Raw genomic sequence first — 113,983 nt, 5'->3', positions numbered from 1 at the left:
CCTGCTCGATGGCGTCACCGGCAGCGGCAAGACCGAGGTCTACCTGGCCCTGATCGAGCAGGTGCTGGCGCAAGGCAAACAGGCGCTGCTGCTGGTGCCGGAGATCGGCCTGGCGCCGCAGACCGTGCGCCGCCTGCGCGAACGGCTGGGGGTGGCGGTGGAAGTGCTGCATTCCAATCTCGCCGAAGGCGATCGCGCGCGCGCCTGGCTGCGTGCACGCGCCGGCACCGCACGGGTGATCCTGGGCACGCGCTCGGCGATCTTCACGCCGCTGCCGCAGGCCGGCCTGATCATCGTCGACGAGGAGCACGACGGCTCCTACAAGCAGCAGGACGGCTTCCGCTACCACGCCCGCGACCTGGCCGTGGTGCGCGCCCGCGCGCTGGGCGTGCCGGTACTGTTGGGTTCGGGCACGCCGTCGCTGGAATCGCTGGCCAATGCCGAGGCCAGCCGTTATCGCCAGCTGCACTTGCGCGCGCGCCCGGGCGCGGTGCGCGCGCCCCAAGTGCAGATCATCGACATCCGCGCCCAGCGCCTGCAGCACGGCCTGTCGCCGGCACTGCTGAGCGCGGTGGCCGAGACCATCGGCCGCGGCGAGCAGGCGCTGGTGTTCCGCAACCGCCGCGGCTATGCGCCGGTGCTGCTGTGCCATGCCTGCGGCTGGCATGCGGAATGCCCGAGCTGCCAGCGCCCGCTGACCTTGCACGCGGGGCGGCGCCAGCTGATCTGCCATCACTGCGACCGCCGCCAGCACGTACCCACGGCGTGCCCTGCCTGTGGCGCCGCGGAACTGACCGCCCAGGGCCACGGCACCGAACGGCTGGAAGAAGCGCTGCTGGCACGTTTCCCCGACGTGCCGGTGCTGCGCGTGGACCGCGAGACCACCCGTCGCAAGGATGCCTTCGACGAGATCCTGGCCAGCCTGGCGGACGAGCGACCGGCGATCCTGGTCGGCACCCAGATGCTGGCCAAGGGCCACGACCTGCCCAACCTCACCCTGGTCGCCATCGTCGGCGTGGACGAAGGCCTGCACAGCGTGGACTTCCGCGCCGAGGAACGGCTGGCGCAACTGGTGGTGCAGGTCGCCGGCCGCGCCGGGCGGGCGCGCAAGCCCGGGCACGTGCTGCTGCAGACCCACCAGCCCGACCATCCGCTGCTGCGCAACCTGCTCGCCCACGGCTACGCGGCCACGGCGCGCGAGCTGCTGGCCGAGCGCCGGCTGACCGGGCTGCCGCCCTTCAGCCACCAGGTGCTGCTGCGCGCCGAGGCGACCGCACGCGAGGCGGTCGATGCCTTCCTTGCCGCCGCCCATGCCGCGCTGCCGGCCGACGCGGCGCTGCAGATCGCCGGCCCGATGCCGGCGCCGATGGCGCTGCGCGCCGGTCGCCAGCGCGGCCAGTTGCTGATCGAATCGACCAGCCGCACGGCCCTGCGCAACGTGTTGCGGCCATGGCAACAGGCGCTGGGCGCACTGCCGCTCGCGCGCAAGGTGCGCTGGTCGCTGGACGTCGATCCGGTCGACCTGTACTGACGACGGTCAGCTCGCGTCCGGTTCCGGCGAGCGCGGCGGGATCAGCCAGCGCACCGCCAGCACGCCCACCTCGTACAGCAGGCACATCGGCACGCCCAGCATCAGCATCGAGGTGATGTCCGGCGGCGTGATCACCGCGGCCACGCCGAACGCGCCCACGATCGCGTAGCGGCGGCCGCTGCGCAGCTTGTCCAGATCGACCACGCCGACCGCCGCCAGCACCACCACCGCCACCGGCACCTCGAAACACAGGCCGAAGGCGAAGAACATCAGCATCACGAAATCCAGGTACTGGCTGATGTCGGTCATCATCTCCACGCCGCTGGGCGTGACCGCCACCAGGAAGCGGAACGCCGCCGGCAGCACCAGGAAATAGGCAAACGCGCAGCCCAGGTAGAACAGCGCCATCGCCGCCACCAGCAGCGGCCGCGCCAGACGTTTCTCGTGCTTGTACAGGCCCGGGCTGACGAAGGCCCACAGCTGGTACAGGATCACCGGCATGCTGATGAACAGCGCCAGGTAGAAGGCCAGCTTCAGCGGGGTGATGAACGGGCTGGTGACGCCGGTGGCGATCAGGTGCGCGCCTTCGGGCAGGCGCGCCACCAGCGGCGCGGCCAGTTGCGAATAGAGCCGGTTGGCGAACGGCACCAGCGCCAGCAGCACCAGCACCAGCGCGGCCAGCGACTTGAGCAGGCGCGTGCGCAGTTCGAGCAGGTGGGAGAACAGCCCCTGCTGCAGGTCGTCCTCCGGCCCGGATTCGGGGATGTCAGCGGTCGTCATGAGCCACCTGGCGGGTCGGTGCCTCGGGTCGGTCGGGAGTCGGCTCGCCCAGTGGCAGCTCGGCCTGCGGGCCAGGTTCGGCGGGTTCCGCCGCGGCAGCAGTGGCCGGTTCGTTCAGCGATTCGCCGGCCGCGGTGACTTCACCGACGATCTGCGCCAGCGGCTCGCGCATCTGGCCCACGCCGTCCTTGACCTGTTGCTGCGCAGCCTCGGCCTGCGCCGCCGCTTCGCGCGCGGCGCGGCGGATTTCCTCGACCTGCAATTCGCGCTCCACCTCGGCGCGCACGTCGTCCCAGCCGCGACGCACGCGACGCATCAACGCGCCGGCGGTGCGCGCCGCACCGGGCAACTTCTCCGGGCCGAGTACGACCAGGGCGATCAGCGCGAGCAGAACCAGTTTGCCGAGGCTGAACTCGATCATCGTCGCGCACCAGCCACCGCCGGCCTAGCGGGATTCGCTGGAGTCGCGCTGACTCTGCGTCGAGGCAGGATCGGCCGGCTTGGGATCGGCGCGCAACTGCTCGGCCTCCTTGCGGCGGGCGTCCTCCTCGCCCTTCTTCGCCTCGTCGTCGCCGCTGAGGCCTTTCTTGAAGCCGCGGATGGCCTCGCCCAGGTCGGGCCCGAGGTTGCGGATCTTCTTGGTGCCGAACAACAGCAGCACGATCACCAGGAAAATGAGCCAATGCCAGACGCTATCCAAACCCATGATCAACCTCGAGGCCGATTCCAGCCGAGCAAAGCTGGCGCCAATCGCGCCGTCAGTTATTGCGAAGTGTACTCCTCGAGCTGGTCGCGGAATTTCACGACCGGCGCGGGGACGTTGCTGACGCCGCCTTCGAAGATGCGACGCGGCGTGATGCCGGCGCCATACACGGCGGCATTCGCATCATAGTCGATGCGCAGCGCCGCGCCATCCAGTGCGACACCGGCGAACAGGCCGCGGCTGCGCGAGTAGGAGTAGATCTCCGCCTTCAGTTGCGCATCGGTCGAGGCGTGGGCGGTGCGTCCGACCGGGCCGGCGGCGGCGGCGGCATCGGCGCCCAGGGTGAACTTGCCGCCCACGATCGAATCGACGCCCTTCTGGGTGCGGAACACCAGCACCACGTCGGTGGACGACACGCCGGCCTGGAAGCCCACGCTGCCGCCGGTCATGGTGATGAAGCTGGGGTTGGACCAGGTGCCGTCGGGACTCTTCACCGAAACCAGGCCCTCGCCACGGCGGCCGCCGAACACGAAGCCGACCTTGAGCATGCCCGGGATCACCGCGATCGCCCTGGCGTCGCGCAGCAGATCGCGCGGGATCGCCTTGTCGGGCGCCTGCATGATCTCGTTGAGCACCGTCACCGCATTGGTCGCGCGCACCAGTGGCGGGTCCTCGGCGTGCGCCGCCGCGAACGGCAGCAGCAGGGCAACGCCGATCAGCAACACGCGGGGCAGCATGGTCTTGGACATGGGAGCTCCATAGGCTTGAGATGATTCGTCGGGCGCCGGCTTCCGGCGTGCTTGTGGCAGACTGCGGTTTGGCCAGCACGACCGCGCCGCTCCACGACTGTCACGATGCCCTTGCCTGATCACTATACCGGCGTTGCCGGCCATTCCCACGAGGGCGCGCCGGCCGCCGTTCAGGCTGGCGTGCTGCTGGTCAATCTGGGCACGCCGACCTCGCCGACCGCCGCCGCCGTACGCCCCTACCTGGCCGAATTCCTCGGCGACCGCCGGGTGATCGATTACCCCCGCTGGCAGTGGTGGCCGATCCTGTACGGAGTGATCCTGCGCGTGCGCCCGAAACGTTCCGCGCACGCCTATGCGCGGATCTGGGACGAGCGCGGCTCGCCGTTGCGCTACCTGAGCGAGGCGCTGGCCGCGGCGCTGCAGGCCGAGCTCGATCGCCGGCAGCCCGGCACGCTGCGGGTGGCACTGGCGATGCGCTATGGCGAGCCGTCGGTGGCGCACACCATCGAACAGCTCCAGCGCGAGGGCGTGCGCCGGCTGCTGGTGCTGCCGCTGTACCCGCAATACTCGGCGACCTCCACCGGTTCCGTCATCGACGCCGTCGCCGACGCGCTCAAGACACTGCGCTGGCCGCCGGAGCTGCGCCTGGTCAACGACTACCACGACGATCCGGCCCATATCGAGGCGCTGGCGCAGGGTATCGAACACTGGTGGATGGCCAACGGCCGCGGCGAGAAACTGCTGCTGTCGTTCCACGGCATTCCCGAGCGCTACGTGCGGCTGGGCGATCCGTACGCGGAACAATGCCGGCGCACAGCGCAACGGCTGCGCGAACGGTTGCAGCTGGGCGAAGCGGACATGGTCATCAGCTTCCAGTCGCGGGTGGGGCGCGAACGCTGGCTGCAGCCGTACACCGACGCCACCGTGCGCCGGCTCGCCGCCGACGGCGTGCGCAAGCTCGACGTGGCTTGCCCCGGCTTCGCGGTGGATTGCCTGGAGACGCTGGAGGAGATCGCCATGCAGAACCGCGACTTCTTCACCGCCGCCGGCGGCGAGACGCTGCGCTACATCCCCGCACTGAACGACGGCGCCGAACAGGTAGCCAGCCTCGCCGCACTGATACGTCGGCACCTCGGCGGCTGGCCGGAAGGCGGCGCATGACCGAACCGGTCGAGCGGCGCATCGCGCTGCCCGCGTTGACGCTGGCGGCGCAAGTCTGGGGCGATGCCGCGTTGCCGCCGCTGCTGGCCCTGCACGGCTGGCTCGACAACGGCGGCAGCTTCGCGCGCCTGGCACCGCGGCTGGCCGCACGCTGGCAGGTGATCGCGCTGGACTTGCCCGGCCACGGCCATTCCGGCCATCTCGCCGCCGGCGCCGGCTACCACTACGTCGACCATGTGCAGGCGGTGCTGGCCGCCGTCGACGCATTGCCGTTGGACCGCTACGTGTTGCTCGGCCACTCGCTCGGCGCCGGCATCGCCAGCCTGGTCGCCGCGGCGCGGCCCGAGCGGATCGAACGGTTGCTGCTGATCGAAGGCCTCGGCCCGCTCGGCGATGACGGCGCGCACACGCTGCAGCGCTTCCGCGACGCGCTGGCGCCACGCGAGAGCAATGGCAAGCCGCTGCGCGTGTTCCGCGACGTCGCCCAAGCGATCAGCGCACGCAGCCTCGCCAGTGGCCTGCCCACCGAACAGGCGCGACCCATCGTCGAACGCGGCCTGCTCGAAACCGACGGCGGCTGGCGCTGGCGCAGCGACCCGCGGCTGACCCGTCCCAGCGCCGTGCGCCTGGCGGAAGCGCAGGTGCACGCGCTGCTGCGCGGCATCACCGCGCCCACCGCGCTGCTGCTGGCGCAGCCGGCGACGCCGTACCTGCCCGACGCGATGATGCAGGCCCGCGCCGCCTGCGTGGCGGACATCGCCGTCACCCACATGGACGGCGGCCACCACCTCCACCTCGAACACCCTCAGGCGGTCGCCGACTGGATCGACGCGGCCGCGTAGCGCGGGCACTGCCCGCCGGCTCTTCTATCGGTCGCCGCGAAGTTCCGACAGGAGCGGCGGGCAGTGCCCGCCCTACGCTTGCGCGCGGCATCAGGGCTGCTTGAGGCCCAGCACGTCCAGCCCCTGCTCGAAGCGGATGTCGACCGGGATGTGCGCCTGGTCGAGGCGCTTGAGATCGCCGGCCAGCACCGGGCCCACCGTGCCCATCTGCTCGGTGAGCTGCTTGGCCGCGGCGTAGTCGCCGTCGCCCTGGATGGTCAGCAGCTTCTCCGACAGCGCGTTCATCGCCGCGGTCATCTTGTCGAAGTCGACGCGGTAGCGGCCGGTTTTTTCATCGCGGCTGAACGCGCCCTGCTGCTTGAAGAAGTTGAAGCGCACCATGTTCGCCTTGGCGTGCGCGTCGGACGCGCCGAAGCGCACCGAGCGCAGGATGCCGGCGAGGAAGGTGACGTAGTTGTCCATCAGCTTCGACTTGTCCAGCTCGCCCTTGTCGGCCAGCTTGCTGACCATGTACAGGCCGAGGATGTCGGCCTTGCCTTCCTCGAAGCTGGAGGCCTGGTCCTTCAGCGCCTTGCGCACGGTGACCTTGCTGTCGAGCCCGCTCTTGTCCAGAACGTTCTTGATGCCGAGGCCGTGCGCCACTTCGTGGAACATAGTGTTCTGGAAGAACGCGTCGAAGGTGAGGTTCTTCTGCTGGTCGTCGGCGATCAGCTCATGGCCGATCGGCAGCATGATCTTGTCGAACTTCGCCTGCATCACGTTTTCCAGCTGCAGGCGGCGCGTGCCCTTCTTCAGCTGCACCTGCTCGTCGTTGGGCAGGTTGATCGCGATGGTCTTGGCGCCCACATTGGCGTCGCCGCCGTAGTAGACCGCGAAGTAGGCATTGAGGTCGGCATAGGAGCCGGGCTTCTCGGCCTTGTACTTGTCGGCCACCGGCAGGCCGCGCTGCAGTTCGGGCAGGTATTTGGCGAAGCGCGCCAGTTTCGCGCTCCAGGCCTGGTCCTTGATCAGCACGTAGGATTCGTAGCTGGCCTTGTAGCCGAACAGCTGGTCCTCGTAGGTCTCGATCGGGCCGATCACGATGTCGACCGGATTGTTCTTCATGTCCATCCAGGCGAAGTCGCTGGGCTGGTAGTCGTCGCTCAGCAGCGCGTCGGCGCGCATCGTGAGGTACTTCTTGAACCCGGCGTCCTGTGCCAGCTTCGCCGCCTGGCGCAGCAGGCCGGCGGTGTTCTCCAGTTCGGCCTTGTACGCCTCGTGGTAGGGCACGGTGATCAACTGGCCCTGCGCGTCGCGGCGCAGCAAGGTGTACAGCCCGGTCTTGTCCTTGAGTGGGGACTGCTCGAACTGCTCCCTCGTCATGTCGGCCGGGTAGAACTGCGCGCCGGCCGGGCGCGGGCCGATGCCGTCGACGAAGGGCTTGTCGTTGTCCAGGCGATCCCACGGGCCGTAGTTGATCTCGGCGAATTCGCGCACCGACGGGTCGCTGATCTGCACCATCAGCGCGCCCTTGTCGCCCCAGCCCTGCTTCCAGTACAGCGCGTTCATGCTGTCGGCCGCCTCCACCAGCAGGGCGATCATCTGCTTCTGTTTCGCATCGAACGCCGACAGGTCCGCCGTGAGTTTCACCGTGGCGTAGTCGGACAGATGCTGCTGCACCTGTGCCGTCGTCTCGACGGCGGCGGGCGCGGCCACGGAGGTCGTCGGCGCGGGCGCCAGCTCTTCCTTCGACACCGGCTGCGCGGCGTCGGGATGGGAGGAGCAGGCGGACAGCGCGAGCAGCAGGCAGGCGGGAAGCAGGCGTCGCAGCATGATCGTGTCCTGGCGAGAGAATGTTGCATGGTATCGCTCCGGCGGCACGGGGATACCTGACCGGTTGCACATGCGGCCGCCGCAGGCGTGGGTTATCGTCACCTTCCCCCCGCTTTGCCACGCCCATGGACCAGCCGTCGATGCCTGTCGCTCCGCGCCATCGCGCCGCGCTGGCCTTCATCTACGTCACCGTGCTGCTGGACATGCTGGCGTTCGGCATCATCATCCCGGTGCTGCCGCACCTGATCGAGCAGCTGGCCGGCGGCGGCATCGCGAAGGCGGCGTGGTGGGTGGGCATCTTCAGCACGGTGTTCGCCATCGTGCAGTTCGTGTTCTCGCCGGTGCAGGGCGCGCTGTCGGACCGCTACGGCCGGCGGCCGGTGATCCTGATCTCCAACCTGGGCCTGGCGGTGGATTTCGTGGTGCTGGCACTGGCGCCCACGTTGTGGCTGCTGTTCGCCGCGCGCGTGCTGCTCGGCATGACCGCGGCCAGCTTCAGCACCGCCAACGCGTACATCGCGGACATCGTGCCGAAGGAGAAGCGCGCCGCCGCGTTCGGCATCCTCGGCAGCGCGTTCGGGCTGGGCTTCATCATCGGCCCGGGCGTGGGTGGCTTCCTCGGCGGCATCGCGCTGCGGCTGCCGTTCTGGGTGGCCGCCGGCCTGGCGCTGTGCAACTTCCTGTACGGCTGCTTCATCCTGCCCGAGTCGCTGCCGGCCGAGCGCCGCACCGCACGCATCGAGCTGCACAGCGCGCATCCATTCGGTTCGCTGAAGCTGCTGCGCCGCCAGCGGCAGGTCTTCCACCTGGCCATCGTGCTGTTCCTGGTCTACCTCGCCCACTACGTGCTGCAGACGGTGTTCGTGCTGTACGCGGATTATCGCTACGGCTGGGGTCCACAGGCGGTCGGCTACGTGCTGATGCTGGTCGGCGCCTGCGACGGCTTCGTGCAGGCGGTGCTCACCGGCAGGCTCGCGCCGCGCTTCGGCGAACGCCGCGTGCTGCTGGCGGGCATGCTTTTCGGCGTGGGCGCGTTCCTGGTGATGGGCGTGGCCGACGTGGGCTGGGCGTTCCTGCTCGGCGTGCCGCTGCTGGCACTGTGGGGCCTGGCGATGCCGCCGATCCAGTCGATCATGACCCAGCAGGTCGATCCTTCCGAGCAGGGTCGGCTGCAGGGCGCGATCAGCAGCCTGGGCAGTTTCGCCGGCATCTTCGGGCCGTATCTGTTCGCCCAGGTGTTCGCGCTGTCGATCGCGCCGGGGTCGCCGTTGCACCTGCCCGGCGCCGCCTTCGTGCTGTCGGCGGCCCTGATGCTGGCGGGCCTGGTGATCGCCGCACGGGCCACCCGACGCCTGCCGCAACCCGCCGCCAACGCCACGGCCGAACCGCTACCCGGCGACGCGCCGGCACGGTCCGCCATCCATCCCGCAACACCCACCCATCCGCCGCAGGCGGTTCACCCGCAGGAAGAAAACCCATGACACTTTCCATGTACCAGGCCTCCGTCCCCGTCTTTGTCCGCGCGCTGGGCAACCTCACCCATGTGCTGCAGAAGGGCGAGCAACACGCGATCTCGAAGAACGTCAGCGGCGAAGTGCTGCTGCAGGTCCGGCTGATCCCGGACATGCTGCCGCTGATCAAGCAGATCCAGATCGCCTGCGACATGGCCACGCGTGGCACGGCTCGCCTCGCCGGCGTCGAACCGCAGTCCTTCGAGGACAACGAGACCACCCTGCCCCAGGCCTATGACCGCATCGCGCGCGCGATCGATTACGTCAAGAGCTTCACCGCCGAACAGATCGACGGCAGCGAGACCCGTACCATCGTGATGAAGACCCGCAACGGCGACGTCACGCTTGAGGGTCAGGCGTACCTGTTCGGCTTCACCATCCCCAACCTGTTCTTCCACTGCACCACCGCCTACAACATCCTGCGCGAAGCGGGCACCGACATCGGCAAGAAGGATTTCATCGGCGAAGCCTGAGCGGGCCAACTCCGTCCCGCGGTAGCGAGTCCGGGTGAGGGCCGGACTCGCCACCGGAAGCAGCTGCCCCAGCCGCTCCACCCGTTGAAACCACAGCGATCAGCCGCGGCTGGCGGCGCATGTCCCAAACTGTGACGCAGACCACCTTTGCCTGCCCGCTGCTGGCGCGCCCCCTGCTTGCCGTCACTCGTCCCCACAGCTCTTCCCCTTCGAGTGACTTTCCATGAACAGGATTTTTGAATGCATCATCGCCGGCGGCCCGCAACACGGCCAACTGTGCCGCGCGCCCTGGGATGACCAGCGTGCCACGCCTCCGGCCATCATCGCCGCCGACGGCGAGGTTTGCGTCGCCGCGGCACGCAAGCACGCCGGCCCGGCGCAAACGCGCTTCATCCTGCTGCACCCGCGGGCAACCGGTGAGCAATTCCTGACCCTGCTGGCGGCCTGAGTGACCCGCAGCGTCAGTTTCCGCTCGCCGGCTGCCTTGTCGGCCGCGCGCAAGGCGCCGACAATGGCCGGCCCATCGAAGGCGCCGGGAATCGCGCGCGCCATCGGCGCACCGGAACCCACGCATGCTGCGACTCACCGACCTCAAGCTGCCGCTCGACCACGGCGAGGCCGCGCTTGCTGCCGCCATCACCAGGCGGCTTGAGCTCGAACCCGGCGAGCTGATCGCTTACACCATCGCCCGCCGCGGCTACGACGCACGCAAGCGCGGCGCGATCATGCTGATCTACGCGCTGGACATCGACACCCCGCGCGAAGCCGAATTGCTGCAACGCTTTGCCGGCGATCCCCACGTGCAGCCGACGCCGGACACCAGCTACCACTTCGTGGCCAAGGCGCCGCCGCGGGTCGAACACCGCCCGCTGGTGATCGGCTTCGGCCCCTGCGGCCTGTTCGCCGGCCTGATCCTGGCGCAGATGGGTTTCCGCCCGATCATCCTCGATCGCGGCAAGGAAGTGCGCGAGCGCACCAAAGACACCTGGGACCTGTGGCGCAAGCGCGAGCTGCACCCGGAATCCAACGTGCAGTTCGGCGAAGGCGGCGCCGGCACTTTTTCCGACGGCAAGCTGCACAGCCAGATCCGCGACCCGCAGCACCACGGCCGCAAGGTGCTCACCGAATTCGTCAAGGCCGGCGCGCCGGAGGAAATCCTCTACGTCAGCAAGCCGCACATCGGCACCTTCCGGCTGGTCTCGATGGTGGAGAACATGCGCGCGACGATCGAGTCGCTGGGCGGCGAGATCCGTTTCAGCCAGCGCGTGGACGACCTGCTGCTGGAACCGGGTGCGGATGGCCAGCAGCAGATCCGTGGCGTCACCCTGGCCAGCGGCGAACAGTTGCGCTCCGATCATGTGGTGCTCGCACTCGGCCACAGCGCCCGCGATACGTTCGAGATGCTGCATGCGCGCGGCGTGTACGTGGAGGCCAAGCCGTTTTCGATCGGCTTCCGCATCGAGCACCCGCAGTCGGTGATCGACCGCGCCCGCTTCGGGCCGCAGGCCGGCCATCCCATCCTCGGTGCGGCCGACTACAAGCTGGTGCATCACGGCAAGGGAAATCAGGGCGGGCGCGGCCGCTCGGTGTACAGCTTCTGCATGTGTCCCGGCGGCACCGTGGTCGCCGCCACCAGCGAACCCGGCCGCGTGGTCACCAACGGCATGAGCCAGTACTCGCGCAACGAGCGCAACGCGAACGCGGCGGTGGTGGTCGGCATCGAGCCTTCCGACTTCACGCCGTACGGCGAAGGCCCGCTCGCCGGCATCGCGCTGCAGCGGGCGCTGGAAAGCCACGCCTACACGCTGGGCGGCGAGAACTACAACGCGCCCGCGCAGCTGGTCGGCGACTTCCTCGCCGGTCGCGCCTCACGCGAATGGGGCGAGGTGCAGCCCTCGTACAAACCCGGCGTCACCCTGGGCAGCCTCGACAGCGCCCTGCCCGACTACGCCATCGCCGCGATCCGCGAGGCGCTGCCCGCCTTCGAACGGCAGATCCGCGGCTACGCGATGGCCGATGCCATCCTCACCGGCGTCGAAACCCGCACCTCGTCGCCGGTACGCATCACGCGCGACGAGAGCCTGCAGAGCCTCAATGTCCGCGGCTTGTATCCCGCCGGCGAAGGGGCCGGCTACGCCGGCGGCATCCTGTCCGCGGCGGTGGATGGCATCAAGGTAGCCGAGGCGCTGGCACTGGACATGGCGATGGGCCGGGTTCGCGCAGACGATTGATTGTGGCGTGCCCCGGCCGCATCTGGGTCGGATCCGCAGCGCTGCTGCTCCCCAAGATTTGCGAGGTGTCCCATGTCCACGCCAGCGACTCCCGTTCCGCTGCGCATCGACTTCGTCTCCGATGTGTCCTGCCCATGGTGCGCGATCGGGCTGGCCTCGCTGCGGCAGGCGCTGACGCAGCTCGATGGCGAGGTCTCCGCGGAAATCCACTTCCAGCCGTTCGAGCTGAACCCGCAGATGGCGGCTGAGGGCGAGGATTCCACCGAACACCTGATGCGCAAGTACGGCAGTTCGGCCGAACAGATCGACGCCAATCGCGAGGCGATCCGTGCGCGCGGCGCGGCATTCGGATTCACCTTCAACATGGATCGGCGCAGCCGCGTCTACAACACCTTCGATGCGCACCGGCTGCTGCACTGGGCCGAGCTGGAAGGGCGGCAGCTCGCGCTGAAGCAGATCCTGCTGCGCGCGTATTTCACCGACGGCGAGGACGTGAGCTCACACGACACGCTGGTGCGCCTGGCCGTCGAAGCGGGGCTGGATGGTGCGCGGGCACGGCAGCTGCTCGAAGGCAGCGAGTTCGCCGACGAGGTGCGCGCGCAGGAGCAGTTCTTCATGTCGCGCGGCATCCACTCGGTGCCGGCCACCATCGTCAACGGCCAGCACCTGATCTCCGGCGGGCAGCCGCCGGAGGCGTTCGAGCAGGCGTTGCGGCAGATCGTCGCCGCGCGATAGGGCGCGCGATTCAGGGCTCCAACGGCGCAGGCCGACCGATCCAGTAGCCCTGCCCCATGGCGCAGCCCATCGCGTGCAGCGCGGCGTACTGGATCTCCGTCTCGATGCCTTCGGCGACCACGTCGATGTCCAGCGCGCGGGCCAGCGCGAGCACCGCCGCGACCACGGTGGTACTGCTGGTGTTGGCGCCCTTGTCCAGCTCGTTCACGAACGCGCGGTCGATTTTCAGGATGCGCAGCGGCAGCGAGTGCAGGTAGCTCAGCGACGAATAGCCGGTACCGAAATCGTCCAGTGCCGCGCCGACGCCGGCGGCGCGCAGGCGCTCCAGCGTGGCGCGCACGCGCTCCGGATCGTCGAGCAGGGCACCCTCGGTGACTTCCACCACCACCCGCGTGGGCGGCAGGCCGGTGCGTTCGAGCAACTCGATCAGGCGTGCGTCGAAATTGTCGTGACGCAGGTGCAGCGCCGACACATTGAGCGTCATGAAGGTGTCGGTGCGCTCCTGCCGGCGCAGCCGCTGGCAGCTGATCTCGAACATGTGCCAGTCGATCGCCTCGATCAGGCCGCTGTCCTCGGCGATCTTGAGGAAATCGCCCGGCAGCAGCAGGCCGCGTTGCGGATGGTTCCAGCGGATCAGTGCCTCGTAGCCGACCACCGCGCCATCCTCCAGGCGGCAAATGACCTGGAAATGCGGCTCGAACTGGCCGTGCTTCAGTGCCTGGCGCAGCTCGCCTTCCAGCGTCAGCACGTCGACCACGCTGCGTGCCAGCGTCTCGTCGAACAACTGGTAGCGCTTGCGGCCGAGTTCCTTGGCGCGATACAGCGCGATGTCGGCATCGCGCAGCACCTCGTCGGCGGTCAGGTAACGGCCGTCGCCGATGGCGATGCCGACGCTGACGGCCACCTGCAACTCCTTGCCGCCGGCGGGCATCGGTTCGGCCAGCGCATCCATCACCCGTTGCGCCACGACGTTGGCGTCGGCCGGCTGCTCCACCGATTCCAGCAGGATGGCGAACTCGTCGCCCGACAGCCGCGCCACCAGGTCCGGGTGGCGCACGCAGTCGGACAGCCGCGTGGCGACCTCCCTCAGCACCTCGTCGCCGGCCAGGTGGCCGAGGCTGTCGTTGATGATCTTGAAGCGGTCCACGTCCATGTACAGCAGCGCGCAGCGCGGGCGCGTGCCGGACGCCGGCGTCGACAGCACGCGGTCTATGCGGTCGCGCAGATAGCTGCGGTTGGGCAGGCCGGTCAGCGGATCGTGCATCACCTGGTGCTTGAGCTGGTCCTGCACGCGTTCGCGCTCGATGATCTCCTTGCGCAGCGCCAGCGTGCGCTCCTCCACCCGGTGTTCCAGCTGCTCGTAGGCGCGATGCAACGCCTCGGCGGCACGGCGGCGGGTGAGGCTGTTGGCGACCTGGGTGGCCACGAAGCTCAGCAACTCCTGGTCGGACGGGCCGTAGGACACGTCGGCGTCGTAGCTCTGCACCGTCACCAGCCCGATGACCTCGTCGCCGACGATCAGGGGCACGCCGAGCCAGCACGACGACGGCGAACCGGAACGCCCGGGCACGATCTCGCCGCTGCGCTCCAGCGCCTCGATGTCGGCGTTGTCGGCGCGCAACGCGGTGCCCAGGCGCAGCACGTACTCGCTCAGCCCGCGACCCAGCGGGCGGCTGGGCGGGGGGCGTCGCTTGGCGTCCACCGCATACGGAAACAGCAATTGCTGGCGGTCGTCGGAGAGCAGCGCGATGTAGAAGTTCTCCGCGTTGAGCAACTCGCCCACCACGCCGTGCACGCGGCGGTAGAACTCGCCGTGGTCGATGCGCGCGGTGGCCAGTTCGGCGATGCGGAACAACGCCGTCTGCAGATGCTCGGCGCGCTGACGCTCGACGATCTCCTGCTGCAGTCCGCGATTGGCTTCGGCGAGCTGCGCGGTGCGCAGCTGCACCCGCTGTTCGAGATCCTCCTTGCCCTGCTTGCGTTCCAGCGCGATCAGGATGTGGCTGGCGACGAACTCCAGCAGGGCCAGGTCGCCCGGGGTGTAGCCGATCTCGGGCTGGTAGCTCTGCACCACCAGCGCACCGCCGGGGCGGCCGTCACGCATCATCGGCACGCCCAGCCAGTCTCGGCTGTCGGTGCCGATCACCGTCACCGGGCCTTGCGCCTGCATGCGCAACTCCTCGGCATCGCCCATGCGCGCCTTGCCGTCGCGCAACACGTACCAGGTCAGCGTGTGCTCGATCGCGCTGGTCGGCATGTCGCGCCCGCCGCCGGGCGCCACGGGGTCCTCCACGTCGACGTAATACAGGAAGCGGACCGTGTCGCGCACGGCGTCGTGCAGCACGATGAAGAAGTTCTCCGCGTACATCAGCCCGCTGACGATGGCGTGGATGCCGCGCAGCACGGTGGGCATGTCGCGTTCGGAACCGGCCAGGTCGGAGATCGCGAACAAGGCGCGCTGCAGGTTCTCCGAGCGCTCCAGTTGCTCGTGCGAGTGCTGCAGGTCGAGCCATTCCAGCGCACGTTGCAGATGCAGGCGGGCCAGTCGCAGCGGTGCCGCCAACTCGTCGAGAAAGCGGGAATTCGCCCAGGCGGGCTGCAGGCGCAACATCAGCACGGCGGGCTGCGGCTGCTCGCACAGGCGCAGCGCCACGCGCTGCCCGTCCGCATGCCACTGCGCCCCGGCGGCACCGGCAGCCTGCTCGATCCACGGCCAATCGGCATCGTCCACCGGCATCGGCGGCATGCTGCAGACGCCGGCCCGATCGTGCAGCCGCCAAACCACGCTGGCAGCTTCGCATCCGGGCCGGTCCCGCGCCAGCGCGGCGATCGCCGCGGCCACTTCGGCTGGCGAGCGGGCGCCGACCAGATGGGTCAGCCAATTCAATTGCAGCGAGTCGTCGATGGACATCGACTCCATCGTGCCCCCTTCAGCTGTCGCCGGGATGTCGCCGGATCAGGTCGAGCCGCGGCCCGGCCCAGCATACACGCCTGCCACTGTGCGACATTCCGCGTGGCATCGGCAAGCCGCGGCCGCGTTGACATGTCCGATAGACTGGGCAGCCGGCCAGCAGGCAGCGCACACACGCGGCGCCCCGGCCCCGCACCGTGTCACGGACCCCTCACCCCGCATGCTCGCCGACTCCACCAAGGACGCCATTCGTTCCGCCTACGCCCGCGTCAAGGAGGGCCTGCCGGGCTTCCGCGCGCGCGCCTCGCAGGGGCGCATGATCGCCGAGGTCGCCAAGGCGCTGTCCAACGAGGGCGGCGTGGCGGTGATCGAGGCGCCGACCGGCACCGGCAAGTCCATGGCCTACCTGGTGGCCGGCCATGAAGTGGCGCGCTTCCAGAAGAAGAAGCTGCTGATCGCCACCGCCACCGTGGCGCTGCAGGAACAGCTCGTGCAGCGCGACATTCCGCTGTACCTGAAACTCAACGACATCGAAGCAAAGGTGGCGCTGGCCAAGGGCCGTGGCCGCTACCTGTGTCCGCGCAATCTGCTGATGGCAGCCAACAGCATCCACGACGCGCAGCTGGGCCTGGCTGGTTTCGAGGCCGACCTGCTGCTGTGGAGCAAGCCGCCGCAACCGCGCGACAAGCAGTCGCTGGCGAAGCTGCGCGACGGGTTCGACCGCGGCGAATGGAACGGCGACATGGACAGCGCACCGGAGCCGGTCAGCGACCTGCTGCGCCCGATGATCACCACCAGCGCCGGCGGCTGCACCGGGCGCAAGTGCGGGCAGTTCATGAACTGCCCGTTCTTCGCCGCGCGCCGCGCGGTGGACGACGCCGACATCATCGTGGCCAACCAGGACCTGGTGCTGGCCGACCTGACCATGCCGGGCGAGGACGACAGCTGGGGCGGCGTGATCCTGCCGCGCCCGGACGAGACGCTGTACATCTTCGACGAAGGCCATCACGTGCCCGGCAAGGCGATCGACCGCGGCGCCGCCGAGGTCTTCATGACCGCTGCCGTGCGCCAATTGAGCCGGCTCGGCCGACAGGTGCATGCGGCCTATTCGCTGACCGACAAGGAACGCCTGGGCAAGCTCGCGCTCGACCAGGGCGACGAGAAACTGCAGGAGCTGAGCAACACGCTGGAGGAACTGGAGAAGGAAATCCGCCTGGCGTGGCTGCCCGATCCGGCCGAGACCGAACCGATGTACCGCGGCTCGCTGGGCCAGCTGCCGGAGCCGTGGGTGGAGCATGCGCGCGTGCTCGACCTGCTCACCGGCGAGGTGCAGCGCTGGCTCACCGCGGTGCGCCGCGCGGTGGTGGAGATGACCGATGGCGGGCCGACCCAGGAGGCCTTGTCGCGCGAACTCGGCATCGCGCTGGAACGCATCGGCCGCCAGGCCGCCTGCTGGCGCGCGTGGTCCAGCGACGATCCGGACAACGCCCCGCCGCTGGCGCGCTGGGTCACCCTGGGCGCCGACCAGCAACTGGTTTGCCATGCCTCGGCCGTCTCCGCCGCCGGCCTGTTGCGCAACGTGCTGTGGAACAATGCCAGCGGCGTGGTGATGACCTCGGCCACGCTCAGTGCGGGCGGCAATTTCCGCGGCTTCGCCGATGCCGTGGGCCTGCCCGACGATGCGGTGACGCTGAGCCTGCCTTCGCCGTTCGACCTCGCCGCGCAGGCGCGCCTGGAGGTGCCGGCGATGCACACCCTGCCCGACGCACGCGAGGCGCACGCCGAGGAAATCAGCGCCTGGCTGGCCGACCACCTCGACTGGGACGCCGGCAACCTGGTGCTGTTCACCTCGCGCGCGAAGCTCGACCGCGTGCTGCAGAAGCTGCCGATCGCGCAGGTGCGCAAGGTGCGCGCGCAAGGCTCGCTGGGCAAGTCGCAACTGGTCGCCGAGCACTGCGCCGACATCGAGGCCGGCAAGGGCAGCACCCTGTTCGGGCTGGCCTCGTTCGGCGAAGGCCTCGACCTGCCTGGCAAGTTCTGCGAGACGGTGGTGATCACCCAGCTGCCGTTCGCGGTGCCTACCGACCCGGTCGGCGCCACCTATGCCGAGTGGCTGGAATCGCGCGGCCGCAACCCGTTCATCGAAGTCAGCGTGCCCGAGGCCACCCGCCTGCTCACCCAGTACTGCGGCCGCCTGATCCGCAGCGAGACCGACCACGGCCGCATCGTGCTGCTGGATCGCCGCGTGGTCACCAAGCGCTACGGCAGCGGCATGCTGCGCGCGTTGCCGCCGTTCGAGCGCGTCATCGAGAGAACCGCATGATCGTTCGCCTGTCCGACTGCCCGCTGCAGCCGTGGAAGAACGGCCTGGGTCGCACCCGCGAAATGGCCGTCCAGCCGTCCACTGCCGGCATGGACGATTTCCTGTGGCGCGTGAGCATCGCCGAGGTCGACAGCGCCGCGCCGTTCTCCGCGTTTCCCGGCATCGACCGGCAGATCGTGTTGCTCGACGGTGCCGGTTTCAGCATGACGCTGGACGACGGCCGCGCGCACGCGCTGACCACGCCGTTCGTACCGTTCGCGTTTCCCGGCGAGGCGAAGGTGGAGGTGGCGCTGGCCGACGGCCCCACCCGCGACTTCAACCTGATGCTGCGCCGCGGTCGCGTGCGCGGCGGCATCGCGGTGTGGCAAGACGCCGGAACGCACGCGACAGCCGCCACCACCGTGCTGGTGTATTGCGCCCGCGGCGCGATCGACTGCGTCGACGGCACGCTGCAAGCGGGCGATGCCTGGCGACCTTCGTCGGGCGCGGCATCGATGACCCTGCACCCAAACGCGGTGGCGCTGGTCGTGCACGTCGAACCCGTCGCCTGACGGATGTCACTGGGCCGCGACGCCGCGCTGGCCTATCCTCGACCTTCGTCGCCGCCATCGGAGTCACTCCGCCATGCTCGTGTTGATTCTCGGTCTCGTGCTGTTCCTCGGTATCCACTCGCTGCGCATCGTCGCCGACGACTGGCGCTCGCGGCAGGTCGTGCGGCTGGGCCTGAAGCGCTGGAAGGCGCTGTACGCCGTGGTGGCGATCGCCGGCTTCGTGCTGCTTTGCTGGGGTTTCGGGCTGGCGCGCCAGCAGCCGGTGCTGTTGTATGTGCCGCCGCTGTGGCTGCGCCACCTCAACGCACTGTTCACTTTGGTGGCCTTCATGTTGTTCATCGCGGCGCGGGTGCCGCGCAACCATTTCAAGGCGAAGCTGCATCACCCGCAGGTGCTGGCGGTGAAGGTGTGGGCATTCGGCCACCTGCTGGCCACCGGCATGCTGCATGACGTGGTGCTGTTCGGCGCGTTCCTGCTGTGGGCGGTCGTGCTGTTCGCCGCCTCGCGCCGGCGCGATCGCCGCGAGGGCACCGTCTACGCCGCCGGCACCGTGCAGGGCGACGTGCTCGTCGTGGTGATCGGCGGCGCGCTCTGGCTGGCCTTCGTCCTGTGGCTGCACCTGTGGCTGATCGGCGTGAGCCCGATGGCCTGAACCGCGGCGGGGGTGCCGGGAGTCATCTGCGCGCACGCCGCGCGCTGCGTTACAGTGGCAGGCGTCCCCACTCCTGCGGAGGATCAACGCATGGTCGGTTTCCTGCTCTGGCTGTTGCTGCTGGTGTTCTGCTGGCCGATCGCCCTGCTCGCCTTGGTACTGTACCCGATCGTGTGGCTGCTGTTGCTGCCGCTGCGGCTGATCGGCATCACCGTGGGCGCGGTGTTCGCCTTCCTCGGCGCGTTGCTGATGCTGCCGGCACGCGTGCTGCGCGGGCGCCCGGCCTGACCGACGATTTTCCGGCGTGGACAAACCCCACTCGCCCGCGTGCGAGCGCAACCGGAACGCGATCCTCGGCGTATTGAGCCGCCATTTCGCCGACCGGCGACGGGTGCTGGAAATCGGCAGCGGCACCGGTCAGCACGCGGTGCACTTCGCGGCGGCGTTGCCGGCCCTGACCTGGCAATCCTCCGACCGCGCGGAGCAACTGCCCGGTATCCGCGCATGGCTGGACGAGGCGGCACTGCCGAACACGCCGCCGCCACTGGAGCTGGACGTCAACGGCGACTGGCCCAGCGGGCCGTTCGACGCGGTGTTCAGCGCCAACACGCTGCACATCATGAGCTGGCCGGAAGTACAGCGGCTGTTCGCCCGGCTGCCCGCGGTCACCAGCGCCGACGCTGTGCTGGCAATTTACGGCCCCTTCAACCGGCACGGACGCTACACCAGCGACAGCAACGCCGCTTTCGACGCATGGCTGCGCTCACGCCAGGCGGAGATGGGCGTCCGGGATGCCGGGGCGGTGGACGCGCTGGCCGAAGCCGCCGGCTTCAGCCTGCTCGCCGACGTGGCCATGCCCGCGCACAACCACTGTCGCGTGTGGCAGCGGCTTCGCGGCTGAATGCCTGCAACGCGAGGCCGAAGCAGGTACAAAGGCCGCATGAAGTCGATCGACACGCTGACCCCCTGCCCCTGCGGCAACCCTGCCGGCTACACCGCCTGTTGCGGCCCGCTGCATGACGGTGCCCCAGCGGCCACCGCCGAACAGCTGATGCGCTCGCGCTACAGCGCCTACGTGCTCAAGCGCGAGGATTACCTGCTGGCCAGCTGGCACGCGGACACCCGCCCCGCCTCGCTGCGACTGGCCGCACAGCAGCCCGCGCCGACCTGGCTGGGGCTGGAAGTGCGGCGCCAGCAGGCGATCGATGCCGACCACGCCACGGTGGAATTCGTCGCCCGCTATCGCCTCGGCGGCGGTCGCGCGCAGCGTCAGCACGAGACCAGCCATTTCGTGCGCGAAGACGGCCGCTGGTATTACCACGACGGCGAATTGAAGAGCTGAGCCTCAGAAGCCCGGCATGCCGGCGGCATGCAGTCGCGCGGCCTGTTCGCGAACCTCGGCGCAATCGAAGAACGCCACCAGCTGGTTCGCGCGGCCGGCGCCGATGCCCTCCCGCGCCTGCCAATCGTCTGCTCCGCGCGCCTCCAGCGTCGACCAGTCGGCCATCCCGCTCGCCTGCCGGGCCGGCACGCCCAGCGCCTGCAGCCAGCGCGCGAACGGACGCTCGCGCGCACTGCCAAACACCTGCGCCAACGTCGCCGCGCGATTCGCACCGAGACCGGGCACGGCGGCCAGCTGCTGCGGCGTGAGGTTCATCCAGTCCAGCAGATGACGCACCAGGCCGGCGTCGACCAGCGCCTGCCAGGTGCCCTCGCCCAATCCTTCCAGCTGCAATCCGTGGTGGCCACCGAGCCACACCAGCCGTGCGAGGAACTGTCGCTCGCAACCCGGCGTGGCCTGCCAGCAGGTCAGCGGCCCGTGCGCACGCGGGTCCGGCGGCGTCACCGGTGCCCGCTGCTGCGTGCGCCAGGCCACCGACTGCAGGCGCGGGATGGTCAGCCCGGCGAGCACCACCTCGACCTGGTCGCCGGGGCGAATGTCGAGTTCGCGCCAGCGCTCGAGCGAACCCACGCTGACGCGCTGCACGCGATGGTCGTCCAGTTGCACCGGTTCCAGTTGCAGCACCGGCGTGATGCGGCCGCTGCGACCGACGGTGAATTCCACCGCGCGTACCTCGGCCAGCGCGGAAGCGGCCGGATACTTCCACGCCACCGCCCACTCCGGCGGCGCGGCGCGCCAGCTCGCGGCGGCGGGGCGCCGGCCCTGGCGCACGACGGTGCCATCGGCCGCGAACGGCATCGCGTGGCGATACCACTGCTCACGCCAGCGCTCGACCTCGGCCAGCGAGGCCACCGGCTGCGTGTAGCGCACGCTGTCGGCCAGGCCCATCGCCTGCAGGCCGGCCAGCCGCGCCGGCATGTCGGGCGGGCCGCTGGGCCAATCCCACACGAACAGCCCGATGTGCGCGGCCGCATCGCCGAGCTCGTCACGCGCCATCGCCGCGGCCACCGCCGAGCGCGCATTGAGGCCGCCTGCCGTGGCCTGCATGTGGCCGGGCAGGCGCCAGACCAGCTCGCCCTGCAGCACCACGCGGGCCGGCGCGTGCGGCAGCCGCTTGGGAATCGCGGCGATGCGCTGCGCCTGCGCGGTCCAGTCCGAACCGTGCAAGCCGTCGCCGCGGCTGCTGGCCTGGCGCAGGCGGCCATCGACGTAGAGCAGGGTGACCGCGACGCCGTCCGCCTTCGGTTGCACCCACAGATCCTGATCACCGCGCGCGTGCATCCACTGCGCCAGCGCCGCGGCATCGGGCAGCTTGGCCAGGCCGGTCTGCGCCACCGGCGAAGTGACCCGCCCGCCGGCATCGCCCAGATGGCGCGGCGTGGCCGGCGCCTGCGCGGGAAAGCAGCGCCGCCATTGCTCGAACCGCTGCAAGGCCTGGTCGTACACCGCGTCGTCCACCGGCGAGGCGCCCTCGACGCGATAGGCGTGGTTCCAGCCGTCGAGGCGATCGTGCAGCGCCAGCAACTCCTGTCGCGCCCGCGCGGGCGGCCAGTCCGGGCAACTTGCGCGTACCCCGTGGGCGAGCGGCGTGATCGCCGCCAGCAGAAGCCATCCCTTGCGCATGCCCATCCCCCTGGCTCGAACCGGGGACCAGCCTGCCCGCCGTCCGGCCACCCGCCCAGCCGGCCGCGCCGCCGGGCGGCGTAGGCGGACGCAGCCGGCTCAGGCCAGCGAAAGGCTGCCGAAGCGCAGCAAGGTCTCGCCCAGGTAACGCGCTTCGGGGCCGAAGCGACGCTCGGCAATCACGCCGGCGCCGTCATGGTCGATCGCCACCACGGTGCTGGCACGGGTGCCGTAATCGGCGCCGCGGATGAAGGCGCTGGACAGCCGGCGCTCCAGCTCGAGGCCGACACCGGTATCCGGCAACTGCTCGTCCGGCGCCAGCTGCTCGTCGGCCAGCGCGGCGAACAGCGTGGCGAAGTCGGTGTCGTCGCCGTTGTCGATCCAGCGCTGCAGGCGCTGCATCAACGCGCGCGTCTTCGGCCACGGCGTATTGAAGTCGGCGTTGGAGAGGCCGTGCACGCCGGGCGTGACCGCCTGCGCCTGCGGCTCCGGTCGATTGCCGAGATAGAACGCCGCCTGCGCATCGAAGGTGAGCAGGTTGAACGGGCGATAGTCGGCGGCTACCTGCAGCAGTCGATCCGCATGCGCACGGGCGTCCTCCGCGCCGACCAGGTAGTCACTCACGAGCAGACCGCGCGAGGCGCCGTTCCGCGGATCGCGTGGATCGCGCACGTTGGTCACCACCGCGCAACACCCCGCATCGGACACGCCGAGCCAGCTGCCGCCGGCCTGCAGATCACGGCCGGCGATGATCGGCGCATCTTCCCAGCGCGTCAACGCGGCGCTGGGGCGGGGGTGGAACTCATCCCGATTGCCGGCCAGCAACAGGCGCCAGCGCGGGTGGACTTGCCAGGCAAAGGCGATCACGCACATGCAACCACATCCTCTCTCGACGTTTTGCCGGCGCCGCTCCGTGGCGCCGCGGATATCGCGCCAACATAGCACCGCCGCCGGCGCGCTCGCCCGATGCGGCGGGCTCGGTGATAATCGGCCGATGCGCAATCCATCCCGTTCGATCCGCCGCGTGCTCGGCGCGCTGCTCATCGTCGCCTGCCTCGGCATGGCGTATGCCGCGCCCGCCTCGCCCGTCGGCCAGAACGGCAGCCGCACCGAGCAGGCTGCCGCGAAGCAGAAGCTGGCCGACCTGCGCCGCAAGATGGAGGCGCTGGCCGCCGAACAGGCCGACACCGCGGCCAGGCGCGACAGCGTCAACGCGGAACTGGCGAAGCAGGCCAACGCCCTGGCCGCCGCGGCCAGGGCCGTGCGCGAGACCGATGCCGCGCTGGCGGCGGGACAGAAGCAGCTCGACGAGCTGCAGCAGCAACGCGACACGCTGCAACGCGAGCTGCAGCACCAGCGCGCCGCGATCGCCGACCTGCTGCGCGCCACCTACGCCCTGGGCCACGGCTCGGACCTGCGCCTGCTGCTCGGCGACGAAGACGTGGCGCAGATCGCCCGCGCGCTGGTCTACTCGCAGTATTTCCAGCGCGACCGCGTGCAGCGCGTGGAGAAACTGATGGGCGACCTGGCCCGCCTGCAGGAGCTGGAGAGCTCGATCGCCGCGCAACAGCAGGCGCTGCAGGCGACCAGGGCCGAGCGCGAAGAGCAGGCGAAGCAACTGGCCCGGCAGCGTGCGGCGCGGCAGAAGCTGGCCGCGGCAACCGATGCGAAGTACAAGGACCAGGCGCAACGCCTGGCCGCGATGAAACAGAACGCGCAATCGCTCAACCAGCTGCTCGACAAGTTGCAGAAGGCCATCGACGAGGCCGCCGCGCCGCAACGCGGCCAGCCGCCGCCGTCGCGCTCGGCGAACATCCGCGGCAAGCTGCCGTGGCCGGCCAGCGGCGCGGTAAACCCGTTCGGCAACGGCGTGCTGATCAAGGCCGCCGCCGGCAGCGAGGTGCACGCGGTGGCGCGCGGGCGGGTGGTCTACGCCGGCTTCCTGCGCGGCTACGGCATGCTGCTCATCCTCAACCACGGCAACGGCTGGATGAGCATGTACGGCAACAACGAAAGCCTGCTGCACGGCGTCGGCGACGAGGTCGAGGCCGGCGAGGCAATCGGCACCGCCAGCGCGGTCACCGGCGTCAACACCGGCGTGTACTTCGAGCTGCGCAAGGGCGGCCAGCCGGTGGACCCGGCCGGCTGGCTGCGCAAGCACGGTTGAGGCGGCAACCTCGCGCCCGGTGAATTGTTGCGCGATCCGGCGGTCCCACCTCCTGCCATACTCTGGCGGCGCCACGGCGCGCCGTCTTCCCGTCGAGCGGAGTCAACTGCATGCCTTGTTCCCACCGTCGAGCGGCCACCTGCGCGGCCTTCCTGTTGCTGCTGGCGGCTGGCGCCAGCCAGGCGCAGACCGCTCCCGCCAGCGCCGCCAGCACGAGCGAACCGGCACGCGCCGGCAGCACCGCAGCGGCGGATCCGGTGGACCTGCAGGACATCCGCAATTTCAGCCGCGTCTACGAACTGGTGCGCCAAGCCTACGTCGAGAAGGTCGACAACAAGACCCTGATGAAGGCGGCCATCACCGGCATGCTGGCCGGGCTCGACCCGCACAGCGAATACCTCGACAAGGAGGGCCTGCAGCAACTGAGCGAAGACACCTCCGGCCAGTACAGCGGCCTGGGCATCGAGGTGCTGCAGGTCGACGGCGGACTCAAGATCGTCTCGCCGATCGACGACACGCCGGCCGCGCGCGCCGGCATCAGGTCGGGCGACAGCATCGTCAAGATCAACGGCAAGCTGGTCGACCCGCAGAACGTCAACGAGATGTTCCAGCAACTGCGCGGCAAGCCAGGCAGCAGGATCACCCTCACCATCATGCACGAGGGCAGCGACAAGCTGATCGACATGCCGCTGGTGCGCGAGCTGATCTCGGTCAGCAGCGTCAGGCTGCGCGAGCTGGAGCCCGGCTATGCCTACATCCGCATCAGCCAGTTCCAGGACGACACCGCCGCCGACCTGCAGAAGAAGCTGGGCGAACTGATCGCAAAGAACGGCCCGCAGAAGGGCGCGGTGCTGGATCTGCGCAACAACCCCGGCGGCCTGCTCACTGCGGCGGTAGGCGTCAGCGACGACTTCCTCGACAGCGGCGTCATCGTGACCACGCGCGGGCGGCTGCCCGACGCCAACATGAGCTTCAGTGCGCGCCCCGGCGACCAGCTGGACGGCGCGCCGATGATCGTGCTGACCAACCACGGCACCGCCTCGGCCGCCGAGATCGTCTCCGGCGCGCTGAAGGACAACCACCGCGCGCTGACCATGGGCCAGCGCAGCTTCGGCAAGGGCGTGGTGCAGACCGTGCTGCCGCTGGACGCCGACCACGCGGTGAAGATCACCACCGCGCGCTACTACACGCCCAACGGCACCTCGATCCAGGCGGAGGGGATCAAGCCGGACATCGCGCTGGCCGACCTCGCGGTGAGCCAGGCCGACCACCCGCCGGTGCTGATCAGTTCCGAGGCGGACCTGCCCAACCACCTCGCCAACGAGAAGGCTTCGGTCAGCACCGACATCGACGACGACGGCAGCGCCGCCGACGCCAAGCTGGCCACCAGCGATTACGCCCTGGCCCAGGCGTTGAACGTGCTCAAGGGCATGGCCCTGCGCATGCCGGCGACGCGGCAACCGTGAGCCGGCGCCGGCGCGGTCGACGCGGCGTGCACGACACGGCGCGCATGCTGCGGCGATGAGCGATCCACCTGTTGCCGATGCGGGCAGGCCCCGCGTCCTGATCCTCGGCGGCGGCTTCGGCGGCTTGAGTGCCGCGCGGCGGCTGGCCGGCGCAGACGCGCAGATCACCCTGGTCGATCGCCGCAACCACCACCTGTTCCAGCCGCTGCTTTACCAGGTCGCCACCGCCAGCCTGTCTGCCACCTCGATCGCCGCGCCGCTGCGGCACATCCTGCGGCGGCAGCGCAACCTCACCGTGCTGATGGAGGAGGTGACTGCGGTCGATCTGGCCGCCCGTCGGGTGGACTGCGGCTCCCGCTGGCTCGACTACGACTGGCTGGTGATCGCCACCGGCGCCACCCACGCCTACTTCGGCCACGACGAATGGGCGCCGTTCGCGCCGGCGCTGAAGACGCTCGATGACGCGCAGTCGATTCGTCGCCGGGTGCTGCTGGCGTTCGAACAGGCCGAGCGCGAAGACGACCCGGAGCGCCGCCAGGCGTGGCTGAATTTCGTCGTGGTCGGCGGCGGTTCCACCGGCGTGGAACTGGCCGGCACGCTGATCGAACTGGCGCGGCACACGCTGCGCGGGGAGTTCCGCCATTTCGATTCGCGCAGCGCCAGCGTGCGGCTGGTCGAGGCCGGGCCGCGATTGCTGGCCGGCTATGACCCGGTGCTTTCGGACAAGGCGCGCCGCCAGCTCGAACGCCTCGGCGTGCAGGTGCACACCGGCGCGCCGGTGACGGCGATCGACGCGGCGGGGGTGAACCTCGGCGAGCGTCGCCTGCCGGCACGCACCGTGCTGTGGGCCGCGGGCGTGGCCGCCTCGTCGGTGGGTACCATGCTCGGCGCGCCGCTGGACAAGGCCGGCCGCGTACGCGTCGACGAGGATCTCGGAGTGCCTGGACACGCCGGCGTTTTCGTCATCGGCGATCTCGCCAGCGTGGTCCGGCCGGATGGCTCGCCGGTACCCGGCGTGGCGCCGGCGGCCAAGCAGATGGGCGAGTATGTGGGTGCCATGATCGCGCGCCAGCTGCATGGCGACGACCGGCCGCAGCCACCGTTCCGCTACCGCGACGCCGGCTCGCTGGCCACCATCGGCCGCATGGCAGCGGTGGCGCAGTTCGGCAAGTTGCGGCTGTCCGGGCTGCCGGCGTGGATCGTCTGGCTGCTGGTCCACATCTATTTTCTGATCGGCTTCCGCAACCGCCTGGCGGTGATGCTGGACTGGGCCTGGGCCTACTGGACGCACCAGCGCCAGGCCCGCATCGTCAGCGGTACGGCGCCGCCGCGCGACGACTGAGCCCATGCAAAACGGCCCGGTTTCCCGGGCCGTCGATGCCGTTGCCGGAACTCCGCGCAGCAAGGCCAACACCGCCGCTCGTTCCGGAAGTCCGCACATGGATGCGCGGGCTCTTGTGAGGGACTCACATTACATCGCGAACAACGCGCGCATCTTCTTCATCGCGTTGGCTTCGACCTGGCGGATGCGCTCGGCGGAGACGCCGTACTCGTCGGCCAGATCCTGCAGCGTGGCCTTGTTCCCGTCGTCCAGCCAGCGGCGCTGGATGATGTCGCGCGAGCGGGCATCCAGGTGCCCCAGCGCATCGGTCAGCGTCTGCAGCTGGTTGTCGGCCTGGTCCTCGTCGGCCACGTTCTCGTACGGGTCGGCGCCGTGGTCGATCAGGAACGCGGCGGGTGCCGGCTTGGCGTCGTCGTCGGCATCCACCGGCGCCTCGAAGCCCACGTCGCGACCGGACAGTCGGGATTCCATCTCGCGCACGGTCGCCTCGGGCACGCCGAGATCCTTCGCCACCGTGCTCACCTCGGCGGCGTTCATCCAGCCCAGGCGCTTCTTGCTCTTGCGCAGGTTGAAAAACAGCTTGCGCTGCGCCTTGGTGGTGGCGACCTTCACGATGCGCCAGTTCTTCAGGATGAATTCGTGCATCTCGGCGCGAATCCAGTGCACGGCGAAGCTGACCAGGCGCACGCCCATGTCCGGGTCGAAGCGCTTGACCGCCTTCATCAGGCCGATGTTGCCTTCCTGGATCAGGTCGGCAAGCTGCAGGCCGTAACCGGAATAGCCGCGCGCCACGTGCACCACGAAACGCAGGTGCGACATCACCAGCTTCTTGGCCGCGTCCAGGTTTTCCTGCTGCAGATAGTCGCGCGAGAGCGCCTGCTCCTCTTCCACGCTGAGCACCGGGATGCGGTGCACCGCGGAGATGTAGGCATCCAGGCTGCCGACCACGCTGGGCAAGGGGAAGTTGGCGGTCACCAGGGCTTGGGACATGGGTGAAACCTCCTGCAAGACGTCAAAGTTTAGCACTCAGGTCATTAGAGTGCTAAACCGCGCATTGGTTCGATCCGGAAGGAGTCCGGGCCTTAATGAACTGAATAGTACAGATATCTCGCCGGATTGTCCAGCCGCCTCCCCATTCCCATGCGACCAGCGGCGGCGGGGTTCAAGCCCCGCGGCCGCCGGCGCCCGCCAGTTCGGCCTGCAGGGCACTGCGGGGTGGCAGCGACCAGTCGATCGGCGGCTCGCCGCGGTCCTGCAGATAGCGGTTGGCAGCGGCGAAATGCCCGCAGCCGAGGAAGCCGCGGTGCGCCGACAGCGGCGAGGGGTGCACGCTTTTCAGCACGCAATGCTTGCGGCTGTCGATCAGTTGTCCCTTGCGCTGTGCATACGAACCCCACAGCAGGAACACCAGACCCTCGCGCTCGCGGTTCAACGCATCGATCGCCGCATCGGTGAAGCCTTCCCAGCCGCGGTTCGCGTGCGCACCGGCGTGGCCCTCTTCCACCGTCAACACGCTGTTGAGCAACAGCACGCCGCGATCGGCCCACGGCGTGAGGCAGCCGTGGTCGGGGCGCGCGATGCCGAGGTCGCGCTGGATCTCCTTGAAGATGTTCTCCAGCGACGGCGGTACCCGCACGCCGGGACGCACCGAGAAGCACAGGCCATGGGCTTGACCGGGGCCGTGATAGGGATCCTGGCCCAGGATCACCACCCGTACCGCCTCGAACGGCGTGTGCTCGAAGGCCGCGAAGATCTCCGGCCCGGGCGGATAAATGCGTTTCCCCGCCTGCTTCTCCGCGCGCAGGAATTGCGCCAGCGCCTGCATCTCGGGCCGCAGCAGGTAATCGCCGATGCGCGCTTTCCACGACGGCTCCAGCCTGACCGGATGCCCGCTCATGCGTCCTGGTCGGCCTGCTCGCGCTCGCGCAGGTGGCGCGCCACGCGCAACTGGAACAGCAGCTTGGTGATCAGCAATTTTTCCTCGACCGGCTTCTCCACCAGATCGTTGGCACCGGCGCGGATCAGCGCGGTCTGGTTGGCCGGATTCTCGTCGCCGGTCATCACCAGCACCGGCAGGCGGCCCTTGCCGTAGCCGAACACGTTGCGGATGTGCTCGAGCAGGTCGCCGCCGGTCAGCTCGCCTTTCAGGCTGACGTCGGTCAGCACCACGTCGGCGCCGATCCAGCCCAGCGCGCGGTCGGCTTCCAGCAGGGCGATCGCATCCTCCACGCTGACCACGTGGCGCACGGTCAGGCCGATCTTCTCCAGCATGCGGCGGGTGGCCAGCGCCACCACGCGGCTGTCCTCCACGTAAAGCACGCTGCCCTCGGCGCTGACCTGCGGGCTGACGTAGCCGCGGATGAACTCGGCCAGCGCCTGGAAACCCAGCGCCTTGTCGAAGTAGTCGGTGACGTGCTCGCCCAGCGAACGCCGGTACAGGCGCGCGTCCACGTCGCCGGACACCACCACGATCGGCACGTAGGCCTGCGCCGCCGATTCACGCACCACCTTGGCCAGCTCCAGCCCGTCCATGTCCGGCAGGCGCAGCGCGATGGTGACGAAGTCGAAGGCGCCCTCGCCGAGCACCTGCTGCGCCTCCGCGCCGGTGTCGCAACCGACCACCTCGACACCCGGCAGCTCCTCGTTCAGCACGCGCCCGATCAACTTGCGCACCACGCGCGAACCGTCGACCACCAGCACGCGCGGCGCCTCGGTCAGCAGACGACCGCTGATGTTTGTACTCATGCCTCACTCACCCGACTGATCCGCGATCCGTGCCGAAGAGCGCACCTCGATCCGTCGATGATGCCCGAAGCGGGGCGCCGCAGGCTGCGATTCACGTCACCGCCGCGCCGCGCCATCACGCCACCGTGCGCAGTTGCCAGGCGCTGACCAGGCGCGCGCCGAGCCAGCCCAGCAACGCGGCCGCCAGCGGCACGGCCAGCAGCAGCCAGGCCGGCAACCCGCCCACCTGCAACTGGCCATCGTACGCCGCACTCAGCCGCGCCACCGGCCGCGCCAGTGCCAGCTCGATCGCCACCGCCAGCGCGGCGGCGAGGATGCCGCTGAACAGGCCGTACCAGATTCCCGCATACAGATAAGGCCGACGCACGAACGCCTTGCCGGCGCCGACCAGCAGCAGCACGCCGATCTCCTCGCTGCGGCTGGCGATGTCCACCCGCACCGTGTTGCCCACCACCAGCAGGGCGGCCAGCGCCAGCAGCGAGGCGACGATCAGCACGATGCGATTGCCCACGTCCAGCAGCGCTTCCAGTCGCTGGCGCCAGTGGCCACTGTCCTGCACCAGCTCGACGCTGCGCATCGCGCGCACGTCGGCCACCAGTTGTTCGAGCGCCGCGGCGCTGGCGCCGTCGCGCGGCTGCAGTTGCAGCACGTAGGGCAGCGGGTTGTCGCCGAGCGCCTGCAACGCGCCGGAGAAACCTTGCATCTTCGCCAGCTCGTCCATGCCCTGCTGCGGCGTCTTGATCGCCACCGAAGCCACTTCGGCGCGCGCGCCCAGGTCGCTGGCCAGCAGCTGCGCCTGCTGCGCGCTTTGGTCCGTCTTCAGGAACACGCTGATCGCCGGGTTCCGGCCCAGCGCATCGCCCAGCCGCTGCACGTTACCCAGCAGCAGATAGAACGCCAGCGGCAAGGCCAGCGCCAGGCCCATCACGGCGATCGTCAGCACGCTGCCCAGCGGGCGCGCGGCGAGGCGGCGCAGGCTCGCCGCGGCGCTCCAGCCATGGTGCTCGCGCCAGCTGGCGAAGCGCCGGCCGCGGCTGTGTTCGTTGCGCGCCGGCGAGTCGGCGGGCGCGGCGTGCTGCTCGGGTGTCCTGTTCACAACACCTCCTGCGCGGCCAGGTCGGCCACCAGCCGGCCGTGATCGAGCACGATCACGCGTTTCTTCATGCGCTTGATCAGCGGCAGGTCGTGGCTGGCCACCAGCACGGTGGTGCCGACCTGCTGGAATTCGGCAAACAGCGCCATGATCTCCAGCGCCAGCTGCGGGTCGAGATTGCCGGTGGGCTCGTCGGCGATCAGCAGTGCCGGCCGCGCCACGATCGCGCGGGCGATGCCCACGCGCTGCTGCTCGCCGGCAGACAGCGTGGCCGGCAGCTGCCGTTCGTAGGCAAGCAGGCCGACCTTTTCCAGCGCCGCGCGCACGCGGCGGGCGCGCTCGGCACGCGCCACCGCGCCGATCACCAGCGGCAGCTCCACGTTGGCGAACACCGTGCGGTCCATCAGCAGCCGATGGTCCTGGAACACCATGCCGACCCGCCGGCGCCATTTCGGCACGCCGCTGGCGCGGATCTTCGACAGCTTCTTGCCGTCCATGCTGATCGAGCCGTGCGACGGGCGCTCGATCAGCCCGAGCAGCTTGAGCAAGGTGCTCTTGCCGGCGCCGGAGTGGCCGGTGACGAACGCCATCTCGCCGTCGGGCACCTCGAAGGACAGCTGCGACAGCGCCTCGTGTCCTCCTTCGTAGCGTTTGCTGACTTGATCGAACTGGATCACCGCCGCTCCCCGCGCCTGGATGTGGTCATGCCAACCCCAAGGATAAGGGAAGCCGGCAACCAGGTGCGGCCGCCGGCGTCGCCGAATGCGTCTCGTCGACGCCGCGCGAGGGTCGGCGGCATCGATGCGGAGCGTGCGCGGTTACTTGCCGGTGAACAGCCGAGTCAGCCGACGGAACAGGCCGGGCTTGTCCGGATGCGCATGCACGACAGGCTTGCCGGAGGTCACCGCCACCTGGCGCGACGGGCGGGCGTGGTGGACGGCAGCGGAGGCTTCGCCCGCCGTGCGTTCGCGCGGCGGACGGCGTTCGCCGCGACCGCCGTGGTGACCCGAAGGCGCTGCCTGCGTCGGCGTGGTCGCCTCGGCGCCGGCGACCGGCGCACCATCGCGGCGGCGGTTGCGTCCGCCGCGACGGCGACGCGGCTTGCGTGTGCCTTCGGCGTTGTCGGTGGCTGCTGCGGTGTCGGCGACCGGTGCTGCCGCGGCCGGCGCTTCCGCCACGGCCGGCTTGTGCTCGCGCCGCGGCCTCGATGCGCCGCGCTCGCCGTCACGGCCACCATGGCGACTGCCGCCGGCACGCCGCGGCTTCTCGCCGGGCCGCGGCGCGACCACGTCGCCGAACGCCGCGCTGTCGGCCGCCGCGTTCGCGGCAAACTCGGCGTCGACGGCGTGCGGCTTGGGCATCACCAGCCAGGCGGGGTCGATCGACGCCACCGGAATGCTCTGGCCGATATAGGCCTCGATGTCCGGCAGGCTCATCGCATACAGGTCGCAGGCGAAGCTGATCGCGTCGCCCTCGGCGCCGAGCCGCGCGGTGCGGCCGATGCGGTGCACGTAATCCTCGGCTTCGTGCGGCAGGTCGTAGTTGAACACGTGGCTGACGTGCGGGATGTGCAGGCCGCGCGCGGCCACGTCGGTGGCCACCAGGATGTCGAGCTGGCCATCCTGGAAACGCTGCAGCAGCTTCTGCCGCTTCAGCTGCGGCACGTCGCCGGAGATCGCGCCGACGCGGCAACCATGGCGCTTCACGCGCTCGGTGACACGCTCGGCGGCGGCCTTGGTGTTGACGAAGATGATGCTGCGCGTGGGCTTGTGCTGGTCGATCAGGTTGAGCAGCAGCGGCATCTTCTCTTCCTTGGCCGGGAAGTAGACGACCTGGCGCACCTTGTCGGCGGTGACGTGATCGCTCTCCACCACCAGCTTCTCGGCCTCGTGCATGTGCTCGTAGGCCAGCTCCAGCACGCGGTGGCTCAGGGTGGCGGAGAACAGCAGCACCTGGCGCTGCTCGCGCGGCGGCAACCGGCGGAAGATGAAGCGCACGTCCTTGATGAAGCCGAGGTCGAACATGCGGTCGGCCTCGTCGATCACCATCACCTCGACGCTGTTGAGGCTGAACACGCCCTGCTTGTGGTAGTCGAGCATGCGGCCCGGCGTGGCGATGATGATGTCGCAGCCGTCCTTCAGCTGCTGGCGCTGCTTGTCGTAGTCGACGCCGCCGTAGATCAGCGCGGTCTTCAGGCCGGTGTGGCGGCCGATCGCCTGGGCATCCTTGTCGATCTGGATGGCCAGCTCGCGGGTCGGCGCGATGATCAGGGCGCGCGGGTCCGAATCCTTGCGGTCGGCCACGGCCGGGGTGGTCAGCAAGCGGTTCATCAGCGCGACCAGGAAGGCGCAGGTCTTGCCGGTACCGGTCTGCGCCTGGCCGGCGACGTCGCGGCCGGCCAGTGCCGGCGCCAGGGTCATTTCCTGGATCGGCGTGCAGCGGGTGAAACCGCTGTCGTCCAGGCCCTGCTGCAGCAGCGGATGAAGATCGAAGTTGGTGAAAAAGGTATCGGTGAGTACGGTTTGGGACATATGGGGAACTTGGGAACCTTGCCTTGGGCGGCGTAATGCGCTGCACCCGTCTCGGCGGCCGCTGATCGGCGCGAAACGGTGCAGGACGGGTGCGCGTGGCGCAGTGAAGCGTGCAATCCCGGGGTCGACAAGGTCGCGCCGCGGCGTGCGACGCCGGTTTTGACGGCGGCCCGAAGCGGTCTGCAAGGACCGCTCTTGAATCGTGCCCGGGGTTGCGCTGGAATGGACGCTGGCCGTGCCGGCCCGCCTCCCTCTCAGCCCAACCCATGCTTCGTGGGCGCCTGAGTGTAGCCGATGACGCCACTCCTTGTATTGTGGCCCCGGCCACCCCATTGTTTTCTGCCCGCAGTTTTTGCGTACCCCCCAGCCACGGAGATCCCCGGTGAGCGACCTGATTACCCACGTGAACGACGACGCCTTCGAACAGCAGGTGCTCAAATCCGAAACCCCCGTGCTGCTGGATTTCTGGGCCGAATGGTGCGGCCCGTGCAAGGCCATCGCGCCGATGCTGGACGAGCTGGCCCAGCAGTACGAAGGCAAGTTGCGCGTGGTCAAGGTCAACATCGACCAGAACCAGCAGACCCCGCGCACCTACGGCGTGCGCGGCATCCCGACCCTGATGGTGTTCAAGAACGGCAAGGTCGAGGCGACCCAGATCGGCGCCGTCAGCAAGGGCCAGCTGACCCAGATGATCGACAAGGCCATCTGACTTTCCTGCAAGCCACCCGCCCGTCGCAGCCTGCCCGACTTCGTCCGGCAGGCCTGCCCCGCTTTACGCCGCCCCATCGCGGGTGCTAGATTGAACTGCGTCCGTCGGGACAGTCCTGTCCCCTTGCGCCCTCCGCGCGACGCACACCCTCCCTCCTGCAACTCAACGGCGCCCCGCGAGGATTGCCCGTGTCCGATACCGATAACCAGACTCCGCCCGAAACCCGGGGCGCCGATGCCAGCACCGTGAACGAAGGCAAGCCCGAGCCCCGTGCCCGCGCGCCGCGCCGGGCCGCTGCGAAATCCGCTGCGACCACCGACGACGGCGCCAGCGCCAAGGCCGTCGCGGCCGACAAGGCGCCCGCCAGCGAACAGCCGGCACCCACCGCACCGGCTCCGGCGCCTGCCCCGGCGATGACGGAAGCGGCGGCCCCACCGGCCGGCGCACCGGCGAACCCGGAATCCGCCGCCAACCCCAATGCCAACCCGAACCAGGGCCAGAACCAGGGCCAGGGTTCCAACCAGGGCCAGAACGGCCCCCGTGAAGGTCGCGAGGGCCGCGGCCGGCGCCGCCGCAATGAGCGCGGCGAGCGCAACAACCAGCAGCGCCCGCAGGGCGAGCGCCACCAGCGCCCGAACCCGAACGGCCTGCCGATGGACGACGACAATGCCGATCCGGGCAGCGACACCCGCCTGATCAACCTCACCGAGCTCAAGCGCATGAAAGCGCCGCAGCTGCTGGAGTTCGCCGAGTCGCTGGGCCTGCACGAAGGCATCGCCCGCGCCCGCAAGCAGGACGTGATCTTCAACGTGCTCAAGGCGCACGCCCGCTCCGGCGGCGGCATCTGGGCCGAAGGCGTGCTGGAAATCCTGCAGGACGGCTTCGGCTTCATGCGCTCGGCCGACGAGAGCTACCTGGCCGGCCCCGACGACATCTACGTCAGCCCCAGCCAGATCCGCCGCTTCAACCTGCGCACCGGCGACTACATCACCGGCCGCGTGCGGCATCCGAAGGAGGGCGAGCGCTACTTCGCCATGCTTCGCGTGGAGACGATCAACGGCGACCCGCCGGAAGCCTCCAAGAACAAGATGCTGTTCGAGAACCTCACCCCGCTGTTCCCGCGCAAGGCGTTCAAGCTGGAACGCGGCAACGGTTCCAGCGAGGACATCACCGGCCGCATCCTCGACCTGATCGCGCCGATCGGCAAGGGCCAGCGCGGCCTGATCGTGTCGCAGCCGAAGTCCGGCAAGACGATGATGTTGCAGAACGTCGCCCAGGCGATCACCTACAACCATCCCGAAGCGCACGTGATGATCCTGCTGGTCGACGAGCGGCCGGAGGAAGTCACCGAGATCGCCCGCACCGTGCGCGCCGAGGTGATCAGCTCGACCTTCGACGAGCCGGCCGTGCGCCACGTGCAGGTCGCCGAGATGGTGATCGAGCGCGCCAAGCGCCTGGTCGAGCACAAGAAGGACGTGGTGATCCTGCTCGACTCGATCACCCGCCTCGCCCGCGCCTACAACACCGTGGTGCCCAGCTCCGGCAAGGTGCTCACCGGCGGCGTGGACGCCAACGCGCTGCAGCGCCCGAAGCGCTTCTTCGGCGCCGCGCGCAACGTCGAGGAAGGCGGCTCGCTGACCATCATCGCCACCGCGCTGATCGAAACCGGCTCCAAGATGGACGAGGTGATCTACGAGGAGTTCAAGGGCACCGGCAACATGGAAGTGCACCTGTCCCGCCGCATCTCCGAGAAGCGCGTCTACCCGGCCATCGACATCAACCGCTCCGGCACCCGCCGCGAGGACCTGCTGATCGATCCGGATCTGCTGGCCAAGATCTGGATCCTGCGCAAGCTGCTGCACCCGATGGACGAGCTGGCCGCGATGGAGTTCATGCTCGACAAGATGAAGAACACCAAGTCCAACGACGAGTTCTTCAACTCGATGAAGCGCTGACAGGAGGGAATCGGGAATCGCGGAATGCGGCGATTCCGCCCGGCAATGGAACGAATGGAACGGCGGCCACAGGCCGCCGTTTTTCCTCCTGTGCCCATCTGATCCAGCTCAAGGCGGCACCGGGGCGATGCTGCTCCAATGCAGCTCCGACCCCGCATCCCACGACACCCCTTTTCGTCGCCTTGCGCCGCCCCCATAGTGTCGGCTCCTCCAGCGAGGCTTCACCCGTGTCCATACCCAGCGCCGTCAAGAGCATCCCGATCGCGGGGCGCCAGCAGCTCGCCGATTACCTGGCGGCTGGCGAGAAGCCACGCGAGGCCTGGCGCATCGGCACCGAGCACGAGAAGTTCGGTTTTCGCACCGACGACCTGCGCCCACCCACCTTCGAAGGCGATCGCGGCATCAAGGTACTGCTGGAGACCCTGGCCACCCGCTACGGCTGGGACGTGGCGCGCGAAGGCGAGAACCCGGTGGCGCTGTCGCGCAATGGCGCCTCCATCACGCTGGAACCGGCCGGGCAACTGGAGCTCTCCGGCGCCATGCTGGAGACCATCCACCAGACCTGCGCCGAGGTGAACTCGCACCTGAAGGACGTGCGCTCGGTCGCCGACGGCATGGGGCTGGGCTTCCTCGGCATGGGCTTCCAGCCGAAGTGGCGCCGCGACGAGATGCCGTGGATGCCCAAGGGCCGCTACAAGATCATGCGCGAATACATGCCCAAGGTCGGCTCGCTGGGCCTGGACATGATGACGCGCACCTGCACCGTGCAGGTGAACCTGGATTTCTCGTCCGAAGCGGACATGGTGAAGAAGTTCCGCACCAGCCTGGCGTTGCAGCCGATCGCCACCGCGCTGTTCGCCGATTCGCCGTTCACCGAGGGACGTCCGAACGGCTATCTGTCGTATCGCTCGCACATCTGGACCGATACCGATGCGGATCGCACCGGCATGCTCGACTTCGTCTTCGCCGACGGCTTCGGCTACGAGCGCTACGTCGACTACATCCTCGGCGTGCCGATGTACTTCAGCCTGCAGAACGGCCAGTACCTCGACCTCGCCGGGCAGGACTTCAAGAAGTTCATGGCCGGCGAGCTGCCCGCGCTGCCGGGCGTTCACGCCACCATGAAGGACTTCGCCGACCACCTCACCACTGCCTTCCCCGAGGTGCGCCTGAAGCAGTACCTGGAGATGCGCGGCGCCGACGGCGGCCCGTGGAACCGGCTGTGTGCCCTGCCCGCGTTTTGGGTCGGCCTGCTGTACGACCAGCAGGCGCTGGACGCGGCCTGGGACCTGGTCAAGGATTTCAGCACCGCCGAGCGCCACGCCCTGCGCGACGGCGTGCCGAAGCACGCGCTGAAACTGCCGTTCCGCGGCGGCAGCGTGCGCGACCTTGCCGAGCAGGCCCTGCAGATCGCCGCCCACGGCCTCAAGCGCCGCGCCCGCCTCAACCGCAATGGCGCCGACGAGAGCATCTTCCTCGAACCCCTGCTCGAAATCGTGCAGGCCAACCAGACCCCGGCCGAGCGCAAGCTCGAACTGTTCCACGGCGCGTGGGGCGGCAGCGTGGATCCGGTGTTCCGGGAGTTCGCGTACTGAGCAGCACCCCCAGCAGCCGACCATGACGACGTGACGGGCATGGCATCATCCGCGCATGCAAACCTATCTGGTCGGCGGCGCGGTGCGCGACAAATTGCTGGGGCGGGCGGCGGGCGACCGCGACTACGTGGTGGTCGGCGCGCTGCCCGAGGACCTGCTGGCGCGCGGCTATCGGCCGGTGGGCAAGGATTTCCCGGTGTTCCTGCACCCGGAGACGGGCGAGGAATATGCGCTGGCGCGCACCGAGCGCAAGAGCGGGCGCGGTTATCACGGCTTCGTGTTCCAGGCCGATGCGAGCGTGACGCTGGAGCAGGACCTGGCGCGGCGCGACCTCACCATCAACGCGATTGCCGAGGATGCGCACGGCGTGCTGACCGACCCGTTCGGCGGCGTGCGCGACATCGCCGCGCGGGTGCTGCGGCATGTATCGCCGGCCTTCGCCGAAGATCCGGTGCGCGTGTTGCGGATGGCGCGCTTCGCGGCGCGCTTCGCTCCGCTGGGTTTCACGGTGGCGCCGGAGACGATGGCGCTGATGCTGCAGATGGTGCGCGACGGCGAGGTCGATCACCTGGTGCCGGAGCGGGTCTGGGCGGAGACGCGCAAGGCACTGGGCGAGGCGCAGCCCGCGGCGTTCCTGCGCGTGCTGCGCGCCTGCGGTGCGCTGGCGGTGCTGTTTCCCGAGGTCGACGCGCTGTACGGCGTGCCGCAGCGCGCCGAGTTCCACCCGGAAATCGACAGCGGCGTTCACCTGGAACTGGTGCTGGACCAGTCCGCACAGCTGGCGCCGGGCGACGACCTGGTCGCCTTCTGTGCGCTGACCCATGACCTGGGCAAGGCGCTGACCCCGGCGCACGAACTGCCGCGCCACATCGGCCACGAGCAGCGCGGCGTGAAACCGTTACGCGCGCTGGCCGCAAGGCTGAAGGTACCCACCGAACATGCCGCGCTGGCAGAGCTGGTTTGCCGGGAGCACCTGAATGCGCACCGCGCCTTCGAGCTCAAGCCAGCCACGGTGCTGAAGCTGCTGACGTCGCTGGATGCGCTGCGGCGCCCGGCACGACTGGATACCTTCCTCGCCGCCTGCATGGCGGACAAACGCGGCCGCACGGGACACGCGCTCGATGTCTACCCGCAGGCCGGCTATCTGCGCGCCTGCCGTGCGGCCGCCGCGGCGATCGACGCGGCCAGCTTCGTTGCCGCCGGGCTGACCGGCCCGGCGATCGGCCAGGCAATGATGTCGGCACGCATCGACGCGATTGCCGCGGTGAAGGCAAAGCATCCGCAAAGCTGATCCGCGGTATAAAGAGCGGATTGCCGATCGGGGGATCGGCCAACCCGCTGGAGTCATCCGTGTCCGACCTGTTCACCACGCCTTCGCCGCTGCGTCTGCGCTTCCGACCGCTGTGGTGGTTGGGCATCACCTACCTGGCGATCAGCTTCGTCACCCGCGTGGTGCTGCTGGTGATGTCCGGCAGCAACGTGCCGCACACGCCGCGGAATCTGCTCTACGCGTTCGGCATGGGGCTGGGCTACGACCTGGTGACCTTCGTTTACCTGGCCTGGCCGATGGTGCTGCTGCTGTGGCTGGTGCCGACCCGCTCGGGCCGCACGCCGCCGCTGCTGCGCTGGCTGCTGTATGCGTTCTGCGTGGCGCTCGCCTGCGTGCTGTGTGTCGGCGCCCTGCACCTGATCTACCACGCCAGCCTCAAGGTGACCTGGCCGGCGATCCTGCCGTTCCTGTTCGTGCTGCCGCTGGCGGGGTTCACCTACACCTCGCGCGTCGGCCAGTGGGTGGTGTACGGCTTCGGGCTGCTGCTGGTCTACGGCCTGTTGTTCATCGCCGCGTCCGAACTCGTGTTCTGGAACGAGTTCAGCGTGCGCTTCAACTTCATCGCGGTGGACTATCTGGTCTACACCACCGAGGTGATCGGCAACATCCGGGAGTCCTACCCGATCTGGCGCTGGCTGGCGCTGCTGGTGGTGCTGGCGCTGGTGATCTTCTTCGTCGGCCGCCGTGGCCTGCGCGCGCGCGACAGCGGCAGCCGGGTGTGGCAGCGCGGCAAGCTGGTGCTGCTGTGGCTGGCACTGACGGTGGTCTCCGTGTTCGCCGTCAACGGCGGCATGAAGGATCGCACCGGCAACACCTACGTCGACGAACTGGCCGGCAACGGCATCTACCAGTTCTTCGCCGCGTTCCGCTCCTCGCATCTGGACTACGCCAAGTTCTACCGCACCCTGCCCGACGACCAGGCCTATGCGCGACTGCGCCAACTGCTGCAGACGCCGGATGCCACCTTCATCAGCGACGACCCGCGCGACCTCACCCGCGCGATCCGCCACGCGGGGCCGGAGAAGCACCTCAACGTGGTGCTGATCAGCGTGGAAAGCCTGTCCGGCGATTACCTGGGCACGTTCGGCAACCGGGAGCAACTCACCCCGTACCTTGATTCGCTGGTCGACCACAGCGTGTTCTTCGACAACCTCTACGCCAACGGCACGCGCACGGTGCGCGGGCTGGAGGCGCTGGCGCTGTCCGTGCCGCCGACGCCGGGCGATTCGCTGATCCGCGAGCACGACAACGAGGACCTGTTCTCGCTGGCGAGCATCTTCAACGATCGCGGCTACCAGTCGGACTTCGTCTACGGCGGCTACGGCCAGTTCGACAACATGAACTACTTCTTCGGCCACAACGGCTACCGCGACGTGGATCGGCGCGACATCCCCAAGGACGCCACCATCCACGGCCAGAACGTATGGGGCGTGGCCGACGAGGATCTGTACACGCTGGCGCTGGGCCAGATGGACGAGATCCACGCGCAGGGCAAGCCGTTCTTCCTGCACATCATGACCACCTCCAACCACCGGCCGTACACCTTCCCCGACAACCGGGTGAAGTTTCCCAACCAGTCACGCGCCGGCGCGGTGGCCTACACCGACTGGGCGATCGGCGATTTCATCAAACGTGCGCGCGCCAAGCCGTATTTCGACGACACCGTGTTCGTGATCACCGCCGATCACTGTGCCTCCAGTGCGGGCAAGACCAGCCTGCCGATCAACCGCTACCACATCCCGCTGTGGATCTACGCGCCGGCACACTTCAAGCCCGAACGCGTGCAGCGGCTGATGGGCCAGCTGGACATCCCGCCGACCCTGCTGGGCATGCTCAATTTCAGCTACCGCACGCGCTTCTTCGGCCACGACCTGTTCGCGCTGCCGCCGGAACGTGAACACGCTTTCCCCGGCACCTACGAAAAGCTCGGCTATCTGCAGGACGACGTGCTCACCATCCTGGAACCGCGGCGCCGGCTGGAACAGCTCAAGCCGGACTACGCTACCGGCGACGCCACGCCGGCACAGCCGCTGCGGCAATCGCTGATCGACGACGCGGTGGCGTATTACCAGGTGGCCAGCGAGCAGTTCGCCAGCGGCGCGATGCGGCGGCGGCCGGAGGATTCGACGAAGGTGGAGCCGCTGCCGGCGCCGGCCGCCTCCGTGCCTGCGCCTGCTGCGTCGGTGCCCGCGCCGGCCACATCGGCGCCGGCGCCGGCCACATCGACGGCCGCCGCGCAAGTCACGGGCTAGCTCAGAGCCGGCCGCCCTGATCGGCGGCCAGCAGCTCGGCCGGCAACGGCAGCGCTTCCAGGCCGCGTGCCAGAAGCATCGCCTGGAAGCGCTCGCCCATCTGCTCGGGCAGCATCAGCTTCTTCACCTGCTGCGCCAGCTGGAGGCGGCCGCGTTCGTCGGCCGGCTGCAACTGCTCGAACACCTGCTGCAAGCCTGCGCCGATCAGGAACTGCGCCTGCGGCATGTACGCCGCCACGCCGAAGCCGGCGCTGTTGCCGGCCTCGGCCAGCGCGGTGAAGTCAACCGACGCGGTGAGGTCGTTCAGGCCCGGCAGGTACAGCGGATCGTTGTGCGCGTGGTGGCGGTAGTGCGCCATCAAGGTGCCTTCGTCGCGCTCCGGCAGATAGTACTCGCGGCGCACGTAGCCGTAATCGACGAACAGCATCACGCCGGCGACCAGCGAGCCGGCCACGGCCTGGATCCAGTACGGCAACTGTGGCAGCAATTCGGAGCGGTAGCCGTCGACGAACTCTGCGCCGAGGTCGCGTTCGACATGGCGCACCGCGCCGGCGACCAGCGCATCGGCGGGACGATCGACGCGCAGCAGCCGCCCCTCGCCGTCCAGCGCCACGTATTCCTCGAACACCTCGCCCTCGCGCATCACGAAACGGGTGGCCGGCAGCGCGTCGATCACCTCGTTGGCGAACAGCACGCCGCGCCACTCCTGCTCGGGCGGTCGATCCAGCCACGCCACGCGGGCGTTGAGTTCCGCCGGCAGGTTCGCCTGCAGACGTTCGCACTGGCGCTCGCGCAGGTCGGCACTGGGCTCCAGGATCAGGTAGCGCCGCGGCAAGGTGTCGCTCGCCGCCAGTGCCTTCAGCGCAGCCTCGGCAAACGCGCCGCTGCCGCCGCCGAGTTCGAGGAAGTCGGCTTCCTCGCCCAGCATCGCCAGCACCGGCTGCAGCGCACTTACCACGCAGCGCGCGAACAATTCACCCAGTTCCGGCGCGGTGACGAAATCGCCGGCCGCGCCGAATTTGGTCCGTCCGGCGCTGTAATAGCCCAAGCCCGGCGCATACAGGCAACGCTCCATGTACTGCGAGAACGGCATCGGCCCGTGCGAGGCGATCTGCTCGCGCAGCAACTGCAGCAGGCGGTCGGAATGGGCGCGTTCGTCGGCGCTCGGTTCGGGGAGGCGGGAGGGCATCGGTCTTGCCGGTGATGAAAACGCGGCAAGCATAACGGATGGCCCGCAACCGTCAGAGCAATGGCGGGGCGGGCACTGCCCGCCGGCCTTTGATCCCGCAACACACGGCGGCGGGCAGTGCCCGCCCTACGCGGCCCGACGTTTCTCGCCGTTCCGATTTCCTGTTTCCGGCCCTTCAGAAATCCTTCTGCAGGCCCAGGTACACGCCGCGGCGCGGCCCGAACTGCGGCGCGCCGACACCGATGCCGCTGCCGTCACGCAGCTCGTAGGTGCGATCCAGCGCGTTGATCAGCGCCAGTTGCGCATGCAACCGGCCGAAGCCGTCGATCACGAAATCATGCGCGACGTTGAGGTTGAGCTGGAAGTACGCCGGCAGCGTGGCGCCGTTCGGCACCGTGCCGTCCTTGCGCAAGCCGCTGCCGTACAGGTAGTTGGCGCCGAGGCGGGTGGCGTCATCCAGCGCATAGCTGACGCCACCGGACGAGGTGAGTTTCTGGTCATGGTCGAGAAAGATCCAGTGCCGGCTGACCCAGACCAGGTCATCCGGTGCGAAGTTGTACTGGCTGCTGATGATGCGTTTGCCGATGGCCTTGCCCAGCGACGCATTGAAATACGCCGACAGCGGCCCCTGCTCGTAGTTGACGGTGAACTCCACGCCCTTCACCCGCCCGTCGGCGTAGTTGAAGGTGGAGTAGACTAGGGCGGAGCCGAACTGGCCCTCGTCCTGCAGGCGCCGCACCTTGCGGTAGTACGCGTCCACGCCCAGCGTCCAGGCTTCGCCGAGGCGTTGCTGGATGCCCGCATCGAAATAGCCCGAACGCTCGGCCAGCGGCGTGTTGTTGCCGCTGTCCGCCACGGCGTTGGTGGTGCCGTCGAACTTCGCGATGTTGCTGCTGGCGATCATTTCGGTCGCCGGCGGGGTGAAGTAGCGCGAGTAGCCCGCGTGCACGGTGGTGCCGCCGCCGGCCTGCCAGACCAGGCCCAGGCGCGGACTCAGCTGGCTCTCGCTGCGCACCAGCTGGTAGCGGTCGCCGCGCAGGCCGAGGTTCAGCGTCCAGTTCTCGCCGAGGCTCCATTCGTCCTGCACGTAGGCCGACCAGGTTTTGGCGACGAGACGACTGCCGTCGAGAATATTGATCGGCGTGGTGCTGGTCTGTTCGCCATCGGCATCGGCCGGAAACACCCAGGCATCGTTGCCGCTGACGGCACGCTCGATACTGCCCCAGATGCCGTAGCGCAGGGTGTGGCGCCCGCCCAGCGGCGTGGAGAAATCCGCCTGCAGGGTGCTCGCGCGGTTGCTGCGGCCTACGGCGGAAGCCACGCCGTTGAACATCAGCTCGCCGATCCGGTCCGGCGTGTAGGCGAGGCGGCTGTAGCGCTGGCCCAGCGACAGCTGGTAGTCGGTCACGCCCAGCTTGCCCTGCAGCGCGAGCACGCCGAAGCGGGTGGTCTCGCGCTGGCGTTGGTCGAGGTCGGCGGAATCGAAATCAACCGTGTCGAGATAGCCGAACGCCGGTACCTGGTCGGGGTTGTTCGGAATCTGGTAGCGGTTGTTGGCGGCGCCGAACAGCAGGCTCATGCGGGTGTCATCGTCGATCAGGTAGCTGATATCGCCGAAGCCCTTCACCTGGTTGGTGCGGTCATGGATCGGCTTTTTGCTCGGCGTGGGATTCTCGATGCCGGCGTCACTCTCCAGATAGTTGCCGGTGAAAAACCAGCTCCAGCGATTCTTGCTGCCCCAGACCGACGCGCTCGGGTTCAGCATGGCGTTGCTTCCGCCGGTGATGCCGACGCTGCCGCCGTCGCCGAGGTCGCGCCCGCTGCGCGTGGTGATGTCGACCACCGCCGCGGTACGCAGGCCGTACTGCGCCGGCAGCGCGCCGTCGAGCAGCGTCACGGTGTCGATCATGTGCGCGTCGAGGCTCTGGCCGAAGCCGCCGATCGACTCGGGAATGATCACGCCGTTGATGCGGTATTGCAGGTTCGCGTGGTCGCCACGCACGTGCACGCCGCCGTAGGAATCCTGCACCACGCCGGGCGCCTGCAGCAGCACCTGGTTCATCGGCGTGGACGCGCCCAGCGGCAGCTGCACGATGGCCTTGTGGTCGATCACGTACTGGCTGGAGCCGGTGTCCGGCGACAGCACATTGCGCGCCTGGTCCAGCGCGGCGGAAACCGACACTTCGCCCAGCTCCCGCACCTGCAACGGCGACCCGCCGCCGCTGCCGTCGGCGGCGGGCGCGCCGGTATTCATCGGGGTGGGTTCGGTGGCGTGGACCGCACCCGCCAGCAGGGCGGCGGCGAGGGCCAGGGCAATCGGGGAGGCTTTCATCGAAGACCGGAGACGGGGAATAATTTGTAATGTTATAACATTCCCATATGTGTCGGCGACCCACCCGAGCCGAAAGTCACGCAGGGGACCGCACGGTTGGCCCGCGCTTCACGCGCGGCCTCTAGACTGCGAAGGCGCGGGGCGCGTCCGGCGTCCGCCATCGGAGCCACGCATGACCGAACCCAGCAAGCAGGTACCCGCCGTCGTCGTGCCGGCCGCCCACGGTCGGATCACCGGCGCGATCCTGGACTTCGTCAGCGAAGTGCCCGACAGCGAAGTTGGCAACAGCCCGCAGCCAGCCGCCGCGGCCCGCCGGCTGGCCGACCGCGCCGCCCGGCGTGCCGCCGTCACCGCCGGTTCGCTGGCTCTGCCGCCGGGCCCGCTGGGCTGGCTGACCCTGCTGCCGGAATTGATCGCGATCTGGAAGATTCAGGCGCAGATGGTCAGCGACATCGCCGCCGCCTACGGTCGCCACGCCACGCTGGGGCGTGAACAGATGCTGTGGTGCCTGTTCCGCCACACCGCGGCGCAGGCATTCCGCGACCTGGTGGTGCGCATGGGCGACCGGCTGGTGTTCCGGCGCATGTCGCATGGCGTGATCGAACGCGTCGCACGACAGATCGGCATCAAGCTGACCCGGCGCACGCTGGGCAAGGGCGCCTCGCGCTGGCTGCCGGCGATCGGCGCGCTCGGCGTGGGCGCCTACGCCTACTACGACACCCGCCAGGTGGCCGGCACTGCAATCGCGCTGTTCGAAAGCGACATCGTGATGGAGCAGCTCGACGGGGAAGCAGGCGACGACAAGGACTCGCGCGATGAGGCCGCCATGCCGCCACACGGATGACGCCCGCGCCGCTTTGCGGCAAGCTGGCCGCCGACCCGCTGCCGGATACCGATGATGACGCCACGCCATGACCGCCCCGTTGCGCTGATCACCGGCGCCGCGCGCCGCGTCGGTGCGGTGATCGCGCGTACCCTGCATGCGGCCGGCTACGACCTGGCGCTGCACTATCGCCATTCGGCAGACGAGGCGCGCACGCTGGCCGACGAACTGCAGGCGTCACGCGCCGACAGCGTGCTGCTGGTGCAGGCCGACTTCGCCGACCTGACCGCACTGGCGGCATCCGTCCAGAGCGTGGTGGCGCACTACGGCCGGCTCGATGCGCTGGTCAACAACGCCTCGGCGTTCTTTCCCACGCCGGTCGCCGAGGCCACGCAGGGGCAGTGGGAAACCCTGTTTGCATCCAACGCGCGCGCGCCGTTCTTCCTGAGCCAGGCCGCGCTGCCGGCGCTGCGCGACGCGCGCGGCAGCATCGTCAACCTGGTCGACATCTATGCCGAACGCCCGCTCGCCGACCATCCGCTGTACTGCATGGCCAAGGCCGCGTTGGCGGCAATGACCCGCTCGCTGGCGCTCGACCTCGCGCCCGCGATACGGGTCAACGGCGTGGCTCCGGGTGCGGTGATGTGGCCCAGCGACGGCAAGCCCCATGACGACCAGCAGGCGATGCTCGCGCGCACACCTTTGCAGCGTGCCGGCACGCCCGACGACGTGGCCGGCACCGTGCTGTGGCTGCTGCGCGACGCGCCGTTCGTCACCGGCCAGATCATCCGGGTGGATGGCGGACGCACTCTTTCGGTGTAGGAACCGCGGGCGATACTTTTCCGACCCTGGAATCCCGAATCCCGATCAAAAGCATCGCCCGCGAGCGGGCTCCTACGGGGTGCCGGCGGAGTGAATCGGCAGCGTCATTTCTTCTTCGGCGCGAAGGCCTGCTGCAACAGGGCCTGGTCGAAGCCCGCGCTGGCCTCGCCCGCCTCGGCATAGCGATAGAGCGCGGCCGCGTAGATGCCTTGCAGCGCGGACTGGATCAGCCCGAGCAGGATGAAGCCGAGCACCACGATCACCACTGCCGCCACCACCGCCACGATCGAATGCATGGCGATGGCGCCGCCGACCAGCAGCGCGCCGACCAGCACCGCCACAAATATCAGCAGGCCGAACACCACGCCGATGCCGCCCTGACCGATCAGGTTCTCGCCCCAGCTGCGCTTGAGCAGTTCCACGCTGTGCTTGACCGCGTCGATCGGGCCGACGTCCCTGCTCGCCAGCACCGGCACCACCAGGAAGGTGGCCACCGTCCAGGCCAGGCCGATCAGGCCGACCACGAAGCGGCCGATCAGGCCCAGGCGCTCCTGCACCATGCGCAGGAGCAGACCGACGGTGGCGGCGATCAGCGCATAGCCGAGGATTTGCGGCAGCCTGGCACGCGCCAGCGCAAAACCCGCGCCCACGCTGGTCGGCTCGCCGCGCAGGTGCATCAGCGCCACGCCGGTCAGCGCGGTCTGGAAGAAGATGATCACGAAGTACTGCACCAGGTAGAACGCGAACATCAGCAGGTAACTGCCGACCGACATGCGCTCGTGGAAATCGGCGCCGGCATGCTCGCCGCCGATCACCATCACGCCCACCGGAATCAGGAAGCTGGCCGCCACCAGCAGCGTGCACAGCCCCGACAACAACGGGAACACCAGCAGCGACTTGTCCGAGCGCAGCACCGCCGCGCTCGCCTTCATCAACGCCCAGCTACGCGCGAATTTTCCGGCCATGATTGCTCCCCTCATTCGTGGACCCGATGGGTGCCCGCCCTGCGCCGGCGATACCTTCCGGCACTCCGCCGGCAGTGTACCCGTTCAATCCGCCAGCGATTCAACCTGCAGCGGCTCGAGCTGTTGCGGAAACGCCGCCCACAGCTCGGCCATGCTCGAGCCACTGACCGGGTGGCGAAAATCCGGCGCGATATCGGCGATCGGCCGCAGCACGAAGGCGTGCTGCAACTCGTTGCGCGGAATCTGCAGGTGGCCGGGGCCGTCGATGACCAGCGCGTCGTAGAACACGATGTCGATGTCCAGCGTGCGGTCCGAATAGCGCGGCACGTCGCGGCGCCGGCCGTGGCGGTCTTCCAGCGCATGCAGCCAGTCGTTCAGCGCCTGCGGGGTCAGTTCGGTATCCAGCCCCACCGCGAGGTTCACGAACTCGGCGCCGGCGAAACCCACCGACGCGCTGCGATAGGCCGGCGACACCGTGATCTCGCCGAAGCGCTCGCGCAAGGCCTCGATCGCCGCGACGAGATGTTCTCGCGGTTCGAGGTTGGAACCCAGACTCAGGTAGACACGTGCCATCGTCTCAACCACCCGCCGCCAGGCGTGCCGGCTGCTCCTGCCGGTACGCCAGCGCCGCGCGCACGTCCTGCCCCGACGGCTGCTGGTACAGCGCCAGGCCGAACTCGGGCAGCAGCGCGAACAGATGGTCGAAGATGTCGCCCTGGGTGTTCTCGTAGTCTGCCCAGGCCACGCTGGCAGTGAAGCAGTACAGCTCCAGCGGAATGCCCTGCGGGCCGCTGGCGAGCTGGCGCACCAGACAGAACAACCCGTGGTGGATGCCTGGATGCGCATCCAGATAGGCCTGCGCATAGGCGCGAAAAGTACCCAGGTTGGTAAGCCGGCGTCGATTGCCCGCCACGTCGCCGGCCTCGCCCAGCGCCTGGTTCCACCGCGCCACCTCCTGCTCCTTCGATGGCAGGTAATCGGCCAGCAGACGCAACCTGGCCAACCGGCCCAGCGTGTCGGCGTCGAGAAAGCGCACGCTGGCCGCGTCGATGTACAGCGCGCGCTTGATCCGCCGCCCGCCGGTTTCCTGCATGCCGCGCCAGTTCTTGTACGAGTCGCTGATCAGGCGCCAGCTGGGGATGCTGGTGATGGTCTTGTCCCAGTTGCGCACCTTGACCGTGTGCAGCGCGATGTCGATCACGTCGCCATCGGCATTGAGCTGCGGCATCTCGATCCAGTCGCCGACCCGCAGCATGTCGTTCGACGACAACTGCACGCCAGCCACGAAGCCCAGGATGGTGTCCTTGAAGATCAGCATCAGCACCGCCGACATCGCACCCAGTCCGGACAGCAGCAGGCCGATGTGCTTGCCGGTTACCGCGGCGATGATGATCAGCCCGGCGACGACGAACAGGCCGAGCTTGATCAGCTGCACCAGGCCCTTGATCGAACGCTGCTGGCCGCGCGGGGTTTCCCGGTAGAGATCCTCCAGCGCCGACAGCGCGGCGCTGATCGCCATCACCACGAAGAACACCAGCAGCGCCGTCATCAGGTTGCCCACCAGGGCCTCGACATGGGTCGGCACCCCGGGCACCAGCATGATGCCGTACTGGATCGCCAGCGCCGGCACCATCCGCGCCAGCCAGTGGAAGGTGTGGCGTCGGAACAGGGCGTCATCCCACTTCCAGGTCGTGCGCCGGGTGACGCCACGCACCACGCGCAGCAGCAGTCGTCGCACCAGTTGCCCGGCCAGCCAGGCCAGCGCCAGCAGCGCGACTACGCCCAACACGGTGCGCATCCAGGGAAGATCGAGAAAGTTCTGCAGGGTCGGCATCAATTCGTTCCTGTCGGCTCGGAGCCCGCGCCATGGTCAGCGGGCAGGACGGGGCGGCAAGGACCGCCGAAGACACGTGGTCAACCGGGACAAACATGGCGGCCGGGCGGCGCTACAACAACCCCGACCGGTTTCGACGCAGGCGCTACCGCGGCCGCGTGCCGCGTTCGATGCACACGCCCACCGCCTTCGCGCCGCGCACCGCGCCGGGCTTGGACAGTTTCAGGCGCACCCAGCCCACAGCAAACTCCTCGCGGATGATCGCCGCGCAGCGCTCGGCCAGCGTCTCGACCAGGCCGAAGCTCGACTCGCCCACGTAATCGATCAGCCGCTTGGACACGTCCTTGTAATTGAGCGTCAGCGCGATGTCGTCGCTGGCCGCGGGCACCGTGTTGTCGAACGCCATCTCGATGTCGAACGACAGCGTCTGCCGCACGCGGCGCTCCCAGTCGTAGATGCCGATCACGGCGTCAATGCGCAGGTCTTCGATGAATACGGTGTCCATGGCGGTTCATTGGGGCCGGTAGTCGTACAGGGTCGGCGAGCCGGCTTGCGGATGCAAGTCGTGGCACGCCCGCCATGCGATCATGCGCAAATGCCCGCCTTCAGCATCCTCCCGCTCAAACCCGCTCTGCTCGCCAGTGTCGAGACCCTTGGCTATGCCGAAATGACTCCGGTGCAGGCGCAAAGCCTGCCGCCGATGCTGGAAGGGCGCGACGTGATCGCGCAGGCGCAGACCGGCAGCGGCAAGACCGCGGCGTTCGGGCTGAGCCTGCTGCAAACGCTGGACGTGGACACGATCCGCCTGCAGGCGCTGGTGCTGTGCCCCACCCGCGAACTGGCCGACCAGGTCAGCAAGGCGATCCGCAAGCTGGCGGCGAACATTCCCAACGTGAAGCTGCTGACGCTGTGCGGCGGCATGCCACTGGGTCCGCAGCTGGCCTCGCTCACCCACGACCCGCACATCGTCGTGGGCACGCCCGGCCGCGTGCAGGAGCACCTGAAGCGGCAAAGCCTGCATGGCGGCGGCATCAAGGTGCTGGTGCTGGACGAGGCCGACCGCATGCTCGACATGGGTTTTTCGGAGGCGATCGACGACATCATCGGACGCATCGCGAAACATCATCAGACCCTGCTGTTCTCGGCCACCTACCCGGACGAGATCCGCGCGGTGAGCCAGCGCGTGCAGAAGGATCCGGTCGAAGTGACGGTGGCCGCGCCGGCCGACGAGAAGCCGGCGATCGAGCAGCGCTTCCACGAGGTGGAACCGGCGCAGAAACTCGACGCGCTGGCGCAGTTGCTGGCAGGCGAGCGGGGCGAGCAGGCCCTGGTGTTCTGCAACATGCGCCGCGAAGTGGACGCGGTGGCGCACGAACTCGACCGCCGCGGCTTCTCCGCGCTGGCGCTGCACGGCGACATGGAGCAGCGCGACCGCGACGAGGTGCTGGTGCGCTTCGCCAACCACAGCTGCGCGGTGCTGGTGGCCACCGACGTGGCCGCGCGCGGGCTGGACATCGCCGCACTGCCGCTGGTGGTCAGCTACGACATCGCGCACGACCCGGAAACCCACACCCACCGCATCGGCCGCACCGGCCGCGCCGGCGAGGCGGGCCTGGCGATCACGCTGTGCACCCCACGCGAGCGGCCGAAGGCGGCGAACATCGAGGAGTCGAACGGCACGCCGCTGCCGTGGCGCCCGCTGAAGATTGCGCCGCCACGCGGCAAGACCCTGCACCTGGCACCGATGAAAACCCTGGTGATCGACGCCGGCCGGCAGGACAAGCTGCGTCCCGGCGATATCCTCGGTGCGCTCACCGGCGACGCCGGGCTGGCCGCGAATGACATCGGCAAGATCGACGTGTTCGCTACCCGCGCCTACGTGGCGATCAGTCGTGCGCTGGCCAACAAGGCACTGGAACGCCTGCGCGCCGGCCGCATCAAGGGCCGCAACTTCCGCGTGCGCGCGCTGGCCTGACCCTCATGGAAACCCGCATGCGACGCCTGCTCATCCTCCTCGTCCTGCTGCTTGCCACCACCGCCTGCCATGCGGCGATCCCGGTCTACGGCTACCGCATCGTGCATGTCTACCCGCACGACACCTCGGCCTACACCGAGGGGCTGTTCTACAAGGACGGCTTCCTCTACGAAAGCACCGGAGAAAAGGGCGCCTCGACCGTCCGCAAGGTGCAACTGGAAAGCGGCAAGGTGCTGCAGCGGCATGACGTGCCGGCACAGTATTTCGGCGAAGGCATCGTCGCGTGGAACGGCGAGCTGATCCAGCTCACCTGGCAAGCCCGGACCGGCTTCGTCTACGGCCTGGACGACTTCAAACTGCGCCGCACGTTCAGCTATCCCGGCGAAGGGTGGGCGCTGACCCGGGACGAGCACCGCATCTACATGAGCGACGGCTCGTCCGTGCTGCGCATCCTCGACCCCGCCACCCTGGCCCGCGTGGGCAGCATCACCGTCACTGCCGACGGCGCGCCGGTGACCAACCTCAACGAGCTGGAATGGGTGGACGGCGAGATCTACGCCAACGTCTGGCTGACCAACCGCATCGCGCGCATCGACCCGGCCAGCGGCCACGTCGTGGGCTGGATCGACCTCACCGGGCTGTTCGACGTGAGCACCCTGCCGGTGCCGATGAACGACGTGCTCAACGGCATCGCCTGGGACGCACGCGGCAAGCGCCTGTTCGTCACCGGCAAGCACTGGCCGAAGCTGTTCGAGATCGAGCTGGTGAAACAGCCCGCACGTTGAGCCGGCAGGATCTCAGCGGCCCAGCCAGCGCGCGACAGCGCGGCCGGCGAGCAGGCCGCTGGCGAAGCAGGCGGTGAGCAGGTAGCCGCCGGTGGGTGCTTCCCAGTCCAGCATTTCGCCGGCGCAGAACGTGCCTGGGCGAGCGCGCAGCATCAGGTCGACATCGAGCGCTTCGAGCCGCACGCCGCCGGCGGTGCTGATCGACTCGGCGATCGGGCGCGGCGCGCGCAGGCGCAACGGCAAGGCCTTCAGCTGCGCGGCGAGCGCCAGCGGATCGGCCAGGGTGGCTTTGTCGGTGAGCTCGAACACCAGCGCGCACTTCGCCGCATCCAGCCCGGCGCGGCGGCGCAGCCAGTCGCCGATGCTGTGCTTGCCGCGCGGTGCGGCGAGCCGTTCGGCCAGCACCGCCTGCGCGTAGCCCGGCACCAGGTCCAGCATCAAGCCGGCCTCGCCGCGCGCGGCGATCTGCTCGCGCAGCTCGGCGCCGATCGCGTAGACCAGGCTGCCCTCGATGCCGTATTCGCTGAGCACGAATTCGCCCTGACGCGAACGGGCCGTGCCGTCGCGGTCCACCCAGTGCGCCACCACCGGTTTCAGCGGTGCACCGGCGAAGCGGCTGCGCAGGTGGTCGCTCCAGTCGAGCTCGAAACCGCAGTTCGCGCTCTGCAGCGGCGCGATGTCGATGCCGGCGCGTTGCAGAGCCGCCACCCAGCCACCGTCGGAGCCCAGTTGCGGCCAGCTGGCGCCGCCGAGCGCGAGGATCGCCGCACCGGCGTGGATCATCCGTTCGCCCTGCGGCGTGGCGAAACGCAGCGAGCCATCCGCCTGCCAGCCGAGCCAGCGATGATGCATGTGGAAACCCACGCCCGCGTCGCGCACGCGGCGCACCCAGCGACGCAGCAGCGGCGCCGCCTTCAGATCCCGCGGAAACACGCGGCCGGAACTGCCAACGAAGGTCTCCACGCCAAGCTCGGCCGCCCACGCGCGCAATGCCGGCGCATCGAACGCGGCCAGCCAGCGACCCACCTCCGCCTGGCGCGCGCCATAGCGGGCCACGAACCGATCCGGCGCCTCGCCGTGGGTGAGGTTGAGGCCGCCCTTGCCGGCCAGGAGAAACTTGCGTCCGACCGAGCCCATCGCGTCGTACAGGTCCACCTCGACGCCCGCGGCGCGCGCGGTCTCCGCCGCCATCAGGCCGGCGGGGCCACCGCCGATGACGGCAAGTCGGGGCGTTGCGCGGATAGACATCCGGCCATGGTCGCACGCGTCACCAAACGACGCATGCCGGCGCGTCGGTGCAGTCTGAATCGAAACTGACCGCGGCATGCTGTTCGGGGGCGCAGGGCGCACTTCCCGGCAACACTCCATTCGGCAAGTTCTTTCGCCGCGCGGCGCTGCGGAAAACGCAATTTCATTCGACAATGCGATTATGTTCGCGGGCCACGTGAAATCGCTGAATAATCCAGGAAGGGAGACCTTGCCTGATGGAATACTTCATCACCCGCGATGCCGCCCATGCCCTCCATGGCGCCGTTTCAGCCGGGCTACCGAGCAAGCGGACGCAGCGCAACATACCGCAAATAATTACGCCATCCGGGACCGCCCGATGACGCTCGAACCGTTGTGACGAAAATCACTGCGAGCCGGAAAAAGTCCTATTGACCGGATTAATCGCAGCGCCATACCGTCGTGCGGTTCGCCAACGGGGAGTTTGGCGAATGATCCTGTCAAGCAGCCATGCAATGACGCATGGCCTGCAGTCAATGGCATGCGACATGCCCGCAGCTGGCCCTCAAGGACTCACCAGGGGAGGGCCGACCGAAGCGGGTACGGGATCGTCGGTCCGCTTCAAAAAATCACGGATGCCGTGCACGCGCGGCAAATCAACCAATGAGGCGCGGGCAGTCTCAGGGCAGCGCTTTGCCTCAAAAAACTTCGGGAGTCACCATGCCAAGTCATCATCGTCTCAAGTTGCTGGCCGCCGCGATCAGTTTCGCGGCAGCCGGTGCGCTGGGCGCCACGCCAGCCAGCATCACCAGCGGCACCACTTTCGTCGCGCTGAACCAGCACGCCACCGTGCTGCGTCAGGGCGACGTGGTCAGCGGCGCGCTGTCCAGCGCACAGCCGATGCACATCGAGGTGGCGCTGAAATTGCGCAACCCGGCCCAGCTGCACAGCTTCATCGCCACCGCCAAGAGCTCGCCGCTGTCGATGGTGCAGCGCTCGATGACGACGCCGCAGTTCGTCACCAGCTATTCGCCCACCGCCACGCAGGCGAACAGGGTGGCGGCCTGGCTGCGCGCAGCCGGCTTCACCAACGTGCAGATCTCGCCAAACCGGATGCTGGTGTCGGCCGATGGCCGCGCCGATACCGCCGGCGCCGCGTTCAAGACCACGTTTGCCCAGGTGCGCACCAAGGATGGCCGCATGGCGTACATGCACAACGACGACGTGCACATCCCTGCCTCGCTGCAGGACGTGGTGCTGTCGGTGATCGGCCTGCAGAGCGTGCACCAGGCGCACACCTTCGCCAAGCCTATGCAATCGGGTTACACCACGCAGGCAGTGACCGGCCACAACCCGGTCGAGTTCGCCTCGATCTACGGCGGCAGCGGCGTGACCACGGCGGCCGGCGTGCCGGTGGGCATCGTCACCCAGGGCAAGATCACCCAGACGATTACCGACCTCAACACGTTCACCTCGCAGAACGGCCTGCCGACGGTAACCACGCAGACGGTCAACACCAACGGCACCAGCAGCGACACCAGCGGCCTGGGCGAGTGGAGCCTGGACAGCCAGGACATCGTCGGCATGGCCGGCGGCCATGTCGGCAGCCTGATCTTCTACAACATCCCCACGCTGTCCAACAGCGACCTGACGGCGGACTTCAACACCATCGTCAACGCCAACGCGACCAAGATCATCAACGTCTCGCTGGGTGAATGCGAAACCAGTGCGCAGGGCGACGGCTCGGCCGCGGCGCAGGACCAGATCTTCCAGCAGGCCGTGGCGCAGGGGCAGACCTTCTCGATCTCCACCGGCGATTCCGGCGCCGACGAGTGCGGCGACGGCGGCGTCACGCCGAGCTGGCCGGCCGCGTCGCAGTACGTGGTGGCGGTGGGCGGCACCACGCTGAATGCGTCGACCACCACCTGGAACAGCGCCACCGTGTGGACCAGCGGCGGCGGCAGCTCCAGCACCTTCGAGCCGCAGCCGAGCTGGCAGAACGGCGTGGCCCCGGGCAGCACGCGCGGTCTGCCGGACATCGCCTACGATGCCGACCCGAACTCGGGCGCGAAGATCATCGTCAGCGGCGCCACCCAGCAGTACGGCGGCACCAGCCTGTCGGCACCGCTGTTTGCCGGCGCGTGGGCTCGGATCATCGCGATCAAGGGTTCCGGCGTCGGCTTTGCCGCACCGCTGCTGTACCAGCTGCCCGCGTCCGACTTCCACGACATCACTTCGGGCAACAACGGCGGCGAGACGGCGAGCGCCGGCTATGACCTGGCCACCGGTCGCGGCGAACTGATCATCAGCGGCGCGGCCAGCGATATCGGCGGCGGCGGCAGCAACGTGCCGCCGGTCGCCAACTTCAGCGATTCGATCAACGGCCTGAGCGTGAGCTTCACCGACAGCTCCAGCGACAGCGACGGCTCGATCGCCTCGCGCTCGTGGAACTTCGGCGACGGCGCCACCTCCACCGCGACCAACCCCAGCCACACCTATGCGGCGGCCGGTACCTACAGCGTGTCGCTGACGGTGACCGACAACGACGGCGCGACCAACACCAAGACGCAATCGGTGACGGTCAGCTCCAGCGGCGGTGGCGGCAACCAGTTGCAGAACGGCGTGGCGCTCACCGGCCAGTCCGGCGCCCAGGGCGCGCAGTTGTTCTACACCGTGGTGATTCCGGCCGGCGCCAGCAACCTGGTGATCTCCGAGTCCGGCGGCACCGGCGACGCGGACCTGTACACCAGGTTCGGCTCCGCCCCGACCCTGTCCAGCTACGACTGCCGGCCGTACATCAGCGGCAACAACGAGAGCTGCACCGTGGCCTCGCCGCAGGCCGGCACCTACTACGTGATGTTGAACGGCTACACCGCGTTCTCCGGCGTCAGCGTCAAGGCGACCTGGAGCACCGGCAGCGGTGGTGGCGGTGGCGGCAACGTGCTGCAGAACGGCGTGCCGGTGACCGGCCTGGCCGCGACTCGCAACAACGCCGTGTACTACACGATGGTGGTGCCGTCGGGGGCCAGCAACCTCAACATCAACATCGCCGGCGGCTCGGGTGATGCCGACCTGTACGTGAAGTTGGGCTCGCAGCCGACCACCAGCAGCTACGACTGCCGCCCCTACGTGTCGGGCAACAGCGAGAGCTGCACCGCCTCGGCACCGACCCCGGGCACCTACTACATCATGGTGCGCGCGTATCGGACCTACAGCGGCGTAACGCTGGAAGGCAGCTACAACCCGTAACCTGCAAGCCCCGTACTGCGCAGGGAAGCGCAGCTTTTCATGGAAGCCACGGAAGGCTTCGGCCTGCCCCGCCCGGGCAGGCTTTTTTTTGCGCCACGCGGGCACGCCAGGTTGTATGGTCGGTTTTTCGCCGCCGAGGACTCACGATGCTCCGCTTGACGCTGCCGTCCGCCCTGCTCCTGCTTGCCTGCATGCCGGCTGCCGCCGCGACGGATTTTCCGGCGGTACCGCGCGAACAACCGTCGCTGCACGCGCTGGCCGACGCCCCGAGCCAGGTCGAACTGCGCATGACGATCACCCGCCTGGTCGGCTTCGGCACCCGCCACACGCTGTCCGACACCAAGTCCGACACCCGCGGCATCGGCGCCGCCCGACGCTGGGTGAAGTCGCGCTTCGAGGCGATCGCCAAGGACTGCGGCGGCTGCATCGAAGTCGTCACGCCCTCGCAGATGTTCAGCGGCAAGCGCGCACCCAGGCCCACCGAGGTGATGGACGTGGTGGCGATCAAGCGCGGCAGCACTGACCCGGAGCGCGTCATCGTGATCACCGGCCACCTGGACTCGCGCGTCAGCGACGTGATGAACACCACCAGCGATGCCCCCGGCGCCAACGACGACGCCTCCGGCGTGGCGGCGCTGATCGAGGCCGCGCGGCTGCTGTCGAAGTACGACAACCGCGCCACCCTGGTGTTCGCCGCGCTGTCCGGCGAGGAGCAGGGCCTGTACGGCGGCAAGGTGCTGGCCGACTACGCGGTGGCGCACGGCTGGAAGGTGGAGGCCGAGCTCAACAACGACATCGTCGGCAACAGCCACGGCCAGAACGGCGTGATCGACAACACCACCGTGCGCGTGTTCTCCGAAGGCACCAAGACCAACGAAAGCCAGGCCCAGGCGGACTACCGCCGCTACCACGGCGGCGAGGTCGATTCGCCCTCGCGCAACCTGGCGCGCTACATCGACCGCCTCGCCGGGCAGTACCTGCCCGACCTCGACGTGCGCATGATCTACCGCACCGACCGCTTCGGCCGCGGCGGCGACCAGGTGCCGTTCCTGCAGGCCGGCTATCCGGCCGTGCGGGTCAGCGAGGCGCACGAGAACTACACCCGCCAGCACCAGGACCTGCGCAAGGAAGGCGGCATCGACTACGGCGACACCATCGACGGCATCGACTTCCGCTACCTGGCGCGGGTCACCGCGCTCAACGCGATCACCATGGCCAGCCTGAGCCGCGCACCGGCGCCGCCGACGCAGGTCGAGACCAAGGGCGCGCTGGCCACCGACACCACGGTGAGCTGGCGCAAGGTGCCCGGCGCCGCCGGCTACCGCGTGCACTGGCGCGACACTACCGCGCCGCAATGGCAGTACGCGCGCGCGGTCGGCGATGTTGACCAGGCGGTGCTGACCGACGTGGTGATCGACGACTGGTTCTTCGGCGTGTCGGCGGTCTCGGCCGACGGCTACGAAAGCCCGGTGGTGTTCCCCGGCTTCGCGGGCAGCTTCGAGCGCTCGCCCGCGCCGATGGCGGAGTCGTCCGCCAAGTGACGGGCTTGGCGCTGCGCCCGCGCGACGCACGCTAAACTCCCGGCGATGGCCACGCCTCCGCGCAAACGCAAACCCCGCAAGCCCGGCGCACCCGCGCCGGCCGTGCGGCCGCGATCACGACCGGCCGCGACGACGAAAACCGTCGCCAAGCCCGCCGTTGCGCGTCCCGCGGACAGCTCCACCCGCGCCACCCGCGTGCTCGACTGGTTGCTGCAGAAGTTGCCGGCACGCCACCGCGAGAAAGCCCGCGACTACCTGGTGCTGACCCGCATGGACCGGCCGATCGGCGCGCTGCTGCTGCTGTGGCCGACCTGGTGGGCGCTGTGGCTGGCCGCCGGCGATTTCCCGCCGTGGAAGCCGCTGATCATCTTCACCCTCGGCGTGTTCGCGATGCGCGCGGCCGGCTGCGCGATCAACGACTACGCCGACCGCAAGCTCGACCCGCAGGTGGCGCGTACCGCCGGGCGACCGATCGCCGCCGGGCGGGTGACGCCCAACGAGGCTCTGCTGGTGTTCGCCGCGTTGCTGGCGGTCGCCTTCGTGCTGGTGCTGTTCACCAATGCGCTGACGATCAAGCTGGCCTTCGCCGGCGCCGCGCTGGCGGCGATCTATCCGTTCACCAAGCGCTGGACCTACCTGCCGCAGGTGGTGCTGGGCGCGGCGTTCGGCTGGTCGATCCCGATGGCGTTCGCCGCGGTGACGCACACCGTGCCGCCGCTGGGCTGGCTGTTGTTCCTCGGCAACATCCTGTGGTCGGTGATCTACGACACCGAGTACGCCATGGTCGACCGCGACGACGACCTCAAGGTCGGCGTGAAATCCACCGCGATCCTGTTCGGCGACGCCGATCTGCCGATCCTCGGCATGCTGATGGGCACCCTGCTGCTGGCCCTGCTGTTCGTCGGCCAGCGCGCCGGCCTGGGCTGGCCGTACTGGCTGGGCCTGCTCGTTGCCGCCGGTCTGTTCGCCTATCAGCTGTGGCTGATCCGCAGGCGCGAGCGCGACGCCTGCCTGGCTGCCTTCCGCCACAACAACTGGCTGGGCCTGACGCTGTGGATCGGCATCGTGTTGGCGCTGGCAGTGAAATAGCGCCAGCCGCCACGCGCTCCCGGCGCACGCCAGCGCCCATCCATCCACGCGCGCCGCGGGCGCTGCAACAGCTCATGCCACCACGGCAGGGCCGGTGCGCGGGTTCGCACCAGCACCTGCCTGCAGCCACGCCGACGAGCGGCCTCGACGGCCACCAGAGTCTCGTTCTTGCCAGCCGGGCTTTTTTGCGCTAGCTTTTGTGTTAGCGCTAACATTCTCGGAAGCCACTGCGCATGGGCTTGGTCGTCGGACTCGACGTGGGCAGCCAGAGCGTCAAGCTCGTTGCCTACGATTTTGCAACGCATCGTGTCGTTGCCACGCACAGCCATCCGCTCGAGATGATCGTGGGTGGTGACGGCAGCTGCGAGCAGATGCCCGAGTGGTGGATCGACGCGATCCGCGTCTGTCTTGCGAAGCTGACGGCGATGCAGCGCGCTCAGGTGGTTGCCCTGGGCGTGTCGGGGCAGCAGCATGGCTTGGTGCCGCTGGATGTTTCCGGCCGCGTGCTGGCTCCGGCGAAACTGTGGTGCGACACCAGCACGCAGCGCGAGTGCGACGACATCATGGCTTCGGCGGGTGGCGCGGCACGCTGCATCGAACTGGCCGGCAATCCCGTCCTGGCCGGCTACACGGCGTCGAAGCTGCCGTGGACGCGCCGGCATCGGCCCGAGGTGTACCGGCAACTGGCCATCATCGCGCTGCCCCACGACTACGTGAATTTCTGGCTGACCGGCGAGCGCTGGATGGAACACGGCGATGCCTCCGGCACGGGCTGGCTGGACGTGCGCACGCGACGCTGGTCGGCCCCCATGCTGGCCGCAACCGACGGCGAGCGCGACCTCGCCGCCTGCCTGCCGCCGCTGGTCGAGGCCGATGCGAGTTTCCGCATCTCCCCGGCAGCCGCCGACGAACTCGGGCTGCCGCGGACACTACGCGTGTCAGCCGGCGGCGGCGACAACATGATGGCGGCGATCGGTACCGGCAACGTGGTCCCCGGCGTGCTGAGCATGAGCCTGGGCACCTCCGGCACGCTGTTCGCGCACGCCGACCGTCCGGTAGTCGACGACGCCGGTCGGTGGGCCGCGTTCTGCTCCTCGACCGGCGGTTGGCTGCCGCTGATCTGCACCATGAACTGCACCGTGGCCACGGACAACGTGGCGCGTGCTTTCGGTTTCGACCGCCGCGACGGCGACGCGGTGATGGCCGGCACCACGCCGGGCGCGGATGGACTGGTGCTGCTGCCGTTCTTCCACGGCGAGCGCACGCCCAACCTGCCGCACGCACGCGCCAGCCTGCATGGCATGGACGCGGCCAACCTCACCCGCGGCAACCTCTACCGTGCCGCCATGGAAGGTGCCAGCTACACGCTGCGCCGCGGCTACGACTTCCTGCTGGCCGCCGGGCTGCACTTCGACGCGATCCGCCTTACCGGCGGGGGCAGCCACAGCCCCGCCTGGCGACAGATGATCGCCGACATCTTCGAACTGCCGGTGGACGTGCCCGCGCAGACCGAAGGCGCGGCATTCGGCGCCGCCCTGCAGGCGCTGTGGGCGCTGGACCATGCCGATGGCGGGCGCGCCGCCATCGCCGCCGTCACGGACGAGCACGTCCGCCTGGCGCCCGAACTTTCCACCCGACCCGACGTGGATGCCGCCACGGCCTATCGACGGCACTACGACCGCTTCCTGCATCAGCTGGAAGCCATCGCGGCCGACACCCCGGACGCTGCCACGCCCGGATCCCCTCACGCATCGACAACGAGGCATCCCATCCCATGAGCACGCCCTTCATCGGCAAACGCGAATACTTCCCCGGCATCGGTCGCATTCCCTACGAAGGCCGCGAGTCGGACAACCCGCTGTCGTTCAAGCACTATGACGCCGGCAAGAAGCTCGGCGACAAGACCATGGCCGAGCACCTGCGCTTCGCGGTGTGCTACTGGCATACCTTCTGCAACACCGGCAACGATCCGTTCGGACCCGGCACCCGCGATTACCTCTGGAACCGGTCCGCGGACACGCCGCTGGCGCGCGCCGAAGACAAGCTCGACGCCGCGTTCGAATTCTTCACCAAGCTGGGCGTGCCGTACTACTGCTTCCATGACAACGACATCGCACCGGATGCCGAGGACGTCGTCGCCTACGAGAAGAACCTCAAGCACATGGTGGCCCTGGCCGGGGAGCGCCAGCAGGCCACCGGCCTCAAGCTGCTGTGGGGCACCGCCAACCTGTTCACCCACCCGCGCTACATGAACGGCGCGGCGACCAATCCCGATTTCGCCGTGGTGGCGCGCGCCGCGGTGCAGGTCAAGGCCGCCTTGGAGGCCACCGTCGAGCTGGGGGGTGCCAACTACGTGTTCTGGGGCGGCCGCGAGGGCTACGCCACGCTGCACAACACCGACACCCGGCGCGAGCTCGAACATTTCGCACGCTTCCTCGCCACCGCGCGCGACTACGGCCGCAGCATCGGCTTCAAGGGCAATTTCCTGATCGAACCCAAGCCGATGGAGCCGATGAAACACCAGTACGACTTCGACGCCTCGACCGTGGTCGGCTTCCTCAAGCAGCACGGCCTGGACAGGGATTTCAAGCTCAACGTCGAGGCCAACCACGCCACGCTCGCCGGGCACACCTTCGAGCACGACCTGCAGATGGCCTCCGACCACGGCCTGCTGGGCAGCATCGACGGCAACCGCGGCAACCCGCAGAACGGCTGGGACACCGACCAGTTCCCCAGCGACCTGTACGACACCGTGGGCGCGATGATGGTGGTGCTGCGCCAGGGCGGACTGGCGCCGGGCGGCGTGAACTTCGACGCCAAGCTGCGTCGCGAGTCCACCGACGGCGAAGACCTGTTCCTCGCCCACATCGGCGGCATGGACAGCTTTGCGCGAGGCCTGGAAGTGGCCTATGCGCTGCAGACGCAGTCACCGTGGGAACGCTGGCGCGCCGAACGTTACGCCAGTTTCGATGAAGGCCCGGGACGCGATTTTGCGCAGGGCAAGACGGATCTGGCCGCGCTGCGCGACCTGGCCGCCGGCCATGGCGAGCCGATCCAGACCAGCGGCAAGCAGGAACGCTACGAGAACCTCATCAATCAGTACCTGGCGCGCTGACACCGGCGCATCGCCAGTCGCACCGGTCGTGGCGGGGAGGGCCGCGCACCGGCCGGGGCCGGCATCGACGCAGGAGGGGAACCGGAAATGGCAGCGAACACATCCAGTGTGCAAAGTCTTGCGCGTGAACCCGCCGCTCCCGCGCCACGGGAGGAGAACCTGCGGCTGGTCGTGCGGATCAGTTGCGTGGCCACCCTTGGCGGCTTCCTGTTCGGCTTCGACAGCGGCGTCATCAATGGCAGCATCGACGGCCTGAAGGCGGCCTTCGGCACCGGGGCGGCCGCCACCGGCTTCGAAGTCGGCTCGATGCTGCTCGGCTGCGTGGTCGGCGCGTTCTTCGCCGGGCGCGTGGCCGATCGCTGGGGACGCCGCTCGGTATTGCTGGTCACCGCGGTGCTGTTCCTGCTGTCGGCGCTGGGTGCCGGTGCGTCGGCCACCGCCTGGTGGTTCATCGCCGCGCGCGTGACCGGCGGCTTCGCCGTGGGCGCCGCCAGCATCATCGCCCCGGCCTACATTGCCGAGGTGGCGCCGGCGCGCTATCGCGGGCGGCTGGCCACGATGCAGCAGATCGCCATCATCGGCGGCCTGTTCTGCGCCTTTCTCAGCAATTACCTGCTGGCCCAGGCAGCCGGCGCATCCACCGGCACGCTGTGGCTGCAGCAGGCGGCCTGGCGCTGGATGTTCTGGGTGCAGGCCTTGCCCTCGGCGCTGTTCCTGGGCTCGCTGCTGTTCATTCCCGAAAGTCCGCGTTTCCTGGCGCTGAAGCGGCGCGACGCCGAGGCGCTGACCATCCTGGGCCGGCTCTACGGCGAATCCACGGCGCGCGAGAAGCTCCAGGAGATCGACGCATCACTGGCGCACGACCGGCATCGTCCGCGCCTGTCGGATCTGATCGACAGGGCCAAAGGCCGCGTGCGCCCGATCGTGTGGGTGGGCGTCGGCCTGGCCGCGTTCCAGCAGTTGGTCGGCATCAACGTGGTGTTCTATTACGGCGCGGTGCTGTGGCAGGCGGTGGGCTTCTCCGAAAGCGACGCGCTGCTGATCAACGTGCTGTCCGGTGCGCTGAGCATCGGTGCCTGCCTGGTCGCCATCGCGCTGATCGACCGCGTCGGCCGCAAGCCGCTGCTGTGGGTCGGCTCCGTGGGCATGACCATCGCCCTGGCGCTGGTCGCCGTGGCCTTCACCCACGCCACCCTCGACGCCGGCGGACAACTGGCGCTGCCGCGCGCATGGGGCACGCTGGCGCTGGTCGTCGCCAACGTCTACGTGGTGTTCTTCAACGCGTCGTGGGGGCCGGCGATGTGGGTGATGCTCGGCGAGATGTTCCCCAACCAGATCCGCGGTTCGGCTCTGGCCGTGGCCGGCGCCGTGCAGTGGATGTCGAACTTCGTCATCACGGTGAGTTTCCCGGTGCTGCTGGTCGGCATCGGTCTGGCCGGCACCTACGGCCTGTACGCGGCCGCTGCCGCACTCTCGGTGATCTTCGTGGTGTTCTGCGTGCGCGAGACGCGCGGCAAGGAGCTGGAGCAGATGGAAGGTTAGGAGCCCGGGTGGCGGGAACGCCGGTGACGGCACCTCCATCCGGCCAGCTCTTGCGCGCATTCCCGTCAGTGGCCACGGCTGTTTGCCCGACATGATCGACAAACCTGACCCAAAACGGCTTTGCCCCGCTGCCCGGGTTTCCACCGCCGGGGCCCGCGAACCCGTGCGCAGCCGCCCCGCTGGTCGGCGTGGTTCCTCAGGTACCCGATTTGCGCGCGAGCACCGGCGGAGGTGCCACCGAATCACGCACCACCAGCTGATGCGCCATCACATGGTCGACCACCACGCGGTGGTCTTCGGGTTTGCGACGGATCGCGCGCAGCAGGATGTCGATCGCCGCGTCGGCCATGTTGCCGATCGGCTGGCGCACGGTGGTGAGCTCGGGCCAGATGGTGGTCGCCGCCGAGGTGTCGTCGAAGCCCACAATGGACAGATCCCGGGGCACCTGCAGGCCGCGTCGATGCGCCACCGAAACCGCGGCGACGGCCATGTCGTCGTTGCTGGCGAAGATCGCGGTGGGCGGCTTGCGCAGCGACAGCAGCTTCTCCGTCGCGTCCAGCCCCGAGCGGTAGGTGAAATAGCCTTGCTGTACCAGCTGCGCATCCGGCGCAATGCCCGCTTCCTTGAGTGCAGCCTTGTAGCCCTCGAAGCGACGCTGGCTGGCCATCTGGTTGGGGTGGCCCTTGACGCAGGCGATGCGTGTGTGGCCGGCCTTGATCAGGTACTCGGTGATTTCCTTGCCGGCCAGGAAATCGTCGATGCGCACGCTGGAGATATCGGGATTGAAACTGCCCGAAGCGATCGCGACCATCGGCACGCCCGCACGACCCAGCTCCCCGATGACCACCTTCGATTCGCACAGGGGCGGCGGCAGGATGACGCCCCCCACGCTCCCGCCCAGGGTACGTGCGGCCTTGCGTTCAGCGGCGGCATCGAAGCCCTCCCAGTCATCGATGATCAGCTGGAACGTGGTACGCGCCGTCACGTGCAACACGCCCAGCAGGAGCTCGCGCAAATAGGCGGAGCTGGGATTGGTGTAGATGAGCGCGATTCGCGCATCCTGCGCGGCGGCAAGGGAACTGGCCGCCCGGTTCGGCACGTAGCCCAGTTTGCCCACCGCCTGCATCACGCGTTCGCGTGTCGACTCGCGCACCTTGCTCTGGCCGTTGACGACACGCGACACCGTCATCGGCGATACCTGGGCAAGCGCGGCCACCTCGTCGATGGTGACGGCCATTCCCCTGCGGCGGACCGATTTCCTGACTGTCTTGTTCAATGCCGTTTTTCCTTCTGCGGACTCGTGGCCCGGAAGCCGCGACGCGATGACCCCAAGCACCGGCAACCCTTCCGATGGTAAGTCGAACATGGCGACATTTCGACATGGCTGCATGTTAGCGGTAACAGTCCGCGCCGGCGACCACGGCCGTCGCCGCGGGGCGACATCGCGCGCGGGAAACGTACTCCGGAAGCACGTCCGGCGCCCGTTCGCCGCAGGCCTGCTGGCGCTGGCCGCCTGCCTGTGCGCGGGGCATGCCCGCGCCGAAGACGGCTACGAGCTGTGGCTGCGTTACCACCCGCTCCCTGCCGCGGCGGCCGCTGCCTACCGCAACCAGGCCGGGCAACTGATCGTGGGCAAGGCGACGTCGACCCAGGCCGCGACCCGCAGTGAATTGCTGCGCGGCCTGGGCGGCCTGCTGGGCACGCCACCGCCGCTGTCCGCCGAGGTAACCCGCGACGGCGCCATCGTCGCCGGCACGCCGTCATCGTCGGCGCTGATCGCGAGCCTGCACCTGGACACCCGGGATCTGGGCAGCGAGGGCTACCTGGTCAGGAGCATGCGCGTGAACGGCCACGCCGCCACGGTGATTGCCGGCAACACCGACATCGGCGTCCTGTACGGCGCGTTCCGATTCCTGCGTCTGCTGCAGATCGGGCGTCCCGCCGGAACGCTCGACCTGCGCGACACGCCGCGCATGCAGCTGCGCGTGCTCGATCACTGGGACGATCTCGACCGCCACGTCGAGCGCGGCTACGCCGGCCAGTCCCTCTGGAACTGGTGGACGCTGCCGGATGATCTGGATCCGCGCTACACCGACTATGCCCGCGCCAACGCCTCGATCGGCATCAACGGCAGCGTGCTCAACAACGTCAATGCCGACCCGCTGATCCTGACGCACCGGTATCTGCTGAAGGTGGCGGCACTGGCCGGCGTATTTCGCGCCTGGGGCATCCGCGCCTACCTCAGCGTGCCGTTCGACGCACCTGTCAGGCTGGGCGGATTGAAAACCGCCGATCCGCTCGACCCCGCGGTGCGCGGCTGGTGGCGCGACAAGGCGGACGAGATCTACCGGCTCATCCCGGATTTCGGCGGCTTCCTGGTCAAGGCCCATTCGGAAGGCCAGTCCGGCCCGCAGGACTACGGTCGCACTCACGCCGATGGCGCCAACATGCTCGCCGCCGCACTCGCGCCACACGGCGGCGTGGTGATGTGGCGCGCCTTCGTCTACGCGAACCGCCCCGGCGAGGATCGGGTCAAGCAGGCCTGGGACGAGTTCAAGCCGCTGGATGGCAAGTTCGCCGCCAACGTGCTGCTGCAGGTGAAGAACGGCCCGCTCGATTTCCAGCCGCGCGAGCCCTTCAACCCGCTGTTCGGCGCGATGCCGAAGACGCCGCTGATGATGGAGCTGCAGATCACCAAGGAGTACCTGGGCTTCGCCACGAACCTGGTCTATCTGGGGCCGCTGTTCAAGGAGGCGCTCGCGGCCGACACCATGGCGCACGGCAAGGGATCGACCGTGGCCAGGGTGATCGAGGGACGAAGGGACGGCCATGCGCCGAGCGGCATCGCCGGCGTCGCCAACACCGGCAGCGAGCGTGACTGGTGCGGCTCGGACTTCAACCAGGCCAACTGGTACGCCTTCGGCCGTCTGGCGTGGGATCCGCAACAGTCCGCGCGCGCGATCGCGGACGACTGGGTGCGCATGACCTTCTCGAACGACCCGGGCTTCGTCGGTCCGGTGGTGGACATGATGATGGCCTCGCGCGAGGCGGCGGTCGACTACATGACGCCGCTGGGCCTGGCCCACCAGATGGGGGCCGGCAGCCACTATGGGCCGGCGCCGTGGGACCACAGCCTGCCGCGTGCGGACTGGAACCCGACGTACTACAACCGCGCCGACGCGCGCGGCATCGGCTTCGATCGTACCGCCACCGGCAGCGACGCGGTGGCGCAGTACGCGCCGCCGCTGGCGCGCTGTCTTGCCGACCTCGCCTGCGTGCCGGACGCGTATCTGCTCTGGTTCCACCACGTGCCCTGGACGTACCGCATGCGCTCCGGCGCCACGCTGTGGCAGGCCCTGGTGGAGCACTACACGCGAGGCCTCGATGCGGTGCAGACGATGCGTGCGAGCTGGCGCGGCCTGCAGGGCCACGTCGATGCCGAACGCCAGCTCAAGGCCGCCGCATTCCTGGCCATCCAGCAGCGCGAGGCGCAATGGTGGCGCGACGCCAGCATCGCCTACTGGCAGAGCCTCAACAGCCTGCCGCTGCCGCCCGGCTACGCGCCGCCGGCGCATCCGCTGCGGTACTACGAATCGCTGACGTTTCCCGACGCCCCGGGCCAGAGCCGATAGAGGATGAAATCCGCCATGCCTGTCCATCGTTCGCGTGCGTTATTTGCCGTGCTGGCCACGGTGATGTCACTGGCCACCGCATCCGTGGCCCGGGCCAGCGACAACAGCGTGCCGTTGCTGAGCGCGTTGTTCCAGGATCACGCGGTCTTGCAGCGTGACCGCCCGATCCCGGTCTGGGGCCACGCCGCAGCGGGCCAGACGGTAACCGTCTCGCTCGGCGGCGGCCAGGCGCGGACGCAGGCCGACGCCCGGGGCCGCTGGCAGGCGAGGTTGCCGGCGCTGCACGCCGGTGGCCCGTACACGCTGACGGCGAAGACGGCCGACGGCTCGATCCAGACCGTGCACGACGTGCTGGTTGGCGACGTCTGGCTGTGTTCGGGGCAGTCGAACATGGAGCTGCCGGTGAAGCGCACGCTCAACTGGCCCGCCGAAGTCTCCGGCGCGAACGACGACGCCATCCGCATGCTCATCGTGGGCAAGCAGGCAAGCGTCACGCCGCGCGCGGACTTCGGCACGCCGGTGGCCTGGCAGAAGCCCACGCCCGAGGCGACCGCGGAGTTCTCGGCTACGTGCTACTACTTCGCGCGCGAGCTCAGGAAGCGGATCGACGTACCGATGGGGCTGATCGACGACGCCTGGGGTGGCGCGCAGATCCAGGCCTGGATGAGCGCCGCGGCGCTGCGCACGGCAGGTGGTTACGACATCGCGCTCGACCTGCTGGACCAGTACGCGCACGATCCGGTGGCGGCAAACGCGGGCTGGGGCCGGCAGTGGGAAACCTGGTGGCGCAAACGCCCGCAGGCAAGGCCGGGCGACGAGCCGTGGCGCCCGCAGCTTGCCACCGCCGCCGACTGGCATCAGGCCCCGCCCGGCCTCGGCGCCTGGAGCACATCGAATGTGCCGGCGCTGACCGGCTTCACCGGCATGGTCTGGTTCCGCAGCACGGTGACGCTCAGCGCCGCGCAGGCGGCGCGCGGCGCGACGCTGGCCATGGGCCTGGTCGATGAAGTCGACGAGACCTGGGTCAACGGCCGCGCCGTGGGCAGCGCCTACCTGGATGCGGCGCGCGAGTACCGCCTGCCGCCGGGTCTGCTGCACGCGGGCGTCAACACGATCGTGGTCAACGTGCTCAACACCTATGGCGACGGCGGCATGCTCGGGCCGGCGTCCGCCCGCGCGTTGCATTTCGACGACGGCAGTTCGGCGCCGCTGGACGGCCCCTGGATGTATCGCGTCGTGGCGAATCCCCTCGGCCAGCCGCCGCTCGCGCCGTGGCTGTCGGCGGCCGGCCTCACCACGCTGCACAACGGCATGGTCGCACCGCTGGGCAACTACGCCGTGCGCGGCACGATCTGGTACCAAGGCGCCTCCAACACCGGCGATGCCGGCGCCTACGCCGGGTTGTTGCGCGCCTACCGCCGGCAGATGCGGGCGCAGTTCGGGAACGACATGCCGCTGCTGATCGTGCAGTTGGCCAACTACGGGCCGGCGCCCACGCAGCCGGCCGAAAGCGGCTGGGCGCAGTTGCGCGAGGCGCAGCGCCAGGTGGCTGCCGACGACGCGCGCAGCGCGCTGGCGGTGACCATCGATATCGGCAACGCCTACGACATTCATCCGGCCAACAAGCAGGAGCTTGGCCGCCGTCTGGCGCGCGTGGCGCGGCAGGTGGTCTACGGCGAGCACGTACCGTCGCCATCGGGGCCGGTACCGCTGTCGGTGCGGCACGCAGGCGACGCGGTGGTGGTTCGCTTCGGTCAGCTCGAAAATGGGCTGGTGGCGCACGGCGCCGATGACGCGATCGGCTTCGAGTTGTGTGGTGCCGATGCCGGGTCGTGCCGCTACGCGCGGGCGACGATCCATGGCGACACGGTGATCTTGCACGCGCCCGACGCAGCATCGGCCACGCGCGTGCGCTATGGCTGGGCCGACAATCCCGTGGTCACCCTGTTCGACGGCAACGGCCTGCCGGCCGGACCGTTCCAGTTGCCGATCCCCTCGCCGGGAGCCAGCCATGAATGAGCATCGCGCAAGCTCCGGTCTATTCGTGCGGGGACGGCGCACGCGTGTCCGGCTCGGCCTGCTGGTGGCGGCCCTCGTGCTGCAGGCGCTGCCCGCGCAGGCGCAACAGCCGGTGCGGTACGACTGGTTCTCCTACACCGGCCACGACGCGGGCTTCGCGCAACCTCTGCCGCCCGACGGCTACCGCAACCCGGTGCTGGCGGGCTTTCACCCGGACCCGTCGGTCGTGCGCGTCGGCGACCGCTTCTACCTGGTCAACTCCAGCTTCGCCTATTTCCCCGGCATCCCGGTGTTCGAAAGCCGCGACCTGGTGCACTGGAAGCAGATCGGCAACGCCATCGACCGGCCTTCGCAACTGCACTACGACGGGCTGGGTGTGTCGCGCGGCGTGTTCGCGCCGGACATCGCCTGGCACGACGGGGTGTTCTACGTGCTCAACACCTTCGTCGACGGCGGCGAGAACTTCCTGGTCACGGCCAGCAACCCGGCCGGACCGTGGTCCGACCCGGCCTGGCTGCCCGGCGTCGACGGCATCGATCCGTCGCTGTTCTTCGACCACGACGGCACGGCCTACCTGCTCTACAGCGGCGAGCCGCCAGGAGGTTCGCGCTACAACGGCGATCGCGCGATCTGGATGCAGCATTTCGACACCGCGACGATGAAGCCGACCGGCCCGCGCCGGATCGTGCTGCACGGTCCGGTCGAGGGCATCGATCACCCGATATGGTACGAGGGCCCGCACGTGTACCGGCGCGACGGCTGGTACTACCTGTCCTGCGCCGAAGGCGGCACCAGCGTGCAGCATTCGCAGATCGTGCTGCGCAGCCGCTCGCCGTGGGGGCCGTATCGACCGAACCCGCACAACCCGATCCTGACCCAGCGCGACCTGCCCGCCGGACGCGCCGCGCCGATCATCAATGCCGGGCACGCCAGCCTGGTCGAAGCCCCAGATGGCAGCTGGTGGTCGATCTTCCTGGCCAGCCGCGCCTATGACGAGGTGCGCTTCAACACCGGCCGCGAGACCTTCCTGTTGCCGGTGCGCTGGACGGACGGCTGGCCGTCCATTCTTCCGCATGGCGAGGTGATCCCGCGAGTCGCGACCGGACCCGCCTTCATGCCGCGCAGCACCCCGCAGGCGCCGCTCAGCGGCAACTTCACCTGGCGCGACGATTTCAGCGAGACGACGCCGGGCCGCGCGTGGATGTACCTGCGCACGCCCACGCGTCCCTGGGTCGACCTGAAAACGACGCCCGGCTGGCTGGCGATCCAGCCGCTGCCCGAGGGCCTGGACTCGCTGCACAACCCCTCGTTCCTGGCACGTCGCCAGCAGCATCTCTCGTTCGACGCCAGCACCGCGCTCCGGCCGCCGGCGCAAGCTGGCGTCGACGCCGGCATCGCCGTCTTCCAGGGCAGCACGCACTGGTACTTCCTCGGCGTGCGCCGCGTCGGCGAGGCGTGGGAGGTGTTCCTGGAAAAGGACGGCGGCAAGCAGCCGCAGGTGATCGCGCGCGCCCGCGTCGCCCCGCGCGGCGAACTGAAGCTGCAGGTTTCCGGCGACCGCGGCCGCTACGCATTCGCCTACGACGCGGACGGCAAGGGCTGGCGCTGGCTGCAGCGCGGCGACGACGCCACCATTCTCAGCACCGACGTTGCCGGCGGCTTCGTCGGCGTGGTGCTGGGGCCGTATGCGCGGGTGGCGAAACCCGCCGGCAACCACTGATCAAGCGAGGAAAGCGACATGCAAACCATCCAACGCGCGTCCGGACCGGTGACCGTCTGCGCCACGATCGCCATGCTGCTGGCCGCCGCCTGCCCCGGCCATGCCACCGACGCCACGCGAGCTGCGGATGCGACACCCGCCTGGCGCGATACGTCGCTCGACTTCGACCGGCGTGCCGCCGACCTGGTATCGCGCATGACGCTGGAGGAAAAGATCGCCCAGATGCAGAACGCCGCGACGGCGATCCCGCGCCTGGGGGTACCCGCCTATGACTGGTGGAACGAGGCGCTGCATGGCGTAGCGCGCGCCGGCACGGCCACGGTGTTCCCGCAGGCGATCGGCCTGGCGGCAACCTTCGACGTGCCGCTGATGCACCGGGTGGCCACCGCGATCAGCGACGAGGCGCGTGCCAAGCACGATGCGTTCGTGCGCGAGGGCAAGCGCGAGCGCTACCAGGGCCTGACCTTCTGGTCGCCGAACATCAACATCTTCCGCGATCCGCGCTGGGGCCGTGGCCAGGAAACCTATGGCGAGGATCCCTACCTCACCGCGCGCATGGGGGTGGCCTTCGTCGACGGTCTGCAGGGCGACGACCCGACGTATCGCAAGCTCGATGCCACGGCCAAGCACTTCGCGGTCCACAGCGGGCCGGAATCGGAGCGCCACCACTTCGACGCGCGGCCGTCCGAGCGCGACCTGTACGAAACCTACCTGCCGGCGTTCCAGGCGCTGGTGCAGGAGGCCCACGTCGATGCCGTCATGAGCGCCTACAACCGCGTGGACGGCGCCCCCGCCACCGGCAGCAAGCGCTTGCTCGGCGACATCCTGCGCTCGGGCTGGGGGTTCAAGGGTTACGTCGTGTCCGACTGCGGCGCGGTGGCGGACATCTTCCAGCACCACAAGCTCGTCGGTACCGCCGAGCAGGCCGCTGCCCTGGCCGTCTCTGGCGGCGTCGACCTCAACTGCGGTACGACCTACGCCAGCCTGGCCAAGGCGGTGCACGACGGCCTGGTCGATGCATCGGTCATCGACACGGCCGTGCAGCGGCTGATGCTGGCCCGGTTCCGCCTGGGCATGTTCGACCCGTCGGCGAAGCTGCCGTGGTCGCACCTGCCGGAGCTGTCCGCGCAACTGCCCGCGCATGGCGCACTGGCGCGCACGGCGGCGCGCGAATCCATGGTGCTGCTGAAGAACGACGGCCTGCTGCCCCTTCCCCGGACGCTGAAGCGCGTTGCGGTGGTCGGCCCCACGGCCGACAGCGTGGCCGCCCTGCTCGGCAATTACCACGGCACGCCGCTGGGCCCGGTGACCGTGCTGGCCGGCATCCGCGAGGCCCTGCCCCGCGCACGGGTGGAATACGTGCAGGGCGCGGACCTGGTCGAGGGCGTGAAGCAGCCCATCGACTCAGGACAGTTCGAGGCGGCGCTGGACGCGGCGCACCGGGCCGAGGTGGTGATCTTCGTCGGCGGCTTGACCGCCGACATCGAGGGCGAGGAAATGCCGGTCCACGCCCCGGGCTTCGATGGCGGCGACCGCACCAGCCTGCGCCTGCCGGCGCCCCAGCTGAAACTGCTGAAGGCCCTGCAGGCCACCGGCAAGCCGGTGGTGCTGGTGCTGACCACCGGCTCGGCGCTGGCCGTCAACTGGGCGGCCCAGAAGTTGCCGGCGATCCTGCTGGCCTGGTATCCGGGGCAGGCGGGCGGTCATGCGGTTGCCGACGTGCTGTTCGGCGATGCCGACCCCGCGGGCCGCTTGCCGGTGACCTTCTACACCGGCGTGCAGCAATTGCCGCCGTTCGACGATTACGCGATGAAGGGCCGTACCTATCGCTACTTCGACGGCCATCCGCTTTTCCCGTTCGGCTACGGCCTGTCGTACACGCATTTCGACTACGCCGACCTGCACCTGGATCGCACCGCGCTGGATGCCGGCGAGTCCATGCGGATCACGCTGACGGTGAAGAACACCGGCCAGCGCGCCGGCGATGAAGTCGTGCAGTTGTACCTGCGCGCGCTGGACGCGCCGCATGCACATGCGATCAAGTCCCTGCGCGGCGTCCGACGCATCTCCCTCAATCCCGGCGAACAACGCGTCGTATCCTTTGACATCACGCCGCAAGCCGACCTCAGGTATTACGACGCCGCGCAGCATGCGTATGCGGTCGACCCGGGCCGCTACCAGGTGCAGGTGGGCGCCTCCAGCGCCGACATCCGCGTGGCCGGGGATTTCAGTGTGCGGCGTTGAGTGAGGCGCCGGCGTCCGTCTCTTTGGCGATCGCCGCTGCGGCCTGGGCGGCGAGAATCCAGTCGGTGGCCGCGCCGATGGTCGTCTCGTGCTCGAACCAAAGCATGCCGAAGTCGTCGACGGATTCGGGAAAATCCGGCTTGACCACGATGTAGCCGGGAACCATCCCGCCGGGGATGTAGCCCTGGTCGCCACGATTGTTCGAGTACGTATGCAGCGTCGAGACGGTGCCGACGCCGGCAATCCAGGAAGTGCCGGAAACCGGGTGCGTGCCCAGCAGGTAGTTGACGGCACGCAGGGTGGGCTCCGGGCTGACCACGTCGGGGAAGGCGTGGTGCAGGAAATACATGGCGACGCCAAAGCGCGCCACCTGCGCGGCATTGCCCCAGCCGCCCGCGGACGGCGGCACGCCGAACGGAGTACTGGCCATCCGCTTGTGCATCTCCGGCAGCCAGGCCTCCAGCGCTTTCCTGAAGCGGGCGGCCTCGGCCGGGGCGAGGTAGGGAAGCGCCCGCACCGCGGTCCATCCCCGGTCCGTCATGTCCTGCACGACGGACGGGAACAACGCCTCGACACGCTGCCGGTACGGCTCGGCGCCTCGCGTGGCGATCATCAGTTCCAGCGCCGCCGCCCACTGGTACGACGGGCTCGGTTGATCGAACCGCCCCGCCACCTCGGGTCCGGGGTGCGCCTGCTCGCGTTGCCAGAGCGCGATGGCGGACTGCAGACACTCCTGCGCAAGCCCGTCATTCCAACCCTTCAACGCGGCCGAGGCGGCGGCCAGCGAGGCGATGGCGGAGTAGTCCATCGACGCGTTGTAGTTGGTCCACGCCCAGCGATCGTCCGGCGCACCGGCATGGCTTCCATCCACTCCGCTGCCATCGGCCCGCGAATCGTGGATGCGCCCGTCCGTCTGCGAGGCGGCATCCCCGATGAACGTGTACTGCGCCAGGGTGGAGGCGTGGATGCCCATGATGGGATGGCCGAACGCACGGATCTGCGCCATCGTCTGCAGCACGCCATGCTCGACCTGCTGGACGACATCGGGGATGCCGTCGGGCTGGTGCATCACCACGCTGCGCGCCTGCTCGTCGACCGTGAGTTCATCCCATGTCGGCCGGAACGTGCTCCAGCTCAGGGCCAGGTTGCGGATGGTCTGCAACTGGTCGAACACGTCGTTGTCGAAATCCCCGGCGTCGAACCAGCCACCGACATCCAGGCCCGGGACGTGCTCGCCGGGCTCGAACGGGGAGTAGGTCTGCGCGCCCATCCAGTAGCCGTCGAACGAACGCACCTCGGGCGGCGCTTGGCGCGCATCGTCCCCGTGCGCGACGCCATGCCAGACACGGTAGGCGTCACGCACGGCGACGTGATCCATCTGCACCGCCATGAATCCGTCCAGGCTGGTTTGCCAGGTGTGGTCGTAGACGTCGTCGGCAATGCGGAACGGCGCCGTTTGCTGGTCGGCGTATTCGATCTTGTACAGGCCCGGCTGGCGCGTCGAGGAAAAATCGAAGGTCGCGTACGCGTAGCGCAACCACGGTTGCGGCGTGGAGACCTGCGCCTGGTAGACCTTCTCGAACGTGCCCTCGGCGGACAGCCGCAGCAGCGATGCCGTCTTCGGGGCATCGCCGGCCGGGTCCAGTTCGATCACCGCCACCTTGGGGAATCGCGGCGCATAACCCACCTGGCTGTGCGCGATCACCGGCGCCCGGGTCCAGCCCGGCACGGAGGCCAGCTGGACATGCCACACGATCGCGTCCGTGGTCTTTCCCGGCGGCACCAGCGAACGCGCCACGAACCAGCCGTTCTGGGCCTGGTTGCGCCCGTCGTAGAGCCGCACCTCCGCGTCCTCGGAGCTTATGCTGACGCGATGCAACCGGTCCTCGGGTACCAGCGTCACGCGGTGTCCCGCGGCGAAGGCACGCGGAACCATGTGCTGCCGGGTCGCGCGCCACTGTTCGACATACCACGGCAAGGGAGGCGCTCCGCGCGCCGGCGGATCGGCGACCATCCGCCCCTGCGGATCACGCGGCAACATGCCCCGGACGACCCCGTCGACCTCGTAGGCCTGGTCCGCGTAGATGGACGGGAGAAACTCCAGGTTGTAGCCGACCCGGCCCACCGCCGCCTCCGGCAGCGGTTGGTCGAGATCCAGGCTGACACGGAATCCGCCTGGCTCCGGCGTGACGTTGATGTGGTAGTCGAGGTGATACGCGGGATACGACAGCTGCGCGACGAGCCGACCGTGGGCACGGTCGGTCCACCGTCGCACCAGATGCGGAATGCGACTCCATTGTTCCGGCGTGGGCGAGAAACGCAGGCTGCCGTTGGTCGCGATGCGGCGACCGTGCAGGATGATCTGCAGGGCTGCGTTCTTCTGGTCGAAGAAGATCGGGCTGTAGCTGTCGGCGTAGAGCATGACGCTCGCCCCGTTGCCCCGGAGATATCCCGTATCGGTCAGCGCCAGACCCGGCGCCTCGCCGGAAGCCCACGCGTTCGCCAACGAGGCGACCGCAAGCACCAGTGACAGGCAGCCCAGCCACCCCCTGCGCGACACCAACCCGCCTCGATGCGAACGACCATGCATGTTTGCCATCCGGACCTCGCCCGTGCGCGCTTACGCCACGTCGATGAAGGTGTTGATCGACAGCCGCCCGTCGAGCGGATCGGCTGGCGGAACATGCCGGTCGTCGACGCAGGCCGAGTGCAGCGAATTGCGCCGATACACGATCATGCGGTTGAACACGGCCTCCACCCTGGCGATCTGCTCGAACAGCGCCGTGCTGCCGTTGATGTAGCCGGGAGCGGGCACATCGCTGCCATGGCTTTCGGCTTCGAGCCGGCGGAAGTAGGCCTCCCGTCGCGACTTGTCGACATACGCGAAGCCGGTCTGGCGGTGCCGATAGAACGCGGTGCCACCCCAGTCGCCGTGGAACAGGTAGTGCACGGTCGCCAGTCCGTTGCCGTCGTCCGAATCGATGTGCGGCACCCGTTGCAGGAAGCGCAATTCCGCCGGCGGCGTGGCGACCAGGGAGTAATGGCACATCGAGAACCGGAAACGGCCGGGCCGGATCCCGAAGTGCTCCGGCAACAACGGGTTCAGTACTGATTCGAGCAAAGGCCCGTACATGGCCGGAGCGCCGGTACGCGCCCCCGGAAAGTGCTCGCCCATGGGACCGAAGGCCCGGCGCACGGCCCGGCGTACCAGCCGCTCGGGATCGGCGACAAGCTGGTCGATGACCAGCAACGGCGCCCCCTCGTCGCCGATGCTGCGCTTCTCGATGCGGATGTCGTGATGGCGTTCGATCAGCATGGCGCGAGCCGTTCCGGTCACGCCGTCGCGGTCGGGCGCTTCATGTTCCACACTTCCGGCGCTGCCTTGCAGTAGCGATCGATGAAGACCTGCTGCAGCGGCATCCGCGGGACCGCGCGATCGATCGGCCCGCGGATGCTGTCGAGCAGGCGGCGCAGGTCGGCATCGGACAGTTCGCGCGGCAGCGGGTGGTGCTGTTTCGGCATCACGCCCTGGCCCAGCAGCACGTGTATCCACGAGGTGGTCGCGAAGAGTTCGGACTGGTCCCTCCACACGTGCGCGCGGTCGCGCCAGGCATCGATGCGGATCTGCAGCGAATCGGGCAGCGACATCTCGCGGCAGCCCTTCCACATCGGCTCGTCACGCTGGTTGGCGTGGTAATGCAGGATGATGAAATCCCGCACGTGCTCCAGCTCGCGACGGCAGTTGTCGTTGTAGATCCGGACCAGCGAATCGGGGATGCCTTCGGACGGAAACAGCTCGACCAGCTGCATCACCGCACTCATGGCCAGGTGGATGCTGGTCGATTCCAGCGGTTCGATGAAGCCGCTGGCCAGACCCAGCGCGACCACGTTCTTGTTCCAGGCCTTCAAGCGGCGCCCGGTGCGGAAGCGTACCGGCCAGGGATCCCTGACCGGCTCGGCACCGACATCACGCAGCAACTTGGCCTGCGCCTCGTCGTCCGACATGTGCCGGCTGTCGTACACCAGTCCGCAGCCGACGCGGTGCTGTACCGGGATGTGCCAGCGCCAGCCGGCTTCATGGGCGATCGCACGCGTGTACGGCACCGGCGACGGGTCGACGGATTTGGTCTGCAGCGCAATCGCGCGGTCGCAGGGCAGCCAGTTGTGCCAGTCCTCGTAACCGGTTTCCAGCGTCTGTTCGATCAGCAGGCCGCGGAAACCGGTGCAGTCGATGAACAGATCGCCTTCGATCACCTGGCCGCCTTCCAGCACCAGCGCTTCCACGTAGCCGCTCTCCGGATGCTGCCGTACCTCCTTGATCTTTCCGTCGATCTGCCTGATCCCGCAAGGCTGGAATTTCTCGCGCAGGAACTTGACGTAGAGCGCGGCGTCCATGTGGTACGCGTAATTGATCTCCGGCTCGTCGGTCAGCGCAAACTGGTTGCCGAGCGAGGCCATCGCTTCCAGGCTGTAGTTGTGCAGCTCCGACTTCATGCCCCGGCGCAGGCTGTCCAGCCAGAAGTGCTCGAAGCCGGCGACCAGCGTGCCCTTGCCGGTGATGCCGAAGGGATGGATGTAGCGGTGGCCGGGTCGCACGAAGTTCTCGAACGAGATCGACAGCTTGAAGGTGCCGGCCACCGCGCGCAGGAATTCCTGCTCGTCGATGTTCATGAACCGGTGGAAATTGCGGATGGGGGGCACCGTGGCTTCACCGACGCCGACAGTGGCGATCGCCGAGGACTCGACCAGGGTGACCTCGAGCTGGTCCTTGAGCTGGTACGCCAGCGCGCTCGCTGCGATCCAGCCCGCCGTGCCGCCGCCGGCCACCACCACCTTGCGTATCCTGTGAGTACCCACGTCGAATTCTCCCCGTTGGTCGTGCCGCATCGTTCCTGCGCATGGCAGGGTTCCGTGCCAGCTGGAACCTTGCCGCCTCCCGCGTGATGGCCGGCGCATGAACCGGATCCAGGCCTCGCCGCCGTTTATCGGTTCAGCCGGTTGATCAGCATCGCCCGCAGTTGCCGCGTCTTGGTTTCGTCGAGCGGCCCCAGCACATCGCGCGCCGCCTCGGGCAGGTGCTCGCCCGCATGCCCGGCGGGGCCGAAAACGTAGTAGTCGAAGATCGCGCGCCATGCGCGCTTTTCCCGCTCGGGGCGGTCGCGGATGCTCCACAGCGCGTGATACAGCGCATGCATCGGCGTTGGCACGTACGCCGGCGCACTGCTCCACCAGTAGTTGACCAGCACGTTGAACGCATCCAGCCCCTCCACGTGGTGCCACCACAGGCTGGGAATGAACACCGCATCCCCCGGTTCCAGCACCGCGCCCTGCGCCGCCGCCAGCGCGTCGCGAAAGCGCGGGTGGCGCGCGAAATCGGGGGAGGTAAAATCGACCACGCTGACCGCCTGTCCTCCCGGCGTCGGCTCCAGCGGGCCCGGATAGAGGTTGGCGATCTGCTCGGGCGGAAACAGCGTGAACCGCCGCCGGCCCACGGCGCAGCAGGCGATGTTGTTCATCGCGTCGTAATGCGCCGAGGCGATGGTACGGTTGCCGATCCACGCACGCGGTGGCGCATCGATGCCGCGGGCGGCGAAGTCCAGGTCATCGACATCGCGGAACCCGGGCAGCAGGTTGTCGACCGGTGCCGAAGCCATGTACCAGGTCGGCGGGTGCGGATCGTCGAGGTGCGCGGCTATGGCATCGAGCAGTTCGTCCAGGCTGCCGCGCCGGACCTCGCAATTGATCGCGCTGAAGTCGTCGGTGTAGAACACCCGCCCGGCGATGTCGGGCGCACCATACGAATACTGGATCGGGCGATGGCCGTCGAAACCACGCAGGCAGGCCATGGCGTCCGCCACCGAACGCCGCCCCGCCTGCGTCAGCTTCCAGTCACGTGCCAGGCCACGCAGGACGACGGGCTCTCCTGCGGCAAGCAGCTCGTCCAGGGGCAGTGCGTCGGCCTGGACATCCGATCGTTCGCGGATTCTGGCAACGGATTCCGTCATGGCGATCAGCCCGCGTTCGCGGCGATTTCCTCGCGGCTCAGGCGGCGCTGCTTTTCGGCCATCAGCCGGCGCAGGTTGTGCATGGACGCCAGTACCAGGTAGGCGCCTTCGAGATATCCCGAGCGGTGCAGCACGTGCAGCGATTCGGCATCCAGTGCGGCCAACCGTTCACGGTCGATGCCGAGCAGGCCGGTGACATTGGCGCCATGCGTGTCGTCGAACTTGATGTCGAGCGTGATCGGCTGGATCAAGCCCATGGAATCGAAGATCTCGTACATCGCCTTGCCGCCATCCACGCCATCGCGGATGCCGCGCAGCACGGTGGCGACCTGCTCCAGATACGGGCTGTTGCCGCCCTGCGGAAGAAATACCGGCTCACCCTCGTCGAAGCTGACGCGGGGATGGTCGAGGTCGACGTGGATGACCGCCTCGCAACGCCGTTCGCCGTCGACATCCTGCTCCTGGAAACCGATCAGGAACGGTCCGCGGGCGATGTGGCCGGGCAGATAGCCGGCGTTCCAGCGTTCACCCTGGAGATACAGGTTTTCGTCGCGGGCAAAACCCAGCAGGGCCACGGAGCGGTACTCGCCGGTCTCGCTGTCCTTCTGGAAGAAGATCGGATATTCGCGCTGCAATTCGGCGTATTCGGTGGGGTAGGCCGGCACCATGCCCACATCGTCGCCAAAGGCCCGACCGAAGCGGGCGGCGATGCGCAAATCCTTGTGCGCCACGTTGTTGAGCAATTCGTAACGTGCCATTCGGCTCCCCGGGGAATCGCCTTTCACGCCGTTGCACCTGCAAGGCGATGTTACCCGCATGCCCCGCATGCCGGGGCCACGGACACGCCGTGGCCCCGCTCCTTTCCTGCCGACGGGTCAGAACTTGTAGCGTACGCCGAGCGCATAGCGCGGCTTGTTGTCTACCAGTCTGACGAACTCCTTCTCCGAGCGTGCGCGCCAACGGACATCTTCGCCCGTCAGGTTGATGCCTTCCAGCTGGAACGACAGATGATCGTTCCAGTTGTAGTTGATGCTCAGATCGTACTGGTGATACGCGTCGACATAGTACGGGTTGCGGTTCTGGTTGTTCTGGTTGGTCGCGGTCAGGAACTCGCCGCGCCAGTTCCAGGCCAGACGCACCGAGAAGTCGTACTTCTCGTACATCAGCACGACATTGGCGCTGTCACTGAGGCCGGTCAATGCGAACTGATCGACGCCCGGGTCACCGGCATCGTCGTAGTGCACGTCACCATCGACCTTGGTGTAGTTCGCCAGGATGCCGAAGCCGGTATCGCCCAGGAAGTACTGACCACCCAGCTCCCAGCCGTGCAGCATCGCCTTGTGGACGTTGGCGGGCTTGCTTATCGAGTAGTCGTACAGCGGGTCATCCGGATTGGCGGTGATGTCGTACTTGCTTTCCAGGGCCAGCGACTGGGCATCGGTACCGTCGTAGGCGGCCAGCCCGCCGGTCTCCGGGTTCGACAACATCGCCACCGTGGCGAACAGCGTCGTGTCGTTCACCTCGCATGGCGCTCCCGTCTGGGCCGTGCACGCGGCGCTTTCGAGGAATGCCTTGGCCTGCTGTGCCCGGGGACCGGAGGTGGGGTCACGCAGGCCGTACAGGTTGCCGGTCGTCACCGAGGTACCGATGAAGTTGTCGACACGCTTGTCCCAGAACGTCACCGACACATAGCTGGACGGCGCGAAATACCAGCCCAGGCCGAGATCGAGGTTGTCGGACGACAGTGGCTTCAAGCCCGGGTCGTTGTCGCTGCCACCGGCACGGGATGATGGATTGATGAGGATCGATCCGGTCGGACTGTTCGCGGTGGCACCCGCGTAAAGGTTGCTGTAAGGCGCCCGCGCAATCGTCTTGCTGTAGGAGGCACGTCCCTTCAGCGAGTCGGTGAAGTCGACGCTGAAGTCGACGTTGGGAAGCAAATTGCTGTAGCTGCCGCTCGCGCTGACCGGCTGGACCGTCGTGCCGACCGGGGTCTGGAAGTCATTGTTCGACTGCCAGATGATTCCGCTCGGAACCCCGACTTGCGAGGTGGAACTGACGTCGGTCTGCTCGTAGCGCAGGCCGAAGCGGGTGTTGGTGGGCAGGCTGCCCAACTGGCCGTCCAGCACGATCTGCGCATAAATGGCCTTGGTGTTTTCGACGACGACATTGTCGGCCTGCAGCGTCGGGCTGACCCTGAGGTTGGCTTCGGGATAATGGGAAACCGCCCATTTGGCGAGTTCGTCGGCATTGCCGATCCACGTGCTCTGTGCGATGCCATCGGTGTTGTAGCCGGAGAACAGGCCCACCGTGTTGACCGCCTTCAGGTGGTCCATCAGGTCGGGGTACAGGCCTGCATCGTCCACGCCCCAGCCGCCCAGGTTCTGGTAGTTCTGGGCCGCCTGGGTACGGTGCAGTTTGGTTTTCGAAAGATCTGCGCCGAACTGGAAGCGGCCGTTGTCGAACTCCAGGTCGCCACCGAACTGCGCTTCCTTGACTTCGGTGGTCTGCCCCTGCGCATCGATGCGCAGGGGTTGCGCGCCGAGGTTGTTGGCCGCGAAGGGCACGTTGACCTGGCCGGCACCGGTGGAATCCGTCGTCGGGTACCAGGTACGCGTTGCAATCGGCAGGCCGTTGTTGAAGAAGAACTCCTGCGCCCACGAGCCACCGCACTGCGGACCGGTTGCGCAATTGTTGGTGCCGGCGATGCTGATCTGGGTGGCGCCACCACCCGTCAGCGGGTCGTTGGGCAGGCTCTGGCTCTTGGCGTCGTGCAGATCCAGGGTCAGCGTGAGGTCGTCCGTGACGGCCCACTCGGTATTGAAACCGACGTCATCCAGCTTGTATTTCTGCATGTAACGCTGTTGTTCCATGCCGAAATCCTTGGTCTGCACCACATCGCGCATGTACGTCGGCGTGGCCACGGCATTGTCGGTGTCGAACGTCACGTCGGTGAAGTTCTGTTGCTGCAACCACATGCTCTGTTCGCCGCGGTTGGCATTGATGTTGTACCGGGAGTACAGGTAGTCCAGCGTCATGGTCAGGCCATCGAGAGGCCGAAGCTGGAACACCGCGTGGGCGTTCTTGCGCTTGGTCTCGAAGTCGTAGTACGCGTAGCGGACGTCGTTGGGAATCGCATACAGCTGGCCGATGGCCGGCTCGTTGACGATGTTGGTGTTGGCGTTGAAGCCATTCGCGGTACCGGTCCAGGGCTGCACCGCCCAGGTGTTCTCCGTCGCCTGGACCGAGCCGCCGTGGCGCTTGGTGTAGCTGGCGTCGAGGCCGATACCCCAGGTCTTGTCCGGGTTGGCGTAGCTGAAGTTGCCGGAAACTTCCGGCGTGATGCTGGTATCGAACGGCTGGGACTTGTCGAGGATGCCCTTGGTACCGACCGAGCCGATGATCTTGCCGCCGTCGTGATCGAGCGGGCGGTTGGTCCTGATGTCGATGGTGGCGCCCAGCCCGCCACTGGCCACGTTGGCGCGGCCGGTCTTGTAGACCTCCAGGGAGCTGACCCCGTTGGGCGACAACTGGGCAAAGTTGAACGAGCGCGTGCCGCCGTCGACGTTGCCGAGCGGCACCTGGCCCGGCGCACCGAAGGCGTCCGCGCCGGGGATGGTGCGCCCATCGACGGTGATCATGTTGAAATCCGGACCGAAGCCACGGACGGTGACCTGCGAGCCTTCACCGTCGCGACGGTCGATCGAGACGCCGGTGATGCGCTGCAGCGACTCGGCGATGTTGGTATCCGGGAACTTGCCGATGTCTTCGGCGCTGACCGCATCGACGACGCCGATCGCGTAGCGCTTGATGTTCATCGACTGTTCGAGACTGTTGCGCACGCCGGTGACCGTGACGGTCTGCAGGTTGGTCGCCGATGGCTTCTGCGGCTTGTTCGGCGACTGCGAGGTCGAACTCGTCGTCGGAGTCGCCGGTTGCGTGTCTTGCGCGTAGAGCGGATTGATGATGACCACGCCACCGACAATCGTGAACATGACCTTCGACCTGAGGTGCTTCAACTTGAAGTAATTCATACGCGGGCACTCCCCTCCTGGCTGCTGAACGATAGCTGGACGTCGTGCGCGTGAAGTTTTCTTGCGCGCACCGCGGTAGTCGCCTCCGTCGCGGACCTCAACGGATGCGGGCCAGTACAGATCTCCGTGATTTCTTTATCGGGTTCCTCCCCACTTCGCTGGCCGGTTGAAGAAGTCGACGTTTCCGCCCCCCGGAAACGCCTGCAGGCCACGCCTGCCGCCCTGCCTCGCCTGACCAACTCTGAGCCGGACGCCATGAGGCGCCGGATGTCGCCACGCCGCACCGAACAACCCGGCGCGGCCCGTTTGCGCTTGCGTCTGCATGGCGTGCCATGCCGTTTCAGGAACATGATCGCGCTTTTGTTGTTAGCGCTAACATTTCGTTTTTTATCACACTGCCGTGGGCTTGTCCAGCCCCGTGGGCGAGTGCGCCGCGAACCGCCCGAAAGGCAGCTGCGGCCTGCCATTCAGGGCCGGACCGGGCGCGTCCGCAAGCTCATGGTGGCCGCGTCGCCCGCCCGATCCGGCCCCTCTCCTTTTTCGTATCGAACCGCCTGCCGGGAGCGCATCCCGGACGCTCATGCTCCGTAGGGATGCACCGTCGCGATCCGGCCCTGCGCGTCATGGTGCAGTTCCGTCACCTTGATCGAACGCAGGTGGGTGACGCCGCCGGAAAGGACGGCGTCGTGGTAGTACAGCCACCAGCGGCCGCCGAATTCGACGATGGAGTGGTGCGAGGTCCAACCGAGCACCGGCGTCAGCACCACGCCCTGCCAGGTGAACGGGCCGTACGGGTTGTCGCCGACGGCATAGCAGATGCAATGGGTGTTTCCGGTGGAGTACGACAGGTAGTACCGGCCACGGTAACGATGCATCCATGGCCCTTCGAAGTAGCGTCGGTCATGGTCGCCGGCACGCAGCGGCCGACCGTCCTGGTCAAGGATGACGACCTCGCGCGGGGGCTCGGCGAACTGCGTCATGTCCGCGCCCAGGCGCGCCACCCGCGGCCCCAGCGCGGGTTCGTCCGGGGCCGGCTCGTCGTTGTCCGCGGCGTAGGTGTTGTCGCGGTATTTCTGCAGCTGGCCTCCCCAGAGCCCGCCGAAGTACAGGTAGTGGCTGCCGTCCTCGTCGGCCAGCAGCGCCGGGTCGATCGAGTAGCTGCCCTCGATCGGCCGCGGCTCGGCCTTGAACGGCCCTTCGGGCCGGTCGGCGATCGCCACGCCGATCTGGAAGATGCCGTCGGCGCGTTTGGCCGGGAAATAGAGGTAGTACCGGCCGTCGCGGGTGGCGGCGTCCGGCGCCCACATCTGCCGCTCGGCCCACGGCACGTCCCTGACATGCAGGGCCACCCCGCAGTCCACCGCCCCGGCCTGCGGCGAGTCCATGCGCAACACGTGGTAGTCCTGCATGCCGAAGTGGTCGCCGTTGTCGTTGAACGCAATGCCGGCATCGATGTCGTGCGACGGGTAGACGTAGATCTTGCCCTCGAACACGCGCGCGGAAGGGTCGGCCGTGTAGATGTGCGTGACCAGCGGCGGGGAGATCGCCCGGGCGGCCAGTTCCGCCAGCGGCGTCGCGCCGAGGTCGTCGAACGAGGTCATGGCAGAGCTCCTGCATGGAGGCGGCGCGCGCGCAGTTCCTGCTCGATGCGGGATTCCATCGGCTTGTCGATCCCGTACCAGAACAGCAGGCCGACACCCGCCAGGAACGGGATCGCGCAGTACACGCTGATCGCCAGCTTGATGCCGTGCATCACCTGCAGCGACTGCGCCGGCAGGGACGCGTCGTAGCCGTAGATGGCCAGAATTCCCGCCACCAGCGCGCCGCCCAGGCTCAGGCCGAGCTTCAGGCCCACCAGCATGGCCGAGAACACGGTGGCGGTGGCACGGCGGTGGTTCATCCATTCCGAGTAGTCGGCAACATCCGCGGCCATCGCCCACAGCAACGGAATGGTGATGCCGTAGAAAAAGCCGTGCAGGATGTAGGAGACCAGCACCAGGCCGATCGCGTCGGGCGGATAGAACCAGAACGCCAGCAGGAACAGGGTCGATACCAGCAGCGCGCCGCCGAACACGTCGCGCTTGCCGAAGCGCTCGGCCAGTCTTCGCGAGAAGCCGATGCCGATGACCATGAACACGATGCCGCCGGCATTGAACAGGCTGAAGGCGGACGTGGGCGCATCCTGCGGCCACTGGAACCCGGCCAGGCCGATACCGGTCAGCGAGCTGTTCAGGCCGTCGATCATGCCGTTGAAACCGATGCCGTCGAGAAAGCGCGCCAACGGCGCCGGATCCAGGTAGTACTTGAAGTAGTAGACATACATCCCGCCCTTCAGCGCCAGGTTGATGAACACCAGCACCGTCACCGCCAGCACGATCAGCCAGGGCCGGTTGTGCGTCAGGTCGGCCAGGTCCTGGCGGATGCTGGTCTGCTGTTCCGCCACCGGCACGACGCGTTCGCGCGTGGTGAAGAAGGTGATCAGGAAGAACACCGTGCCGACGACCGCGAACAAGGCCATGGTGTTGCGGAAACCCTCGGCCTTGTCGCCACCACCCAGGATCAGCACCAGCGGCAGCAGCAGCACCTGGATGGTGAACTGGGCGATCATCACCGCCACGAAGCGGTAGGCCGACAGGCTGTTGCGCTGGTCCATGTTGCCGGTGATCACGCCGCTCAGTGCCGAGTACGGCAGGTTGTTGGCCACGTAGACCAGCACCAGCAGCGTATAGGTCGCCAGCGCGTAGATCACCTTGCCACCCGCGCCCAGTTGCGGGGTGGTGAAGGTCAGCAGCGAGACCACGCCGAACGGAATCGCACTCCACAACACCCACGGCCGGAACTTGCCCCAGCGCGTGCGGGTGCGGTCGGCAATGAAGCCCGTGACCGGCGTGAACACGAAGGCGCCGAGCAGGCCGACCACGAAGATGATGGTGGCGGCGGTGCCGGCGGGAATGCGATAGACATTGGTGTAGAAGAAGGCGAGGAAAGTGACCAGGGTCTGGAAGATCAGATTGGCGGCCAGGTCACCCAGGCTGTAGCCGATCTTTTCCGTGACCGAGAGTTTTTCCGACGTGCTGCTCATGGAGACCTCGAATGGCGGACGGTTTCCCGATGGCCGGCGTGGGAGCGCATCATGGCCCGGTACAGGGCAGGACGTGATCCGGATCCGTGCCCAGCGCGACGCGGGAGATGTCGATCGTGTAAGCGGCCGCCGTCTCCAGCCGGAACGGCACCTCAATGTGCCGCATGTCGGCACCGGCTGCCTCGAAGCACTTCAGCGGCATGCCCACCTGCAGCCATTGTCCCTTCGGCAGCGCCTTGAGCGCGGCATCCACCGGCACCAGACCCGTGCAGTTCGTGCCGCCGCAGGCCATGCCCAGGGTGAGCTTGCCCGGCGCGAGCGCCTCGATGCGCAGTTCGACGATCAGTTGCACGTCGCCATTGGTCTGGCGCGTGAGATCCAGCGGCGTGTCGGCGCGCAGGACGAACGCGGCCTCGCCCTGGCCCGACCACGCGAGGCGACGCGCGTCCTCCTGGCGCTGGTAGTCCAGCGCACTGATGCGCAGGCTGCCGTCGCGCGTGGCCGATGGTGCCGCCTTGATCGCGATGCTGCCGTCGACGCCGGCCAGGGCCGCGGCGAGTCCAGCGGCCGGTTCGCCCCGTTGCAGGTAGACGCCCGGTGCCGCCACGTTCGCCGGCAAGCCGGACACCTCGGACAAAGGCCCCAGGTCGCCATCCTCTTCGTAGGTCAGCCCGTAGCCGTAGGCAAACTGCGGGTGGTAATCCTCCTGGCCCACGTTCAACGGCGTCTGCATCGCGCTGCGCGGCCACGAGTAGGACAGCTTGCCGTGGAAGTCGTGCTGTACCTTGCCGGCGGCATCGCGCAGCAACACGTCGGCGACACCCTCGCCCTCGGTGCCGGGCAACCACGCGGCGACGAAGGCGTTCGAGGCATTGATCTCGGGGTTGACCCACAACGGCCGCCCGCTCAGGAACACCGACACCACCGCAATGCCCTGCGCGCGCAGGCGCCTGATCAACTCGAGGTCGGCGGGATCGCCCGGCGCGAACGCCAGCGTGGGCACGTCGCCCTGGAACTCGGCATAGGGATGCTCGCCGTAGACCACGATCGCCACGTCCGGCTTGTGCGTGTAGTGGCCGTCCGCCGACAGCTCGACCGTGCCGCCGGCGGCTTCCACCTGCGCGCGGATGCCATGGCCGATCGACGTGGCATGCGGAAAGTCGGCATTGGTGGTGCCGGTGCCCTGCCAGGTCAGCGTCCAGCCGCCACTCTGCTGCGGAATGCTGTCGGCACCAGCGCCGGCCACCAGGATGTGCCGCCGCGGATCGAGCGGCAGCAGATGATCCTGGTTCTTCAGCAGCACCAGCGATTCGCGCACCGCACGCCGCGCCAGCGCGCGATGCGCCGGGCTGCCGATCACGTCGAAATGTCCGCCCAACGGCTGCCTGGACGGCCGGACTGCATCGAACAGGCCGAGCCGCAGCTTCACGCGCAAGATGCGGGACACCGCGTCATCCAGTCGCACCATGGGAATGACGCCCGACTTCACCTCGGCCAGCGTGTGCCGGTACAGCCCGCGCCAGCTGTCCGGCGCCATGTACATGTCCAGGCCGGCGACGATCGCCTGCGGGCAGTCCTCGTTGCTGCACCCCGGGATCTGGCCGTGGCTGTTCCAGTCGCCGACCGCGAAACCCCGGAAGTCCATGCGCTGCTTCAGCACGTCAGTGAGCAGGCCCTTGTTGCCGCTCATCTTCACGCCGTTCCAGCTGGAGTACGAAACCATCACCGACTGCACGCCGGCATCGATCGCGGGCAAGTAACCGGCAGCGGCAATGTCGCGCAACTGCTCCTCGCTGACCTCGGCATCGCCCTGGTCCAGGCCGTTCCTGGTGAAACCGTCACCCACGAAATGCTTGGCGCTGGCGATGACGTGCGCGCCGTCCAGGAACTGCGGCGTGCCGGGCTTGCCCTGCAGTCCCTCGACCGCCGCCGCCGCGTACTGCGCCACCAGGGCGGGATTCTCCGAATAGCCTTCGTAGGTACGGCCCCAGCGATCATCCTGCGGCACGGTGAGCGTGGGCGCGAAAGCCCAGTTGATGCCCGCCGCGCGCGCCTCTTCCGCGGTAGCCCGGCCGATCGCCTGGATCAGGGCGGGATCGCGGGTGGCGCCCAGCGCGATGTTGTGCGGAAACACCGTGGAACCGGACACGTCGTTGTTGCCGTGCACCGCGTCCGCACCGAACAGCAGCGGGATCGCCACGCCGCCGTCGCGGGTGTCCATCGCCGCGCGATGAAACGCATCGGACAATGCCAGCCACTTTGCCGGTCCGGCCACCCGGCCGCCACCCGGCTTGGAATTGCCGCCGGCGAGGATCGAACCGAGCCGGTACTTGCGCACGTCCTCGGGGGTGACGCTGCCGATGTCGGCCTGGATCACCTGGCCCACCTTGTCACGCAGCGACATCTTCGCCATCAGCGCGCGCACGCGCTGCTCCAGTTCCGCATCGGGCGGCAAGGGCCAATGCCCTTGCGGCCACAGCGCGGGATGGACCTCGGGATGCGACGGAACCTGCGCGGCCCCCGTCTGCGCCAGGCCGAGCGCGGCGAAGGACAGGCCCGCGAGCAACACGCATGCACAACGCAACGCGCACTTCCTGCACAAGATCCATCGCATGGCGATCTCCCCCGCTCTTTGCACGAAACGGACGGCGCAGCCCGAACCCTCCCCCCGGATGGTCGTGCCAGGCAACGGAAAAAATGATAGCGCTATCACTTTCGTTCCACAACCACGGACGAAAGTGTTCCGCGATCGCTTGTGCAGGCGTCTGCGCCACGGCTTCCAGCGCCTGTCGGGGTGCCCCCGCACGCAGGCATCACGCAGACGCGCGCTCACCGCGTCGCCCGACCACGCGGACCCGGGGCCGCGGCTTCGGTCGCTCCGGCAGGCGATCAGGCCATGACCCGGCCGGTCATGGCAGATGGATCTCCAGGCCGCAGTGGAAGCGGCGCTCCGCACCGGCCGCCAGGGTGATGGCGTCGATGCAGTCGTCGCGATTGAAGGCATCGGTCATCGCCTCCATCGGCTCCAGCGCGATGGAGCGGCGCGCGGCCGCCCCCGCCAGGGTGTCGCCCGTGAACGCCAGGGTGACGCCGGACTGTTGCCACACGACCACGGCCAGGCCACTGTCGGGATCGCGCAGGCGGGTGCGCACACGGCCATCGGCATCGACCTGCGGATCGGCAAAACCGGTGTCCATGACACAGCCGCCGATGCGGCGCGGCTGGCGGAAATCCAGCGGCGGCACCGCATCCAGCGGTTGCAGCGCCGAGGCCCCCGGCAACGGGATCAGCCTGTCGTCGGTGCGGACCGCCTGGTGCGCGGGCAGTTGCAGTTCGCAATCGGCGATGCCGTCCTCGCGCAGGCGCAGATACGGATGCCAGCCGAAAAAGCACGGTGCCGCCTGCTCGCCCACGTTGCGCATGCGCGCCTCCACGTCCAGGCCGCCGGCATGCAGGGTGAACAGCACTTCCAGGTCCAGCGCGAACGGGTAGCCCGGATGCACGCCGGGGCGCAGTCCGTCATGGCCGAAGCGTACGCGGGCGCCGTCATCGTCGGCATCCGCCGACAGCAGCTCGAAATCGGCCTCGCACACGAAACCGTGCATGATGCCGCGCGCGTCGCCGCTGATGCCGGGCTGCAGGTCGCATGCCTTGCCGTCGAAGCGGTATCGTGCGTCCGCGATGCGGTTGGCGAACGGCAGCATGACGGCGAAGCGCGCGCCTTCCTGCGCCTCCAGTGCGTCGGCATCGGCGTAACCGTCGGCAATGTCGTGCAGCCGCTCGCCAAGCGGCACGTGGAAGTCCAGCAGCGTGGCGCCGCGCCGCGCCAGGCGCACCGACATGCCGCTTTCGGAATCGGTCAGCGCCACGACCGGCCAGCGACCCAGGTGTTCATGGCGGATGGCATAACGGGTCATGGGACGATTCCTGCCGACGCGACGATGACCTGACCATGGTAGCCCGACTCGTTTTCAACCGGCGTCCTGCCCATCGACGTCCGGCACGCCGACCACGCCGTCACGTCCGCCTCCGCGCACGACGACCGACGGATAGGAATCGTGCCGGCGCTGGCAACGAGTGAGGTATGCGTTCCTACAGGCGCGTCGACGGCGATGGCGCACGCGCCAGCGCCCAGACATCCACGCGCGGCACGCCGACGCGCTTGAGCACGCTGGCGCATTCGGCCAGCGTGGCGCCGGTGGTCATCACGTCGTCGAGGATCGCCACGTGCGCAGGCGGCGCCAGCCCGGGACACAGCGCGAACGCGTCGCGCACGTTGCGGCGACGGTCGACCGCGTCCAGTTCGGTTTGCGCGTCGGTGCGCCGCGAGCGCTGCAGCACATCGTGGCGCAGCGGCACACCCAGCGCACGCGCCAGCGGCCGGGCCAGTTCCAGCGCCTGGTTGTAGCCGCGCTGGCGCAGCCGGCTTCGATGCAGCGGCACGGTGATCAGCAGCGAAGGCCGCTCGATCGGGCGTGGCTCGTTCTGCCACAGGCCAGACAATACGCGACCGGCAGCGAGGTCGCGGCCGAACTTGAAGCGCGATTCCAGCCGATCCAGCGGCCAGCCGTAGCGGAACGGAGCCCATGCCGCGTCCCACGGCGGCGCATGCTGCTGACACTCGCCGCACAACACAGCCGCGGTCGCCAGCGGCAACGCGCAGCGTGCGCAGCAGTTGCGGTTGCGCGGCATCTCTGCGGCGCAATCGGCGCACAGATCCATGCCGTCGCCCGGTGCGTCGCACAACAGGCAGCGCAGCGGCAGCAGCCATCGCTGCAGCGCAGGCCAGGATCGCAGCAGGCTGGTCTTGTGCATGGTCTCCCCCGTCCCCGCGTCGACCGATGGTAGCGGCAACCGCGGGTCGCGCGGAGTGCACCCGCGGTCTACACTCGTTCATCAACCGTGGCGTGCACGCCGCGTTTGCGCTTCGCCCATCCTGCCCTGGAGATTCGCATGAGTTCGATCCACGACGACACCGCTGCCCCATCGACCTGGCCCGCGATCGCGGGCACCGCGCTGCGGGTGGCCTTCGGCGTGATCTGGGCGGTGAGCGCCGCGCTGACCTGGACCGACGGCTTCGCCGACCACTACGTCGGCTACCTGCACAACGCCGCCACCGGCCAGCCAGCGTGGTCGGCGTGGTGGTTCGACATGTGGATCGCGGTGGTCACGCCGCACGTGGGCCTGTTCGTGTGGGCGACGCGGATCGCCGAGACGCTGCTGGCACTGGCCCTGCTGCTGGGCTTCGCGCGCAAGATCACCTACGTCGTCGGCATCCTGTTCAGCCTGCTGATCTGGAGCACGGCCGAAGGTTTCGGCGGGCCGTATTCGGTCGGCGCCAACAACATCGGCGCGGCGATCAGCTTCGTGCTGATCTTCGCCGCGTTGATCGTGATCAACCTGCGCGCCGGTCCCAGCCCGTACAGCCTGGATTACCTGATCGAGAGCCGCTGGCCGCGCTGGCGGCGGTTCTCGGAGTGGAACACGCGGGTGCCGCTGGAACAGGTGCGGCCCCTGTCGTGGCGCGTGCAGGGACCGGCGCTGGCCGGCGTGCTGCTGCTGGTGGCGCTGCTGCTGGCCGGGTTGCACAGCGCACTGAACGTGCGCAGCGCCAGCCCGGCCGCCGCAGCCGCCGCGGTGACGCCGCTGTCGCTGGCCTCCACCCAGCCGATCAAGCAGGCCCGCGACGCGCGCCTGCCGCCGCTGCAGCCGGGCGACAGCGTGGATGTACAGATCACCTCCAGCAACGACACCGTGGAGATCGCCAGTGGCGTGCAGTACCAGGCCTGGACCTTCGGCAAGACCGTGCCCGGCCCGGTGATCCACGTGCGTCAGGGGCAGACGGTGAATGTCACGTTCACCAACCGCGGCACCATGCAGCACTCGGTCGACTTCCACTCGGCGATCACGCCGCCGAGCCTGCATTACGTGGACATCATGCCGGGCGAGTCGATCAAGTTCTCGTTCGTGGCCAAGGTGCCCGGCGCGTTCCTCTACCACTGCGGCACGCCGCCGGTACTGCTGCACATCGGCAACGGCATGTACGGCGCGATCATCGTCGACCCGGCCGAGCCGCTGCCGCCTGCCGCCGAGAGCTACGTGCTGGTGCAGGGGGAGTGGTACACCCAGCAGGTCTCCGGCACGCTGATGGCCGGCAGTTACGAGAAGATGCAGCAGATCCGTCCGGACGAGGTGGTATTCAACGGCACCGCCTTCCAGTACGCGCAGCATCCCTTGACCGCGAAGCCCGGCGACCTCGTGCGCCTGTACGTGGTCAACGCCGGGCCCAACCTGTGGAGCGCGTTTCACGTGATCGGCGCGATCTTCGACAAGGTGTACCCCGGCGGCAACCCGGCGCAGGCCATCGACGGCGTCTCCACCTACTCGGTGGGTCCGGGCGAGGGCGCCGTGTTCGACCTCACCCTGGACGAGGCGGGCCATTACCCGTTCGTGGATCACTCGATGGCGCACGCCGTGCTCGGCGCGCAGGGCATCCTGGAGATCGCCACGCCGGGCGAGGCGCTGGCCAAGCCGCAGATCACCAAGGCACCGGTGGATGTGTCCGCCGTGCCGCCGCCGGCCGCCACCGGCCCGTACAAGTTCGATCCGGCCCACGGCGCGCAGCTCTACGCCACCTACTGCGCCGCCTGCCACCAGCCCACCGGGCTGGGCCTGCCCGGTGCGTTCCCGCCGCTCAAGGGCAACCCCGCCGTGCTGGACGCGGACCCGACCAAGCATCTGGACGTGATCCTGCACGGGCTGCAGGGCGTGGCTATCGACGGCGTCAGCTACCCCAGCGTGATGCCGCCGTTCGCCACCACCCTCAATGACGCGGACATCGCCGACATCGCCAACCACGAGCGCACGTCGTGGGACAACCAGGCCAAGCAGGTGACCGCCGAACAGGTGAAGGCGGTGCGCGACGGCAACAAGTAGCAACGCGGGCATCCGCGCTTCGTCAACCTGAAACATCGGCACCAAGGTTGACGAAGCGGCGGACGCCGCCCACACTGCGCGGCCTCTGACCCAGGAGTCCGCCATGCCCGCTGCCATCCGCCACGACTGGAGCCGCGACGAGGTTGCCGCGCTGTTCGCGCTGCCGTTCAACGAGCTGCTGCATCGCGCGCACGGCGTGCATCGCGAACACCACGATCCCAATGCGGTGCAGGTGTCGACCCTGCTGTCGATCAAGACCGGCGGCTGCCCCGAGGATTGCGCGTACTGCCCGCAGGCGCAGCGCTACGACACCGGCGTGCTGCCGCAGAAACTGCTTGAGGTCGACGAGGTGCTGGCACGCGCCAGGGCCGCCCGTGACGCCGGCGCCAGCCGCTTCTGCATGGGCGCGGCGTGGCGCGGACCGAAGGACCGCGACATCCCCAGGGTCGCCGCGATCGTGCGCGCGGTGAAGGATCTGGGCCTGGAAACCTGCGCCACCCTGGGCCTGCTCGGCGACGGCCACGCGCAGCAACTCAAGGACGCGGGGCTGGACTACTACAACCACAACCTCGACACCGCGCCGGAGTTCTACGGCGAGATCATCCACACCCGCGAATACCAGGATCGCCTGGCCACGCTGGAACAGGTGCGCGCAGCCGGCCTGAAGACCTGCTGCGGCGGCATCGTCGGCATGGGCGAGACGCGCGAGCAGCGCGCCGGCCTGCTGCAGGCGCTGGCCAACCTGCCCGAGCATCCGCAGTCAGTGCCGATCAACCAGCTGGTGCCGGTACCGGGTACGCCGCTGGCCAACGCCGAACCGCTGGACCCGTTCGAGTTCGTGCGCGCGATCGCGGTGGCGCGCATCCTGATGCCGCTGTCGATCGTGCGCCTGTCCGCCGGCCGCCAGCAGATGGACGACGCGGTGCAGGCGCTGTGCTTCTTCGCCGGCGCCGGCTCGATCTTCCATGGCGAGAAATTGCTGACCACCGGCAACCCCGACGTGGAGGCCGACCGCGCGCTGTTCCGTCGGCTCGACCTGCATCCGATGGAGGTGGTCGAGAACGCAGGCACCTTGCATGCGGACATCGTCGACAGCGAAACCAACAGCTGCGGCCATGGCTGCGGTTGCAGTGCCGCGGCGTAAGAGCACCCCACCCCAACCCTCCCCTGCGAGCAGGGGAGGGAGTAGAGCGCACGACACCGGCTTGGCTCCTCCCCCTGCATCGCAGGGGGAGGCTGGGAGGGGGTGCTCTTCACCCCGTGCCGAACACTGACCCATGCCCCGCCCCGATCTACTGCAACGATTGGACGTCCAGACGGCCGAACGCGAACATGCCCGCCTGCACCGCCGCCTGCGCACGATCGAGCACGCCGACGGCCCATGGCTGGAGAGCGGCAGCCGGCGCCTGCTCTCGTTCTGCAGCAACGACTACCTCGGCCTGGCGCAGCACCCGACGCTGGTCGCCGCGCTCACTCGCGCTGCGGGCGAGCAAGGCGTCGGCAGCACTTCGGCGCACCTGATCTGCGGCCACCGCGCCGTGCACGCACAACTGGAAGAAGCGCTGGCCGCGTGGACCGGACGCGAGCGCGCGCTGCTGTTCTCCACCGGCTACATGGCCAACCTCGGCGTGCTGCAGGCGCTGCTGGCACGCGGCGACGTCTGCGTGCAGGACAAGCTCGACCACGCCTGCCTGCTCGACGGGGCCCGGCTCAGCGGCGCCGAGCTGAAGCGCTATCCGCACGCCGACGTGGCCGCCGCCGCACGCCAATTGGCCGCGCACCCCGAGGCGGCGGCGCTGCTGGCCACCGACGGCGTGTTCAGCATGGACGGCGATATCGCACCGCTGCGCGCGCTGGCGCAGCTGTGCGCGCGCGAGCGCGCCACGCTGATGGTCGACGATGCCCACGGCCTCGGCGTGCTCGGCGACGACGGCGCCGGCAGCCTCAGCGCGGCGAAGCTGGGCCAGCACGAGGTGCCGTTGCTGATGGGCACGCTGGGCAAGGCGCTCGGTTGCAGTGGAGCCTTCGTGGCCGGGCCGGCGGCGCTGATCGAAGGACTGATCCAGTTCGCGCGGCCGTACATCTACACCACCGCGATACCGCCGGCGCTGGCCGCCGCCGCACTGGAATCGGTGCGGCTGGCGCAGACCGAAACCTGGCGGCGCGACAAGCTTGCCGCGCTGGTCGCCCGTTTCCGCGCCGGCGCCGCGCAGCTCGGCCTGCCGCTGATGGACTCGGCGAGCGCGATCCAGCCCCTGCTGCTGCGCAGTGCCGACGCCGCGCTGGCCGCAGCGCAGGCGCTGGAGCACCGCGGCCTGCTGGTCGTCGCCATCCGCCCGCCGACCGTGCCCGTCGGCCAGGCGCGGCTGCGCATCACCTTGTCCGCGGCGCACGAGGAGGCGCACGTGGATGCTCTGCTCGACGCGCTGGCTGATCTGGCGCAGGGGTCGCGCGTGGCCGGCCACGTATAATGGCCCGTTGTCTTGCGTCCTTATCCCCGGCATGAACGTCGTCAATATCGCCGCCTACCGCTTCGTCGCGCTGGACGATCTGCCCGCGCTGCGCGAGCGCGTGCGCGAACACGCCGAGGCGCTGGCGCTCAAGGGCACCGTGCTGCTGGCACCCGAGGGCATCAACCTGTTCCTCGCCGGCACCCGCGCGGCCACCGACGCCTTCATGGCATGGCTGGGCGAGGACGCCCGTCTTGCCGGCATGGAAGCGAAGCAGTCGTTGTCCGACACCGTGCCCTTCGGCCGCCTGCGCGTGCGGCTCAAGCGCGAAATCATCACCCTGCGCATGCCCGCGTTGCGCCCCGCCGAGGGCCGCGCGCCCGGCGTGGATGCGGGAACGCTCAAGCGCTGGCTGGACCAGGGTCGTGACGACGCCGGTCGCGAGGTGGTGATGCTGGACACCCGCAACGACTACGAAACCGACGCGGGCGCTTTCGCGCAAGCGGTGGACTATCGCATCGCCCGCTTCACCGACTTCCCTGCCGCGCTTGCCGCCGATCGTGCGCGCTACGCCGGCAAGACCGTGGTGCCCTACTGCACCGGCGGCATCCGCTGCGAGAAGGCGGCGATCTACATGCAGGAACTGGGCATCGAACACGTGCACCAGCTCGAAGGCGGCATCCTGAAATACCTGGAGCTCACCGACGGCGCGCACTGGCAGGGCGGCTGCTTCGTGTTCGACGACCGCGGTGCCGTAGACAAACAGCTCCTGCCTTTGCCGCCTCTCCCCCGCGGGGAGAGGGTTGGGGTGAGGGGGCACGCGGGCGACGAAGCTGATTCGCAGCCTGCTTCGATGGACTTCCTGGCGAGCACCCACCCCCCATCCCGGCCTTCTCCCCAAGGGGGAGAAGGGGCGAAGGCAACAAGCGCAATGTCTGACAGGGGCCACGCATGAGTCTTTTCATCGAAAAGGCCGGCCATGGCCCGCTGCCGCTGGTACTGCTGCACGGCTGGGCGATGCACGGCGGCGTGCTGGCGCCGCTGGTCGAGGCACTGCAGGCGCAGTGCACGATGTACGTGGTCGACCTGCCCGGCCACGGCCATTCGCGCGACTGCGGCCTGCCGCTGGAACCGCACGCCTGCGCCGCGGCGATCGCCGCCGCCACGCCGCCGGCGCTCTGGCTGGGCTGGTCGCTGGGCGGACTGATCGCGCTGACCGCGGCGCTGGAGCTGCCGCGGCAGGTGCGCGGGCTGGCGATGCTGTGCGCCACGCCGAAATTCGTGCGCGACGCCAGCTGGCCACACGGCAGCGACCCGGCGCTGGTGCAGCAACTGGCCAGCGATCTGGAAACCGACTACCACGCCACCATCGAGCGCTTCCTGGCGCTGGAGGCGATGGGCAGCACCGACCCGCGCGGCGAGCTGCGTCATCTGCGCGAGCTGGTATTCGCCCGTGGCGAACCGGACGCGCGCGTGCTGCAGGAAGGCATCCGCATCCTGCACCACAGCGACCGCCGCGCCGCGCTGCCCGACCTCGCGGTGCCCAGCACGTGGATCGCCGGGCGTCGCGACCGGCTGGTGCCACCGCGGGCGATGGCCTGGTCGGCCAGCCAGTGCGGCGGCGACGGCCACGAGATCGCACAGGCCGGTCACGCGCCGTTCTTCGGCCACGCCGGCGCGGTGGTCGAGGCACTGCAACCCTTGTTCACCCGGCACCAAGGCCGGGCCATCACGAGCCCCCTCCATGAGTGATTTCCAACTCGACCAGCGCCAGGTGCGCCGCAACTTCGCCGCGGCGGCCGCCACCTACGAAAGGCACGATGCGCTGCAACGCGAAGTGCAGACGCACCTGCTGGAGCGACTCTCGTTCTATCTCGACACCCCGCAGCGGGTGGTCGACATCGGCGCCGGCACCGGCCGCGGCACCGCCCTGCTCAAGCGACGCTATCCCAAGGCCGAGGTGATCGCGTTCGACCTGGCGCTGCCGATGCTGCGCGCGGCGAAGCAGCACAGCAGCTGGCGCAAGCCGTTCGACCGCGTCTGCGCCGAGGCGCGCGCGCTGCCGCTGGCCGACCACAGCGTGGACGTGCTGCATTCCAATCTTTGCTTCCAGTGGATCGACGACCTGCCCGCGCTGTTCGGCGAATGCATGCGCGTGCTCAAGCCCGGCGGGCTGATGGCGTTTTCCAGCTTCGGCCCCGACACCCTGATGGAGCTGCGCGCCGCCTGGGCCGCGGCAGACGAGCGCGCCCACGTGAGCCGCTTCCTGGACATGCACGACGTGGGCGATGCGATGCTCGCCGCCGGCCTGCGCGACCCGGTGCTGGACGTGTTCCGCTACACCCTGACCTACAGCGAGCCGCGCAAGCTGCTGGAAGAGCTGCAAGGCCTGGGCGCCACCAATGCCGACCGCCAGCGCGAACGCGGACTGACCGGCAAGTCGCGTTACCGGCGCATGCTCGCCGCCTACGAAACGATGCGCGTGGACGGCCGCATCCCGGCCACCTGGGAAGTGGTCAGCGCGCACGCCTGGGGTCCGCCGGTGGGACAACCGCGACGCGTGGGTGGCATGGAGATCGCCAGCTTCTCGATCGACAAGCTGCGCGGCTCGCGGCGCTAGAAGACCAAGCATGAAACATGCCCCGTGGACGCCGATGCGTCAGTGACTTTGCGGATTCAGGAACGGGCGCACGTTTTTTCGCGCCGGATGCGATCATGGTATCGGCCACAACTCGATGGACCAGCAGCGCATACAGGGGGGCCTGATGATCGAGCTGGAAATCCAGGCCTTGTCGGAGCGACGCGAGGGCCTGCTGATGGAAGTGGGTCGGCTGGTGCTGGCCAGCGGTTTCAGCCTGCAGCGGCAACGACTGGTCCAGGATCCGCACGGCATCCTGCTGACCATGGTGGTGCGCGGGCCGCCGCGAAAAAAGCGCGCGCTGGCGGCGGCGCTGGACGCCTACGAGCGCATCATCAGTTTCGAACTGGAGCCGGTCACCGAGGGCGAGGAACGCGCGCACTTCGCTGCCTCGCGCGCGCCGTCGGCCTACGTGCCGCCCGTCCTTCCGGTTGCACCACCCGTGCCGGAGGCGCCCCCGGCGACGGCGCCGACAACGCCCGCGGCCGCGACGGCGCCGGCCGCCTCCGCGTTCGACCAGGTCGCGCCGGTCAGGCTGGTCACGCCGACGGCGGCACCCGCGCCTCCGCCTGCGGTCGCCGCGCGGCCGGCGCCCGAGCCGGATCTCGAATTCATCCTGCCACCACCAGCGCCGGCTCCGGTGGCGCCTGCGCCCGTCGTGGTGGCGGAGGCTCCGTTCGTGGAGTTGGTCCCGCTCGAACCTGACCAGCCGGCCATCGACAAGCTGCTGGCGACACTGGCCACCGAGTACCCGCAGATCATGCCGCGGCTGCAGCAGCTGGATCACGCGGTCGCCGAGGCGGCGCGCGAACCCACGCTGGCGCTGGCGGGCCGGCGCATCGGCGCGTGGCTCGCCCAGCGCGAACCGGCGGCGGGCGGGCAGCTCAACCTGGAGCAGGCGATTGCGCAGCTGGGCGCGCCGGCGCTGCGCGCGCTGGTGGAGGTGGAACAGGACGGCAGCCAGCTGCACATTCGCCACAGCCCGCTGTGCGGCGAACCCGGCCACTCCGGCTGCATCTTCTTCAGCGGCTTTCTGGAGGGCCTGCTGGCGCCGGTGCTGGGCGGCCGCGAGTTGTCGATCTTCGCGGTGTGCTGCCGCAGCTATGGCGCGGACGACTGCGTGCTGGCGCTGTCGGACTGATCAGCGCGCCGTGGCCTGATGCCGAAAACAGGCCGTCAGGTGATCGTCGATCATCCCGGTGGCCTGCATCAGCGAATAGCAGATGGTGCTGCCGACGAAACGGAAGCCGCGTTTCTTCAGCGTCTTGCTCATGCGGTCGGACAAGGCGGTGCTGGCCGGCACCTCGGCGGGTACGCGCCAGCGATTGACCACGGTGCGGCCCTCGACGAAGGACCACAAATAGCCGTCCAGACTGCCGAACTCCGCGATCGCCTCCTGCGCGGCACGCGCGTTGTCGCGCGCCGAGTACACCTTCAGCCGGTTGCGGATGATGCCCGGGTCGAGCAGCACCTTCTCCAGTTCGCGGTCGCTCATCGCGGCGACGCGGGCAATCTCGAAATCGTGGAACAGCTTGCGGTAATGCGCGCGCTTGGCCAGCACGGTGCGCCAGGAAAGCCCCGCCTGGGCCCCTTCCAGGCAGAGGAACTCGAACAGGCCGCGATCGTCGTGCAGCGGCACGCCCCATTCGGTGTCGTGGTAGGCGCACATCAAGGCGTCACCGGCGGTGGCCCAGCTGCAACGAATCGGTTCGGCGCGTTTGCCCATGGCGACTTCACGTGGTTGTCGATCCGCGAACCGTAACGGACGCCATTACACTTGTCGCCCCTCTTCTGGCCCATGTCGATGCCGCCTTCCCCGTCACCCCAGCGCGGCGCCGTGCTGGCCATGCTCGTCACCATCGTGTTGTGGGCCTACAGCTGGATCGTGATGAAACAGGTGCTGGCCTGGGCCGGCCCGTTCGATTTCGCTGCGCTGCGCTACCTGATCGGCGCGGCGGTGCTGTTTGCGGTCTTGCTGTTGTCGCGGCGCTCGCTGCGGCCGCCACCGCTGGGCCCGACGATCCTGATCGGCCTGTGCCAGACCGCCGCGTTCCAGGGCCTGGAGCAATGGGCGCTGCTCGATGGCGGCGCCGGCCACGTGGCCCTGCTCGCCTACACCATGCCGTTCTGGGCCGTGCTGCTGGCGTGGCTGCTGCTCCGCGACAAGCCGACGCCACGGCACTGGCTGGGCCTGGCGCTGGCAGCCATCGGCCTGCTGTGCATCATCGAGCCCTGGCGGCCGATGGGCAGCATCATGAGTACCTTGCTGGCCATTCTCGGCGGACTGGCCTGGGCCGCCGGCACCGTGCTCAGCAAGCGCCTGTTCCAGCGCCACGCACCAGACGTGCTCGGCCTCACGGCGTGGCAGATGCTGGCCGGCGGCGTTGCGCTGGGCCTGTTCGCGCTGGCGATGCCGCAGCGGCCGCTGGTGTGGAACTGGGCCTTCGTCGGTGGCCTCGCCTACAGCGCGGTGCTGGCGTCAGCGGCGGCCTGGTGGCTGTGGTCGATCGTGCTGCAGCGGTTGCCCACCACCGTGGCCAGCGTATCCAGCCTCGGCGTGCCGGTGCTCGGCGTGCTGCTGGCCTGGTGGCTGCTGCAGGAGCAGCCGTCGCCGCTGGAGGCGACCGGCATCGTGTTCGTGCTGCTGGGCCTGCTCGCGGTCAGCGGCGTGCGTTTGCCCCGCCGGTAGGAGCCCGCTCGCGGGCGATGCTGTTGGAGCAGGGATTCGGGATTCGCAAGCACAAGAGCATCGCCCGCGAGCGGACTCCTACGACCAGGGCAAGGCTTGCAGGTCGACGTTGCCGCCCGTGATGACCACGCCGACCCGGCGACCGGCGAAACGCGCCGGCTGCTGCAGGATCGCCGCCAGCACGGTGGCGCTGGAGACTTCCACCACCTGCTTCAATTCCGACCACAGCAGTTGCATCGCCGCGATCGTCTCGGCGTCGCTGACGGTGATGATCTCGACATGGTGCGTGCGCAGCGCATCGAGGTTGCGTTCGCCGATCAGGGCGCGCAGGCCGTCGCAGACCGTGTCGGGCACCACCGTGGTGACGCGTTCGCCGTGCGCCATCGACTGTGCCGCGTCGTCGGCGCCGAGCGGCTCGGCACCGAACAGCGCCAGTGCCGGGTCGATGCCGTGCGCGGCGATCGCCACGCCGCTGGCCAGCCCGCCGCCGCCGACCGGGGTGATCAGCGCATCCAGCTCGGGAATCTGCTGCAACAACTCCAGTGCCACCGTGCCCTGCCCGGCGATGACCCGGCGGTCGGCGTACGGATGCACCAGCTCCGCACCGGTGGCGCGGCGCACCTCCTCGCACATCGCCTCGCGCGCGGCCTGGGTCGGCGCGCAGCGGTGCAGGGTGGCGCCGGCGCGTTCGATCGCCGCCAGCTTGGCGCGCACCGCGCCCTCGGGCACCACCACGTGGGCGGCGATGCCGCGGGTGGCCGCGGCCAGCGCCAGTGCGTTGCCGTGGTTGCCGGAGGAATGGGTCACCACGCCGCGCGCAGCCCGCGCCTCGTCCAGCGACCACACCGCATTGCAGGCGCCGCGGAACTTGAACGCGCCGCCGCGCTGCAGGTGTTCGCACTTGAAATAGAGCTTGGCGCCGCTCAGCGCATCCAGCGCCGGGCTGCACATCACCGGCGTCACCCGTGCGTGCGGCGCGATGCGCGTGGCGGCGGCGCGGATCTGTGACAGGTCGGGCAAGACTTCGTTGAGCTGGCTCATGTGCCGGTTACCTCGATCCCGCAACGGAAGTGGCGCGTGGCGCCGGGTGGGAGCGCGATCGCGTCGGCCCACTCGGGCCGGTTGAATGCATCGGCCATGCATTCCATCGGCTCCAGCGCGACCGCGCGGCGCGCATCGCGCGCGACCGTATCGGCAGTGAACGCGTGCATCACGCCGCGCTCCTGCCACAGCGCTAGGGCGAAGCCGCGCGACGGATCGCCCAGGCGGGTGCGGATGCGCCCATCGGCGTCGGCCTCGAGGTCGGTGTAGCCCTGGTCGAGGATGCTGTCGCCGATTCGCCGCGGTTCGCGGAAATCCAGCGCCGGCGCATCGTCGAGCGCGACGTAGGCGGCGTCACCGGGCAGCGCGATCAGGTCGGCACCGGTGCGGATCAGCGTCTGCGCGGGAATCTGCAACGGCCAGTCGTCGACCAGGCCGCCACCGGGCAGGCGGAAATACGGATGCCAGCCGAAGAAGCACGGCGCGAGGCTGTCGCCGACGTTCTCCATGCACGCATCCAGGCACAAGCCCGCATCATCCAGGGTGAACTCGACCGCCAGGTCGATCGCATGCGGGTAGCCCGGGCGCGGACGAATCGCCGCGGTGGTCAGCCGCACGCTGGCGGCCGCATCGTCGGCAGCCAGCCGGTCGAGGTCGAACAGCGTGTCGCGCACGAAGCCGTGGCGGCTGGCCCGTTCGCTGCCGCTCGCGCCCGGGTCGAGATCCTGCGCCACGCCGTCGAACCAGTAGTGTGCATCGGCGACGCGGCCGGCGAACGGCACCATGATGGCGAAGCGCGAGCCGGGGCGGCGCTGCACCTCGTCGGCATCGCGGTAGCCGTCGGCCAGGTCGTGCAGGCCGTCGCCGAAGGGCACCTCGAAACCGAGCAGGGCAGCGCCGTGCAAGGCCACGCGCACGTGGCGGTTTCCCGCGCGGTCGTGCAGCGTCACGACGGGCTGCGCACCCAGCCGGGAACGCTCCACGCCGTAGCGGGTCAAGCCGGAAGCAGTCACCGGATTCTCCTGCGGTTGAACCTGCCCATGTTAGCCTGATCCATCCCCTTCCCACGTTGTTCCGCTCATGCACGCACTTCCCCAGCAAGCCAGTCCGGTGATCCGGCTGCGCGATTACCAGCCGCCCGCCTGGCGGGTCGAGTCGATCGAACTGGAGGTCGAGCTCGACATCGACGCCAGCGAAATCGTCGCGCGCCTGCAGCTGCGTCGCGATCCGGCGCAGTCCCTGCCGCTGCGGCTGGATGGCGAGAACCTGCAGCTGCTGTCGATCGCGCTCGATGGCCGCGCGCTGGACGCCGAGGCGTACCGCTACGACGGCTGCGTGCTGGAGATCGACGGCGCGCGCGACGGCAGCATGCTGGAAACCCGCGTCCGCGTGCGCCCGGCCGCCAACACGGCGCTGGAAGGGCTGTACCTGTCAGGCCCGCGCGAGAGCGGCTTCCTGCTCACGCAGTGCGAGGCCGAGGGCTTTCGCCACATCACCTTCTTCCCCGACCGCCCCGACGTGCTGTCGACCTACACGGTGACCCTGCGCGCCGACCGCGCCCGCTTCCCCGTGCTGCTGGCCGGCGGCAACCCCACCGGCGCCGGCGAACTGGAGGGCGGCCGGCACTGGGCACGCTTCGTCGATCCGCATCCGAAACCGAGCTACCTGTTTGCCCTGGTCGCCGGCCGCCTGGAGCACCTCGCGCGCGACTACCGCACCGCCGACGGCCGCGCCGTGCAGCTGAAGATCTGGGCGGAGGCCGACGCGATCGGCCGTTGCGGCTACGCGCTGGACGCGCTGGAACGCGCGATGCGCTGGGACGAGCAGCGCTACGGGCGCAACTACGACCTCGACGTGTTCCACGTGGTGGCCACCCACGATTTCAACATGGGCGCGATGGAGAACAAGGGCCTCAACATCTTCAATGCGAAATACCTGCTGGCCGATCCGGACTCCACCACCGACGACGAGTACCGCCACGTCGAAGCGGTCGTGGCGCACGAGTACTTCCACAACTGGAGCGGCAACCGCGTCACCTGCCGCGACTGGTTCCAGCTCAGCCTGAAGGAAGGCCTCACGGTGTTCCGCGAGCAGAGCTTCTCGGCCGACATGAACTCCGCGCCGCTCAAGCGCATCGAGGACGTCGCCCTGCTGCGCCGCGCACAGTTTCCGGAGGACGCCGGCCCGCTGGCGCATCCGGTGCGCCCGGCGCAGTACAGCGAGATCAACAATTTCTACACCGCCACCGTGTACGAGAAGGGCGCCGAGCTGGTGCGCATGCTGGCCGGCCGGCTGGGCGCGGACGGTTTCCGCCGCGGCATGGACCTGTACTTCGAACGCAACGACGGCCGTGCCGCCACGCTGGAGGATTTCCTCGGCGCACTGGGGGAAGCCAACGGCACCGACCTGCTGCCTTACCTCGCCTGGTACGGCCAGAGCGGCACACCGCGGTTGCGCGCGCAGGGCCACCATGACGCGGCACGCCGCGAGTACACGCTCAAACTCGGCCAGCACGCGCCCGGCAACGCCGGCCCGTCTGCGCGCACGCCACTTCCGATCCCGGTGAAGCTGGCCCTGTTTGCGAGCGATGGCCGCATGCTGCCGCTGCAGCTGGCCGGCGAGGCGACCGACGCCGGCAGCGAGCGCGTGGTGGTGCTGGAGCAGGCCGAGCAGGCGCTGGTTTTCACCGGCGTGGAAGCGCCACCGGTGCCTTCCCTGCTGCGTGGCTTCTCCGCCCCGGTGATCCTGGAGTGCGACTACACGCCAGCCGAACTGGCGCTGCTGCTGGCGCATGATCCCGACGGCTTCAACCGCTGGGAAGCTGGCCAGCTGCTGGCCGCGCGCGCCTACGAGAACCTGCGCGACGGCAGCACCGACACTTCATTGCAGGCGTGGTGCGGCGCGCTGGCGCGGCTGTTCGCCGACGACGGCATGGATGACGCCTTGCTGGCTGATCTGCTTACCCCGCCGGGCGAGATCGAACTGGCCGAACGCGAAGGCGCGGTCGACCCCGGGCGCATCCACCAGCTGCGCCAGGCCTTGCAACGCACGCTGGCCGAACGGCTCGGCGCCGATGCGCTGGAGCAGCGCTATCGCACGCTGGCCGCGCGCCGCTCGATCGCGCTGGATGCCGCCAGCCAGGCCAGCCGCCGCCTCAGCCGCCGCCTGCTGGAATTGCTGGAGGCCTGCGCCAGCGAACGGGCGCTGCCGTTGGCCGCGGCGCAATATCGCGACGCGCCCGGCATGACCGATCGACTCGCCGCCCTCGCGGTGCTGGCGCGCGGGCAAGCCGACGAGGGCGAACGCGCGCTGGCGGATTATCGCCAGCGCTACGCCGGCAATGCGCTGGCGCTGGACAAGTGGTTTGCCGTGCAGGCCCAGCTGCCCGGCCTGGCGGCGCTGCCGCGCGTCATGCGACTGGAAAAGGATGCGGCGTTCACCCTGCACAACCCCAACCGCGTGCAGTCGCTGCTGGGCACCTTCGTGCGCGCCAACCCCAGCGGCTTCCATCGTGCCGATGGAGCCGCCTACCGCTTCCTGACCGAGCGGCTGGGTGAACTGGATGCGCTCAATCCGCAGGTGGCCGCGCGCCTGGCGACCGCCTTCAACGGCTGGCAGCGGCTGGAGCCGGGACGCCGCGCTCTGGCGCAGGCGGCAATCGCGGAGCTGGCCGGGCGTGCGGGCTTGTCACGCAATCTGGGCGAAATCATCGGCAACGTGCTGAACCACTGAAATCCGCCGCGACGCACGCGGATGGCGGCGGATCATTCCCGCGCAGGCATCGAGGCCATGCGTCGCGCGGGTGGACCGTTCAGATGGCCAGGTGGTCCAGCGCTTCGAGCAGGCTCTGCATGCGCGACTCGAGGTCCGGCTGCAGGTCGTCGCGCTCGTCGCAGTCAAACTCGCTCAGGTGATCCATCGCCATCTCGACCTCGCCGATTTCGACCAGCAGATCGTGATGCGGGTAGACGGGTTGGAAATCGAAGCTCATGTCCATGGCGAATTCCTGAAGGGGTCGGTGGGTAGGTAGTGATGAACAAGCATCACCCATGCCAATGTGTGATCACTATCACAGCCGGCCCACCCTGCCAGTCGCGACACTGACGTCCCGCGTCAGCTGTTGCCGTCACCCGGCATAAAGTCCCTTTTCAGTCACCCCTCGTTCACGCGCTTCCGGCGAAGATCGAGTCCAAGCTTCCCCCATTCGCTTTCTGGCGCCCGGCAATACGGTCATCCTGGATTCCCCCTGTTCCTGAGACCGCCTGGCGCCAGATCTATACCCCACGAAGCCCCGCGCACCCCGCGGGGCTTCGTGTTTCCGGGGGCCGGATCGGCACGGCGTCGCGGCTGCCCGGCGCCACAAAAGACGACGGCACCCGAAGGTGCCGTCTTGCTTCCTCTCACGGTACGCGATCGAACCCCTGTCCGCTCGACCTCGGCGCGCGATCCTGGCGCAGCGTCTGCCCATGAAAGTGCATGCCGGGTGCAGCATGATTCATGCCATAGCCTGGCGATCTTCGACAATCGGCCGATCGCGTTACCATCACGCCCTCTTTTGTCACTTTTTGCGCGCTCCGGGCAACGACATGCGTCACCCCACCCACTATGACGTCATCGTGATCGGCGGCGGCCACGCCGGCACCGAGGCCGCGCTCGCCGCGGCCCGCACCGGCGCGCGCACGCTGCTGCTCAGCCACAACATCGAGACGATCGGCCAGATGAGCTGCAACCCGGCCATCGGCGGCATCGGCAAGGGCCACCTGGTCAAGGAGATCGATGCGCTGGGCGGCGCCATGGCGCATGCCGCCGACCGCGCCGGCATCCAGTGGCGCACGCTGAATGCCTCGAAAGGCCCGGCCGTGCGCGCCACCCGCTGCCAGGCCGACCGTGTGCTGTACAAGGCGGCGATCCGCCACTTCGTGGAAACGCAGCCGAACCTGGAACTGTTCCAGCAGGCGGTGGACGACCTGATCATCGAGAACGGTCGTGTCTGCGGCGTGGTCACCCAGATGGGCCTGTCGTTCCGCGCACGCAGCGTGGTGTTGACCGCCGGCACCTTCCTCGCCGGCAAGATCCACATCGGCCAGGCACAATACGCCGGCGGCCGCGCCGGCGATCCGCCGGCCACCACGCTGGCGCAAAGACTGCGCGAGCTGCCGATCGCCGCGGAGCGACTGAAGACCGGCACGCCGCCGCGCATCGACCAGCGCAGCATCGACTTCAGCACCCTGGAGGAACAGCACGGCGACGATCCCGCGCCGGTGTTCTCGTACCTCGGCGACCGCGCCGGGCACCCGCGCCAGGTGAGCTGCTGGATCACCCACACCAGCGAGCGCACCCACGAGATCATCCGCAGCGCGCTGGACCGTTCGCCGCTGTACACGGGCCAGATCGAGGGCGTGGGCCCGCGCTACTGCCCGTCGATCGAGGACAAGGTGGTGCGCTTCGCGGAGAAGTCCTCGCACCAGATCTTCATCGAGCCGGAAGGACTGGACACCTTCGAGATCTACCCGAACGGCATCTCCACCTCGCTGCCGTTCGACGTGCAACTCGCGCTGGTGCAGTCGATCAAGGGTTTCGAGCACGCCCACATCACCCGCCCCGGCTACGCCATCGAATACGACTACTTCGACCCGCGCGGCCTGCAGCCGTGGCTGGAGACCAAGGCGATCGCCGGCCTGTACTTCGCCGGCCAGATCAACGGCACCACCGGCTACGAGGAGGCCGCCGCGCAAGGCCTGATCGCCGGCCTCAACGCCGCGCTGGCGGTGCAGGGCAAGGCGCCGTGGTACCCGCGTCGCGACGAGGCGTACATCGGCGTGCTGATCGACGACCTCACCAGCAACGGCACCATCGAGCCCTACCGCATGTTCACCTCGCGCGCCGAGTACCGGCTGCACCTGCGCGAGGACAACGCCGACCTGCGCCTGACCGAAAAGGGCTTCGAGCTCGGCGTCGTGCCGCAGGCGCGCTTCGATGCGCTGCGCGCGAAGCGCGCGGCGGTCGAAGGCGAGTTGCAACGGCTGGCTGGCCTGTGGGCGGCCCCGGCCAACGCGCTGGGTGCGGCGCTTGAACGCCGGCTCGGCATCGCCCTCAGCCGCGAAACCTCGGCCGTGGACCTGCTGCGCCGCCCCGAACTCGATTACGCCCGGCTTGCCGCGGTGCCGGGGTTCGGTCCGCCGGTGGCGCGGCAGGATGTGGCTGCCCAGATCGAGGTGCAGGTGAAATACGCCGGTTACCTTGAACGCCAGCGCGAGGAGATCGAGCGCCAGCGCCGGCACGAGCACACCGCGATCCCGGCCGGCTTCGACTACGACAAGGTACGCGGGCTGTCGGCGGAAGTGCTGCTCAAGCTCAAGCGTTCGCTGCCGGCAACGCTGGGCCAGGCGGCGCGCGTAAGCGGCGTCACCCCCGCAGCGATTTCGTTGCTGCTGGTCCACCTGAAACGTCGCGACGCGGCCTGAGGTCGCCTCCCCGCCCCCGACTCCCGGCAAAGCGCCGGCGCGCGCACTCGTGGCATCATGCGCACTTCACACAGCCCGGGGAGTGCGCGATGGAAATCTGGATCGGCCGCGACGGCGAACGGCATGGCCCGTACAAGGAAAGTGACGTGCGCGAATGGTTGCGCAGCGGCAAGGTCAGCCCCGACGATCTCGCCTGGTACGAAGGCCTGGCCGACTGGCAGCCGCTGTCGGTGCTGTTCCGCGACGCCGTGCCGGCGGCAAGCCCGCCAGCCGACAATCCCTACGCGGCGCCGGCCACCCCGCTGCAGGCGCTGCCGCAAACCACCGCTGCCGTACTGGAAGACCATGCCGGCTTCTGGAAGCGGGTGGCGGCCTACATCCTTGACGCGATCGTGCTGTACATCCCCAACAACCTGCTGATCATGAGGTCGATGGGCGATGGTGCCGCGCAGGAGGCGATGAAGCAGACGATGCTGACGGCCCCCGGCGACGCGCACGTGATGATGGCGGCCTACAGCCAGTACTACGCGACGATGAGTACACCGCTCATCATCACCGCCGTGCTCACCTGGCTGTATTTCGCCGTGTGCGAAAGCTCGCCCTGGCAGGCCACGCTGGGCAAGCTGGCGCTGGGCATCCGGGTCACCGACCTCGAGGGCCGGCGGATCGGCATCGGGCGGGCCCTGCTGCGTTACCTGGCCAAGTTCCTCAGCGCCTTCATCATCTGCATCGGCTTCATGATGGCCGGCTGGACGCGCCGCAAGCAGGGCCTGCACGACATGCTCTGCAACACCCTGGTGCTGAACGGCCGTGCCAGCGAGTTCAGGCCGGACGCGACCCCGGCGGACAAGAGCAACTCCTTCAGCGCCTGATCGGCTTCGCCCCCACGGCGCCGCGGCCCGACCGCGGCGCCGTTTTCATTCGCGCGTCGACGATGTTCGGGCGCTTGTTATCATCGACGGCTTGACCTTTTCATTCGGCGGCATCGTGCCGCCGCCAGGAACGCCCCCCACCCATGCTCAGCATCGAACAACGCCTTGCCAACGACATTGCCGCGAAGACCGAACAGGTGCGCGCGGCAGTGGATCTTCTCGACGGCGGCGCCACCGTGCCGTTCATCGCACGCTACCGCAAGGAAGTCACCGGCGGTCTCGACGACACCCAGCTGCGCCTGCTGGAAGAACGCCTGCGCTACCTGCGCGAGCTGGAGGAGCGCCGCGCGGCAATCCTGGCCAGCGTCGAGGAACAGGGCAAGCTCGACGATGCGTTGAAGGCCGACCTGCTCGCCGCCGACACCAAGGCGCGACTGGAGGATCTGTACCTGCCGTTCAAGCCGAAGCGCCGCACCAAGGCGCAGATCGCCCGCGAAGCGGGGCTGGAGCCACTGGCGACGGGATTGCGCGAGGACCCCACGCTGACGCCGGAGACGTTCGCCGAGTCGTTCGTCGATGCAGAGAAAGGCGTCGCCGACGTGCGCGCCGCGCTCGACGGCGCCCGCGCGATCCTGATGGAGTCGATCGCCGAAGACGCGCACCTGGTCGGCGAGCTGCGCGACTGGCTGTGGGCGCAGGGGCAGATCCGCGCGAAAGTGGTCGCGGGCAAGGAGAACGAGGGCGCGAAGTTTCGCGACTACTTCGACCATGTCGAGCCGATCGCCAAGATTCCCTCGCACCGCCTGCTGGCACTGATGCGCGCGCGCAACGAGGGCGTGATCGAACTCGAGCTCGCCCCCGCCGCGGACAGCGAGCAGGGTCACGCCGAAGGCGAGGGCCGCGTCGCGGCACGCGCGAACATCCACGATCGCGGCCGTGCCGCCGATGCGTGGCTGCGCGAAACCGTGCGCCTGACCTGGCGCGTGAAGCTGCACCTGCACCTCACCCTCGACCTGTTCGGCCGTGTGCGCGAAGGCGCCGAGGACGAGGCGATCCGCGTGTTCGGCGACAACCTCAAGGACCTGATGCTGGCCGCGCCGGCCGGGGCGAAAACGGTGATGGGTCTGGATCCCGGCATCCGCACCGGCTGCAAGGTCGCGGTGGTCGACGCCACCGGCAAGCTGCTGGCGACTGACACGATCTATCCGCTGGAACCGCGGCGGCAGTGGAACGAATCGCTGGTGTCGCTGGCCAGGCTGTGCAAACAGCACAATGTGGACCTGATCGCGATCGGCAACGGCACCGGCTCGCGCGAGACCGACAAGCTGGCCGGCGAACTGATCAGGAAGCTGCCCGAGACGAAGCTGGCGAAGATCGTGGTGAGCGAGGCCGGCGCTTCGGTGTATTCGGCGTCCGAGCTCGCAGCGAAGGAGTTTCCCGATCTCGACGTGAGCCTGCGCGGCGCTGTCTCGATCGCGCGCCGCCTGCAGGACCCGCTGGCCGAGTTGGTGAAGATCGAGCCGAAGGCGATCGGCGTGGGCCAGTACCAGCACGACGTCAACCAGATCAAGCTGGCGCGCGCGCTGGATGCGAAAGTGGAGGACTGCGTCAACGCGGTCGGCGTGGACGTGAACACCGCCTCCGCCGCGCTGCTCGCGCGCGTGGCCGGGTTGTCCTCATCGGTGGCCGAGAACGTGGTGAAGCATCGCGACGCGCATGGCCCGTTCCCCAATCGCAAGGCGCTGCTGAAAGTGCCACGCCTCGGCGACAAGGCGTTCGAGCAGTGTGCCGGCTTCCTGCGCGTGCCCCACGGCGACAATCCGCTGGACGCCAGCGCGGTGCACCCGGAAGCCTATCCGGTGGTCGAGCGGATCATCGCGCAATGCGGCCGCGAGGTGCGCAACATCATCGGCGACACCGGCTTCCTGCGTGGCCTCAGGGCCGAGCAGTACACCGACGACAAGTTCGGCGTGCCGACCGTGCGCGACATCCTCAGGGAACTGGAAAAGCCCGGCCGCGATCCGCGTCCCGAGTTCGTCGCGCCCAGCTTCGCCGAGGGCGTGGAGGACGTGAAGGACCTGCGCCCCGGCATGATCCTGGAAGGTCGCGTCACCAACGTCGCTGCGTTCGGCGCCTTCGTCGACATCGGCGTGCACCAGGACGGCCTGGTCCACGTCTCGGCGCTGTCGCACACCTTCGTCAAGGACCCGCGCGACGCGGTGAAGGCCGGCGACATCGTCAAGGTCAAGGTGATGGAGGTGGACATCCCGCGCCAGCGCATCGGCCTCAGCATGCGCCTGGACGACGAGCCGGGACAGGCGCGCGGCAGCCGTCCGGGCGCCGGCGGCGATGCCCGTGGCGGGTCACGCGACGGCCGCGGCCCGCGTCCGGGCGGCGGTACGCCCAAGCCAGCCCCCGCGCCCGCCAACAACGCGTTCGCCGACGCGTTTGCGCGCGCCGGCAAGCGCTGAATGGCTGCTCGCGTCCCGCCTGCGGCGGCGATGCGCTGCAGCATGCGGTTCCGTATGGAATACCGTACCGTAACCCGCAGCTAACAAGGCCATCCCGGCCCAGGAGTACTTCCATGCTTCGTACCCGCCATCTGGCCGGCGCCATCGCGGCCGCCATGCTGTTCAGCACGGCTGCCGCAGCCGCCGATTTCAGCAACGTCATCGTCTTCGGCGACAGCCTGAGCGACAACGGCAACATTTCGTTGGCCACTGCGCCGACGATCCAGCCGCCGCTGCGCTTCACCACCAACCCGGGCACCACCGCGGCGGAGAACGTGGCGGCGGGCCTCGGTTTCACGCTGGCGCCATCGGCGGCCGGCGGCACCGATTACGCCTGGGGCGGCGCCGGCTTCGTCAACAACGTCGCCGCAGTACCGACCATCACCCAGCAGTTGCAGATGTACCTCGGCGCGACCGGCGGCCAAGCCGACTCCCGCGCGCTGTATCAGGTCTGGGGCGGCGCCAACGACATCTTCTACCTGAGCGGCACGCTGACCGATCCGAACGCCATTTCCGCCGGCGCGGTCAACGCGGCACAGACCGAGCTCGGCGTGCTCGCTGGCCTGCAGGCCGCCGGCGCGAAGTACGTGCTGGTCTACAACCTGCCTGACCTCGGCAAGACACCGCAGGCCGCTCTCGGTGGTGCGGCCGCACAGGCCGGCGCCAGCCAGCTCGCCGTGCTCTACAACGGCGTGCTCAACAGCGGCCTGGCGCAACTGAGCAACAACGGCCTGAACGTGATCCCGGCGAACACCTATGCCTTGCTCAACGAGGTGATCGCGAACCCGGGCGCCTACGGCTTCAGCAACGTCACCGATCCGGCCTGCGGCGTCGGTTCCAGCTCGGTGCAGTGCGGTCCGCAAGGCTCGGGCCTGCCGTACAGCTATGCGGCCGGCACCGACCAGACCTATCTGTTCGCCGACGGCGTGCACCCGACCGCCGCGGCGCACGCCATGCTCGGCCAGTACGTGCTGTCGGTGATCCACGCGCCGGAGCAGATCTCGCTGCTGGGCGAGGCGCCGCTGGCAGCCAGCGCCGTGCAGAACCGCGTCATGCGCGACCAGATGCTGACCACCGGCAAGGATGGTGACGTGCGCACCTTCGTCAACATCGATTACGCCCGGCAGCGCTTCGACGCCAGCAACAACTCGCCGCGCACCAACAGCGACAACCTCAACTTCACCCTGGGCGCGAACTACTTCGCCGGCGAGCACGTCACCGCCGGCGTGGCGCTCGGCGTCGGCCAGCACAACGCCGACTTCTCCGGCGGTGGCGGCTACAAGCTGCAGGACATCAGCGGCCTGGGTTATGTCGGTTACCACAACGGCGGCGGCTACGTGGGCGGCTACGTCAACTTCGGCCAGTCCAACTTCAAGGACATCGAGCGTCGCATGAACATCGGCGCGATGCAGCGTACCGAAACCGGCAAGACCGACGGCTCGCACCTCGGCGGCGGCGTCACCGGCGGCTGGTGGTTCGACCTTGCCGACAAACTGCAGACCGGGCCGTTCGCCACCGTCGACTGGCAGACCGTGAAGGTCAGCGGCTACAGCGAGAACGGCAGCGACAGCAGCGCGATGTGGTTCGGCCGCCAGCAGCGCGATTCGCTGCTGGCCACGCTGGGCTGGCGCCTGCGCGGCCAGTGGCAGGTCAACAACCTGGTGATGTCGCCGTACGCCGAGCTGGGCTGGAATCACGACAGCAAGGCTGACGCGCGCCTGGTCACCGCCGGCCTCAACAGCATGAACGGCAGCTTCGCCCTGACCGGCTTCAGCCCGGACCAGAGCTGGGCCACCGCCACGCTGGGCCTGTCCGCCCGGCTCACGCCCAGCGTGCAGAGCTGGATCGGCTACAGCGGGCGTTTCGGCGACAACAGCCAGAAGTACAACAGCGTCAACATGGGCGTGCGGATCGACCTCTGATCCGGTGCATCCACGACCCGGCTGCGCCGGGTCAACGCCACGAAAAAGGCCGCCCATGGGCG

85 protein-coding genes and 1 pseudogene are annotated in these 113,983 nt (G+C 68.7%); 49 read left to right on the top strand and 37 right to left on the bottom strand.

From position 1 onward, the window contains the following. Positions 1-1,531: primosomal protein N' (locus tag B1991_RS07485; RefSeq protein ID WP_136258099.1), on the top strand; the 1,531-nt coding region annotated here is incomplete at its 5' end. Between the two features lie 6 nt (positions 1,532-1,537). On the opposite strand, the gene tatC is transcribed toward B1991_RS07485, so the two are convergent. Genes tatC through B1991_RS07465 form a run of 4 tightly spaced genes read right to left on the bottom strand, consistent with a single transcriptional unit; the run spans position 1,538 to position 3,763 of the window. After that, a complete protein-coding gene (gene tatC, locus B1991_RS07480; RefSeq protein ID WP_136258098.1) occupies positions 1,538-2,311 on the bottom strand; it encodes a twin-arginine translocase subunit TatC in 774 nt (257 codons plus the stop codon). Continuing rightward, positions 2,298-2,732, bottom strand: a complete 435-nt coding sequence (tatB, locus tag B1991_RS07475; RefSeq protein WP_136258097.1) for a Sec-independent protein translocase protein TatB — start codon at positions 2,730-2,732, stop codon at positions 2,298-2,300. The genes tatC and tatB overlap by 14 nt, the downstream gene beginning before the upstream one ends. 24 nt (positions 2,733-2,756) lie before the next feature. Then, complete coding sequence (tatA, locus tag B1991_RS07470) at positions 2,757-3,017, bottom strand: twin-arginine translocase TatA/TatE family subunit (protein ID WP_136258096.1); 261 nt, start codon at positions 3,015-3,017, stop codon at positions 2,757-2,759. A 56-nt stretch (positions 3,018-3,073) separates the two neighbouring features. Next, positions 3,074-3,763: a lipid-binding SYLF domain-containing protein gene (locus B1991_RS07465; RefSeq protein WP_136258095.1), complete on the bottom strand. Its 690-nt coding sequence runs from the start codon at positions 3,761-3,763 to the stop codon at positions 3,074-3,076. Between the two features lie 105 nt (positions 3,764-3,868). Between B1991_RS07465 and hemH the strand changes: the two genes are divergently transcribed. Both hemH and B1991_RS07455 read left to right on the top strand, forming a co-directional pair. Next, positions 3,869-4,924, top strand: a complete 1,056-nt coding sequence (hemH, locus tag B1991_RS07460; RefSeq protein WP_136258094.1) for a ferrochelatase — start codon at positions 3,869-3,871, stop codon at positions 4,922-4,924. After that, complete coding sequence (locus B1991_RS07455) at positions 4,921-5,766, top strand: alpha/beta fold hydrolase (RefSeq protein WP_136258093.1); 846 nt, start codon at positions 4,921-4,923, stop codon at positions 5,764-5,766. The genes hemH and B1991_RS07455 overlap by 4 nt, the downstream gene beginning before the upstream one ends. Positions 5,767-5,856: 90 nt before the next feature. On the opposite strand, the gene B1991_RS07450 is transcribed toward B1991_RS07455, so the two are convergent. Further along, on the bottom strand, positions 5,857-7,578 hold the full coding sequence (locus B1991_RS07450) for a dipeptidyl-peptidase 3 family protein (RefSeq protein WP_136258092.1): 1,722 nt from the start codon (positions 7,576-7,578) through the stop codon (positions 5,857-5,859). A gap of 125 nt (positions 7,579-7,703) precedes the next feature. On the opposite strand from B1991_RS07450, the gene B1991_RS07445 reads away from it, so the two are divergent. From B1991_RS07445 to B1991_RS07425, 5 genes are all read left to right on the top strand, one after another. Continuing rightward, positions 7,704-9,059 (top strand): TCR/Tet family MFS transporter, encoded by a 1,356-nt coding sequence (locus tag B1991_RS07445; RefSeq protein WP_136258091.1) that lies wholly within the window; start codon positions 7,704-7,706, stop codon positions 9,057-9,059. Then, positions 9,056-9,562, top strand: a complete 507-nt coding sequence (locus B1991_RS07440) for a DUF1993 domain-containing protein (RefSeq protein ID WP_136258090.1) — start codon at positions 9,056-9,058, stop codon at positions 9,560-9,562. Before B1991_RS07445 ends, B1991_RS07440 begins: the two co-directional genes overlap by 4 nt. 223 nt (positions 9,563-9,785) lie before the next feature. After that, positions 9,786-10,010 carry a hypothetical protein gene (locus B1991_RS07435; RefSeq protein ID WP_136258089.1) on the top strand — a complete coding sequence of 75 codons (225 nt, stop codon included), beginning with the start codon at positions 9,786-9,788 and terminating at the stop codon, positions 10,008-10,010. Between the two features lie 124 nt (positions 10,011-10,134). Next, positions 10,135-11,793: an NAD(P)/FAD-dependent oxidoreductase gene (locus B1991_RS07430; RefSeq protein WP_136258088.1), complete on the top strand. Its 1,659-nt coding sequence runs from the start codon at positions 10,135-10,137 to the stop codon at positions 11,791-11,793. 72 nt (positions 11,794-11,865) lie between these two features. Beyond that, positions 11,866-12,528 carry a DsbA family oxidoreductase gene (locus tag B1991_RS07425; protein WP_136258087.1) on the top strand — a complete coding sequence of 221 codons (663 nt, stop codon included), beginning with the start codon at positions 11,866-11,868 and terminating at the stop codon, positions 12,526-12,528. A gap of 10 nt (positions 12,529-12,538) precedes the next feature. Here B1991_RS07425 and B1991_RS07420 read toward each other — a convergent pair whose 3' ends face one another. Further along, positions 12,539-15,439, bottom strand: a complete 2,901-nt coding sequence (locus B1991_RS07420) for a bifunctional diguanylate cyclase/phosphodiesterase (RefSeq protein ID WP_246031090.1) — start codon at positions 15,437-15,439, stop codon at positions 12,539-12,541. Between the two features lie 220 nt (positions 15,440-15,659). On the opposite strand from B1991_RS07420, the gene dinG reads away from it, so the two are divergent. The 6 genes from dinG to B1991_RS07390 all read left to right on the top strand — a co-directional run bounded on the left by dinG (position 15,660) and on the right by B1991_RS07390 (position 20,307). Next, positions 15,660-17,762 carry an ATP-dependent DNA helicase DinG gene (gene dinG, locus B1991_RS07415; RefSeq protein ID WP_136258085.1) on the top strand — a complete coding sequence of 701 codons (2,103 nt, stop codon included), beginning with the start codon at positions 15,660-15,662 and terminating at the stop codon, positions 17,760-17,762. Then, positions 17,759-18,313 (top strand): HutD/Ves family protein, encoded by a 555-nt coding sequence (locus B1991_RS07410; protein ID WP_136258084.1) that lies wholly within the window; start codon positions 17,759-17,761, stop codon positions 18,311-18,313. Before dinG ends, B1991_RS07410 begins: the two co-directional genes overlap by 4 nt. A 73-nt stretch (positions 18,314-18,386) precedes the next feature. Continuing rightward, complete coding sequence (locus tag B1991_RS07405) at positions 18,387-18,965, top strand: NnrU family protein (RefSeq protein WP_136258083.1); 579 nt, start codon at positions 18,387-18,389, stop codon at positions 18,963-18,965. 90 nt (positions 18,966-19,055) lie between these two features. Beyond that, entirely contained in the window at positions 19,056-19,253 is a 198-nt protein-coding gene (locus tag B1991_RS07400; RefSeq protein WP_136258082.1) for a hypothetical protein, read from the top strand. Between the two features lie 16 nt (positions 19,254-19,269). Then, the gene (locus B1991_RS07395; protein ID WP_136258081.1) at positions 19,270-19,866 is read left to right on the top strand and encodes a DUF938 domain-containing protein; all 597 of its coding nucleotides are present in this window, start codon (positions 19,270-19,272) and stop codon (positions 19,864-19,866) included. A gap of 39 nt (positions 19,867-19,905) precedes the next feature. Then, the gene (locus B1991_RS07390) at positions 19,906-20,307 is read left to right on the top strand and encodes a YchJ family protein (RefSeq protein ID WP_136258080.1); all 402 of its coding nucleotides are present in this window, start codon (positions 19,906-19,908) and stop codon (positions 20,305-20,307) included. Positions 20,308-20,310: 3 nt separating this feature from the next. On the opposite strand, the gene ligB is transcribed toward B1991_RS07390, so the two are convergent. After that, complete coding sequence (gene ligB / locus B1991_RS07385) at positions 20,311-21,990, bottom strand: NAD-dependent DNA ligase LigB (protein ID WP_136258079.1); 1,680 nt, start codon at positions 21,988-21,990, stop codon at positions 20,311-20,313. A gap of 99 nt (positions 21,991-22,089) precedes the next feature. Next, the gene (locus B1991_RS07380; protein WP_136258078.1) at positions 22,090-22,863 is read right to left on the bottom strand and encodes an NRDE family protein; all 774 of its coding nucleotides are present in this window, start codon (positions 22,861-22,863) and stop codon (positions 22,090-22,092) included. Between the two features lie 121 nt (positions 22,864-22,984). Here B1991_RS07380 and B1991_RS07375 point away from each other — a divergent pair, with 121 nt between their 5' ends. The 3 genes from B1991_RS07375 (at position 22,985) to B1991_RS07365 (ending at position 26,965) form a co-directional block, all read left to right on the top strand. Next, complete coding sequence (locus B1991_RS07375; RefSeq protein ID WP_136258077.1) at positions 22,985-24,157, top strand: murein hydrolase activator EnvC family protein; 1,173 nt, start codon at positions 22,985-22,987, stop codon at positions 24,155-24,157. 110 nt (positions 24,158-24,267) lie between these two features. Beyond that, positions 24,268-25,623 carry a S41 family peptidase gene (locus tag B1991_RS07370; RefSeq protein ID WP_136258076.1) on the top strand — a complete coding sequence of 452 codons (1,356 nt, stop codon included), beginning with the start codon at positions 24,268-24,270 and terminating at the stop codon, positions 25,621-25,623. A gap of 55 nt (positions 25,624-25,678) precedes the next feature. Then, positions 25,679-26,965, top strand: a complete 1,287-nt coding sequence (locus B1991_RS07365; RefSeq protein WP_136258075.1) for an NAD(P)/FAD-dependent oxidoreductase — start codon at positions 25,679-25,681, stop codon at positions 26,963-26,965. Between the two features lie 129 nt (positions 26,966-27,094). Here B1991_RS07365 and rpoH read toward each other — a convergent pair whose 3' ends face one another. The 6 genes and pseudogenes from rpoH to B1991_RS07335 form a co-directional block, all read right to left on the bottom strand. Then, positions 27,095-27,955, bottom strand: coding sequence for an RNA polymerase sigma factor RpoH (gene rpoH, locus B1991_RS07360; RefSeq protein WP_136258074.1), 861 nt, complete (start codon positions 27,953-27,955; stop codon positions 27,095-27,097). Positions 27,956-28,127: 172 nt separating this feature from the next. Continuing rightward, positions 28,128-28,862: a uracil-DNA glycosylase gene (gene ung / locus B1991_RS07355; protein WP_136258073.1), complete on the bottom strand. Its 735-nt coding sequence runs from the start codon at positions 28,860-28,862 to the stop codon at positions 28,128-28,130. Further along, on the bottom strand, positions 28,859-29,710 hold the full coding sequence (locus tag B1991_RS07350; protein WP_136258072.1) for a response regulator: 852 nt from the start codon (positions 29,708-29,710) through the stop codon (positions 28,859-28,861). Before B1991_RS07350 ends, ung begins: the two co-directional genes overlap by 4 nt. Positions 29,711-29,825: 115 nt before the next feature. Next, a complete protein-coding gene (ftsX, locus tag B1991_RS07345) occupies positions 29,826-30,806 on the bottom strand; it encodes a permease-like cell division protein FtsX (protein WP_136258071.1) in 981 nt (326 codons plus the stop codon). After that, on the bottom strand, positions 30,803-31,480 hold the full coding sequence (gene ftsE / locus B1991_RS07340; RefSeq protein ID WP_136258070.1) for a cell division ATP-binding protein FtsE: 678 nt from the start codon (positions 31,478-31,480) through the stop codon (positions 30,803-30,805). Before ftsE ends, ftsX begins: the two co-directional genes overlap by 4 nt. A gap of 224 nt (positions 31,481-31,704) precedes the next feature. After that, positions 31,705-33,334, bottom strand: a pseudogene (locus tag B1991_RS07335) (DEAD/DEAH box helicase). Between the two features lie 382 nt (positions 33,335-33,716). On the opposite strand from B1991_RS07335, the gene trxA reads away from it, so the two are divergent. The 5 genes from trxA to B1991_RS07310 all read left to right on the top strand — a co-directional run bounded on the left by trxA (position 33,717) and on the right by B1991_RS07310 (position 41,175). Beyond that, the gene (gene trxA / locus B1991_RS07330; protein ID WP_136258068.1) at positions 33,717-34,043 is read left to right on the top strand and encodes a thioredoxin TrxA; all 327 of its coding nucleotides are present in this window, start codon (positions 33,717-33,719) and stop codon (positions 34,041-34,043) included. 188 nt (positions 34,044-34,231) lie between these two features. Continuing rightward, positions 34,232-35,998: a transcription termination factor Rho gene (rho, locus tag B1991_RS07325; protein ID WP_136258067.1), complete on the top strand. Its 1,767-nt coding sequence runs from the start codon at positions 34,232-34,234 to the stop codon at positions 35,996-35,998. Between the two features lie 227 nt (positions 35,999-36,225). Then, positions 36,226-37,593 carry a glutamate--cysteine ligase gene (locus tag B1991_RS07320; protein ID WP_136258066.1) on the top strand — a complete coding sequence of 456 codons (1,368 nt, stop codon included), beginning with the start codon at positions 36,226-36,228 and terminating at the stop codon, positions 37,591-37,593. A 55-nt stretch (positions 37,594-37,648) separates the two neighbouring features. After that, positions 37,649-38,884 carry a multifunctional CCA addition/repair protein gene (locus B1991_RS07315; RefSeq protein WP_136258065.1) on the top strand — a complete coding sequence of 412 codons (1,236 nt, stop codon included), beginning with the start codon at positions 37,649-37,651 and terminating at the stop codon, positions 38,882-38,884. A gap of 59 nt (positions 38,885-38,943) precedes the next feature. After that, positions 38,944-41,175 (top strand): LTA synthase family protein, encoded by a 2,232-nt coding sequence (locus B1991_RS07310; protein WP_246031089.1) that lies wholly within the window; start codon positions 38,944-38,946, stop codon positions 41,173-41,175. 1 nt (position 41,176) lies between these two features. Here the strand turns inward: B1991_RS07310 and B1991_RS07305 are convergent, their stop codons facing one another. Both B1991_RS07305 and B1991_RS07300 read right to left on the bottom strand, forming a co-directional pair. Beyond that, positions 41,177-42,364, bottom strand: coding sequence for a class I SAM-dependent methyltransferase (locus tag B1991_RS07305; protein ID WP_136258064.1), 1,188 nt, complete (start codon positions 42,362-42,364; stop codon positions 41,177-41,179). A gap of 175 nt (positions 42,365-42,539) precedes the next feature. Next, complete coding sequence (locus B1991_RS07300; protein ID WP_136258063.1) at positions 42,540-44,696, bottom strand: TonB-dependent receptor; 2,157 nt, start codon at positions 44,694-44,696, stop codon at positions 42,540-42,542. A gap of 172 nt (positions 44,697-44,868) precedes the next feature. On the opposite strand from B1991_RS07300, the gene B1991_RS07295 reads away from it, so the two are divergent. Both B1991_RS07295 and B1991_RS07290 read left to right on the top strand, forming a co-directional pair. Next, a complete protein-coding gene (locus B1991_RS07295; RefSeq protein WP_136258062.1) occupies positions 44,869-45,540 on the top strand; it encodes a hypothetical protein in 672 nt (223 codons plus the stop codon). A gap of 54 nt (positions 45,541-45,594) precedes the next feature. Then, positions 45,595-46,341: a pteridine reductase gene (locus B1991_RS07290; protein WP_136258061.1), complete on the top strand. Its 747-nt coding sequence runs from the start codon at positions 45,595-45,597 to the stop codon at positions 46,339-46,341. A gap of 104 nt (positions 46,342-46,445) precedes the next feature. Here the strand turns inward: B1991_RS07290 and B1991_RS07285 are convergent, their stop codons facing one another. The 4 genes from B1991_RS07285 to folB form a co-directional block, all read right to left on the bottom strand. Beyond that, entirely contained in the window at positions 46,446-47,306 is an 861-nt protein-coding gene (locus B1991_RS07285; protein ID WP_136258060.1) for a DUF6159 family protein, read from the bottom strand. 84 nt (positions 47,307-47,390) lie between these two features. Then, positions 47,391-47,879: a 2-amino-4-hydroxy-6-hydroxymethyldihydropteridine diphosphokinase gene (gene folK / locus B1991_RS07280; protein WP_136258059.1), complete on the bottom strand. Its 489-nt coding sequence runs from the start codon at positions 47,877-47,879 to the stop codon at positions 47,391-47,393. Between the two features lie 4 nt (positions 47,880-47,883). After that, entirely contained in the window at positions 47,884-49,140 is a 1,257-nt protein-coding gene (locus tag B1991_RS07275; RefSeq protein WP_136258058.1) for a mechanosensitive ion channel family protein, read from the bottom strand. 145 nt (positions 49,141-49,285) lie between these two features. Next, complete coding sequence (folB, locus tag B1991_RS07270) at positions 49,286-49,645, bottom strand: dihydroneopterin aldolase (protein ID WP_136258057.1); 360 nt, start codon at positions 49,643-49,645, stop codon at positions 49,286-49,288. Positions 49,646-49,735: 90 nt separating this feature from the next. Between folB and dbpA the strand changes: the two genes are divergently transcribed. Both dbpA and B1991_RS07260 read left to right on the top strand, forming a co-directional pair. Next, on the top strand, positions 49,736-51,115 hold the full coding sequence (gene dbpA, locus B1991_RS07265; protein ID WP_136258056.1) for an ATP-dependent RNA helicase DbpA: 1,380 nt from the start codon (positions 49,736-49,738) through the stop codon (positions 51,113-51,115). 17 nt (positions 51,116-51,132) lie between these two features. Further along, positions 51,133-51,900, top strand: coding sequence for a glutaminyl-peptide cyclotransferase (locus tag B1991_RS07260; protein ID WP_136258055.1), 768 nt, complete (start codon positions 51,133-51,135; stop codon positions 51,898-51,900). A gap of 12 nt (positions 51,901-51,912) precedes the next feature. On the opposite strand, the gene B1991_RS07255 is transcribed toward B1991_RS07260, so the two are convergent. Continuing rightward, entirely contained in the window at positions 51,913-53,148 is a 1,236-nt protein-coding gene (locus B1991_RS07255; RefSeq protein ID WP_136258054.1) for a TIGR03862 family flavoprotein, read from the bottom strand. Between the two features lie 699 nt (positions 53,149-53,847). On the opposite strand from B1991_RS07255, the gene B1991_RS07250 reads away from it, so the two are divergent. The 6 genes from B1991_RS07250 (at position 53,848) to B1991_RS07225 (ending at position 63,663) form a co-directional block, all read left to right on the top strand. Then, positions 53,848-56,376 carry a pre-peptidase C-terminal domain-containing protein gene (locus B1991_RS07250; protein ID WP_136258053.1) on the top strand — a complete coding sequence of 843 codons (2,529 nt, stop codon included), beginning with the start codon at positions 53,848-53,850 and terminating at the stop codon, positions 56,374-56,376. A 146-nt stretch (positions 56,377-56,522) separates the two neighbouring features. Further along, entirely contained in the window at positions 56,523-57,917 is a 1,395-nt protein-coding gene (locus tag B1991_RS07245; protein ID WP_136258052.1) for a M28 family metallopeptidase, read from the top strand. Positions 57,918-58,112: 195 nt separating this feature from the next. Then, a complete protein-coding gene (gene ubiA / locus B1991_RS07240; RefSeq protein WP_136258103.1) occupies positions 58,113-59,006 on the top strand; it encodes a 4-hydroxybenzoate octaprenyltransferase in 894 nt (297 codons plus the stop codon). 233 nt (positions 59,007-59,239) lie between these two features. Next, positions 59,240-60,784: a xylulokinase gene (xylB, locus tag B1991_RS07235; RefSeq protein ID WP_136258051.1), complete on the top strand. Its 1,545-nt coding sequence runs from the start codon at positions 59,240-59,242 to the stop codon at positions 60,782-60,784. Beyond that, positions 60,781-62,121 (top strand): xylose isomerase, encoded by a 1,341-nt coding sequence (gene xylA / locus B1991_RS07230; protein WP_136258050.1) that lies wholly within the window; start codon positions 60,781-60,783, stop codon positions 62,119-62,121. The genes xylB and xylA overlap by 4 nt, the downstream gene beginning before the upstream one ends. Positions 62,122-62,208: 87 nt before the next feature. Continuing rightward, complete coding sequence (locus B1991_RS07225) at positions 62,209-63,663, top strand: sugar porter family MFS transporter (protein ID WP_136258049.1); 1,455 nt, start codon at positions 62,209-62,211, stop codon at positions 63,661-63,663. Between the two features lie 196 nt (positions 63,664-63,859). On the opposite strand, the gene B1991_RS07220 is transcribed toward B1991_RS07225, so the two are convergent. Continuing rightward, positions 63,860-64,900, bottom strand: a complete 1,041-nt coding sequence (locus B1991_RS07220) for a LacI family DNA-binding transcriptional regulator (RefSeq protein WP_136258048.1) — start codon at positions 64,898-64,900, stop codon at positions 63,860-63,862. A 151-nt stretch (positions 64,901-65,051) separates the two neighbouring features. Here B1991_RS07220 and B1991_RS07215 point away from each other — a divergent pair, with 151 nt between their 5' ends. Genes B1991_RS07215 through B1991_RS07200 form a run of 4 tightly spaced genes read left to right on the top strand, consistent with a single transcriptional unit; the run spans position 65,052 to position 73,278 of the window. Beyond that, the gene (locus B1991_RS07215; protein WP_136258047.1) at positions 65,052-67,295 is read left to right on the top strand and encodes an alpha-glucuronidase family glycosyl hydrolase; all 2,244 of its coding nucleotides are present in this window, start codon (positions 65,052-65,054) and stop codon (positions 67,293-67,295) included. 15 nt (positions 67,296-67,310) lie between these two features. Next, entirely contained in the window at positions 67,311-69,314 is a 2,004-nt protein-coding gene (locus B1991_RS07210; protein WP_425466658.1) for a sialate O-acetylesterase, read from the top strand. Continuing rightward, entirely contained in the window at positions 69,307-71,034 is a 1,728-nt protein-coding gene (locus B1991_RS07205) for a glycoside hydrolase family 43 protein (protein WP_136258046.1), read from the top strand. Before B1991_RS07210 ends, B1991_RS07205 begins: the two co-directional genes overlap by 8 nt. Before the next feature lie 18 nt (positions 71,035-71,052). Further along, positions 71,053-73,278: a glycoside hydrolase family 3 C-terminal domain-containing protein gene (locus B1991_RS07200; protein ID WP_425466657.1), complete on the top strand. Its 2,226-nt coding sequence runs from the start codon at positions 71,053-71,055 to the stop codon at positions 73,276-73,278. On the opposite strand, the gene B1991_RS07195 is transcribed toward B1991_RS07200, so the two are convergent. From B1991_RS07195 to B1991_RS07145, 11 genes are all read right to left on the bottom strand, one after another. Beyond that, positions 73,262-75,838: a glycoside hydrolase family 9 protein gene (locus B1991_RS07195; RefSeq protein ID WP_210772100.1), complete on the bottom strand. Its 2,577-nt coding sequence runs from the start codon at positions 75,836-75,838 to the stop codon at positions 73,262-73,264. The genes B1991_RS07200 and B1991_RS07195 overlap by 17 nt on opposite strands. Positions 75,839-75,898: 60 nt before the next feature. Then, positions 75,899-76,594 carry a DUF6445 family protein gene (locus B1991_RS07190; protein WP_136258044.1) on the bottom strand — a complete coding sequence of 232 codons (696 nt, stop codon included), beginning with the start codon at positions 76,592-76,594 and terminating at the stop codon, positions 75,899-75,901. A gap of 17 nt (positions 76,595-76,611) precedes the next feature. Continuing rightward, entirely contained in the window at positions 76,612-78,135 is a 1,524-nt protein-coding gene (locus tag B1991_RS07185) for a tryptophan halogenase family protein (protein ID WP_246031088.1), read from the bottom strand. A 125-nt stretch (positions 78,136-78,260) separates the two neighbouring features. Continuing rightward, positions 78,261-79,283 carry a cupin-like domain-containing protein gene (locus B1991_RS07180; protein WP_136258042.1) on the bottom strand — a complete coding sequence of 341 codons (1,023 nt, stop codon included), beginning with the start codon at positions 79,281-79,283 and terminating at the stop codon, positions 78,261-78,263. Between the two features lie 5 nt (positions 79,284-79,288). Next, positions 79,289-80,041 (bottom strand): SapC family protein, encoded by a 753-nt coding sequence (locus tag B1991_RS07175; protein WP_136258041.1) that lies wholly within the window; start codon positions 80,039-80,041, stop codon positions 79,289-79,291. 117 nt (positions 80,042-80,158) lie between these two features. Next, complete coding sequence (locus tag B1991_RS07170) at positions 80,159-83,278, bottom strand: TonB-dependent receptor (protein ID WP_246031087.1); 3,120 nt, start codon at positions 83,276-83,278, stop codon at positions 80,159-80,161. Positions 83,279-83,895: 617 nt separating this feature from the next. Continuing rightward, positions 83,896-84,918: a glycoside hydrolase family 43 protein gene (locus tag B1991_RS07165; RefSeq protein WP_136258039.1), complete on the bottom strand. Its 1,023-nt coding sequence runs from the start codon at positions 84,916-84,918 to the stop codon at positions 83,896-83,898. After that, positions 84,915-86,399 (bottom strand): MFS transporter, encoded by a 1,485-nt coding sequence (locus B1991_RS07160; protein WP_136258038.1) that lies wholly within the window; start codon positions 86,397-86,399, stop codon positions 84,915-84,917. Before B1991_RS07160 ends, B1991_RS07165 begins: the two co-directional genes overlap by 4 nt. A 49-nt stretch (positions 86,400-86,448) precedes the next feature. Then, complete coding sequence (locus B1991_RS07155; RefSeq protein ID WP_136258037.1) at positions 86,449-89,013, bottom strand: glycoside hydrolase family 3 protein; 2,565 nt, start codon at positions 89,011-89,013, stop codon at positions 86,449-86,451. 295 nt (positions 89,014-89,308) lie between these two features. Continuing rightward, positions 89,309-90,316 (bottom strand): aldose 1-epimerase, encoded by a 1,008-nt coding sequence (locus tag B1991_RS07150; protein WP_136258036.1) that lies wholly within the window; start codon positions 90,314-90,316, stop codon positions 89,309-89,311. Positions 90,317-90,491: 175 nt separating this feature from the next. Then, positions 90,492-91,214: a ComF family protein gene (locus B1991_RS07145; protein ID WP_136258035.1), complete on the bottom strand. Its 723-nt coding sequence runs from the start codon at positions 91,212-91,214 to the stop codon at positions 90,492-90,494. 138 nt (positions 91,215-91,352) lie between these two features. On the opposite strand from B1991_RS07145, the gene B1991_RS07140 reads away from it, so the two are divergent. The 7 genes from B1991_RS07140 (at position 91,353) to B1991_RS19075 (ending at position 99,564) form a co-directional block, all read left to right on the top strand. Next, positions 91,353-93,335 (top strand): multicopper oxidase domain-containing protein, encoded by a 1,983-nt coding sequence (locus tag B1991_RS07140; protein WP_136258034.1) that lies wholly within the window; start codon positions 91,353-91,355, stop codon positions 93,333-93,335. Positions 93,336-93,438: 103 nt separating this feature from the next. Next, positions 93,439-94,479, top strand: a complete 1,041-nt coding sequence (gene bioB, locus B1991_RS07135; protein ID WP_136258033.1) for a biotin synthase BioB — start codon at positions 93,439-93,441, stop codon at positions 94,477-94,479. A 133-nt stretch (positions 94,480-94,612) separates the two neighbouring features. After that, positions 94,613-95,806 carry an 8-amino-7-oxononanoate synthase gene (gene bioF, locus B1991_RS07130; RefSeq protein ID WP_136258032.1) on the top strand — a complete coding sequence of 398 codons (1,194 nt, stop codon included), beginning with the start codon at positions 94,613-94,615 and terminating at the stop codon, positions 95,804-95,806. A 31-nt stretch (positions 95,807-95,837) separates the two neighbouring features. After that, positions 95,838-96,740 (top strand): sulfurtransferase, encoded by a 903-nt coding sequence (locus B1991_RS07125; RefSeq protein WP_136258031.1) that lies wholly within the window; start codon positions 95,838-95,840, stop codon positions 96,738-96,740. Further along, on the top strand, positions 96,737-97,537 hold the full coding sequence (bioH, locus tag B1991_RS07120) for a pimeloyl-ACP methyl ester esterase BioH (protein ID WP_136258030.1): 801 nt from the start codon (positions 96,737-96,739) through the stop codon (positions 97,535-97,537). The genes B1991_RS07125 and bioH overlap by 4 nt, the downstream gene beginning before the upstream one ends. Beyond that, a complete protein-coding gene (gene bioC / locus B1991_RS07115; protein WP_136258029.1) occupies positions 97,530-98,405 on the top strand; it encodes a malonyl-ACP O-methyltransferase BioC in 876 nt (291 codons plus the stop codon). The genes bioH and bioC overlap by 8 nt, the downstream gene beginning before the upstream one ends. A gap of 145 nt (positions 98,406-98,550) precedes the next feature. Then, complete coding sequence (locus tag B1991_RS19075) at positions 98,551-99,564, top strand: hypothetical protein (RefSeq protein ID WP_168709597.1); 1,014 nt, start codon at positions 98,551-98,553, stop codon at positions 99,562-99,564. Here the strand turns inward: B1991_RS19075 and B1991_RS07105 are convergent, their stop codons facing one another. Continuing rightward, positions 99,565-100,149 carry a DNA-3-methyladenine glycosylase I gene (locus B1991_RS07105; RefSeq protein ID WP_136258028.1) on the bottom strand — a complete coding sequence of 195 codons (585 nt, stop codon included), beginning with the start codon at positions 100,147-100,149 and terminating at the stop codon, positions 99,565-99,567. It abuts the gene before it with no gap. Between the two features lie 120 nt (positions 100,150-100,269). Here B1991_RS07105 and B1991_RS07100 point away from each other — a divergent pair, with 120 nt between their 5' ends. Next, a complete protein-coding gene (locus B1991_RS07100) occupies positions 100,270-101,112 on the top strand; it encodes a DMT family transporter (RefSeq protein WP_246031086.1) in 843 nt (280 codons plus the stop codon). Between the two features lie 78 nt (positions 101,113-101,190). Here the strand turns inward: B1991_RS07100 and B1991_RS07095 are convergent, their stop codons facing one another. Both B1991_RS07095 and B1991_RS07090 read right to left on the bottom strand, forming a co-directional pair. Continuing rightward, a complete protein-coding gene (locus B1991_RS07095) occupies positions 101,191-102,153 on the bottom strand; it encodes a pyridoxal-phosphate dependent enzyme (protein ID WP_136258026.1) in 963 nt (320 codons plus the stop codon). Further along, a complete protein-coding gene (locus B1991_RS07090; protein WP_246031085.1) occupies positions 102,150-103,166 on the bottom strand; it encodes an aldose 1-epimerase in 1,017 nt (338 codons plus the stop codon). The genes B1991_RS07095 and B1991_RS07090 overlap by 4 nt, the downstream gene beginning before the upstream one ends. A gap of 67 nt (positions 103,167-103,233) precedes the next feature. On the opposite strand from B1991_RS07090, the gene pepN reads away from it, so the two are divergent. Continuing rightward, positions 103,234-105,885 carry an aminopeptidase N gene (pepN, locus tag B1991_RS07085; protein WP_136258025.1) on the top strand — a complete coding sequence of 884 codons (2,652 nt, stop codon included), beginning with the start codon at positions 103,234-103,236 and terminating at the stop codon, positions 105,883-105,885. 79 nt (positions 105,886-105,964) lie between these two features. Here the strand turns inward: pepN and B1991_RS07080 are convergent, their stop codons facing one another. Continuing rightward, positions 105,965-106,150, bottom strand: a complete 186-nt coding sequence (locus B1991_RS07080) for a hypothetical protein (protein WP_136258024.1) — start codon at positions 106,148-106,150, stop codon at positions 105,965-105,967. Positions 106,151-106,739: 589 nt separating this feature from the next. Here B1991_RS07080 and mnmG point away from each other — a divergent pair. From mnmG to B1991_RS07060, 4 genes are all read left to right on the top strand, one after another. Beyond that, entirely contained in the window at positions 106,740-108,617 is a 1,878-nt protein-coding gene (gene mnmG, locus B1991_RS07075) for a tRNA uridine-5-carboxymethylaminomethyl(34) synthesis enzyme MnmG (protein WP_136258023.1), read from the top strand. 89 nt (positions 108,618-108,706) lie between these two features. Beyond that, positions 108,707-109,489, top strand: coding sequence for an RDD family protein (locus tag B1991_RS07070; protein ID WP_136258022.1), 783 nt, complete (start codon positions 108,707-108,709; stop codon positions 109,487-109,489). Positions 109,490-109,632: 143 nt separating this feature from the next. Next, a complete protein-coding gene (locus B1991_RS07065) occupies positions 109,633-111,960 on the top strand; it encodes a Tex family protein (RefSeq protein WP_136258021.1) in 2,328 nt (775 codons plus the stop codon). Between the two features lie 113 nt (positions 111,961-112,073). Further along, the gene (locus B1991_RS07060; protein ID WP_136258020.1) at positions 112,074-113,921 is read left to right on the top strand and encodes an autotransporter domain-containing protein; all 1,848 of its coding nucleotides are present in this window, start codon (positions 112,074-112,076) and stop codon (positions 113,919-113,921) included. Positions 113,922-113,983 lie beyond the last annotated feature (62 nt).

The organism is Rhodanobacter lindaniclasticus (genome assembly GCF_004799035.1).
Taxonomy (GTDB): Bacteria; Pseudomonadota; Gammaproteobacteria; order Xanthomonadales; family Rhodanobacteraceae; genus Rhodanobacter; species Rhodanobacter lindaniclasticus.
This window is presented reverse-complemented; position numbering and strand designations above follow the sequence as displayed.

Bases quoted from the DNA above. Each gene is read 5' to 3' on its own strand.
- tatC (WP_136258098.1), bottom strand. From the start codon at position 2,311: ATGACGACCGCTGACATCCCCGAATCCGGGCCGGAGGACGACCTGCAG.
- tatB (WP_136258097.1), bottom strand. From the start codon at position 2,732: ATGATCGAGTTCAGCCTCGGCAAACTGGTTCTGCTCGCGCTGATCGCC.
- tatA (WP_136258096.1), bottom strand. From the start codon at position 3,017: ATGGGTTTGGATAGCGTCTGGCATTGGCTCATTTTCCTGGTGATCGTG.
- B1991_RS07465 (WP_136258095.1), bottom strand. From the start codon at position 3,763: ATGTCCAAGACCATGCTGCCCCGCGTGTTGCTGATCGGCGTTGCCCTG.
- hemH (WP_136258094.1), top strand. From the start codon at position 3,869: ATGCCCTTGCCTGATCACTATACCGGCGTTGCCGGCCATTCCCACGAG.
- B1991_RS07455 (WP_136258093.1), top strand. From the start codon at position 4,921: ATGACCGAACCGGTCGAGCGGCGCATCGCGCTGCCCGCGTTGACGCTG.
- B1991_RS07450 (WP_136258092.1), bottom strand. From the start codon at position 7,578: ATGCTGCGACGCCTGCTTCCCGCCTGCCTGCTGCTCGCGCTGTCCGCC.
- B1991_RS07445 (WP_136258091.1), top strand. From the start codon at position 7,704: ATGGACCAGCCGTCGATGCCTGTCGCTCCGCGCCATCGCGCCGCGCTG.
- B1991_RS07440 (WP_136258090.1), top strand. From the start codon at position 9,056: ATGACACTTTCCATGTACCAGGCCTCCGTCCCCGTCTTTGTCCGCGCG.
- B1991_RS07435 (WP_136258089.1), top strand. From the start codon at position 9,786: ATGAACAGGATTTTTGAATGCATCATCGCCGGCGGCCCGCAACACGGC.
- B1991_RS07430 (WP_136258088.1), top strand. From the start codon at position 10,135: ATGCTGCGACTCACCGACCTCAAGCTGCCGCTCGACCACGGCGAGGCC.
- B1991_RS07425 (WP_136258087.1), top strand. From the start codon at position 11,866: ATGTCCACGCCAGCGACTCCCGTTCCGCTGCGCATCGACTTCGTCTCC.
- B1991_RS07420 (WP_246031090.1), bottom strand. From the start codon at position 15,439: ATGTCCATCGACGACTCGCTGCAATTGAATTGGCTGACCCATCTGGTC.
- dinG (WP_136258085.1), top strand. From the start codon at position 15,660: ATGCTCGCCGACTCCACCAAGGACGCCATTCGTTCCGCCTACGCCCGC.
- B1991_RS07410 (WP_136258084.1), top strand. From the start codon at position 17,759: ATGATCGTTCGCCTGTCCGACTGCCCGCTGCAGCCGTGGAAGAACGGC.
- B1991_RS07405 (WP_136258083.1), top strand. From the start codon at position 18,387: ATGCTCGTGTTGATTCTCGGTCTCGTGCTGTTCCTCGGTATCCACTCG.
- B1991_RS07400 (WP_136258082.1), top strand. From the start codon at position 19,056: ATGGTCGGTTTCCTGCTCTGGCTGTTGCTGCTGGTGTTCTGCTGGCCG.
- B1991_RS07390 (WP_136258080.1), top strand. From the start codon at position 19,906: ATGAAGTCGATCGACACGCTGACCCCCTGCCCCTGCGGCAACCCTGCC.
- ligB (WP_136258079.1), bottom strand. From the start codon at position 21,990: ATGCGCAAGGGATGGCTTCTGCTGGCGGCGATCACGCCGCTCGCCCAC.
- B1991_RS07380 (WP_136258078.1), bottom strand. From the start codon at position 22,863: ATGTGCGTGATCGCCTTTGCCTGGCAAGTCCACCCGCGCTGGCGCCTG.
- B1991_RS07375 (WP_136258077.1), top strand. From the start codon at position 22,985: ATGCGCAATCCATCCCGTTCGATCCGCCGCGTGCTCGGCGCGCTGCTC.
- B1991_RS07370 (WP_136258076.1), top strand. From the start codon at position 24,268: ATGCCTTGTTCCCACCGTCGAGCGGCCACCTGCGCGGCCTTCCTGTTG.
- B1991_RS07365 (WP_136258075.1), top strand. From the start codon at position 25,679: ATGAGCGATCCACCTGTTGCCGATGCGGGCAGGCCCCGCGTCCTGATC.
- rpoH (WP_136258074.1), bottom strand. From the start codon at position 27,955: ATGTCCCAAGCCCTGGTGACCGCCAACTTCCCCTTGCCCAGCGTGGTC.
- ung (WP_136258073.1), bottom strand. From the start codon at position 28,862: ATGAGCGGGCATCCGGTCAGGCTGGAGCCGTCGTGGAAAGCGCGCATC.
- B1991_RS07350 (WP_136258072.1), bottom strand. From the start codon at position 29,710: ATGAGTACAAACATCAGCGGTCGTCTGCTGACCGAGGCGCCGCGCGTG.
- B1991_RS07315 (WP_136258065.1), top strand. From the start codon at position 37,649: ATGCAAACCTATCTGGTCGGCGGCGCGGTGCGCGACAAATTGCTGGGG.
- B1991_RS07305 (WP_136258064.1), bottom strand. From the start codon at position 42,364: ATGCCCTCCCGCCTCCCCGAACCGAGCGCCGACGAACGCGCCCATTCC.
- B1991_RS07300 (WP_136258063.1), bottom strand. From the start codon at position 44,696: ATGAAAGCCTCCCCGATTGCCCTGGCCCTCGCCGCCGCCCTGCTGGCG.
- B1991_RS07295 (WP_136258062.1), top strand. From the start codon at position 44,869: ATGACCGAACCCAGCAAGCAGGTACCCGCCGTCGTCGTGCCGGCCGCC.
- B1991_RS07290 (WP_136258061.1), top strand. From the start codon at position 45,595: ATGACGCCACGCCATGACCGCCCCGTTGCGCTGATCACCGGCGCCGCG.
- B1991_RS07285 (WP_136258060.1), bottom strand. From the start codon at position 47,306: ATGGCCGGAAAATTCGCGCGTAGCTGGGCGTTGATGAAGGCGAGCGCG.
- folK (WP_136258059.1), bottom strand. From the start codon at position 47,879: ATGGCACGTGTCTACCTGAGTCTGGGTTCCAACCTCGAACCGCGAGAA.
- B1991_RS07275 (WP_136258058.1), bottom strand. From the start codon at position 49,140: ATGCCGACCCTGCAGAACTTTCTCGATCTTCCCTGGATGCGCACCGTG.
- folB (WP_136258057.1), bottom strand. From the start codon at position 49,645: ATGGACACCGTATTCATCGAAGACCTGCGCATTGACGCCGTGATCGGC.
- dbpA (WP_136258056.1), top strand. From the start codon at position 49,736: ATGCCCGCCTTCAGCATCCTCCCGCTCAAACCCGCTCTGCTCGCCAGT.
- B1991_RS07260 (WP_136258055.1), top strand. From the start codon at position 51,133: ATGCGACGCCTGCTCATCCTCCTCGTCCTGCTGCTTGCCACCACCGCC.
- B1991_RS07255 (WP_136258054.1), bottom strand. From the start codon at position 53,148: ATGTCTATCCGCGCAACGCCCCGACTTGCCGTCATCGGCGGTGGCCCC.
- B1991_RS07250 (WP_136258053.1), top strand. From the start codon at position 53,848: ATGCCAAGTCATCATCGTCTCAAGTTGCTGGCCGCCGCGATCAGTTTC.
- B1991_RS07245 (WP_136258052.1), top strand. From the start codon at position 56,523: ATGCTCCGCTTGACGCTGCCGTCCGCCCTGCTCCTGCTTGCCTGCATG.
- xylB (WP_136258051.1), top strand. From the start codon at position 59,240: ATGGGCTTGGTCGTCGGACTCGACGTGGGCAGCCAGAGCGTCAAGCTC.
- xylA (WP_136258050.1), top strand. From the start codon at position 60,781: ATGAGCACGCCCTTCATCGGCAAACGCGAATACTTCCCCGGCATCGGT.
- B1991_RS07225 (WP_136258049.1), top strand. From the start codon at position 62,209: ATGGCAGCGAACACATCCAGTGTGCAAAGTCTTGCGCGTGAACCCGCC.
- B1991_RS07220 (WP_136258048.1), bottom strand. From the start codon at position 64,900: ATGGCCGTCACCATCGACGAGGTGGCCGCGCTTGCCCAGGTATCGCCG.
- B1991_RS07215 (WP_136258047.1), top strand. From the start codon at position 65,052: ATGTTAGCGGTAACAGTCCGCGCCGGCGACCACGGCCGTCGCCGCGGG.
- B1991_RS07210 (WP_425466658.1), top strand. From the start codon at position 67,311: ATGCCTGTCCATCGTTCGCGTGCGTTATTTGCCGTGCTGGCCACGGTG.
- B1991_RS07205 (WP_136258046.1), top strand. From the start codon at position 69,307: ATGAATGAGCATCGCGCAAGCTCCGGTCTATTCGTGCGGGGACGGCGC.
- B1991_RS07200 (WP_425466657.1), top strand. From the start codon at position 71,053: ATGCAAACCATCCAACGCGCGTCCGGACCGGTGACCGTCTGCGCCACG.
- B1991_RS07190 (WP_136258044.1), bottom strand. From the start codon at position 76,594: ATGCTGATCGAACGCCATCACGACATCCGCATCGAGAAGCGCAGCATC.
- B1991_RS07180 (WP_136258042.1), bottom strand. From the start codon at position 79,283: ATGACGGAATCCGTTGCCAGAATCCGCGAACGATCGGATGTCCAGGCC.
- B1991_RS07175 (WP_136258041.1), bottom strand. From the start codon at position 80,041: ATGGCACGTTACGAATTGCTCAACAACGTGGCGCACAAGGATTTGCGC.
- B1991_RS07170 (WP_246031087.1), bottom strand. From the start codon at position 83,278: ATGTTCACGATTGTCGGTGGCGTGGTCATCATCAATCCGCTCTACGCG.
- B1991_RS07165 (WP_136258039.1), bottom strand. From the start codon at position 84,918: ATGACCTCGTTCGACGACCTCGGCGCGACGCCGCTGGCGGAACTGGCC.
- B1991_RS07160 (WP_136258038.1), bottom strand. From the start codon at position 86,399: ATGAGCAGCACGTCGGAAAAACTCTCGGTCACGGAAAAGATCGGCTAC.
- B1991_RS07155 (WP_136258037.1), bottom strand. From the start codon at position 89,013: ATGCGATGGATCTTGTGCAGGAAGTGCGCGTTGCGTTGTGCATGCGTG.
- B1991_RS07150 (WP_136258036.1), bottom strand. From the start codon at position 90,316: ATGACCCGTTATGCCATCCGCCATGAACACCTGGGTCGCTGGCCGGTC.
- B1991_RS07145 (WP_136258035.1), bottom strand. From the start codon at position 91,214: ATGCACAAGACCAGCCTGCTGCGATCCTGGCCTGCGCTGCAGCGATGG.
- B1991_RS07140 (WP_136258034.1), top strand. From the start codon at position 91,353: ATGAGTTCGATCCACGACGACACCGCTGCCCCATCGACCTGGCCCGCG.
- bioB (WP_136258033.1), top strand. From the start codon at position 93,439: ATGCCCGCTGCCATCCGCCACGACTGGAGCCGCGACGAGGTTGCCGCG.
- bioF (WP_136258032.1), top strand. From the start codon at position 94,613: ATGCCCCGCCCCGATCTACTGCAACGATTGGACGTCCAGACGGCCGAA.
- B1991_RS07125 (WP_136258031.1), top strand. From the start codon at position 95,838: ATGAACGTCGTCAATATCGCCGCCTACCGCTTCGTCGCGCTGGACGAT.
- bioH (WP_136258030.1), top strand. From the start codon at position 96,737: ATGAGTCTTTTCATCGAAAAGGCCGGCCATGGCCCGCTGCCGCTGGTA.
- bioC (WP_136258029.1), top strand. From the start codon at position 97,530: ATGAGTGATTTCCAACTCGACCAGCGCCAGGTGCGCCGCAACTTCGCC.
- B1991_RS19075 (WP_168709597.1), top strand. From the start codon at position 98,551: ATGATCGAGCTGGAAATCCAGGCCTTGTCGGAGCGACGCGAGGGCCTG.
- B1991_RS07105 (WP_136258028.1), bottom strand. From the start codon at position 100,149: ATGGGCAAACGCGCCGAACCGATTCGTTGCAGCTGGGCCACCGCCGGT.
- B1991_RS07100 (WP_246031086.1), top strand. From the start codon at position 100,270: ATGCTCGTCACCATCGTGTTGTGGGCCTACAGCTGGATCGTGATGAAA.
- B1991_RS07095 (WP_136258026.1), bottom strand. From the start codon at position 102,153: ATGAGCCAGCTCAACGAAGTCTTGCCCGACCTGTCACAGATCCGCGCC.
- pepN (WP_136258025.1), top strand. From the start codon at position 103,234: ATGCACGCACTTCCCCAGCAAGCCAGTCCGGTGATCCGGCTGCGCGAT.
- B1991_RS07080 (WP_136258024.1), bottom strand. From the start codon at position 106,150: ATGGACATGAGCTTCGATTTCCAACCCGTCTACCCGCATCACGATCTG.
- mnmG (WP_136258023.1), top strand. From the start codon at position 106,740: ATGCGTCACCCCACCCACTATGACGTCATCGTGATCGGCGGCGGCCAC.
- B1991_RS07070 (WP_136258022.1), top strand. From the start codon at position 108,707: ATGGAAATCTGGATCGGCCGCGACGGCGAACGGCATGGCCCGTACAAG.
- B1991_RS07065 (WP_136258021.1), top strand. From the start codon at position 109,633: ATGCTCAGCATCGAACAACGCCTTGCCAACGACATTGCCGCGAAGACC.
- B1991_RS07060 (WP_136258020.1), top strand. From the start codon at position 112,074: ATGCTTCGTACCCGCCATCTGGCCGGCGCCATCGCGGCCGCCATGCTG.